General features: G+C 68.4%; 111 protein-coding genes and 1 pseudogene (2 of these 112 running past the window's edge). 64 read left to right on the plus strand and 48 right to left on the minus strand.

Annotated features, from left to right (window positions below):
• The 8 genes from WS46_RS30065 to ligD all read left to right on the plus strand — a co-directional run.
• Positions 1–246: the 3' portion of a hypothetical protein gene (locus WS46_RS30065; protein WP_059536992.1), read on the plus strand. Its footprint begins 66 nt before the window's first position; 246 of the gene's 312 nt are visible here — the last part of the coding sequence; its start codon lies off the left edge, out of view; its stop codon occupies positions 244–246.
• A 49-nt stretch (positions 247–295) separates the two neighbouring features.
• A complete protein-coding gene (locus tag WS46_RS30070; protein ID WP_059536989.1) occupies positions 296–607 on the plus strand; it encodes a hypothetical protein in 312 nt (103 codons plus the stop codon).
• A 238-nt stretch (positions 608–845) separates the two neighbouring features.
• A complete protein-coding gene (locus tag WS46_RS30075; RefSeq protein WP_059536986.1) occupies positions 846–2,279 on the plus strand; it encodes an RNA polymerase factor sigma-54 in 1,434 nt (477 codons plus the stop codon).
• A gap of 70 nt (positions 2,280–2,349) precedes the next feature.
• Complete coding sequence (locus tag WS46_RS30080) at positions 2,350–2,538, plus strand: DUF3008 family protein (protein ID WP_059536983.1); 189 nt, start codon at positions 2,350–2,352, stop codon at positions 2,536–2,538.
• Between the two features lie 53 nt (positions 2,539–2,591).
• Complete coding sequence (locus WS46_RS34740; RefSeq protein WP_081052496.1) at positions 2,592–2,753, plus strand: DUF1328 domain-containing protein; 162 nt, start codon at positions 2,592–2,594, stop codon at positions 2,751–2,753.
• Positions 2,750–3,136, plus strand: a complete 387-nt coding sequence (locus WS46_RS30085; RefSeq protein ID WP_059536979.1) for a DUF3022 domain-containing protein — start codon at positions 2,750–2,752, stop codon at positions 3,134–3,136. Before WS46_RS34740 ends, WS46_RS30085 begins: the two co-directional genes overlap by 4 nt.
• 273 nt (positions 3,137–3,409) lie before the next feature.
• Positions 3,410–4,435 (plus strand): Ku protein, encoded by a 1,026-nt coding sequence (locus tag WS46_RS30090; protein WP_059692903.1) that lies wholly within the window; start codon positions 3,410–3,412, stop codon positions 4,433–4,435.
• 24 nt (positions 4,436–4,459) lie between these two features.
• Positions 4,460–7,336: a DNA ligase D gene (gene ligD / locus WS46_RS30095; protein ID WP_059692906.1), complete on the plus strand. Its 2,877-nt coding sequence runs from the start codon at positions 4,460–4,462 to the stop codon at positions 7,334–7,336.
• Positions 7,337–7,350: 14 nt separating this feature from the next.
• On the opposite strand, the gene WS46_RS30100 is transcribed toward ligD, so the two are convergent.
• A complete protein-coding gene (locus WS46_RS30100; protein ID WP_059692908.1) occupies positions 7,351–8,673 on the minus strand; it encodes a sodium:proton antiporter in 1,323 nt (440 codons plus the stop codon).
• A 42-nt stretch (positions 8,674–8,715) separates the two neighbouring features.
• Positions 8,716–9,072, minus strand: coding sequence for a DUF3175 domain-containing protein (locus WS46_RS30105; RefSeq protein ID WP_059536961.1), 357 nt, complete (start codon positions 9,070–9,072; stop codon positions 8,716–8,718).
• 141 nt (positions 9,073–9,213) lie between these two features.
• Here WS46_RS30105 and WS46_RS35740 point away from each other — a divergent pair, with 141 nt between their 5' ends.
• From WS46_RS35740 to WS46_RS30130, 5 genes are all read left to right on the plus strand, one after another.
• Positions 9,214–9,627, plus strand: coding sequence for a hypothetical protein (locus WS46_RS35740; protein ID WP_059692911.1), 414 nt, complete (start codon positions 9,214–9,216; stop codon positions 9,625–9,627).
• Between the two features lie 91 nt (positions 9,628–9,718).
• Positions 9,719–10,084 carry a DUF3022 domain-containing protein gene (locus WS46_RS30115; RefSeq protein WP_059692913.1) on the plus strand — a complete coding sequence of 122 codons (366 nt, stop codon included), beginning with the start codon at positions 9,719–9,721 and terminating at the stop codon, positions 10,082–10,084.
• Positions 10,085–10,365: 281 nt separating this feature from the next.
• Positions 10,366–10,914: a type 1 glutamine amidotransferase domain-containing protein gene (locus tag WS46_RS30120; RefSeq protein ID WP_059692916.1), complete on the plus strand. Its 549-nt coding sequence runs from the start codon at positions 10,366–10,368 to the stop codon at positions 10,912–10,914.
• Between the two features lie 3 nt (positions 10,915–10,917).
• The gene (locus WS46_RS30125) at positions 10,918–11,259 is read left to right on the plus strand and encodes a DUF1488 domain-containing protein (RefSeq protein WP_059692919.1); all 342 of its coding nucleotides are present in this window, start codon (positions 10,918–10,920) and stop codon (positions 11,257–11,259) included.
• A 264-nt stretch (positions 11,260–11,523) separates the two neighbouring features.
• Positions 11,524–11,748 (plus strand): hypothetical protein, encoded by a 225-nt coding sequence (locus WS46_RS30130; RefSeq protein WP_059692921.1) that lies wholly within the window; start codon positions 11,524–11,526, stop codon positions 11,746–11,748.
• A gap of 49 nt (positions 11,749–11,797) precedes the next feature.
• Here WS46_RS30130 and WS46_RS30135 read toward each other — a convergent pair whose 3' ends face one another.
• Entirely contained in the window at positions 11,798–13,048 is a 1,251-nt protein-coding gene (locus WS46_RS30135; RefSeq protein WP_059692923.1) for a phosphatidylserine decarboxylase family protein, read from the minus strand.
• Between the two features lie 118 nt (positions 13,049–13,166).
• On the opposite strand from WS46_RS30135, the gene WS46_RS30140 reads away from it, so the two are divergent.
• The 5 genes from WS46_RS30140 to arsH all read left to right on the plus strand — a co-directional run bounded on the left by WS46_RS30140 (position 13,167) and on the right by arsH (position 16,264).
• Positions 13,167–13,418: a hypothetical protein gene (locus WS46_RS30140; protein ID WP_059692925.1), complete on the plus strand. Its 252-nt coding sequence runs from the start codon at positions 13,167–13,169 to the stop codon at positions 13,416–13,418.
• 113 nt (positions 13,419–13,531) lie between these two features.
• Entirely contained in the window at positions 13,532–13,867 is a 336-nt protein-coding gene (locus WS46_RS30145) for a helix-turn-helix transcriptional regulator (protein ID WP_059692927.1), read from the plus strand.
• Between the two features lie 22 nt (positions 13,868–13,889).
• Entirely contained in the window at positions 13,890–14,384 is a 495-nt protein-coding gene (locus tag WS46_RS30150) for an arsenate reductase ArsC (RefSeq protein WP_059692929.1), read from the plus strand.
• 66 nt (positions 14,385–14,450) lie between these two features.
• The gene (arsB, locus tag WS46_RS30155; RefSeq protein ID WP_059536938.1) at positions 14,451–15,521 is read left to right on the plus strand and encodes an ACR3 family arsenite efflux transporter; all 1,071 of its coding nucleotides are present in this window, start codon (positions 14,451–14,453) and stop codon (positions 15,519–15,521) included.
• 20 nt (positions 15,522–15,541) lie between these two features.
• Positions 15,542–16,264, plus strand: a complete 723-nt coding sequence (arsH, locus tag WS46_RS30160; protein WP_059536933.1) for an arsenical resistance protein ArsH — start codon at positions 15,542–15,544, stop codon at positions 16,262–16,264.
• 82 nt (positions 16,265–16,346) lie between these two features.
• On the opposite strand, the gene treY is transcribed toward arsH, so the two are convergent.
• From treY to WS46_RS30220, 12 genes are all read right to left on the minus strand, one after another.
• Positions 16,347–19,112, minus strand: coding sequence for a malto-oligosyltrehalose synthase (gene treY, locus WS46_RS30165; RefSeq protein WP_059692931.1), 2,766 nt, complete (start codon positions 19,110–19,112; stop codon positions 16,347–16,349).
• Positions 19,109–21,397, minus strand: coding sequence for a 4-alpha-glucanotransferase (malQ, locus tag WS46_RS30170; RefSeq protein WP_059692933.1), 2,289 nt, complete (start codon positions 21,395–21,397; stop codon positions 19,109–19,111). The genes treY and malQ overlap by 4 nt, the downstream gene beginning before the upstream one ends.
• Positions 21,394–23,265, minus strand: coding sequence for a malto-oligosyltrehalose trehalohydrolase (gene treZ / locus WS46_RS30175; protein WP_059692935.1), 1,872 nt, complete (start codon positions 23,263–23,265; stop codon positions 21,394–21,396). Before treZ ends, malQ begins: the two co-directional genes overlap by 4 nt.
• A gap of 9 nt (positions 23,266–23,274) precedes the next feature.
• Complete coding sequence (gene glgX, locus WS46_RS30180) at positions 23,275–25,389, minus strand: glycogen debranching protein GlgX (RefSeq protein ID WP_059692937.1); 2,115 nt, start codon at positions 25,387–25,389, stop codon at positions 23,275–23,277.
• A gap of 32 nt (positions 25,390–25,421) precedes the next feature.
• Positions 25,422–27,623, minus strand: a complete 2,202-nt coding sequence (gene glgB, locus WS46_RS30185; protein WP_059692939.1) for a 1,4-alpha-glucan branching protein GlgB — start codon at positions 27,621–27,623, stop codon at positions 25,422–25,424.
• Positions 27,620–31,030, minus strand: a complete 3,411-nt coding sequence (treS, locus tag WS46_RS30190) for a maltose alpha-D-glucosyltransferase (RefSeq protein ID WP_059693183.1) — start codon at positions 31,028–31,030, stop codon at positions 27,620–27,622. The genes glgB and treS overlap by 4 nt, the downstream gene beginning before the upstream one ends.
• Positions 31,030–34,422: an alpha-1,4-glucan--maltose-1-phosphate maltosyltransferase gene (locus WS46_RS30195; RefSeq protein ID WP_059692941.1), complete on the minus strand. Its 3,393-nt coding sequence runs from the start codon at positions 34,420–34,422 to the stop codon at positions 31,030–31,032. The genes treS and WS46_RS30195 overlap by 1 nt, the downstream gene beginning before the upstream one ends.
• Before the next feature lie 185 nt (positions 34,423–34,607).
• Positions 34,608–35,096 (minus strand): phage protein NinX family protein, encoded by a 489-nt coding sequence (locus tag WS46_RS30200; RefSeq protein WP_059692944.1) that lies wholly within the window; start codon positions 35,094–35,096, stop codon positions 34,608–34,610.
• A 350-nt stretch (positions 35,097–35,446) separates the two neighbouring features.
• Positions 35,447–36,214 (minus strand): endonuclease/exonuclease/phosphatase family protein, encoded by a 768-nt coding sequence (locus WS46_RS30205; RefSeq protein ID WP_059536901.1) that lies wholly within the window; start codon positions 36,212–36,214, stop codon positions 35,447–35,449.
• Positions 36,205–38,424 carry a VTT domain-containing protein gene (locus WS46_RS30210; protein ID WP_059692946.1) on the minus strand — a complete coding sequence of 740 codons (2,220 nt, stop codon included), beginning with the start codon at positions 38,422–38,424 and terminating at the stop codon, positions 36,205–36,207. The genes WS46_RS30205 and WS46_RS30210 overlap by 10 nt, the downstream gene beginning before the upstream one ends.
• Entirely contained in the window at positions 38,421–38,759 is a 339-nt protein-coding gene (locus WS46_RS30215; protein ID WP_059536895.1) for a hypothetical protein, read from the minus strand. Before WS46_RS30215 ends, WS46_RS30210 begins: the two co-directional genes overlap by 4 nt.
• Complete coding sequence (locus WS46_RS30220) at positions 38,756–39,451, minus strand: MgtC/SapB family protein (protein WP_059536892.1); 696 nt, start codon at positions 39,449–39,451, stop codon at positions 38,756–38,758. The genes WS46_RS30215 and WS46_RS30220 overlap by 4 nt, the downstream gene beginning before the upstream one ends.
• Positions 39,452–39,630: 179 nt before the next feature.
• On the opposite strand from WS46_RS30220, the gene WS46_RS30225 reads away from it, so the two are divergent.
• Positions 39,631–39,873, plus strand: a complete 243-nt coding sequence (locus WS46_RS30225) for a DUF6566 family protein (RefSeq protein ID WP_059536889.1) — start codon at positions 39,631–39,633, stop codon at positions 39,871–39,873.
• A 102-nt stretch (positions 39,874–39,975) separates the two neighbouring features.
• Here WS46_RS30225 and WS46_RS30230 read toward each other — a convergent pair whose 3' ends face one another.
• Entirely contained in the window at positions 39,976–40,650 is a 675-nt protein-coding gene (locus WS46_RS30230) for an HAD family hydrolase (RefSeq protein WP_044843419.1), read from the minus strand.
• A gap of 189 nt (positions 40,651–40,839) precedes the next feature.
• Between WS46_RS30230 and WS46_RS30235 the strand changes: the two genes are divergently transcribed.
• The 10 genes from WS46_RS30235 (at position 40,840) to WS46_RS30280 (ending at position 50,873) form a co-directional block, all read left to right on the plus strand.
• The gene (locus WS46_RS30235) at positions 40,840–42,024 is read left to right on the plus strand and encodes a sugar transporter (protein WP_059692949.1); all 1,185 of its coding nucleotides are present in this window, start codon (positions 40,840–40,842) and stop codon (positions 42,022–42,024) included.
• Positions 42,025–42,163: 139 nt separating this feature from the next.
• Positions 42,164–43,690 (plus strand): CYTH and CHAD domain-containing protein, encoded by a 1,527-nt coding sequence (locus tag WS46_RS30240; protein ID WP_059692952.1) that lies wholly within the window; start codon positions 42,164–42,166, stop codon positions 43,688–43,690.
• A 373-nt stretch (positions 43,691–44,063) separates the two neighbouring features.
• Positions 44,064–45,200, plus strand: coding sequence for a muconate/chloromuconate family cycloisomerase (locus WS46_RS30245; protein ID WP_059692955.1), 1,137 nt, complete (start codon positions 44,064–44,066; stop codon positions 45,198–45,200).
• Between the two features lie 45 nt (positions 45,201–45,245).
• Positions 45,246–45,536, plus strand: coding sequence for a muconolactone Delta-isomerase (gene catC, locus WS46_RS30250; protein WP_059692957.1), 291 nt, complete (start codon positions 45,246–45,248; stop codon positions 45,534–45,536).
• A 73-nt stretch (positions 45,537–45,609) separates the two neighbouring features.
• The gene (gene catA, locus WS46_RS30255; protein ID WP_059692959.1) at positions 45,610–46,563 is read left to right on the plus strand and encodes a catechol 1,2-dioxygenase; all 954 of its coding nucleotides are present in this window, start codon (positions 45,610–45,612) and stop codon (positions 46,561–46,563) included.
• Between the two features lie 117 nt (positions 46,564–46,680).
• A complete protein-coding gene (locus tag WS46_RS30260; protein WP_059692961.1) occupies positions 46,681–48,039 on the plus strand; it encodes a Rieske 2Fe-2S domain-containing protein in 1,359 nt (452 codons plus the stop codon).
• Complete coding sequence (benB, locus tag WS46_RS30265; RefSeq protein WP_059692964.1) at positions 48,036–48,524, plus strand: benzoate 1,2-dioxygenase small subunit; 489 nt, start codon at positions 48,036–48,038, stop codon at positions 48,522–48,524. Before WS46_RS30260 ends, benB begins: the two co-directional genes overlap by 4 nt.
• A gap of 39 nt (positions 48,525–48,563) precedes the next feature.
• Entirely contained in the window at positions 48,564–49,586 is a 1,023-nt protein-coding gene (benC, locus tag WS46_RS30270; protein WP_059692967.1) for a benzoate 1,2-dioxygenase electron transfer component BenC, read from the plus strand.
• Positions 49,583–50,359, plus strand: coding sequence for a benzoate diol dehydrogenase BenD (gene benD / locus WS46_RS30275; protein WP_059692969.1), 777 nt, complete (start codon positions 49,583–49,585; stop codon positions 50,357–50,359). Before benC ends, benD begins: the two co-directional genes overlap by 4 nt.
• 115 nt (positions 50,360–50,474) lie before the next feature.
• Positions 50,475–50,873 carry a RidA family protein gene (locus WS46_RS30280; protein ID WP_059693185.1) on the plus strand — a complete coding sequence of 133 codons (399 nt, stop codon included), beginning with the start codon at positions 50,475–50,477 and terminating at the stop codon, positions 50,871–50,873.
• Between the two features lie 73 nt (positions 50,874–50,946).
• Here WS46_RS30280 and WS46_RS30285 read toward each other — a convergent pair whose 3' ends face one another.
• From WS46_RS30285 to coxB, 4 genes are read right to left on the minus strand one after another with little or no spacing between them, the layout of a single operon-like run.
• Positions 50,947–52,572 (minus strand): cytochrome c, encoded by a 1,626-nt coding sequence (locus WS46_RS30285; protein WP_059692972.1) that lies wholly within the window; start codon positions 52,570–52,572, stop codon positions 50,947–50,949.
• A complete protein-coding gene (locus WS46_RS30290; RefSeq protein WP_059692974.1) occupies positions 52,563–52,964 on the minus strand; it encodes a hypothetical protein in 402 nt (133 codons plus the stop codon). Before WS46_RS30290 ends, WS46_RS30285 begins: the two co-directional genes overlap by 10 nt.
• Complete coding sequence (gene ctaD, locus WS46_RS30295; RefSeq protein WP_059693187.1) at positions 52,961–55,597, minus strand: cytochrome c oxidase subunit I; 2,637 nt, start codon at positions 55,595–55,597, stop codon at positions 52,961–52,963. Before ctaD ends, WS46_RS30290 begins: the two co-directional genes overlap by 4 nt.
• 13 nt (positions 55,598–55,610) lie before the next feature.
• Positions 55,611–56,660, minus strand: a complete 1,050-nt coding sequence (gene coxB, locus WS46_RS30300) for a cytochrome c oxidase subunit II (protein ID WP_059692976.1) — start codon at positions 56,658–56,660, stop codon at positions 55,611–55,613.
• Between the two features lie 282 nt (positions 56,661–56,942).
• On the opposite strand from coxB, the pseudogene WS46_RS35745 reads away from it, so the two are divergent.
• Both WS46_RS35745 and WS46_RS30305 read left to right on the plus strand, forming a co-directional pair.
• A pseudogene (locus WS46_RS35745) lies at positions 56,943–57,038 on the plus strand (SDR family NAD(P)-dependent oxidoreductase); the annotation flags it as partial.
• 41 nt (positions 57,039–57,079) lie between these two features.
• The gene (locus tag WS46_RS30305; protein ID WP_059692978.1) at positions 57,080–58,858 is read left to right on the plus strand and encodes a glycoside hydrolase family 15 protein; all 1,779 of its coding nucleotides are present in this window, start codon (positions 57,080–57,082) and stop codon (positions 58,856–58,858) included.
• A gap of 74 nt (positions 58,859–58,932) precedes the next feature.
• Here the strand turns inward: WS46_RS30305 and WS46_RS30310 are convergent, their stop codons facing one another.
• Positions 58,933–60,759, minus strand: a complete 1,827-nt coding sequence (locus WS46_RS30310) for a thiamine pyrophosphate-requiring protein (RefSeq protein ID WP_059692980.1) — start codon at positions 60,757–60,759, stop codon at positions 58,933–58,935.
• Between the two features lie 595 nt (positions 60,760–61,354).
• Here WS46_RS30310 and WS46_RS30315 point away from each other — a divergent pair.
• Positions 61,355–61,837, plus strand: coding sequence for a BON domain-containing protein (locus WS46_RS30315; RefSeq protein ID WP_059692982.1), 483 nt, complete (start codon positions 61,355–61,357; stop codon positions 61,835–61,837).
• A 122-nt stretch (positions 61,838–61,959) separates the two neighbouring features.
• A complete protein-coding gene (locus WS46_RS30320) occupies positions 61,960–62,445 on the plus strand; it encodes a hypothetical protein (RefSeq protein ID WP_059692984.1) in 486 nt (161 codons plus the stop codon).
• Here the strand turns inward: WS46_RS30320 and WS46_RS30325 are convergent.
• The 3 genes from WS46_RS30325 to WS46_RS30335 all read right to left on the minus strand — a co-directional run bounded on the left by WS46_RS30325 (position 62,420) and on the right by WS46_RS30335 (position 64,451).
• The gene (locus tag WS46_RS30325; RefSeq protein ID WP_059692988.1) at positions 62,420–62,896 is read right to left on the minus strand and encodes an NUDIX hydrolase; all 477 of its coding nucleotides are present in this window, start codon (positions 62,894–62,896) and stop codon (positions 62,420–62,422) included. The genes WS46_RS30320 and WS46_RS30325 overlap by 26 nt on opposite strands.
• A gap of 133 nt (positions 62,897–63,029) precedes the next feature.
• Positions 63,030–63,944: a manganese catalase family protein gene (locus tag WS46_RS30330; protein WP_059692990.1), complete on the minus strand. Its 915-nt coding sequence runs from the start codon at positions 63,942–63,944 to the stop codon at positions 63,030–63,032.
• Between the two features lie 207 nt (positions 63,945–64,151).
• Positions 64,152–64,451 (minus strand): hypothetical protein, encoded by a 300-nt coding sequence (locus WS46_RS30335; RefSeq protein WP_179949201.1) that lies wholly within the window; start codon positions 64,449–64,451, stop codon positions 64,152–64,154.
• A gap of 126 nt (positions 64,452–64,577) precedes the next feature.
• On the opposite strand from WS46_RS30335, the gene WS46_RS30340 reads away from it, so the two are divergent.
• The 3 genes from WS46_RS30340 (at position 64,578) to WS46_RS30350 (ending at position 69,352) form a co-directional block, all read left to right on the plus strand.
• On the plus strand, positions 64,578–65,978 hold the full coding sequence (locus WS46_RS30340) for an HlyD family secretion protein (protein ID WP_059692994.1): 1,401 nt from the start codon (positions 64,578–64,580) through the stop codon (positions 65,976–65,978).
• Between the two features lie 84 nt (positions 65,979–66,062).
• Positions 66,063–67,658, plus strand: a complete 1,596-nt coding sequence (locus WS46_RS30345; protein WP_059692996.1) for a DHA2 family efflux MFS transporter permease subunit — start codon at positions 66,063–66,065, stop codon at positions 67,656–67,658.
• Positions 67,659–67,660: 2 nt separating this feature from the next.
• A complete protein-coding gene (locus tag WS46_RS30350; protein ID WP_059692999.1) occupies positions 67,661–69,352 on the plus strand; it encodes an efflux transporter outer membrane subunit in 1,692 nt (563 codons plus the stop codon).
• Positions 69,353–69,376: 24 nt separating this feature from the next.
• Here the strand turns inward: WS46_RS30350 and WS46_RS30355 are convergent, their stop codons facing one another.
• From WS46_RS30355 to WS46_RS30365, 3 genes are all read right to left on the minus strand, one after another.
• On the minus strand, positions 69,377–69,931 hold the full coding sequence (locus tag WS46_RS30355) for a GNAT family N-acetyltransferase (RefSeq protein WP_257127628.1): 555 nt from the start codon (positions 69,929–69,931) through the stop codon (positions 69,377–69,379).
• A 197-nt stretch (positions 69,932–70,128) separates the two neighbouring features.
• Positions 70,129–70,350: a hypothetical protein gene (locus WS46_RS30360; protein WP_059536799.1), complete on the minus strand. Its 222-nt coding sequence runs from the start codon at positions 70,348–70,350 to the stop codon at positions 70,129–70,131.
• A 65-nt stretch (positions 70,351–70,415) separates the two neighbouring features.
• A complete protein-coding gene (locus WS46_RS30365; protein ID WP_059536796.1) occupies positions 70,416–70,679 on the minus strand; it encodes an HPr family phosphocarrier protein in 264 nt (87 codons plus the stop codon).
• Between the two features lie 367 nt (positions 70,680–71,046).
• Here WS46_RS30365 and WS46_RS30370 point away from each other — a divergent pair, with 367 nt between their 5' ends.
• The gene (locus WS46_RS30370; protein ID WP_031401187.1) at positions 71,047–71,391 is read left to right on the plus strand and encodes a zinc ribbon domain-containing protein YjdM; all 345 of its coding nucleotides are present in this window, start codon (positions 71,047–71,049) and stop codon (positions 71,389–71,391) included.
• Positions 71,392–71,437: 46 nt separating this feature from the next.
• On the plus strand, positions 71,438–72,274 hold the full coding sequence (locus WS46_RS30375; RefSeq protein WP_059693000.1) for a hypothetical protein: 837 nt from the start codon (positions 71,438–71,440) through the stop codon (positions 72,272–72,274).
• 35 nt (positions 72,275–72,309) lie between these two features.
• Here the strand turns inward: WS46_RS30375 and WS46_RS30380 are convergent, their stop codons facing one another.
• Positions 72,310–72,495, minus strand: coding sequence for a ribbon-helix-helix protein, CopG family (locus WS46_RS30380; protein ID WP_059452402.1), 186 nt, complete (start codon positions 72,493–72,495; stop codon positions 72,310–72,312).
• Positions 72,496–72,930: 435 nt separating this feature from the next.
• Between WS46_RS30380 and WS46_RS30385 the strand changes: the two genes are divergently transcribed.
• Together WS46_RS30385 and WS46_RS30390 are read left to right on the plus strand one after the other, a co-directional pair.
• Positions 72,931–73,281: a hypothetical protein gene (locus tag WS46_RS30385; RefSeq protein ID WP_059536789.1), complete on the plus strand. Its 351-nt coding sequence runs from the start codon at positions 72,931–72,933 to the stop codon at positions 73,279–73,281.
• Positions 73,278–73,490, plus strand: coding sequence for a DUF2909 domain-containing protein (locus WS46_RS30390; protein WP_059511443.1), 213 nt, complete (start codon positions 73,278–73,280; stop codon positions 73,488–73,490). Before WS46_RS30385 ends, WS46_RS30390 begins: the two co-directional genes overlap by 4 nt.
• Positions 73,491–73,562: 72 nt before the next feature.
• Here the strand turns inward: WS46_RS30390 and WS46_RS30395 are convergent, their stop codons facing one another.
• The 6 genes from WS46_RS30395 to hyfB are packed head-to-tail and all read right to left on the minus strand — an operon-like array spanning position 73,563 to position 80,710.
• Positions 73,563–74,078: an NADH-quinone oxidoreductase subunit B family protein gene (locus tag WS46_RS30395; RefSeq protein ID WP_059693001.1), complete on the minus strand. Its 516-nt coding sequence runs from the start codon at positions 74,076–74,078 to the stop codon at positions 73,563–73,565.
• Positions 74,078–75,640: an NADH-quinone oxidoreductase subunit C gene (locus tag WS46_RS30400; RefSeq protein WP_059693002.1), complete on the minus strand. Its 1,563-nt coding sequence runs from the start codon at positions 75,638–75,640 to the stop codon at positions 74,078–74,080. Before WS46_RS30400 ends, WS46_RS30395 begins: the two co-directional genes overlap by 1 nt.
• A 3-nt stretch (positions 75,641–75,643) precedes the next feature.
• A complete protein-coding gene (locus WS46_RS30405) occupies positions 75,644–77,107 on the minus strand; it encodes a hydrogenase 4 subunit F (protein ID WP_059693003.1) in 1,464 nt (487 codons plus the stop codon).
• Positions 77,100–77,759, minus strand: coding sequence for a hypothetical protein (locus WS46_RS30410; RefSeq protein ID WP_059536774.1), 660 nt, complete (start codon positions 77,757–77,759; stop codon positions 77,100–77,102). Before WS46_RS30410 ends, WS46_RS30405 begins: the two co-directional genes overlap by 8 nt.
• Complete coding sequence (locus WS46_RS30415) at positions 77,760–78,710, minus strand: respiratory chain complex I subunit 1 family protein (protein ID WP_059536771.1); 951 nt, start codon at positions 78,708–78,710, stop codon at positions 77,760–77,762.
• Positions 78,704–80,710, minus strand: coding sequence for a hydrogenase 4 subunit B (gene hyfB / locus WS46_RS30420; protein WP_059693004.1), 2,007 nt, complete (start codon positions 80,708–80,710; stop codon positions 78,704–78,706). The genes WS46_RS30415 and hyfB overlap by 7 nt, the downstream gene beginning before the upstream one ends.
• Before the next feature lie 245 nt (positions 80,711–80,955).
• Here hyfB and WS46_RS30425 point away from each other — a divergent pair, with 245 nt between their 5' ends.
• Both WS46_RS30425 and WS46_RS30430 read left to right on the plus strand, forming a co-directional pair.
• Positions 80,956–81,723: a YoaK family protein gene (locus WS46_RS30425; protein ID WP_059693006.1), complete on the plus strand. Its 768-nt coding sequence runs from the start codon at positions 80,956–80,958 to the stop codon at positions 81,721–81,723.
• A 108-nt stretch (positions 81,724–81,831) separates the two neighbouring features.
• Positions 81,832–82,029, plus strand: a complete 198-nt coding sequence (locus WS46_RS30430; RefSeq protein ID WP_059536760.1) for a ribbon-helix-helix protein, CopG family — start codon at positions 81,832–81,834, stop codon at positions 82,027–82,029.
• A gap of 13 nt (positions 82,030–82,042) precedes the next feature.
• On the opposite strand, the gene WS46_RS30435 is transcribed toward WS46_RS30430, so the two are convergent.
• A complete protein-coding gene (locus tag WS46_RS30435) occupies positions 82,043–82,879 on the minus strand; it encodes a hypothetical protein (protein WP_059693009.1) in 837 nt (278 codons plus the stop codon).
• The gene (locus WS46_RS30440) at positions 82,869–83,207 is read right to left on the minus strand and encodes an alkylphosphonate utilization protein (protein WP_082725424.1); all 339 of its coding nucleotides are present in this window, start codon (positions 83,205–83,207) and stop codon (positions 82,869–82,871) included. The genes WS46_RS30435 and WS46_RS30440 overlap by 11 nt, the downstream gene beginning before the upstream one ends.
• A gap of 206 nt (positions 83,208–83,413) precedes the next feature.
• On the opposite strand from WS46_RS30440, the gene WS46_RS34755 reads away from it, so the two are divergent.
• From WS46_RS34755 to WS46_RS30450, 4 genes are all read left to right on the plus strand, one after another.
• The gene (locus WS46_RS34755) at positions 83,414–83,860 is read left to right on the plus strand and encodes a hypothetical protein (protein WP_059700850.1); all 447 of its coding nucleotides are present in this window, start codon (positions 83,414–83,416) and stop codon (positions 83,858–83,860) included.
• A 320-nt stretch (positions 83,861–84,180) separates the two neighbouring features.
• Entirely contained in the window at positions 84,181–84,402 is a 222-nt protein-coding gene (locus WS46_RS30445; protein ID WP_059693189.1) for a hypothetical protein, read from the plus strand.
• A 183-nt stretch (positions 84,403–84,585) separates the two neighbouring features.
• On the plus strand, positions 84,586–85,065 hold the full coding sequence (locus WS46_RS36635) for a hypothetical protein (RefSeq protein ID WP_257130081.1): 480 nt from the start codon (positions 84,586–84,588) through the stop codon (positions 85,063–85,065).
• Between the two features lie 96 nt (positions 85,066–85,161).
• On the plus strand, positions 85,162–85,584 hold the full coding sequence (locus WS46_RS30450; protein WP_059536754.1) for an amino acid-binding protein: 423 nt from the start codon (positions 85,162–85,164) through the stop codon (positions 85,582–85,584).
• 608 nt (positions 85,585–86,192) lie between these two features.
• Here WS46_RS30450 and WS46_RS30455 read toward each other — a convergent pair.
• The 4 genes from WS46_RS30455 to WS46_RS30470 all read right to left on the minus strand — a co-directional run bounded on the left by WS46_RS30455 (position 86,193) and on the right by WS46_RS30470 (position 88,026).
• Positions 86,193–86,756 (minus strand): Hsp20/alpha crystallin family protein, encoded by a 564-nt coding sequence (locus WS46_RS30455; RefSeq protein WP_059693011.1) that lies wholly within the window; start codon positions 86,754–86,756, stop codon positions 86,193–86,195.
• A gap of 50 nt (positions 86,757–86,806) precedes the next feature.
• Entirely contained in the window at positions 86,807–87,007 is a 201-nt protein-coding gene (locus WS46_RS30460) for a hypothetical protein (RefSeq protein ID WP_257130082.1), read from the minus strand.
• Between the two features lie 155 nt (positions 87,008–87,162).
• Positions 87,163–87,570, minus strand: coding sequence for an Hsp20/alpha crystallin family protein (locus WS46_RS30465; RefSeq protein WP_059536744.1), 408 nt, complete (start codon positions 87,568–87,570; stop codon positions 87,163–87,165).
• A gap of 15 nt (positions 87,571–87,585) precedes the next feature.
• The gene (locus WS46_RS30470) at positions 87,586–88,026 is read right to left on the minus strand and encodes an Hsp20/alpha crystallin family protein (protein WP_059693015.1); all 441 of its coding nucleotides are present in this window, start codon (positions 88,024–88,026) and stop codon (positions 87,586–87,588) included.
• Positions 88,027–88,275: 249 nt separating this feature from the next.
• Here WS46_RS30470 and WS46_RS30475 point away from each other — a divergent pair, with 249 nt between their 5' ends.
• Positions 88,276–88,659, plus strand: a complete 384-nt coding sequence (locus WS46_RS30475; RefSeq protein ID WP_059537393.1) for a hypothetical protein — start codon at positions 88,276–88,278, stop codon at positions 88,657–88,659.
• A gap of 41 nt (positions 88,660–88,700) precedes the next feature.
• Here WS46_RS30475 and WS46_RS30480 read toward each other — a convergent pair whose 3' ends face one another.
• Together WS46_RS30480 and WS46_RS30485 are read right to left on the minus strand one after the other, a co-directional pair.
• Positions 88,701–90,005, minus strand: a complete 1,305-nt coding sequence (locus WS46_RS30480; RefSeq protein WP_059693018.1) for a HipA domain-containing protein — start codon at positions 90,003–90,005, stop codon at positions 88,701–88,703.
• Positions 89,995–90,279: a helix-turn-helix transcriptional regulator gene (locus tag WS46_RS30485; RefSeq protein ID WP_059693020.1), complete on the minus strand. Its 285-nt coding sequence runs from the start codon at positions 90,277–90,279 to the stop codon at positions 89,995–89,997. Before WS46_RS30485 ends, WS46_RS30480 begins: the two co-directional genes overlap by 11 nt.
• 434 nt (positions 90,280–90,713) lie before the next feature.
• Here WS46_RS30485 and WS46_RS30490 point away from each other — a divergent pair, with 434 nt between their 5' ends.
• Positions 90,714–91,424 carry an MgtC/SapB family protein gene (locus tag WS46_RS30490; RefSeq protein WP_059693023.1) on the plus strand — a complete coding sequence of 237 codons (711 nt, stop codon included), beginning with the start codon at positions 90,714–90,716 and terminating at the stop codon, positions 91,422–91,424.
• A gap of 50 nt (positions 91,425–91,474) precedes the next feature.
• Here the strand turns inward: WS46_RS30490 and WS46_RS30495 are convergent, their stop codons facing one another.
• A complete protein-coding gene (locus WS46_RS30495; RefSeq protein ID WP_059693025.1) occupies positions 91,475–93,664 on the minus strand; it encodes an ATP-binding protein in 2,190 nt (729 codons plus the stop codon).
• 289 nt (positions 93,665–93,953) lie between these two features.
• On the minus strand, positions 93,954–94,202 hold the full coding sequence (locus tag WS46_RS30500; protein ID WP_257130083.1) for a hypothetical protein: 249 nt from the start codon (positions 94,200–94,202) through the stop codon (positions 93,954–93,956).
• Here WS46_RS30500 and WS46_RS30505 point away from each other — a divergent pair.
• Together WS46_RS30505 and ppsA are read left to right on the plus strand one after the other, a co-directional pair.
• Positions 94,179–94,559 (plus strand): class I SAM-dependent methyltransferase, encoded by a 381-nt coding sequence (locus tag WS46_RS30505; RefSeq protein WP_257130084.1) that lies wholly within the window; start codon positions 94,179–94,181, stop codon positions 94,557–94,559. The genes WS46_RS30500 and WS46_RS30505 overlap by 24 nt on opposite strands.
• A gap of 239 nt (positions 94,560–94,798) precedes the next feature.
• A complete protein-coding gene (ppsA, locus tag WS46_RS30510; protein ID WP_059693027.1) occupies positions 94,799–97,210 on the plus strand; it encodes a phosphoenolpyruvate synthase in 2,412 nt (803 codons plus the stop codon).
• Positions 97,211–97,261: 51 nt separating this feature from the next.
• On the opposite strand, the gene phaZ is transcribed toward ppsA, so the two are convergent.
• Complete coding sequence (gene phaZ, locus WS46_RS30515; protein WP_059693030.1) at positions 97,262–98,476, minus strand: polyhydroxyalkanoate depolymerase; 1,215 nt, start codon at positions 98,474–98,476, stop codon at positions 97,262–97,264.
• Positions 98,477–98,621: 145 nt separating this feature from the next.
• Between phaZ and WS46_RS30520 the strand changes: the two genes are divergently transcribed.
• Positions 98,622–99,143, plus strand: coding sequence for a flavodoxin (locus WS46_RS30520; protein ID WP_059693033.1), 522 nt, complete (start codon positions 98,622–98,624; stop codon positions 99,141–99,143).
• Positions 99,144–99,267: 124 nt separating this feature from the next.
• On the opposite strand, the gene WS46_RS36640 is transcribed toward WS46_RS30520, so the two are convergent.
• Entirely contained in the window at positions 99,268–99,543 is a 276-nt protein-coding gene (locus tag WS46_RS36640) for a hypothetical protein (protein ID WP_257130085.1), read from the minus strand.
• A 110-nt stretch (positions 99,544–99,653) separates the two neighbouring features.
• Between WS46_RS36640 and WS46_RS30530 the strand changes: the two genes are divergently transcribed.
• The 8 genes from WS46_RS30530 to WS46_RS30565 all read left to right on the plus strand — a co-directional run bounded on the left by WS46_RS30530 (position 99,654) and on the right by WS46_RS30565 (position 104,816).
• Positions 99,654–100,061 (plus strand): hypothetical protein, encoded by a 408-nt coding sequence (locus WS46_RS30530; RefSeq protein ID WP_059693037.1) that lies wholly within the window; start codon positions 99,654–99,656, stop codon positions 100,059–100,061.
• Between the two features lie 72 nt (positions 100,062–100,133).
• Positions 100,134–100,316, plus strand: coding sequence for a BON domain-containing protein (locus WS46_RS36645; RefSeq protein WP_059693039.1), 183 nt, complete (start codon positions 100,134–100,136; stop codon positions 100,314–100,316).
• Positions 100,317–100,377: 61 nt separating this feature from the next.
• Positions 100,378–100,827 carry a CBS domain-containing protein gene (locus tag WS46_RS30540; protein ID WP_059693042.1) on the plus strand — a complete coding sequence of 150 codons (450 nt, stop codon included), beginning with the start codon at positions 100,378–100,380 and terminating at the stop codon, positions 100,825–100,827.
• Between the two features lie 225 nt (positions 100,828–101,052).
• Positions 101,053–101,427 (plus strand): hypothetical protein, encoded by a 375-nt coding sequence (locus WS46_RS30545; protein ID WP_257130086.1) that lies wholly within the window; start codon positions 101,053–101,055, stop codon positions 101,425–101,427.
• Positions 101,411–101,650 carry a hypothetical protein gene (locus WS46_RS30550; RefSeq protein ID WP_059693045.1) on the plus strand — a complete coding sequence of 80 codons (240 nt, stop codon included), beginning with the start codon at positions 101,411–101,413 and terminating at the stop codon, positions 101,648–101,650. The genes WS46_RS30545 and WS46_RS30550 overlap by 17 nt, the downstream gene beginning before the upstream one ends.
• 181 nt (positions 101,651–101,831) lie before the next feature.
• On the plus strand, positions 101,832–102,287 hold the full coding sequence (locus WS46_RS30555; protein WP_059693194.1) for a hypothetical protein: 456 nt from the start codon (positions 101,832–101,834) through the stop codon (positions 102,285–102,287).
• A 79-nt stretch (positions 102,288–102,366) separates the two neighbouring features.
• Entirely contained in the window at positions 102,367–103,743 is a 1,377-nt protein-coding gene (locus WS46_RS30560) for a nicotinate phosphoribosyltransferase (RefSeq protein ID WP_059693196.1), read from the plus strand.
• Entirely contained in the window at positions 103,740–104,816 is a 1,077-nt protein-coding gene (locus WS46_RS30565; RefSeq protein WP_059693047.1) for a hypothetical protein, read from the plus strand. The genes WS46_RS30560 and WS46_RS30565 overlap by 4 nt, the downstream gene beginning before the upstream one ends.
• Here WS46_RS30565 and WS46_RS30570 read toward each other — a convergent pair.
• Positions 104,794–105,780, minus strand: a complete 987-nt coding sequence (locus WS46_RS30570; protein ID WP_059693048.1) for a ribose-phosphate pyrophosphokinase — start codon at positions 105,778–105,780, stop codon at positions 104,794–104,796. The genes WS46_RS30565 and WS46_RS30570 overlap by 23 nt on opposite strands.
• A 44-nt stretch (positions 105,781–105,824) precedes the next feature.
• Here WS46_RS30570 and WS46_RS30575 point away from each other — a divergent pair, with 44 nt between their 5' ends.
• The 5 genes from WS46_RS30575 to WS46_RS30595 all read left to right on the plus strand — a co-directional run bounded on the left by WS46_RS30575 (position 105,825) and on the right by WS46_RS30595 (position 111,359).
• On the plus strand, positions 105,825–106,784 hold the full coding sequence (locus WS46_RS30575) for a hypothetical protein (RefSeq protein WP_059693050.1): 960 nt from the start codon (positions 105,825–105,827) through the stop codon (positions 106,782–106,784).
• 198 nt (positions 106,785–106,982) lie between these two features.
• Positions 106,983–108,716 (plus strand): ABC transporter permease subunit, encoded by a 1,734-nt coding sequence (locus WS46_RS30580; protein WP_059693052.1) that lies wholly within the window; start codon positions 106,983–106,985, stop codon positions 108,714–108,716.
• A gap of 119 nt (positions 108,717–108,835) precedes the next feature.
• The gene (locus WS46_RS30585) at positions 108,836–110,095 is read left to right on the plus strand and encodes a nitrate/sulfonate/bicarbonate ABC transporter ATP-binding protein (protein ID WP_059452514.1); all 1,260 of its coding nucleotides are present in this window, start codon (positions 108,836–108,838) and stop codon (positions 110,093–110,095) included.
• 153 nt (positions 110,096–110,248) lie between these two features.
• Complete coding sequence (locus WS46_RS30590; RefSeq protein ID WP_059693054.1) at positions 110,249–110,713, plus strand: hypothetical protein; 465 nt, start codon at positions 110,249–110,251, stop codon at positions 110,711–110,713.
• A 196-nt stretch (positions 110,714–110,909) separates the two neighbouring features.
• Positions 110,910–111,359, plus strand: a complete 450-nt coding sequence (locus WS46_RS30595; protein ID WP_059452515.1) for a CBS domain-containing protein — start codon at positions 110,910–110,912, stop codon at positions 111,357–111,359.
• A 60-nt stretch (positions 111,360–111,419) separates the two neighbouring features.
• Here WS46_RS30595 and WS46_RS30600 read toward each other — a convergent pair whose 3' ends face one another.
• On the minus strand, positions 111,420–111,519 hold the 3' end of the coding sequence (locus WS46_RS30600; protein WP_059693056.1) for a bifunctional aminoglycoside phosphotransferase/ATP-binding protein. The gene runs 1,505 nt beyond the window's last position; 100 of the gene's 1,605 nt are visible here — the last part of the coding sequence; the start codon falls outside the window, past its right edge — the gene reads right to left on this strand; its stop codon occupies positions 111,420–111,422.

Here is a 111,519-nt window from a genome sequence, read left to right on the forward strand (position 1 = left end):
GCGCGGGCGATGCCGTTCCATGTCGAGGAGCAGCCGGCCGGCGCATTGCATTTCGGCTTTCGTGTCGATGGCCATCCGGCGTCGCTGACCGTCACCTTCGACGCCGACGCATTCACGGCGCTCGAGCAGGCCGGTACCGAGCGGCAACGCGGCGCGCTGGCCCGTGTCGCCGCCGAATTCGACATGATGATGGCGCGCCGCGCGCCCACCGCGTATGCCGGCGATTTTCATTTCAACCGGCTCTGAGCCGTGTCGCCACGGCCGGCCCCTGCCGCCGACTCAACGGAGGATTCCGATGAAACCGATCCAGACGATGCGTATCGGCGCCTGTGCATTCGCCGCCGCGTGCGCGCTGGGCGCATGCACGCAACCGCAGGGCCCCTATGGCGCGCACGGCGCGCCGCCGGCGCCGCCGGACGGCCATGGCGCGTCGCCGACCACGACGATGCCGGACGCGAATACGCGCTACGACACGCGTCCGTCGCCGTACAACACGCTGCCGGCGGGCGCGGCGGGCGGTGAGCCGGCCGACGTGCCGCCGCCGGGGCCGAACGGTGTGCAGGGCGACCGGACGATGCCGGGCACGCCGCCGCCGATGCAGTACTGACGCGCGGAACGGCGCGCGGCGGCCGCACGCGGATAAGCCGGCGCGCTGCCGGTGCGTCCGCCCGGCGCGAATTCCGTGCCCCTAACTTGCCGGCGCTTGTAAAAAAGTCGGCACCCGGAGCCGCCGCGGGCGGGGTGCGAACCCGCGAGAGCCGCGCCGGACGGTGCTTCGCCGCCTTGGCATGGAAGCTGCGTGAATGCGTGTGAACGCAATTCCGCACACCGTCAGGAGGGCATCGATGTCCGTCACGCTTGCGCTCCAGATGCGACAGCATCTGGCACTCACGCCGAGGCTTCAGCAGTCGCTTCGCCTGCTGCAGTTGTCTTCGCTCGAATTCCAGCAGGAATTGCGGCAGGCGCTCGACTCGAATCCGTTTCTCGAAGATGGCCAGGGCGACGACGAAGCCGCCGCCGACGCGCCCGAACCCACTGCCGAAGCCGCGCCGCCCGAGCCGCCGCCCGAGCGCGAGGATGTGCGTCCGCCTGACGGCGAGGTGTCGTATACGGCCGCTCCGGCGCCGCGCGGCACGAGCCGTCAGGCCGACGACGCGAGCGACCTGTCGCCCGGCGAGTGGATGGCGGCCGAGCCGTCGCTGCACCAGCAATTGCACGATGCACTGCGCCTTTATCCGCTGAACAAGCGCGACCGCGAGGCCGCGCGCATCGTGATCGATGCGCTCGACGAGGACGGCTACCTGCGTCAGGAACTGGCCGAGCTGCTGGTCGCGGCCGATCCGGCGCTGCTGCTGTCGGAACAGGATCTCGCGGTCGCGCTGCGGCTCGTGCAGATGCTGGATCGCCCCGGCATCGCCGCGCGTTCGGTGTCCGAATGCCTGGTGCTGCAACTCGACGCGATTCCGGCCGGCACGCCCGCGCTCGCGGAGGCGAAGGCGATCGCGCGCGAGCACCTCGAACGGCTCGCGCGGCGCGAGACGGCGGAAATCCAGCGACGCCTGGGCTGCAGCCAGCCGACGATGCAGGCCGCGTGCGCGCTGGTGCGCACGCTCGATCCGCGTCCCGGCAATCACTACGGCAGCACGCGCGGCGACTACGTGATACCCGACGTGATCGTGCGCCAGGTGCGCGACGAATGGATCGTGACGATCAACCCGGCCGTGCTGCCGCGCGCGCGCTTGCACGAGCGCTACGCGACCTTGTTCGCGCAGTCGAGCGGCGAGCGCGATTCGCCGCTCGGCCAGCAGTTGCAGGAAGCGCGCTGGCTGATCCGCAACGTGCAGAAGCGCTTCGACACGATCCAGCGCGTCGGCGAATGCATCGTCGCGCGGCAGCGCGATTTCTTCCGCTACGGCGAGATCGCGATGAAGCCGCTCGTGCTGCGCGACATCGCCGAGGAACTCGACCTGCACGAATCGACCGTGTCGCGCGCGACGGGCAACAAATACATGGCCACGCCGCACGGCACGTTCGAGTTCAAGCATTTCTTCCCGCGCAAGCTGGAAGCGGCCGGCAAGGGCGTGTGCTCGGCGTCGGCCGCGAAGGTGCTGATCCGCGACATGATCGCGGCCGAGCGCCATACCGATCCGCTGTCGGACGTCGCGCTCGCGCAGAATCTCGCGGGGCGCGGCATCCTTCTTGCGCGTCGCACGGTGACCAAGTATCGCCAGGCGATGAAGATTCCGCCCGCTGAACTGCGCCGGCGCGACGCCGCGTGACGATACCGTCCGAACCGCGCGCGGCCCGCGACCCGCGGTGCCCGCGCGCATCACCGAGAGGAGAACAGCCATGCCAGCCAAGTCCCAGGCCCAGCAGCGCGCCGCGGGGGCCGCCTTGTCGGCCAAGCGCGGTGACACGAAGATGAAGGACCTGAAGCCGCCTGCGAAGTCGATGGCCAAGTCGATGAGCGAGAAGGAACTCGAAAAAATGGCTTCGACGCCGGCCCACGGCAAACCCCGGCACAAGCACGATTCTTGATCGTGCGGCGACACGCGTCGACGATTCGTTATTCAGGACTGCAGGAGGCATTCATGCTTCGATACGCCATCATCTTCTTCATCATCGCGCTCGTCGCCGCCTTGTTCGGCTTCGGCGGCATCGCGGCCGGCGCGGCCGAGATCGCGAAGATCCTGTTCTACATCTTCGTCGTGATCTTCCTGGTCACGCTGCTGCTGGGAGTCGTGCGCCGATGACGATCGCCCCCGACCGTTCGCAGCGCATCGCGGAACTCGAACATGCGCTCGCGAACGGCTTTCCGTCGCAGTCGACCGTCGTCGTGCATGCGGACGACGCGTCGGGGCGGCTGACGATCCAGGTGTCGTGGGTGCGCGTGCCGTCCGATGACGACGCACGTCAATGGCGCTGCGCGGTCGACCTGCGTTTCGATCCCGACGTGCTCACGCGCTATGCATCGCTCGGTACGGCCGACCGGTTGCGCGTCCGGACGCATGTGTGCGACATGGCGCGGCGCGCGGTGGACGAACAGAAGCCGCGCGTCGAGGACGCCGAGATCGAATGCAGCGTCGCGCTCGACGTGACGCGCGACGAACTGGATCGCGCGCTGCGCGCGCCCTGACGGCGCGGCAGCCGCCCGTCGCGACACCGTAGCGGGCCGCCGCGGCACGCGCCGCGCGGCGCGTCCGTTTCCCGTGACGGCTGCGTGTGCGCCGCGACACGGCCACGCACGCCGCCGTCCATCACCGAACCGATGCGAGGATGCGCGCATGACGAATCTCCCCGATCCGGCAATCGACCGCAACCCGACGGCGCGCAATCGCGCCGCCTCGCGGAACGTCGCACGGGGGAGCGGGTCCGCCGCGTGGGCGTGCAAGCGGCAAGGAGGACAGGCATGGCACCGCGGATGATCTGGAAAGGCGCGATCAGCTTCGGGCTCGTTCACGTGCCCGTGCAGCTGTTTCCCGCGACGCGCACCGTGAAGCCGTCGTTCCGGCTGCTCGACAAGCGCTCGATGGATCCGGTCGGCTACCGGCAGATCAACAAGCGCACCGGCAAGGAAGTCACGCGCGAGGACATCGTGCGCGGCTACGAATACGAGAAGGAACGCTACGTCGTGCTGACCGACGACGAAATCCGCGCGGCGAACCCCGAATCGACGCAGACCGTCGACATCCTGACCTTCGTCGACGAGGACGCCGTGTCGTTCCTCTATCTCGACACGCCGTACTACCTCGTGCCGGACCGCAAGGGCGAGAAAGTCTATGCGCTGCTGCGCGATGCATTGAAGGACAGCGGCAAGATCGGCATCGCGCTGGTCGTGATGCGCGACCGACAGCATCTCGGCGCGCTGATTCCGGTCGGGCCGCTGCTCGCGCTCGATACGCTGCGCTGGCAGGAGGAGTTGCGGCCGCTCGACGAACTGTCGGTGCCGGCCGACGACGCGAAGGGCGCGGGCGTGACCGCGCGCGAGCTCGCCATGGCGAAGAAGCTGATCGACGACATGGCCGGCAAGTGGACGCCCGACGAGTATCACGACACGTTCCGCGACGACATCCTCGAGCTGGTCGAGCGCAAGGTGCGCGCGGGCAAGATCGAGGAGATCGAGGAACGGCCGGCGCAGACGAGCCGCGCGGCGACCAACGTGGTCGACCTCACCGAGTTGCTGAAACGCAGCCTGAAGGGCGGCGGCGGAGCGCGTGCGGCGGATTTGCGCGACGCGGGCGACGACGAGGACGCGAATACGGAAGGGGCATCTTCGTCGTCGCGCGGCGGCGGGCGCCACAAACCGGCTTCAAAAACCGCGACGAAGGGCGCGCCCACGAAAACCGCGGCGGCGAAACGGCCGGCCGCGAAACGTGCCGCGCACGGCGAGCATGCGGTGAAGAAAGCCACCGAGCGCCGCAAGCACGCCGCATGACGCCGCGCGAAGCGAGGTGATGCGATGCCCGGCAAGCTCGATCCCTATCGCCGCAAACGCCACTTCGGCGCGACGCCGGAACCGGAAGGCGCGCACGGGCGTCGGCATGCGAAGGCGGATGCGAAACCTTCCGCGCGGGCGCGCGCGCGCACCGGCCATCCGCTGCGCTTCGTGATCCAGGAGCATCATGCGCGGCGCTTGCACTACGACTTCCGGCTCGAACTCGACGGCACGCTGAAGTCGTGGGCCGTGCCGAAGGGGCCGAGCTTCGATCCGTCGGTGAAGCGTCTCGCCGTGCATGTCGAGGATCATCCGCTCGAATATGCGTCGTTCGAAGGCGAGATTCCGGCCGGGCATTACGGCGCGGGGTCGGTCGTCGTATGGGACGAAGGCACGTGGACGCCCGACGGCGGCCTCGCGCAGGCACGCGACGGCTATCGCGCGGGCAAGCTCACGTTCCGGCTCGACGGCGAAAAGCTGCACGGCGGCTGGGCGCTCGTGCGCAGCGGGCGCCAGCAGGGGCGACAGGAGCAGTGGCTGCTGATCAAGGAGCGCGACGACGACGCGCGCGACGCGGACGAATTCGACGTCGTCGGCGAGCGGCCGGGGAGTGTGCATGATGGCGCTGCGTCTGCGGCGCGCGCGGATTCGGCCGACGGCGCGAAGCATGCGCGCCGGACGCCGCGCGGCCGCGGCGACAAGTCCGCGAAACGCGATGCACGTGGCGCGCGGCACGACGAACACGACGAACACGACGAACACGACGAACACGACGAACACGACGAACACGACGAACACGACGAACACGACGAGCGTGAACGCCCGCCGGCCGATCCCTCCGGGATCGAAGGCGCGGTGCGCGCGCCGCTGCCCGAGCGCGTCGCGCCGCAACTCGCGACGCTGGTCGACGGCCCGCCCACGCAGGGCGACTGGCGCTACGAACTGAAGTTCGACGGCTACCGGATCCTCGCGCGTATCGCGGGCAAGGGCACACGCCGGTATGTGAAGCTGATGACGCGCGAAGGCCGCGACTGGACCGCGAAGCTGCGCGCGCAACGCGATGCGCTCGCCGCGCTCGACGTCGACGACGCATGGCTCGACGGCGAGGCCGTCGTGCTCGGCGCGCACGGCCTCCCCGATTTCCAGGCGCTGCAGAACGCCCTCGGCGCGGGGCGCTCGGATGCGGTCACGCTGTTCGTATTCGATTTGCCCTTCCTTGACGGTTACGACCTGCGCGACGCGCCGCTCACCGCACGCCGCGGGCTGCTCGAACCGCTGCTGGCCGACAGCGACCCCGCGCGACTGCGCTTTTCGCCCGATCTCGGCGACGACGTCGCGTCGCTGATCTCAAGCGCATGCGATACGGGCCTGGAAGGGCTGATCGGCAAGCGCGCGGACTCGCGCTACCGGGCCGGACGTTCGCCTGCGTGGATCAAGCTCAAATGCCGACGCCGGCAGGAGTTCGTGATCGGCGGCTATACCGAGCCGTCGGGCAGCCGCCACGGCTTCGGCGCGCTGCTGCTCGGCGTGCACGAACCGGCGCCGGCCGGCAAGCGGCGACGCGGGCCGACACCGCTGCGCTATGTCGGCCGGGTCGGAACCGGCTTCGACGCACGCATGCTCGACCGGCTTGCCGCGATCCTGCGCAAGCACGAGCGCGACACGCCGCCGTTCGATCCGCCGCCGCGCGAACGCTCGCGCACGCGCGTGCACTGGATCGAACCGACGCTCGTCGCCGAATGCGAATTCGCGGAGTGGACCGGCGACGGCATCGTGCGGCAGGCCGCGTTCATCGCGCTGCGCGAAGACAAGCCGGCCACGCAGATCGTCCGCGAAGTGCCGAAACAGACGGAAAATGCGGAAACGGAGATGACGATGGATCGACAGCGAACCACGCACGACGACAAACATCCCCGCAAGCACGCGTCGCACGCGGCTCATGAAGCGAATGGCCGCGAACACCACGCGCGTTCACGGTCATCCACCCGCACGGCCGGCAACGATGCCGGCCCGGATCAGCTCGGCCGCGTGCGCATCACCCATCCCGACCGCGTGCTCGACTCGCAAAGCGGCACGCGCAAGATCGATCTCGCGCATTACTGGCAATGGGTCGCGCCGTGGCTGTTGCCGGACCTGAAGGGGCGACCCGTGTCGCTCGTGCGCGCGCCCGGCGACATCGCCGGCGAGCTGTTCTTCCAGAAGCACGCGGAACGCCGCGAGATTCCGTTCGTCACGCAACATGCCGGGCTCGATCCGGGACACGGTCCGCTGCTGTCGCTCGACAGCGTCGACGCGCTGCTCGGTGCCGCGCAGATGGGCACGATCGAACTGCATACGTGGAACGCGCACGCGTCGAACATCGAGCGGCCCGACCGGATCGTGTTCGACCTCGATCCTGATCCCGCGCTGCCGTGGAGCGCGATGATCGAGGCCGCGCAACTCGTGCGCGGGCTGCTCGACGAGCTGGGGCTCGCGTCGTTCTGCAAGACGAGCGGCGGCAAGGGGCTGCATGTGGTCGTGCCGATCACGCGGCACCTCGGATGGGACGACGTGAAGGACTTCTCGCGCGCCGTCGCGCAACACGTCGCGAGCGCGCTGCCCGACCGTTTCACCGCGACGATGGGCCCGCGTCATCGTCGCGGCAAGATCTTCATCGATTACCTGCGCAACGGCCGCGGTGCGAGCACGATCGCGGCGTACTCGGCGCGTGCGCGGCCCGGGATGGGCGTGTCGGTGCCGCTGCGCTGGGACGAGGTGCCCGATACGACGGGCGGCGCGCAATGGACGATCGACACGCTGCACGAACGGCTCGACCGGCTCGCGCGCGATCCGTGGGAAGGCTACGACGAGACGCGGCAGCGCATCTCCGCGCAGATGCGCGCGCGGCTCGATGGGTCGTGACGTCGCCGGCGCGGTCAGCGCCGGCGCTGCTGCAGGCGGTAATACCAGTCCATCAGCGGCGTCGCGGAGATGCCGTGCGCGATCACCGATGCCGACACGACGGCCAGCACCGGCGCCGCCAGCGGGCGCACCGCGCTGGACGGCCCGTGTTCGAGCGCGAACAGCAGGTAATAGAACGAGCCGATTCCGCGTATCCCGAACCACGCCATCAGCCGCCGCTGCGCGTGGGTCGCGTGCGAGCCGGTCAGCGACAGCAGCACGGCGAGCGGCCGCACGGCCACGAACAGCACGAGGGCGAGCGCGATAGCGCCCCACGTCATGAGCGGCGCCGACAGCGTCGTGAGCACGCTGCCGATCATCGTCATGATGAGCGCCTCGGCGATCCGTTCGAGCTCGATCGTGAAGTCCAGCACCGATTCGGTCATGAACGCGTGCACCTTCTCCGGATGCTTCTCGGTCGCGACCACGTCTTCCGAATCGATCCGGCCGATCACTTCGCGCGGACGCCGGTCGCCGCTCGCGCGATGCTCGACGCGGCGCATCGCGACGCCCGCGGCGAACGTCGCGATGAAGCCGAACGTATTCGCGAGCTGCGCGGCGCCGAACGACAGCACGATCAGCGCGAGCGCGAAGAAGCCTTCGAAGCCGAGCGCCTGCGCGTGGCGGGTGCGCAGCCAGCCGATCGCCTTGGTGGCGGCCGCGCCGAGCACGCCGCCGATCGCGGCCGCGCCCGCGATGCCCCACAGCGCGGCCAGCGCGAACGCGCCCGTCAGCGCCGGCCGCGCGTGCGGCGTGTCGGCCGCGCCGCACAGCGCGAGGCCCGCGAGCGCGAACGGCAGCGCGATGCCGTCGTTCAGCCCGCCTTCGCCGGACAGCGCGAAGCGCACCAGGTCGCGGTCGCCGGGATCGTGCACCTGCACGTCGTGCGCGAGCACCGGGTCGGTCGGCGCGAGGATCGCCGCGAGCAGCAGCGCGGGACCCCAGCCGAGCCCGAGCGTCAGCACCGCGCAGCCGGCGAGCAGCGGCACGGTGACGCTCATCGCGAGCAGGCCGAGCCGGCAGGGCACGAGCCACAACGGGTCGGACAGCGGCACGCGCAGCCGCAGCCCGATCGCGAACAGCGACACCAGCAGCGCGACCTCGACGATCTCGCGCAACAGCGACGCGTCGCGTTCGATGTCGAGATGCAGGAGGCCGGCCCCGGACGGGCCGAGCGCGACGCCGAGCGCGAGATAGATCATCGCGCTGCTGCAGGGCAGGTGACGCAGCGCCGATGTCGCGACGCCCATGCCCATCAGCACCGCGCCGACGATCAGATACCACAGCGTTTCATGCATGCGTGCAGGCGGAGCAGGTCGATACGGAGGCGGCGGGGGGCGTCACGGCTTGCGGCCGAACGCCTCGCGCAGTTTCCGCTTCGCGCGTTCGAGCGTCGCGCGGCGTGTTTTCGGCAGGTTGCGGCCCGCGCGGTTCAGATAGAAGTTGAGCATCGACATCGCCGACTGGAACGGCGGCGCCTTGCGGCGGCGGCTGTGTTCGGCCGAGCGCTTGAGCGACGCCGCGATCTCGCCCGGGTCGTCGGACTTGAAGATCGCGGGTTCGATGTCCAGCGCATCGCTCTTTTTCATGACGTCGGCGGACCAGCGCTTGCGATGATGCGGATCGTTGCTGCGCGCGCGGCCGGGGCGGCGCGTCACGCGTTTGCCGTGCGGATGGGAAGCGGAAGCTGAAGGCATGACAGGGCTCCGTACGGGATCGGGATGGGCTGGTCGTGGGACGCGCAAATCGCGTGCCGCGCGTCGCCGACGGCACGTGCCTTGCTGAACCAGGGATGCAGGAAATTCCACGACAGCCATTCCATTGAGGGAGAACGTTCCATGAAGTCAGTATTCGAATCGAAATCTGCCGTGCGCCGGATCCTTGCGTGCGCGGCCGTCGCACTCGTCGCGGCCGCACCGGCCGCGTGGGCACAGAATTCGCAGCGCTCCGACGAGGGCACCGGCGCGCCGATCCTGTCGCCGCCGGACACATCGGCACAAGGCGCCGGCGACAGCATGTCGAACGGCAATACGGCGGCGCCGCCGCCCGCGACCCGCATGCAGGAGCCGCGCGCCATGCGTTCGCACGCGCGCCCGCATGTGCGCACCAAGCCGGGCGGCCCGAGCGGCGCCGGCACGGGTGGCAGCGGCAGCACGGGCGGCTCCAATGGCGGCGGCAGCGCGGGGGCGGGCGCGACGGGCGCGGGCGGCGGCGCAGGCGGTACGGGCGGCGCGGGTTCCAGCGGCTATTGACGATCACGGTGTCGCGCCGGCGCGACCGGCGCGGCGCGATGGCGGGCGTCGGCCACGGGGCCGGCACACCGCCACCACGCAGGAGGACATCATGCAATCGAATTCACGGATCTCGATCGACCACGACGAACTGGACACCGACGCGGTCGATACCGACGATCTCGATACGACGGTGCATCTCGACGTCGAGACCGGCAGGATCACGTTTCATGCGGCCTGGGCGCTGGCGCCCGATGCGCCGCCCGATACCGCGCGGCACGCCGTGGTGCTCGCACTCGACTGCGACACGATGGAGCGCTATGCGGATCTCGACGACGGCGCGCGGATGCGCGTGCACGCGATGCTGCACGATGCCGTGCAGGCCACGCTCGACACGCTGCCCGACGTCACCGAGGACCTGACGCTGACGGTCGAACTGACCGACGCGATGCTCGATGCGGCGCGTCACTTGCAGTGAGCGTGTCGGGCCGATAGCGACCCGCGCACGGGCGCGGCCTTGCATGACGGCGCCGGGCGGCAGTCGCCGGCAGTCGCGTTACATCCCGTTGAAATCTTTGCAGAGGTCGCGCGGCGCGGCGTGACTCAGGGCCCCCACGCGTCACGCGGCGGCGCGCGTGCGTGAGGCCGCCCGGCGATTGCGGGTCGCGCCCCACCGACGCGATCGTGCGCGCGGCACGCAAATTGCTGCGCGACGGGCATGGCACGACGGGTGCCGCAACATCAACAGGGAGGCGCTCCATGATCGGCAAGCTGGACCATTGCAAGGTGGCGATACTCGCGGTCGACGGTTTCGAGGAAGCCGAGCTCGTCGAGCCGCAGCGCGCGCTCGAGGCCGAAGGCGCGCAGGTCGACGTGATTTCGCAGAAGCGCGGCGAGATCCAGGGGCTCAGGCATGTCGACAAGGGCGATCGCGTGAAGGTCGACCGGACGTTCGACGATGCGCGCGAAGGCGACTACGACGCGGTCGTGCTGCCGGGTGGCGTCGTCAACGGCGACGCGATCCGGATGCTGCCGGCCGCGCGCGAATTCGTGACGGCGGCGGTCGGTGCGGGCAAGCCGATCGCCGCGATCTGTCACGGCGGCTGGCTGCTCGTATCGTCCGGGCTGGTGGACGGCCGCACGATGACGAGCTGGCCGAGCCTGCAGGACGACATCCGCAACGCGGGCGGCAAGTGGGGCGACCAGGAGGTCGTGCGCGACGGCAACCTGATCACGAGCCGCAAGCCCGACGATCTGCCCGCATTCAACGGCGCGCTGGTGCAGTGTCTCGCGTCGCGGGGAGGCTGAGCGATGCCGGCCGATTCCGTCCATCACGTGACGCTGACCGACGCGCCGCCCGAGTTCGACGGTGCGGCGCTGCAGATGCGCTTCGTCGTCGAGGTCGACGGGAAGCCGCTCACGTGCGCGATCACGGTCGAGGCGCTCGAGGACCATTTCGGCGCGCGCTCCGCGCTCGAAGCCGACCTGCGCGACGCGTTCGAGCGCGGCCGTGCGCGCATCGAGGCCGCGTGCGAGGACGTGCTCGCGGACGGCAAGGGCGGCGTGGAGCTGCACAGCGGCTATTTCCGCGTGCGCGACAAGGCGGCGGGCAAAACGGCGCGGGCCGGGCTGTTTCGCTCGAGGAAGTCGTGATCCGCGCGGCTGCGGAATGCCGGCGCGGGCCGGCCGGCGCACCGTGCGCGTGCTCGCTTACACACCATTGAAAACTTTGCAGCGGCCATCACGCGGTTTGCGGTGACACATCGCGCCGCGCGCCGGTCGCGCACGGGGCGGCCGCGTCCCACAATCTGGCACGCTCCCTGCATGCTTCTGTCGTCGCCGGCGCACGTTTCGCGCCGTGCGTCGCCGCGATGCCGCCGCTGCATCGTGCGAAGCCGTCACAACGGGGAAACAAGCATGCTGACCGCCCATGAATTCGCCGCGCTGTTCCTGGTGCATCGCGCACCGGAACAGATCCAGACCGACCGCGAGGACATCGTCGCGCTGGTCGAACGACAGTTGATCGTGATGTGCCCGGACGCATCGGGCACGAGTCGCCCGGCTTTGACCGCCGACGGGTTGACCGTCGTCCGGTGCGTGCAGCGGCACGATGGCCGCGAGGCCGGCGATCTCGACGCGTGACACGCGATACATGGATGCATGACACCCGCACGCGTGGCCAACGCGCGGTTCAGCGTGCGATCGCGACCGGCGCGTTGACCTGCACGACCGGTGTATCGCCGTCGAACGGCGGCGCGAACGGGAAGCGGTCGATCACGCCGGTCTCGAACAGCAGGCAGCAGGTCGAGCCGCCGTACTGGAAATAGCCGATCTCGTCGCCCTTGTCGACGCGCTGCCCCGGCACGACTTCGACGATGCAGGACGAGACGTCGCCCATTCCGACGAACACGGCCGCGACGGTCCCGATCCCGGGATCGTCGCAGTCGATCGCGACGATCGCGCGCGCGGCGACGGCCGTCATGTAGCCCTGCGAATCGTTGAGGCCGGCCGGGTCCGGGCCTTCCGCCTCGGCGACCGAATAGTAGGTGCCGTCGACCCGGTACGCATGCGTGACCGTGCCGCGCACCGGCGCGTGCCAGCGATGATAGTTGTACGCGCTCAGATACGCCTGGTACAGATCGCCGCCGACGAACCGTTCGGCGAGCGGCAGCCGCGCGGGCGTGAAGATGTCGCGCAGCGAGTAAGGCTGGCCCTTGACCCAGAACGTGTCGCGGATCTTCACGTTCGATGCGGTGTGATACGGCGCGGCCTCGCATGCGCTGACGATCACGTGCGCATCGTCCGGCGCCGCGACCGGCCGCGCGCCCGCGCGAAAGCGCCGCGTGAAGAAGTCGTTCCACGAGTCGAAGCCCCAGTGCGGCTGGTCCTCGCGATACTGGAACTGCGACAGGCCGAGGCGCTTGCGCGCTTCGTCGCAGAACCAGCCGTCGGGCGACGACGTGTCGAGATGCGCGCGCGAATGCGGGCCGCCGAGGAAATCGCACCACACGTTCAGCACCTGCTTCAGGTGCGCGTTGACCGCCGCGTCGCGAAACACCGCGTGGCCCGACGGCATGCACATCGGCCAGTCGAGGAACGCGTTCAGCGGGCACACGATCAGGCTCGTTTCGCTGAATGGCGGCGTGTAGGTCATCAGGTGATCGATCACCGTCATCAGTTCGCCGATCGAGGTGTAGCCGAGCGTGCGGCCCGCTTCGCGTGCCTCGTCGATCGCGCGGGTCAGGCTCATGCGCAGCACCGCGTCGTCGTCGAACAGCCGCGCGAGTTCCTGCACGGCCGGCGTGCGCAGCCGTTCGCCCGCATGCGCGCGTGCGTCGTTCGCGATGCCCTCGCGGTATGCGGCCATGTGCGATTCCTCGCGGGCCATCCATTCGCCGAGGCGATGGCGCGTGGCGGGCGACGTGCTGGGATCGGTCGGCATGCTCACCTCCGGCAAGGATTGTGATGCGAACGAAGCTAGCAAGGCGCTTGCCCGGTGCGCGGCACCGAAATTGCTGCGCTTGGCCGACGGATGCTTTCACCGACACAGGAGAGGACACATGAACGCAGCTTCGAATGTGCGACAGGCGAACGATGCGGCGTCGACCGACGAGCGCCGCAGCGGCGAACAGCGGACCGTGGCGCCGACCCGCACGCGGGCACGGGTGCGCGCGTCGACGTCACATAGCGATGCGCGGCGGGCCGAACGCGGCGGCGGGAACGGCCCGGTGGCGCCGAGCCGCGGTCACGAGGCCGGCGAGCCGCATTGGGAGGACGACGGCGGCGCGATGCCGCCGGAAGAGTGGTCGTGACTTCGAGCGCCTGGTGTTCGCCCGCCGGTCGCTCGGGGCCATAGGTTCGATCGCGGGTAACCATGGATGCGGCGCCGATTTCTTCATTTCCATATTTCGAGTATTATCGAAAAATGGAAATGAACCAGACCATCGCCGCCCTGTCGGCCCTCGCGCACGAGTCGCGCCTCGCCGTATTCCGCGCGCTCGTTCAGGCCGGCCCGTCGGGCCTGCCTGCCGGGCAAATCGCGACGCTGCTCGACGTGCCGCCGTCGTCGCTGTCGTTTCATCTGAAGGAACTGGCCCACGCGCAGCTCGTCACGAGCCGCCAGGAAGGCCGCTTCGTGTTCTATTGCGCGAACTTCGCGACGATGAACGCGCTGATCGGCTACCTGACCGAGAACTGCTGCGGCGGCAATCCGTGCACGCCGGCCACCGCCTGTTCGACCTCCTGCTCCGATCCAACGTAAGCACACGTCCACGCACCCGCCGATGACCACCAACGTCCTGATCCTCTGCACCCACAACTCCGCCCGCAGCGTGCTCGCGGAGGGCATGCTCAATCACTGGGCCGCGAAACTCGGCCGCGACGTGCGCGCCTACAGCGCCGGCAGCGCGCCGAGCGGCCGGCTCAATCCGTTCGCGCTGGACGCGCTGACGCGCGCGGGCGTCGACGTCACCGGCTACCGCAGCAAGAGCTGGGACGAATTCGTCGGCGACGGCGCGCCACGGATGCGCATCGTCATCACGGTATGCGACAGCGCGGCCGCGGAGGCTTGCCCGTACTGGCCCGGCAGCCCGGTGAAAGTGCACTGGGGCTACGCCGATCCGTCGAACGCCGAGGGCGGCGATGCAGGCAAGCGGCTCGCGTTCGAACTGACGCGCGAGGCGATCGGTTACCGGATGCTGCAACTGCTGGCGTTGCCGTTTGACCGGTTGAGCGACGCCGAACTCCAGGCGGCGTTGATCGACATCTCGCGGAACTGAGCGCCCGCACGGGGCACGCGCGAACTCGTGTGCCCCGTGCGTTTTTCCAGCATCGAATCCTGTCCGATGAATACGTCCAACACCATCCCGCCTTGCAACGCCGCCGCGAAGCCGGCGATCAACTTCTTCGAACGCTATCTGACGGTCTGGGTCGCGCTGTGCATCGTCGCCGGCATCGCGCTCGGCCAGGTGCTGCCCGGCCTGTTCCAGCGGATCGGCCGCATCGAGTACGCGCAGGTGAACCTGCCGGTCGGGTTGCTGATCTGGGTGATGATCATCCCGATGCTCGTGAAGGTCGACTTCGGCGCGTTGCATGAAGTGCGGCAGCACGTGAAGGGGATCGGCGTCACGCTCGCCGTGAACTGGCTCGTCAAGCCGTTCTCGATGGCTTTCCTCGGCTGGCTGTTCATCCGCCAGCTGTTCGCGCCGATGCTGCCGGCGGACCAGCTCGACAGCTACGTCGCCGGCCTGATCCTGCTGGCCGCCGCGCCGTGCACGGCGATGGTGTTCGTGTGGAGCCGGCTCACGGGCGGCGATCCGCTGTTCACGCTGTCGCAGGTCGCGCTGAACGACAGCATCATGGTGATCGCGTTCGCGCCGCTGGTCGGGCTGCTGCTGGGGATGTCCGCGATTACCGTGCCGTGGGCGACGCTGCTTACGTCGGTGCTGCTCTACATCGTGATTCCGGTGATCCTCGCGCAGCTCTGGCGCAAGCGGCTGCTGCGGAGCGGGCAGGCGGCGTTCGATGCCGCGATGGCGAGGATCGGCCCGTGGTCGATCGCCGCGCTGCTCGCGACGCTCGTGCTGCTGTTCGCGTTCCAGGGCGAGGCGATCCTCAAGCAGCCGCTGGTGATCGCGCTGCTCGCGGTGCCGATCCTGATCCAGGTGTTCTTCAACGCGGCGCTCGCGTACTGGCTCAACCGCGCGGTGGGCGAGAAGCACAACGTCGCGTGCCCGTCCGCGCTGATCGGCGCATCCAATTTCTTCGAGCTCGCCGTCGCGGCCGCGATCAGCCTGTTCGGTTTTCACTCCGGCGCGGCGCTTGCGACCGTCGTCGGCGTGTTGATCGAGGTGCCGGTCATGCTGCTGGTGGTGCGCATCGTGAACCGGTCGAAGGGCTGGTACGAGCGCGCATGAGCCAACCACTGAATCCATCCATGACCGACCGACTGACCGACCTGCCGCAACTCGACCCCGAACTCTTCCGCGTGCCGGACGCGAGCCGCTTGCGGCCGGCGTCGCCGTCCACGCATCCGCCGCGTTTCCTGCTGCTGTACGGTTCGCTGCGCGAGCGTTCGTTCAGCCGCCTGCTGGTCGAGGAGGCCGAGCGCCTGCTCACGGCGATGGGCGCCGAGGTGCGCGTGTTCAATCCGAGCGGCCTGCCGTTGCCCGACGATGCGCCGGAGAGCCACCCGAAGGTCGTCGAGCTGCGCGAACTGGTGCTGTGGTCGGAAGGGATGGTGTGGTGCTCGCCGGAACGACACGGCGCGATGACCGGCATCATGAAGTCGCAGATCGACTGGATTCCGCTGTCGGTCGGCGCCGTGCGGCCGACGCAGGGCAAGACGCTCGCGGTGATGCAGGTCAGCGGCGGCTCGCAGTCGTTCAACGCGGTGAACCAGATGCGCGTGCTCGGGCGCTGGATGCGCATGCTGACGATCCCGAACCAGTCGTCGGTGGCGAAGGCGTTCATGGAATTCGACGAAGCGGGGCGGATGAAGCCGTCGGCCTATTTCGATCGCGTGGTCGACGTGATGGAGGAACTGGTGAAGTTCACGCTGCTGACGCGCGACATCGGTCCGTATCTGGTCGACCGGTACAGCGAGCGCAAGGAGAGCGCGGAGGCATTGTCGAAGCGGGTGAATCAGCGGGCGATTTGAAATCGCGGTGTGTGCGTCGTCTCGCGAGTCGCAATCGATACCGGCAGCGCCGCGAGCACGATCCATACCGATCCGGACCGACTCAATCCCGAACGCGTGCCGCGACGAGCACCGCAACCGGCAACGCGGCCAGACAGCGATCGAGCCGAATCACGCCGCCCGGCGCCGCGACTTCGCTTCCGTCGCTCAGCCAGTCGATCCATCGCTCGCCGGCGGCGCGCGGCACGACCACGGCCGTATCGCCCCATTCCCGTGGTTCCACGCGCGGCAGCGCCGGCGCTTCGCCGAGCAGCCGGCACGCGAGCCGCGTCACCGCGACCACGACAGTCGCCGCTTCGTCGCAGCGCGCGAACGCCAACGCATGCCGCCCGAGTTTTCCGCGCACGCGCAGCGGCACGTACGCGCCGTCCGCGAACGTCGTCGGCCAGCGCGCGCGCAACGCGAGCATCCGCTCGACGAGCGCGCGCTTCACCCGCGCGTCGGGCCAGTCGCGCAGGTACGCGGCGACCGGCTCGTCGACCCGCTCGGCCGCCAGCTTCGCAAACGGCACGTCGCGCCGGTTGTCCGGATCGACGAGCGAGTGATCCCATGACTCGGTACCTTGATACAGATCGGGCACGCCCGGCGACGCCATCCGCAACGCCGCCTGCGCGAGACTGTTGACGACGCCGGCCGGCGCGAGCCGCGCGACGAACGCATGCAGGCGATGCACGAAATCGCCCGTGCCGTGCGGCGTCAGGATCGCGCGGACGAACGCCTCGCAAGTGCGCTCGTAGTCCGCGTCCGGCGCGAGCCAGTCCGTGTGCCGTTTCGCCTCGCGCAGCGCCTTCGTCTGCCACCGCACCACGCGCTCCGTGAGCGCCGCGAGTCCGGCCGCATCGTCCGGCGCGAGCCCCGGCGGCCAGCAGCCGACGAGCGTCTGGTACAGCATCGCCTCCGCGGAAGGCCCGGGCGTCCAGGCAAGATCGCGATGTGCGCCGCCGCGCCGAGGCTGGTTCAACGCGGACCAGTCGAGCGACACCGTGCGCCACAGGCCCGGCACTTCGCTCAACACCGCGAGCCGCGCGCGCGCATCTTCGCCACGCTTGTGATCGTGCGTCGCCGTCGCGACGAGCGTATGCGGCACGGTGCGCGCGCGTCTACGGTTGCGTGCATGGAACGCGCCACGCGACAGGCTGAACTCGCCGGCATCGGCGCCGACCTCGTTGCGCGACAGCAGCCGTCCGTAGCGATAGTTGGCCGTGTCCTCGACGCCCTTCGCGGCTAACGGCGCGGTGAGCTGCGCGAACGCGACACGCGCCGCGTGCAGCGCGGCGGCATCCGCGCGCGGCACACGCGTGCCGGGCAGCCCGAGCCAGCCGGCGACGCGATCGAGCGCGTAGCGATCGGACGGATCGATCGCCGCGCACGCCGCGTCGTACGCGCGCGCCAGCACGCGACGATCGGAGGCGGTCGCCTCTTCGCCGAGGGTCGGGTACATCCGGTACACGGGCAGATGCACGGCGAGCTCGCCCAGCACCCGATGGATCGCAATCCTGCTGATGTCGCGCGTCGCGGGTGCGGCGCGGGCGACACGGTGCAACGCCCGCGCGACGCGTTCATGCTCGCCCGCAAGCTGCCGAGTCAGCACGCGCCGCTTGCCGGCCGCGGCTTCCCGAGCGAACGAGCGCGTCGATCCCGACACGGCTGCCCAGTGCGCGGCGAGCGGCGCGGCGCCAGCCGGGTCGTGCAGCAGCGCGGCGACGTCGTTCATGAAGTCGTAGCCGGTCGTGCCGTCGACGCGCCAGTCCTCGCGCAGCGTCTCGCCCGGCGCGAGGATCTTCTCGACGACGACATACGGCCGCTCGTCGCGCTGCGCGGCGAGCCGCGCATGCAGGCGCCGGCAGTACGCGCGCGGGTCGGCGAGGCCGTCGACGTGATCGACGCGCAGGCCGTCGATGAAGCCGGCCGCATGCAGTTCCAAGGGCAGCGCATGCACCGCGTCGAACACCGCGTCGTCTTCGACGCGCACGGCCGCGAGCGTCGCGATGTCGAAGAAGCGCCGCCAGTTCAGTTCGTCGGCGGCCGTGCGCCACCATGCGAGCCGGTAATGCTGGCGTTCGAGCAGCCGGTGCAGGCACGCGCGCGAGCGCGCGCGGCGTGGATCGGCGCCGCGCAGGATCGCGTCGAACGCATGCGGGCCATGGGTGGCGGCATAGTCGCGCAGCGCCGTGTGCGCATCAGCGAGGCGCGCGCTGCCGCGAATCGCCGCGGCAGCGAAACGTTCGGCGAGGGCGTTCAGGTCCGCACGATTGGTGATGCGCAGGATTTCCGCATAAGTGGCGGCGGCGACCGGCAACCTCCTGCCCGGGCATGCGATGAAGAAGCACCCGGCCGAAGGATCGGCGCCCAGCGTGATGTCGCCGGCCGCGAGCGCGTCGCCGTACGGCGCGCCGAGGCAGGGCAGCAGCACCTTGCCGTCGAGAGCCGCATCGGGCGGATGCCAGTCGATGTCGAAGTAGTGCGCGTACGGGCTGGCCGGCCCCCATTCGAGCACGTCGTTCCACCAGCCGTTCGATGCGCCGCCGACGCCCATGTGGTTCGGCACGATATCGACGATCACGCCGAGGCCGCGCGCACGCAGCGCGTCGACGAGGCGGCGGAAGCCGGCTTCGCCGCCGAGTTCCGCGTTGATCGCGCGATGGTCGACGGTGTCGTAGCCGTGCGTCGAGCCGGGCTCGGCCGTCGTGATCGGCGACAGATACAGATGGCTCACGCCGAGTCGCGCGAAATAGTCCGCGTGCGCGGCCGCGTCGTCGAACGTGAAGCCTGCATGCAGTTGCAACCGGAGGGTCGCGCGCGGGGTCATGCGTCGTCCTCCGGTGCGTCGCGCGCGCGCTCGATCGCCGCGATGCGTGTGCGCACGTCGGCGTCGAACAGCGCGTCGACCGTGCGCGGCAGCCGGCGCAGCCAGTTCGGATGGCCGCATGGCGGGCCGGGCAGGTTCGGCTGTTCGGGCAGTGCGAGCAGATCCTCGAGCGGCACGATCGCGAGCGGCGACGGGCTGCGCGCGACGTACGCGAGGACGGCGCCGACGGGCGGCGCATCGGCGGGCGGGATCGGATCGCTCGCCGGTGCGCAGCCCGCGTGCTGCAACGCGCGCCACAGCATCGTGCGGTCGGTGGCACGTTCGGCCCGGGCGGCCGCGAGGTGCGGGGCGGGCGACGGTGTGTCCGGTGCGGAAGGCGCGCCGTGGCTGCCATCCGTGGCCGGCGTATCGTCACGCATGACCGGATCGTTCCGTTCGTCGCGGCCCGAGCCGTGTGCGGCCGCGGCGCGACCGATGTCGTCGCCGACATCGCGTGCACGCGCGACGCGCTGCACGTGGCTGCTCCGGTCCGCCGCGCCTGCATGCTTGGACGCATCGGCATCGGCCACGACCCGCCGCCATTCGAGATCGACACCACGCCACCAGCCGGCCACGGTCGGCAGATCATGCGTCGACGTCATCGCGATCGTGTCGCGATCCCACGCCGACGGCGGCCGAAACGCACGATCGGCTTCACGTTCGAACCACAGCACGCGCATCCCCGCGATACCCTGCGCGCCGAGCCGCTCGCGAAAACCTTCCGGCACCGTGCCGAGATCCTCGCCGATCGCGACCGCGCGATGCCGTGCCGCCTCCAGCGCGACGAGCCGCACGAGATCGTCGAACGGGTAGCGCAGGTACGCGCCGTCGCGCGGCGATCGGCCCTCCGGCACGATCCACATCCGCGCGAAGCCGAGCACGTGATCGATGCGGATCCCGCCCGCATGCGCGAAGGCCGCGCGCAGCAGCTCGACGAACGGCGCGAAGCCGTTGGCGCGCAGCGCGGCGGGCGTCCACGTCGTCACGCCCCATGCCTGGCCGTCCGCATTGAACAGGTCGGGCGGCGCGCCGACCGACACGCCGCGCAGCAACGTCGCGCCGTGCGCCCACGCATCGCTGCCGGCCTGATCGGAGCCGACCGCGAGATCCGCGATCAGCCCGATCGTCATCCCCGCATCGCGCGCCGCATGCTGTGCGTTGCCGAGCGCGTCCGACGCGCACCATTGCAGGAACGTATGGAACGCGATCGTCTCGGCATGCGCATGCGCGAAGGCGTCGACCTCGGACGACGCCGGCGTCCGCCACTGCGCGGGCCATTGCCGCCAGTCCGCGCCGATCCCGTGTTCGATGCAGAACGCCTGCAGCGCGTCGAAGCGCGCATGCGCGTCGAGCGCCGCGCCGCCCGCCGCGCGGAACCGCTCGAATGCGTCGCGCGACGGCTCGCCGTTCGCGCGCCACGCGTCGAAGCACGCGCGCAGCCGGCGCAGCTTCAGCGGCAGCACGTGCGGCCAGTCGATCAGCGGCGTGTCGCCCGCGTTGGCGATGTCCGGCGCCGCACCGCGCGTTCGCCGCACGATGTCGGCCCCCGGCACCGCATCGCAGTCGAGATACGCGACGTTGTGCCAGCGCCGCGACGAAGGCGAATACGGACTGTCGTGTTCGGGCAGCGCCGGATACCCGGCATGCGTCGGACTGGTCGCGACCGCGTGCGCACCGTGCCGCGCCGCGCGCGTGGCGAGGCCGGCGAGCGCGGTGTAGTCGCCCGCGCCGTCGTCGCCCGTGCGGCGCAGGCTGTAAATCTGAGCCGCGATGCCCCAGCGACGCTGCGCGTCCGGCGCGTCGTCGAAGGCATCGAACGGCCGGGCCCGCGGCGGCGCGATCGCAAGGCCGATCCGCTGCTCGCCGATGTCGAGGGCGTGATAACCGGGCAGCGCGAGCGGCGGCAGCGTGCCGTGTTCGCCCGCGCCGGTCACGCGCCCGTCGACGTGTCCGCCCGTTTCGAGTGAAATCCGGAAGCGCGCGCCGGGCGGCGCGACACCGCGCGGCAGCGTGAGCGGCACGCCGGCGTCGCCGGTCACGACGCGCGGCGTCGCGTCGTGCGCGTCGGCGAGCGCCGCCGCGCTGTCGACCCGCTCGATCGGCGTGCCGCACGGCCAGCCGAGTGCATCGACGAGCGCGATGAGCGCGTCGTCGTCCACTCGCCGGGCGATGCCGCCCGCATCGATCCAGTCGGGTTCCAGCCCGGCCGAGCGCGCGAGATCGGCGATCGCGACGTCGGTCGTCATGGCCGCGTATGCCCGTTCGAGCGGTGGCTCAGCGCATCGTGGTTCACCGCGCCGTCGCGCCACGCGATGCAGGTGCGCGCGGGCAGCCGCGCGTCGGCCAGCCGGTCGCGCGCGCGCGGCGGCGTCTCGAACACGATCTTGCCGACCGGCAGCGCGGGCAGCATCGCGTCGTGCGAGCCGGGATTGAACGCGATCGTCAGCGTGCTGCCGTCGCCGAGCCGCCAGCGTGCGACGAGCGCCTCCGCGGCGCTGTCGCCGTTGCAGGCCAGCAGCTCGACGCCGAGCGCGCGGGCGCCCGGCAGGTGCGGCGTCACGAGCGCCGCGCGCACGGTCAGCGCGCTGCGATAGAAGCGCCGCCACGCGTCGGCGTCGGGCCATGCGTCCTCGCCGGCATGGCCGGGCGACGAGCGCACGAAGGTGCCGACGTCGTTCGGATCGGGAATCGCGTCGCGATGCGCGGGATCGGCGAACGCGGGAAACGCGGCGAACTCGCGGCGCCGGCCTTCGCGCACGGCGTCGGCGAGCGCGCCGCGATAGTCGGTGAAGAACTGGAACGGCTGCGTGCTGCCGTCTTCCTCGCCCATGAACAGCAGCGGAATTTGCGGCGCGAGCAGCATCAGGGCGGTGGCGGCGCGCACCGCGTCGTCGTTCGCGAGCGCGCGCAGCCGTTCGCCGAACGCGCGGTTGCCGATCTGATCGTGATTCTGCAGGAACGTGACGAACGCGGTCGGCGGCAGATGCGCGCTCGACTCGCCGCGCGGCGCGCCGCCGTGCAGCGGCGATGGCTCGCCCTGGTACGCGAACCCTTCGCCGAGCGTGCGCGCGAGATGGCGCAGCGGCGCATCGGCGTACGCGCGGTAATAGCCGTCGCGCTCGCCGGTCAGCAGCACGTGCGCGCTGTTGTGGAAATCGTCGTTCCACTGCGCGTCGAAGCCGTCGGGCCCGAGCAGGCTCGCCGCATTGCGTTCGTTCTCGAGCACCAGGTGCACGTGACGCGCGTCACCCGCATACGCGCGCACGCGGCGCGCGAGCGTGAGCAGCCATGCGTCGTCGTCGATCGCATGCGCGGCGTCGATGCGCAGGCCGTCGAAACGGAATTCGTCGAGCCAGTACAGCGCGTTGTCGATGAAGAACGCGCTCGTCTGCGCGCGCGAGAAGTCGATCGCGGGCCCCCATGCGGTCTGCCGGTCCGTGCGGAAGAATTCCGGCGCATAGCGCGGCAGCAGATTGCCCTCAGGGCCGAAATGGTTGTACACGACGTCGAGCAACACCTGGAGCCCGAGCCCGTGCGCCGCGTCGACGAGCGCCTTCAGTTCCTCGGGCCGTCCGTACGACGCGTCGGGCGCGAACGGCAGCACGCCGTCGTACCCCCAGTTGCGCGTACCGGGAAACGCGTTGACGGGCATCAGCTCGATCGCGGTCACGCCGAGCGCGGCGATCTCCCGCAGGCGCCGCTCGACGTTCGCATAGCCGCCGCACGCGCCGACGTGCAGTTCGTACAGCACCGTCTCGTGCCACGGGCGGCCGCGCCACGCGTCGTTGCGCCAGCGGTACGCGGCGGGATCGACGACCTGGCTCGGGCCATGCACGCCATCGGGCTGAAAGCGCGACGCGGGATCGGGCACGGCGAGGCCGTCGTCGAGCAGGAAGCGGTAAAGCGTGCCGGGGCCATACGGCGCGATGGCCTCGAACCAGCCGTCGCCGGCGGCCGGCATCGGGATTCGCTGCTCGCCATGCAGTTCGACCGTGGCCGTGCGGCTCGCGGGCGCCCACAGGCGAAAGCGCGTGTGCGTAGCGTCGATGCAGGTCGCGCCGAACGACGACGCGAACGCGTGCGTGCCGGGCGGAGGGGCGGTACGTGACGTCATGGCGGTACCTCACGAGGGCGGGGATGGCGGCACGGCCGCGACCGCGATCACGGCGGCGTGCGCGGCGACGTCGAGGCCGGCCTCCGGCCACGAGCGCGGGCCGGCGTCGGGTGTCGCGGTGTCGAGCAGCACGCGGTAGTCGAGCACCGGCGCGGGCAGCTTGAACGTAATGGCATGGGTCGACGCATTCAGCATCACGAGCAACGCCTCGGTGCGCCCGGTGCGGCCCGTGCCGACCCGACGCATCGTCAGCGCGCGGCGCTCGCCGTCCTCCCACGCAGGCACGCTCATCGCGCCGCCGCGTTCGTCGAACCAGTCGATCTCGTGCATCCCGGGCGCGCCGTCGCGGTCGCCCGACGGATAGCGCGGCGCGGACATCACCGGATACATGCGCCGCAGCGCGGCGAGCCGCGACACGAAGCGCATCATCTGCTCGCCTTCGTCGCTGCGTGCAAGGTCCCAGTCGAGCCACGACAGTTCGTTATCCTGGCAATACGCATTGTTGTTGCCATGCTGCGTGCGGCCGAATTCGTCGCCGGCGACGATCATCGGCGTGCCGAGCGCGGTGAACAGCGTCGCGAGCATCGAGCGCGCGACGCGCGCGCGCAAGTCGCGGATCGACGCGTCGTCGGTCGCGCCTTCGACGCCCCAGTTCGCGCTGCAGTTGTCGTCGCGGCCGTCGCGGTTGTCCTCGCCGTTCGCGTCGTTGTGCTTGTGCGCATACGACACGAGATCGGCGAGCGTGAAGCCGTCGTGCGCGGTGACGAAGTTCACCGACGCCCACGTATGGCGCCGTTGATGATTGAACAGGTCGGCCGAGCCCGCGAGGCGCGCGGCGAGTTCGGGGCGCTGCCTGGCATCGCCGCGCCAGAAGCGTCGCACGGTGTCGCGAAAGCGGTCGTTCCATTCGGCGAAGCCGGGTGGGTGGCGGCCGAGCTGATAGCCGCCGGGCCCGAGGTCCCACGGTTCGGTGATCAGCTTGCGCTGCGCGAGCACCGGGTCCTGCCGCAGCGCATCGAAGAACCCCGCGCCCGGCTCGAAGCCGTGATCCTCGCGGCCGAGCGTCACGCCGAGATCGAAACGGAAGCCGTCGATATTGAACGCGGTGGCCCAGTAGCGCAGCGAGTCCATCACCATCTGCACGACGCGCGGGTGCGACATGTTCAAGGTATTGCCGCAGCCGGTCTCGTCGACGTGGTAACGCGGGTCGTCCGGCCGCAGCCGGTAGTAGCTCGCGTTGTCGAGGCCGCGCCACGACAGCGTCGGGCCGAGCTCGTTGCCTTCGCACGTGTGGTTGTAGACGACGTCGAGCACGACCTCGATGCCGGCCGCATGCAGCTGCCGGATCGCGATGCGCATTTCGTCGAGCCGCCGCGTCGACAGATACGACGGCTCCGGCGCGAAGAACGCGGCCGTGTCGTAGCCCCAGTAGTTGCGCAGCCCGCGGTTCACGAGCGCGCGCTGTTGCAGGAACGCGTGCACGGGCAGCAGCTCCACCGTGGTCACGCCGATCGACAGCAGGTGATCGATGAACGCCGGATGCGCGAGCGACGCGAAGGTGCCGCGTTCCGGCGCACGCAGCCCGGCGCGCCGCATCGACGCGCCGCGCACGTGGGCCTCGTAGATCACGGTGCTGCGCCACGGCACGTCCGGGCGCCGGTCGGTGCGCCAGTCGAATGCCTCGTCGACGACCACGGCCTTCGGCATCGCGGGCGCCGAGTCGCGGCGGTCCATCGACAGGTCCGCGCGGTTCGAATGCACGCGATAGCCGAACAGCGCGTCGGACCAGCGGAAATGACCGACCAGCTTGCGTGCGTACGGGTCGAGCAGCAGCTTGGTCGGATTGAAGCGATGGCCATGCTGCGGCTGGTACGGCCCGTCCGCGCGAAAGCCGTACACGGTGCCCGGATGCGCATTCGGCAGGTAGCCGTGCCACACCTCGTCGGTGCATTCGGGCAGGTCGAGCCGCGCGAGTTCCTTGCGGCCGGTCGGATCGAACACGCACAGCTGGATGCGCTGCGCATGCGCGGAAAACACCGCGAAGTTGGTGCCGAGACCGTCCCAGGTCGCACCGAGCGGATAGGCGCGGCCGGGATCGAGTCGGGATGGCAAGGCGGTCGGCATGGGGTGGGTCTCCGTGTCGAGGTCGCCGGGTGTCAGGCCGGACTCAGCCATACGGTCGCGAGCGGCGGCAGGCGCAACGCGGCCGACCACGATTCGCCGTGCGCGGGCACGGCTTCCGCCCATACGGCGCCGTCGTTGCCGGCATTGGTGCCGCCGTACACGGCCGCATCGGTGTTCATCAGTTCGCGCCACTGGCCGGGCGCGGGCAGGCCGATGCGATAGCCGGCGCGCGGCACCGGCGTGAAGTTGCTGACCGCGACGACGAGGCGTCCGACGTCGTCACGGCGCGCGAACGCGAATACGCTGTTGTCGCGATCGTCGCCGATCAGCCACGCGAAGCCTTCCGCGTGGCAGTCGAGCGCATGCAGCGCCGGTTCGGTTGCGTACACGCGGTTCAGGTCGCGCACGAGCCGTTGCACGCCGCGGTGCGCGGGCGCGTCGAGCAGGTCCCAGTGCGGCGTCGCGTCGTGCGCGAACTCGGCCCATTGCGCGAATTCGCTGCCCATGAACAGCAGCTTCTTGCCGGGATGCGCCCACATGAAGCCGAAGTACGCGCGCAGCGTGGCGAGCCGCTGCCACGCGTCGCCGGGCATCTTCGCGGCGAGCGAGCCCTTGCCGTGCACGACTTCGTCGTGCGACAGCGGCAGCACGAAGCGCTCGGAGAACGCATAGACGAGCCCGAACGTCATCCGGTCGTGGTGATAGCGGCGATGGATCGGATCCTCGCGCAGATACGCGAGCGTGTCGTGCATCCAGCCCATGTTCCACTTGAAGTCGAAGCCGAGCCCGCCGTCGCCGGTCGACGCGGTGACACCCGGCCACGCGGTCGATTCCTCCGCGAAGGTGACGACGCCCTGCGGCGCGAGCGCGCCGTGCAGCGTGTCGTTCAGCGTGCGCAGGAACGCGACGGATTCGAGATTCTCGCGTCCGCCGTGCACGTTCGGCACCCATTCGCCTTCCTTGCGCGAATAGTCGCGGTACAGCATCGACGCGACGGCGTCGACGCGGATTCCGTCGACGTGATAGCGCCGTGCCCACGCGAGCGCCGACGCGACGAGGAACGCGCCGACCTCGTTGCGCCCAAGGTTGAACACGCAGGTGTTCCAGTCGGGATGTATGCCTTCGCGCGGATCGGCGTGCTCGTACAGCGCGCTGCCGTCGAATTGCGCGAGACCGTGCGGGTCGTTCGGGAAGTGCGCGGGCACCCAGTCGACGATCACGCCGATGCCGGCCGCATGCGCGCGGTCGACGAAGCGCGCGAAGCCGTCGACCGGCCCGAAGCGCGCGGACGGCGCGAACTGCGCGAGCGGCTGGTAGCCCCACGAGCCGCCGAACGGATACTCGGAAATCGGCATGAATTCGACGTGCGTGAAGCCCATGCCGTGCACGTACGGGATCAGCCGCTCGGCGAGCTCGTCCCAGGTCGCGCTGCGGTCCATTTCCTCGGGCACGCGCTGCCACGATTCCGCGTGCACCTCGTAGATCGACCACGGGATGCGGAAGCGGCGGTCCGCGTGCGGCCGCGCGTGCAGCCAGCCGTCGTCGTGCCACGCGAACGCGTCGAGCGCCGCCGTGTCGGCGACGATGGACGCGGTGCGCGGCGGCGCCTCGGTCGCGCGCGCGCACGGATCGGCCTTGTGCGGCAGCACGCGTCCGTCGCTCGCGCACAGCTCGTATTTGTAGTGCTCGCCGGCGCCGATGCCCGGCACGAACAGCTCCCAGACGCCCCACGGCCGCCGCAGCCGCATCGGATGCCGACGGCCGTCCCATGTGTTGAAGTCGCCGACCACCGACACGCGTCGCGCGTTCGGCGCCCATACCGCGAAGCGCACGCCGTCGACGCCGTCGATGCGCGCGGGCGTCGCGCCGAGGCAGTCGAGCACGGCGGCCGGGTCGCCGGCCGCGAAACGCGCGAGCGCCGCGTCGTCGAGCAGCATGCCGAACGCATAGGCGTCGTCGGTCACCTGGCGCGTGTCGGGCCAGTCGATCGCGAGCCGGTAATGGCCGTCGTGCGCGAGCGTCCCCGCGAAACAGCCGGCGTCGTTGACGCACGCGAGCGTGCCGAGTTCGTCGCCGTCGGGCGTCACCGCACGCACGCGCCGCGCGCCGGGCAGCAACGCACGCACGACGATCCGCCCGGCATCCCCGTGCGGGCCGAGGCACGCGAACGGGTCGGGGTGTCGGCCGGCGAGCAGCGCATCGATATCGCGGCGATCGAACAGCGTGTCGGTCATCGGGTGCCTCCATTGTCGGGTGTGCGGTCCGCGTCGAGCAGGCGTTCGACGAGCGCGGCGAGCCCGCCGACCGGCACGCCGAGCCAGTCGGGGCGGTTCGCGGCCTCGTAGCAGAGTTCGTACGACGCCTTGTCGATCAGGAACAGCGCGAGCAGGCGATCGGCGTAGCGCGGGTCGACGAAGCGTTCGGGCGCCTGGTCGGCGGCCGCGCGATAGCATTCGACGAAGCGGTCGGCGGCGGCCTGCCCGAAGCGGTCGAACAGCGCACGCTTGCGGCCGGCCGCCTGCGGCGGCGCCTTTTCGATCGCGAACTGAGCGGTCGCGCTCACGTACGACAGCGAGCGCAGGAAGCCGGCCACGTCGCGCAGCGGATGCGACTTCGCGCGGCGCCGCTCGAGCGGCCGCGCGGGCTCGCCTTCGAAGTCGATCAGCAGCGCGTCGCCCTGCACGTCGAGCACCTGACCGAGATGGAAATCGCCGTGAATCCGCGTGCATTGCGCGTCGAGCGTGCGCGGCACCAGTTCGCCGAGCGCCTGCACGGTCGCGTCGCGCGACGCGAGCAGCGTGTCGGCGGCGGCGCGCATGGCCGGATCGAGCGCATCGAGCCGCGTGGCCAGCACGTCGAGCGCGTGCCGGAACGACGCGATCGCGTCGAGGCACCAGCCGTCGACGTGTTCGGGCGTCGCGCGCTCCGGCGTGAAGGCCGGGTCGTCGGACGGCTGCGCGAGCGCGACGTGCAGCTGGCCCAGCCGCGTGCCGACGATGCCCGCGAACGCCGCGTAGCCGAGCAGCGCGTCCGGTTCCTCGTCCGGCTCGGCCGCTTCGCCGTCGGCGACGGCGGGCAGCGCGAGCTCGTCGACCGCGCGTTTCAGGAAGTCGAACGAACGCGTCCACGCGTCGCCCTGGTTGTCGACGTAGCGCTGCAGGATCGCGACCGTATGCGGCGAGCCGTCCGGATCGACGTGCACGACTTCGCCGGCGAGCGTCGCGGTGTTCGCATAGCCGATCCGCGTCAGGTGGCGGCTCATCTCCGCTTCCGGATGGATGCCGTGCGCGACCTTGCGCACGAGCTTCAGCACGATCTCGTCGCCGATCACGAGCGAGCTGTTGCTCTGCTCGGCCGCGAGCCAGCGCACCTCGGCATCGTCGCCGGGGTCGAGCGCGGCGAGCGCATGTTCGGGCAGGAAGTCGAGGCGGCCGCCGTCGGACGTCGGCACCGTCGCGCCGTCGCGCAGCTTGCGCAGCATCCCGCGCGCGAACGCGGGCAGCGCGAACGCGTCGGTCAGGTAGCCGACCGTGTGGCCGCGCCGCACGCGCGCGAGCGCGAGCTGCGCGAACAGCGGATGCGACGTCTCGCCGCCCCACGCGGCGGCCAGCGGCACGACGTAGCGCTCGACGCCGCCGTCGCTCGCGGACACCCATGCCTCCGCATACTGGAACGGTTCGTCCGGCATCGGCGTGACGACATTCAGCCACGCATCGCCAATCTTGCGGTCCTTCGACGCGAACCAGCGCCGCCGCGCGAGCCACGACGCGAGCGCATCGTGCGCGAGCGTATGCAGCTGCCCGACGTCGGGCCGCACGTCGCCGCGCCGCATCACGATCGTCACGTACTCGGGCAGCGGCTCCGCGTGCGGCTGCCGCCACGACGGCTCGCGGCCGTGCTCGGACAGCACGAACCACAGGAACCCGTACGGCGGAAAGGTGAGCAAGTAAGTGAGCTGCCCGATCGGCGGAAACGCCGAGTCCGACGTCATCTCGATCGGCACGCGGCCCGCGAATTCGGACAGGTCGAGTTCGACCGCCTGCGACGAGCGCGACAGGTTCGCGACGCACAGCACCGTCTCGTGGCCTTCGAGTTCGCGCAGGTACGCGAGCACCTTGCGGTTCTCCGGCCGCAGGAAGCGGATCGTGCCGCGTCCGAACGATTGCGTCGCGCGGCGCGTGGACAGGATGCGGCGCGTCCAGTTCAGCAGCGAATGCGGGTCGCGCGTCTGCGCCTCGACGTTGACCGCGTCATAGCCGTACAGCGAGCCCATCACGGGCGGCAGCACCAGCAGTTCCGGGTCCGCGCGCGAGAAGCCGCCGTTGCGGTCCGACGACCATTGCATCGGCGTGCGCACGCCGTCGCGGTCGCCGAGGTGGATGTTGTCGCCCATCCCGAGTTCGTCGCCGTAATAGATCACCGGCGTGCCGGGCATCGACAGCAGCAGCGAGTTGATCAGCTCGATGCGGCGGCGGTCGCGCTCCATCAGCGGTGCGAGGCGGCGCCGGATGCCGAGGTTGATCCGCGCGCGCCGGTCGGACGCGTAGGTCTGCCAAAGAAGGTCGCGCTCGGAATCGGTCACCATCTCGAGCGTCAGCTCGTCGTGATTGCGCAGGAACACGGCCCACTGGTTGCTCGGCGCGAGCGCCGGCGTCTGCCGCATGATGTCGACGATCGGGAAGCGGTCCTCGCTCGCGATCGACATGTAGATGCGCGGCATCAGCGGGAAGTGGAACGCCATGTGGCATTCGTCCTCGCGGCCGAAGTATTCCTGCACGTCCTCCGGCCACTGGTTCGCTTCCGCGAGCAGCATGCGGTTCGGATACTCGGCATCGATCGTCGCGCGGATGCGCTTCAGGATCGCGTGCGTCTCCGGCAGGTTCTCGTTGTTGGTGCCTTCGCGCTCGACCAGGTACGGCACCGCATCGAGCCGCAGCCCGTCGATGCCGAGATCGAGCCAGAAGCGCATCACCTGGAGCACCTCGCGCACGACGGCCGGATTGTCGAAGTTCAGGTCCGGCTGGTGCGAGTAGAAGCGGTGCCAGTAATACTGGCCGGCGATCGGGTCGTGCGTCCAGTTCGACGTTTCGGTATCCAGAAAGATGATCCGCGTACCGGCGTATTTCGTGTCGGTGTCGGACCACACGTAGTAGTCGCGATGCATCGAGCCGGGCTTCGCGCGCCGCGCGCGCTGGAACCACGGATGCTGGTCCGACGTGTGGTTGATCACCAGTTCGGTGATCACGCGGATCCCGCGCGCGTGTGCTTCGCGGATGAAGCGCCGCACGTCGGCCAGCGTGCCGTAGTCGGGATGCACGTCGCGATAATCCGCGATGTCGTAGCCGTCGTCGCGGCGCGGCGACGGGTAGAACGGCAGCAGCCAGATCGTGTCGACGCCCAGCTCGGCGATGTAGCCGAGCTTCATGATCAGGCCGGGGAAGTCGCCGATCCCGTCGTTGTTCGAGTCGTAGAACGACTTCACGTGCACCTGATAGATGATCGCGTCCTTGTACCACAGCGGATCGTCCGCGCAGAGCGCGGGCGCGCGGCGTCGCGACCGGCGCCGGCGCGGCGTGCCGGCTGGTGCGAGCGACGGGAATTGCGCGCGGCGCACGTCGTCGAGGGAGTCTTCGCGTTTCATCATGCGTGTGCTCCGGAAGGGTGTCGGGCGTCGCCCGGCTCGGGCGCCGCCGCTCGCGCGGCGCCGGGGGACGGCGAGAGCCGCCAGATCGCATACGGCCGCACGTGCGGGTCGAGCGACACGTACTGGCGATGCCCGCGCCAGGTTTCGGCATGCGCGGCGTCCTGTTCGAGCGCGTCGAGCGGTTCGCCGTCGACGAGCCCGAAGCCGCGCCACAGCGACGCATCGAGCGTGAAATTCGCGGCCTGCGGATGCCACGGGTCGAGGCTGATCGCGACCGCGACGACGCTGTCGTGCGCGGGCGTCGCCTTCACGAACACGAGCACCTGGTCGTTGTCCGCGTCGGCGAACGTGAGGCCGAGGTGGGTCTGCAGCGCCGGATGCTCGCGCCGCGCCCGGTTCAGACGTGCGATTTCGGTGCCGATGTGCGCGGCCTTGTTCCAGTCGCGCGCGCGCAGTTCGTATTTCTCCGCATCCGCGTATTCCTCGCTGTCGGGCAGCGGCGCCGATTCGCCGATCTCGAAGCCCGAATACAGGCCCCACGACCCGGCGAGCGTCGCCGCGAGCGCGGCGCGGATCACGAACTGCGAGCGCGGCGCGTTCTGCAGGTGGCGCGGATTGATGTCGGGCGTGTTCACGAAGAAGTTCGGCCGGAAGAACTCGCGGGGCGGGCCGGCCGTCAGCTCGGTCAGGTAATCGATGAACTCGCGCTTCGTCTCGCGCCACGTGAAATACGTGTACGACTGCGAGAAGCCGACCTTCGCGAGCCGGTACATCATGCCCGGCCGCGTGAACGCCTCCGACAGGAACACGACGTCCGGATGCTTGCCGCGCACGTCGGCGATCATCCATGCCCAGAACGGCAGCGGCTTCGTGTGCGGATTGTCGACGCGGAAAATCCGCACGCCCGCGTCGACCCAGAACAGCACCGCGTCGCGCAGCGCGAGCCATAGGTCGGGCTGCGCATCCGGTGCGTAGAAGTCGGGATTCACGATGTCCTGGTAGCGCTTCGGCGGATTTTCCGCGAAGCGCAGCGAGCCGTCGGGCCGCCATGCGAACCAGCCCGGATGCGCGGCGAGCCACGGATGGTCGGGCGAGCACTGGATCGCGAAGTCCAGCGCGATCTCGAGCCCTTGCGCGCGCGCCGCATCGACCAGCGTGCGGAACGACGCGAGCGTGCCGAGCTGCGGATGCACGGCCGTGTGGCCGCCGTCGGGCGAGCCGATCGCGTACGGGCTGCCGACGTCGTCCGGGCCGGCCTTCAGCGTGTTGTTGCGGCCCTTGCGCGCGGTCGTGCCGATCGGATGGATCGGCGGGAAATACAGCACGTCGAAGCCCATGTCGCGGATGCGCGGCAACTGCGCGATCACGTCGTCGAACGTGCCGTGCCGGTGCGGATCGTTGCTCGCCGAGCGCGGGAACATCTCGTACCAGCTCGAGAAGCGCGCGGCGCGGCGCTCGACCTCGACCGGATAGACGGTCTTGTCGTGCGTGGCGAACGGGCGGTAGCGCAGCGCCGCGTACGCGTCGGCGAGCGCGGGGTCGCCGATCAGTGCAAGCCGGTGTTCGTGCGACGCGTCCTTGAAGTCGGCTGCCAGCTGCTCCATCTGCCGGACCGCGCGCGGATCGGCGGGCGCGGCGCGCTTCAGCGCGGTCGCGAGCAGCAGCTCCGCCTCGCGCATTTCCAGCGTCACGTCCTGGCCGGCCGCGTGTTTCTTCGCGATGTCGGTGGCGAGCGACGCCCAGTCGTCGCGCCACGCGATCACGCGGAACGCATGGCGGCCGAGCCGGTCGAGCGCGATGCGCGCGTGCCAGCGATCGTTCGGCTCCGCGACGAACGGCACTTCGCGCCAGTCGTCCTCGTCGTCCGCGCGCCATTGCAGCGCGGCCGCGAGATGCGCGTGACCGTCGGAGAAGATCGATGCGTGCACAACCAGCGTTTCGCCGATCACGCGCTTGATCGCGAAGCGGCCGCCGTCCACGGCCGGCTCGACGCGCTCGATCGCGATCCGGTCGGCCGCGAGCGCGGCGGACAGCGCGGTGCGCTCGTCGGCGGCATCGGCGCGCGTGGTCGCGGGCGGCGCGTGCGACGCGTCGAGCAACGCATGACCGCCGGGTTCGAGCGTGAAGGCGGGCAGCGCGACGAGCGCGTGCCGATGCGGTCCGTCCGGTGTCGCGACGTGCGTGAAGCCGCCCGGCACGCCGGGCAGGATCGCGGCGGGATCGACCGGCGCTTCGGCATCGAGATCGGGATTCAGCACGATCAGCAGCGCCGCGTCGTCGTGCTCGAGCGACGGGCCGGTGCCGCGCAACAGCGCGGTCGCGGCTGCGCCGGGCGCACTCAGTTGCGCGATTTCGCCGCGCTCGGCCGCGAGCGGCGTCGCACGGCGCCATGCGTTCGCGTCGGCGATCGCGCCGGACAGGTCGAAGCGCGCATCGTCGAAGGCGGCGCGATAGCGCGTGGCGTCCGCATCGCGCGCCATCAGCGGCAGCGTGACGCCGTGCTCGAAGCCCATCGGCACGAGCCAGCCGGTGCCGAGCGCCGCCGCGGTCCACAACGCGCGGCGATACGCGCGGGCGAGCGTCTCGTCCGGCGCGTCGTGCCAGTCGTCGGCGAGACGCGGGCCGTCGTAGGCGTCGGGAAACGCGATCGGCGAGCCGATGCGCCGCAGCAGCCGGTGTTCGTCCGCGAACCACGGCGAGCGCAGATCCCACCAGCGTGCCGACGAGAACACCGCGTCGAAGCCGGCCGCCTCGAATTGCGCGAGCGCGTCGCGCGCATGGCCGGGCACGCCGGCCAGCACGGCGACGTCCGGGCGCGCGCGACGCAGCACCGCGCGCCAGCCGGGCCACCACGCGGCCGGCAGATGATGCGGCGCGTCGATCAGGAAGCCGGCCGCGCCGGCGTCCGCGAACGCGGCGAGATGCGCGCACCACCATGCGGCGAGCGCGTCGTGTGCCGCGTCCTCGCCGACCTGTGCATGCGCGACGTCGAGTTCATGCGCGGCGCGACGCGGATCGATCAGCGCGTCGTCGTGCGAGCGCTCGACGTACCAGTCCGGATGCTCGGCGCGCAGCGGGTTGTCGCGCGCGATGCGGTCCGGTATCACTTCGAGCATCACGCGCAACCCGTGACCGTGCGCGATCTGCGCGAGCCGCGAGAACGTCTCGAGCGCGCCGGCGCGCGTCGCGAACGTCGCGGCCGGCCGGTGGAAGTCGGCGACGTGACGCGGAAAACCCGCGACGCTGGCGGCCCAGAAGCCGCCGATCAGCACGTGATCGAAGCCCATGCCCGCGATGTGGGCGAAGGTGTCGGGCCATACGTCGAGCGGACCGACGAGGCGGGCGTCGCAAAAGTAGAGGTGTGGGGCGAAGGGTGGCGTGACGTTCATGGAATGGCGTGAGCGGGCGGCGGCGAACGGTAACGGCCGTGCGCCGCAACCCGCGTGCCTGCGGCGCGGCGCCCCGCGCGGCAACGTGCGTGCGGGACGCCGGATGCGGAACCCCTGTCGTTTTTACATGAGCGCTGTACGGTCGCTGCATCGCGCGCCGGGTGGCGCCGGCGCGTTCGGCGCCGTCACATGCGCGGAATCGAGCGGATGTCCGAACGGTCGCCGGTGGCCGGATCGGCGTCTGCTTCGGGAAGCGGCGCTCCGGGGTCGTAACGCACCGGCGTCCCGCGCTCGATCCGGTGCGCGAACGGCGGCGGAGGATCGACGTCGTCGCCGAAGCGCGCCCGCACGAATGCGCGCAGCAGCGCGGTTCGCCCATCGGGCGCGCGCGCCGCGCAGGTCGACGGGCCGTCGATGAAGCTTGCGTCGCATTCGACGCCGTCGCCGCGCCGTGCGATCCGCAGGTCGCCGACGCGATCGAGCACCGCTCCCGCGTCGGCCCACGACGCCGACGGCGCGAAACGCGCGTCGAGGCGCCGCAACGCGTCGCACGCGGCGGTCACGATCAGTTGCGGATCCACGGCCGTGAAGCACAGCGTGTCTTCGTCGTCCGCGCACAACGCGCGCGCGCACCAATAGTCGAGGGCCGTTCCGGCGAGTTCGTCGGTTCGCATGGGCACGCTCCGTCAGGGTTCGTCAACGCGGTGGGGCGTGGGCGCAAGCGGCGTGCCAGGCTAGGGCCTGTTCACGCTAATAACGGGCTTGCGAACGTGCCTTGCCGGTCGTAGTGCAAGGAGCACGGAGCGCCGTTTGGCCGAGCCAAACAAGCGACGTGCGACGCCGCAATGCGGCCGGCAAGGCTCGTTCCCCTGTTCCGAAAAAATTCATTCGTGGGGCTGGCCCCCAGAAGGGCCGATCGCTGCGTCATGCTCCTTGCGAATACGTCGAGAATTCGCTTCGTCGCATTCCTTGCGCTCGGCCCTTCTGGGAGCCAGCGCAAGCCCGTTATTAGCGTGAACAGGCCCTAGGACGTCAAGCGCATTCGCGCGACGAGCGGGTAATGATCCGATGCGTGCCGGGCCAGCATGCTGCGATGCACGTTCACGTCGACCAGCAATTCGCCCGGATGAATCCAGATGCGGTCGAGCGAGAACACCGGGCACAGCGTCGGGAACGTGCGCGGCGCCGGCGCGCGGCGAAACCGCGTGACCAGCGTCTGCAGCGCGCGGCCGCGCACGAACCATTCGTTGATGTCGCCCATCAGGATCACCGGCATCGCGCCGGTGTCGAACGCGGCGAGCAGCCGCTGCACCTGCGCGCTGCGTTCGTTCGCCGACAGCCCGAGATGGGTCGCGACCACGCGCAGCGTGCCCGCGCCGCAGTCGATGTCCGCATCGAGCGCGCCACGCGGTTCGCGCTGGTGGAACGACAGGTCGAGCGTGCGCGCCGCGCGGATCGGGCAGCGCGACAGCACGGCGTTGCCGTAGCGGCGCTCCGGCGTATCGATGGTCGGACCGGCCGCCGCGTGCATGCCGGTCGCGTCGCGCAGGTGCGCGAGCACGTCGGGCGCGCGCGACCCGCCGAGCGGCACCTCCTGCAGCGCGATCACGTCCGCGTCGAGTTCGTGGATGACTGCCGCGATCCGGTCGGCCGCGCGCGCGGGCCATGCGCCGTAGCCGCCGCGGATGTTGTACGTCGCGATCCGCAGGTCGCGCCCGCCGGGCGCGGCGGCGGGCGAGGCGTCCGACGTGACGATGTCCGGCGGCGGGGCGGGCTGCCGGCTCAGCGCCATCGCCGCAGCACCCTGACGAGCAGCACCGACACGCCGACCAACGCGACGCCGATCGCCGCGAGCCACGCGAACGCGCGGGGCCCGGGATGGCTGAACGCGGCGGTCAGCTGGTGCGCGAACGTGACGGTCAGCACGATGCCGGGCAGCATGCCGATCGCGGTGCCGACCAGGAAGTCGCGCAGGCCGATGTGCGATGCGCCGGCAACCAGGTTCACGATCGTAAACGGCGCGACCGGCAGCAGCCGCAGCACGGCCATCGCGACCACGCCGCGCCGGCCGATGTGTTCGCTGAGCCGGTTCGCGCGGGCGCCGGCGAGCCGGCGCACCGCGTCGCGTCCGAGCCAGCGGCCGATTCCGTAGGTCACGGCGGCGGCCGCCATCGTGCCGGCGGACGCATACGCGAAACCCGGCCACGCGCCGAACACGAGGCCTGTGACGGTGATCAGCAGCGTGATCGGCACCGACAGCGTCGCCGCGACCACGTAGCCGGTCAGCAGCAGCGCGGGTGCGCCCGGCAGTTGCGCGGCGTGGGCGGCCGCATGTGCGAGCGACGCGACGTTCAGCGCCTTGCCGAGCGGCGAGAAGCGCCACGCGAGCGCGAGTGCGGCGATCAGCAGCACGGCCGCGCCGAGCACGAAAAAGCGCGCGGTCAGCGAGCGGTGCTGTTCGCGCGGCACGAACTCGCGGACGAACCGGTCCGGCTCGATCGGCTGTTCGGGGTCGAGCCGCGCGCTGACCGGCACCAGCGCGTCGAGCTGCGGCGCCACGGCCGGGTCGAGCGTGCGCAGCGTGCGGCCCGGTTTCGCGCGCAACAGGTCGAGCGCGGCGTTCGGCCGGCCGGCTTCCGCGAACGCGGCGGCCACTGCCGCCGGCGTCGTGCCGAGATGTTCGGCCAGCAGGCGGTCGCGCAGCCCGGCGATCGCGGCACGGATGCGCGTCTCGCCGGCCGCGACGAGCGCGATGCAGCATTCGGTGTCGAGCACCATCGACCGGTTGTTGAGGTTCGCACTGCCGATCACGATGCATTCGTCGTCGACGATCTGGATCTTGCTGTGCACGTTCACGCACGTATCGCCGAGGCCGTCGACATGCGGATACAGCAGCCGGTAGCGGTCGAAGCGGTCGGCGGCTTGGAGCGTCGCGTGCAGCCGCGCGCGCAGCACGCCCATCGTCGCTTCCTGCAGCCAGCCGCTCTGCACGCGCGGCGCGACGACCGTCACGTCCGGCCCGTGCGCGTCGGCCAGCCGCGCGGACAGCGTCTCGCGCACCACCGTCGCCGTGAAATACTGGTTTTCGATGTACAGGTGGCGGCGCGCGGCGCGGATCGTATCCTCGACCAGCGCGCGCACCTGCCGCACGGGCTCGCGACCGCGGTGGCCCGGCGCCGTATACGCGATGCCGAGCCGCACGTTGCGCATGTCGACGCGCGCGCCGGGCGGCCACGGATCGACGTCTTCGTCACGCTCGAGATGCCGCTGCGCGCGGATCGCGATCGGACGCCCGCAAGCATTGAGCCAGCGCGAGCGTGCCTGCTCGCCGATCGCGGCGGCCGCGTCGCCGTCGAACATCGCCTGCACGTCGTGAAACGGCCCGTACGGCATCCCGCGAGCATCGCGACGACGCGGGTCGTCGGCCGCGTGCGCGGGCGTATCCCAGCGTTCGCGCGTCAGGTCGAGCCCGCCGACGAACGCGAGCCGGTCGTCGATCACGACGAGCTTCTGGTGATGCGACGCGCCGCGCGGATGCGTGTCGTCGAGCCGGAAGCGGATGCCGCGGTGCGCACGCCACGCGGCGCGATAGACGGGGGGCCAGTCGCGCTCCAGCGCGTAGATCATCGCGAAGTCCCACGCGAGCACGTAGATGCGCAGGTTGTGCCGCGCGGCCGCAAGCGCGTGCAGGAATGCGGCGAGCGTGCCGGGCAGGCCGTCGCCGGCGTCGGCGGGCGACAGATGCATCTGGCTGTCGACGTCCCAGCCGACGATGAAGACGGTGTGGCGCGCCCGCCGCAGCGCGGCGCGCAGCGTCGCGAAATATGCGTCGCCGTCCACCAGCATCGCGAAGCGGTCCGCATCGCGGATCGTGTCGCAGTTGCGACCGCATTCGAGCAGCCCGTGTCTTGCCGGCTCGTCCGTGTGCGAGGGGGCGGCAACCGCGTCGTCGGGGCCTGCCGTCGCGAATGCGGTGCGCGGCATGCGGTCCGGCACGATCATCGGGCATCGACGTCCGGGTCGCCGTCGATGCGTTGCAGCAGCGCGTCGCAACGCGCGCGCAGCGCCAGCAGTTCCGGCGAATCGGCGTCGATCCGGATGCGTTCGCCGCTGTCGGGATCGCCGTAAGCGGCCGCGATCTCGTAGATGCCTTGCGCGATCGTGGTGGACGCGTTCGCGATCCGGATCCGGTCGAGCCAGCCGCATTCGGCGTGACGGCACGCGAGCCATGCGCGCAGCGCGCCGACCACCTGGCTGGTCGTGAGCCATGTGCCGCTGCGCATGCGCGCGGCCAGCTGACTCGTCACGAGGTAGGAGAGCAGTTCGGTCTGGGTCACGCGAAACTCCTTGACGAGGTGTCGGGACTGCAGGTCCGCACGCCGGCGATGCCTTGCAGCGCTTCGCAGATCGCCGCAAATTCCGCGCCGCTCGTGCGCGAGAACGACACCGAGATGTCGTCGGTATCCGGATCGTCGTCGGACTGCTGGACGATGAACCGCTTCACGCGCACGCGGCCGGTGCCGAGCGTGTCGTGCAGCGTGCCGAGCGTCAGGCCGCCGCGCTCGACGACGAGCCGCAGCGTGCGCTGCTGCCGCTGCGCGATGAAGCGGCGCTCGATCGGCTTCACGCCCGCGAGGATCGCGAGCACGATCGCCGTCGCGCCGATCGACCCGACGTACATGCCGCCGCCCGCCGCGAGGCCGACGCCGGCCACCGCCCAGAGGCTCGCGGCCGTCGTCAGCCCGCGCACGACTTCGCCGCGCAGCAGGATCGAGCCGGCGCCGAGAAAGCCGATGCCCGAGACCACTTGCGCCGCCACCCGCGACGGATCGAGCACGACGCCGTTTTGCCCGCGCACGTCTTCGAAGCCGAAGGTGGAGACGAGCATCACGAGCGCCGAGCCGACGCACACCAGCATGTGCGTGCGCAGGCCGGCGGCCCAGTTGAGCCGTTCGCGTTCGAGCCCGACCACGCTGCCGAGCAGCGCGGCGAGCAGCAGGCGTCCGAGGAGTTCCAAATGGCCGATCATCGTGGCCTCCCTTTTTTGTCTGGCGTTCCGGAGCAGTCCGTGCGCAAAAGGGACGCAAGGTGCGTGCCGGGCGGCCGGACAGCGGGCACGGCTTGTGCGCGGGGGGCCGACGGCGCGCGCGGCGATCGTGCGGCGCGCATTTTTTGCATCGCCATCGCAGATAAGCACAGGGGGCCAGCATGCAGCATCAACAGGACGCACAGGTGCGCGACCCGTATCGCGGCCACGAGATTCGCGTCTGGGCGCGGCGCAACGCGCGCGGCGCGTGGGATGACGAAGTGCAGGTGTATGTCGACGGCGCGCGCATCGAGCTCTACGTGCCGGAGCCGGACGGCCTGGAATGGAAGACGGAGGACGAGGCGCTGCGCGCGGGCGTCGAGCGCGGGCGTTATCTGGTCGACAAGCGCGTCGACGACGATTGATCCGACCCGACCGGCGCGGCCGGATGCGTGCACGCGAGGCGACGCGCCGACGAAGGCGACGCCGGAGGGCCGGCGCCGCGGGTCAGGCGGACGATTCGGGCCTCACGGCCGCGCCGCGATCTCGTCGAGGTGCCACAGCAAATCCGCCGGATCGTCGTACACGCGCAGCGCGCCCGCGCGTTCCAGCTCGTCGCTGCCGTAACCGCCCGACAGCAGCCCGACGCCCAGCGCGCGGCAGCGGCTCGCGGCGAGCATGTCCCAGATGCTGTCGCCGACCACCACCGTATGCTCGATCGGCACGTTCAGCTTCGCGGCGGCCGTCAGGAACAGATCGGGATCCGGCTTCGCATACTTGACCTGATCGCGCGTGACGACCACGTTCTTCGCCGGATCGACGCCGAGCGCCTCGAGGTTGATGGCGGCCGTTTCCATCCGCCCGCTGGTCGCGATCGCCCAGCGGATGCCCGCGTTCGACAGCGCGGCCAGCAGCTCGCGCGCGCCCGGCAGCGGCCGGACCTGCGCGCGCAGCCGCTGGTAAGCGGCCGCATGCAGCCGCGCGAGCCGTTCGACGCGCTCGGCGTCGATGTCGCCGGCCGTCTCGCGCAGCAACTGGTTCAGGAACAGGCCGCCGCTCATCCCGATCTTGCGGTGGATGCGCCACACCGACAGCTCGATGCCCTCGGCATCGAGCGCTTCCTTCCATGCGAGCACGTGCTGGTAGACGCTGTCGACGAGCGTGCCGTCGAGATCGAACAGAAACGACGTTTCAATGCGCATGTGAATCTCCTGGCCCGATGAAATTCGGGCGAATCGTCCGCGAAAAGGCCTTCGACGCATTATCGGCGCGCGGCCGTGTCATCGCCATGTCCCGGCGGCGGCGTGTCATTTGCCGCTGGTACAATCGCGCCGATGCGCCGGGCCGGCTGCCCGCGCCGCACACGCCCCCAACCCTCGTCGAATTCCCGTATGGCAACTCCGGACGCCGTCAGTTCCGAACAGTCGTGGTGGGGCGTCCTGGCCCTGGCACTCACTGCCTTCATCTTCAACACCACCGAATTCGTGCCCGTCGCGCTGCTGAGCGCGATCGGCGACAGCCTGCGGATGCAGCCGACCGACGTCGGCCTGATGCTGACGATCTACGCGTGGGCCGTCGCGGTCGTGTCGCTGCCGCTGACGTTCGTCACGCGCCACGTCGAGCGGCGCAAGCTGCTGAGCTGCGCGCTGCTGGTGTTCATCGGCAGCCACGTCGTCACCGGCGTCGCGTGGAATTTCACGGTGCTGATGATCGGCCGGCTCGGCATCGCGTGCGCGCATGCGGTGTTCTGGTCGATTTCCGTTCCGCTGGCCGTGCGCCTTGCGCCGAGCGACCGGAAAAGCCGCGCGTTGAGCCTGCTCGCGATGGGCTCGGCGATCGCGATGGTCGCCGGCATTCCGCTCGGGCGCGTGATCGGCGAGGCGCTCGGCTGGCGCGTGACGTTCCTCGTGATCGGCGGCGCGGCGGCCGTCGCGCTGCTGATGCTGCGCGCCACGCTGCCGGCGTTGCCCAGCCAGGGCGCCGGATCGCTGTCCAGCATCGGCATGTTTCTCAGGAAGCCGGCGCTGGTGTCGTTGTACGCGATCACCGTGCTGGTCGTGTCCGCGCATTTCACGTCGTACACGTACATCGAGCCGTTCGTGCAGAGCGTCAATCATGCGAGCAGCAGCCGGATTACCTACGTGCTGATTCTGTTCGGCGTCGCCGGCTTGCCGGCCGCGATCTGTTTCAACCGCGTATTTCCGGAGCGGCCGGCCGATTTCCTGCTCGCATCGATCATCGCGCTGTCGGCGTGTCTGCTGATCCTGTTCCCGAGCGCGCTGAATATCGTCACGCTGTCGGTTCACACGCTGGTGTGGGGCGGCGCGATCGTCTGCTTCGGGCTCGCGATGCAGGCCTGGGTGCTGAAGCTCGCGCCCGAGGCGACCGATCTCGCGGTGTCGATCTTTTCCGGGCTGTACAACGTCGGCATCGGTGCCGGCGCGCTGCTCGGCAACCATATCGCCGGGGATTTCGGCCTGCCGTGGATCGGCACGTTCGGCGGGGTGGTCGGGATCGTCTCCGCCGGCATCGCGTGGGCCGCATTGCGGCTGCATGAGCGGCGGGCGGTGGCGTAGTCCGCCGTCGGTGCGGCCCGTCGCGCCGGATTCCCGCCGCATCGCGCTGCCGCAGTTTCGCGTCCCGACGCGCACGCGTGGCCGCCGGCACGACCGATCGGGTGTAGCCTGAAACAAGGACACGCACCTCGGAGGCGACATGGAACGGGAGTTGAAACTGCGGATTTCCGCAAAGGATCTCGACAAGCTGCGTCGCGCGCCGTTGCTCGCGCAATCCGGGCGCGCCAGCGCATCGCAACTGCTGACGAGCACCTATTTCGATACGCCCGCGCTCGGCGTGCACCGGTGCGCGGCTTCGCTGCGGGTGCGCTCGTCCGGCGACGAGCGGGTCCAGACGCTGAAGCTGGACGGGGCGTCGCAGGCCGGACTGTTCGACAGGAACGAGTTCGAAACGCCCGTCGATGGCGACGTCCCCGATCTCGCGCCGCTGCGGGAACGCATACCCGACGACAGCGATTGCGGCAGGCTCGTCCGCGACGAGGCGACGGCCGGCCAGCTCGAGCCGGTGTTCGTCACGCGGATCAGGCGGTCGGTCTTTCCGCTGCGCCTGCCGTCCGGAGACGAGCTCGAGGTCGCGCTCGACAAAGGTACCGTGGAAGCGGCGTCGGGTTCGGTCCCGATCGCCGCCGTCGAACTGGAGCTGAAGCGGGGCGAGCCGGAAAGCCTGTACGGCGTCGCGCTGGCCATGCTCGACATCGTGCCATTGCGAATCGATCGCGAGAGCAAGGCCGATCTCGGCTACGGGCTCCTCGTCGGCGAGCACCGCGCGGCCGTCAAGGCGCGGCCGGTGCAACTGAAGAAACGCGATTCGATCGAAGACGCGTTCTGCCGTATCGCGCGCAACTGTCTGGACCAGGTCAACGCGAACGAGCGTGGCGTCGCGTCCGGTCACGACCCGTCGAGCGTGCATCAGATGCGTGTGGGGCTGCGTCGTTTGCGCTCCGCGCTCGACCTGTTCGAGAAAGCGGTTCCCGCGTTTCCCGGCCTTGACGACGAACTGCGCTGGATCGCGTCGGAGCTGGGCACCGCGCGGGACTGGGAAGTGCTCGCGGGAACGACGCTCGAACAGGCCGGCGCCAACGGCCATCCGGACGAGGTTCGTGCTGCCCGCGACGCGTGCGAGCAGATTGCGGTCAGGAACCGGCAGCGCGCCGCCGCCGCGGTCGAATCGGTTCGCTACACGCGGCTCGCGCTGCAACTCGCGTCGTGGTTGAGCCGACAGGGCTGGCGAGCGGGGATGTCCGACGAACAGCGCGCGGCGATCGGTCGGCCGGCGAGGCGGTTTGCCACGGATGTCCTGCGTCGGCGGCATCGCAAGCTGATCGAACGTGGCAAGGGGCTGGCCGATCTCGACGATCGCCGTCGTCACCGTGCGCGCATCGCGGCGAAGAAAGTCCGATACGCGACGGAATTCTTCGCGTCGCTCTGTTCCAGGCGGACCGTCCGGCCCTACGTCGACGCGCTGACCGCGCTTCAGGACGATCTGGGCTGGCGCAACGATGCCGTGGTCGCGGAGCAGCTTCTGAAGGCGCTGCCTCGCACGGCGCCCGCCGCCGCGCCGGGCGCGGCCTTTGCGCGCGGTTTCCTGGCCGCCCGCGTGGCTGCCGATCGTCCGACCATGAAGAAGTTGTGGAAGCGCTTCAGGCGTCTTTCGCCACCGCACTGATCCGGCCACGGGGACGTGGCCGGATCGCGGCGCCTTCGTGCGGAATACGGGCGGCCGGCCACACCGCATTCGCATCAGGAAAACCCTGATCCGCCCACCCCGGACCTCGATTTCCGTCGACGTCGCCCGTCGCCCGCCCCGCGCATTTCATCGCCCGCAAAGCCGCGCCCCGGAAACCCGTTTCGCGCCTTCCATCAAGCCTTTCCGCCACGCCAACCAGACAAAATGGGTATGGCGCAGTGCAATATTTCGCGATTCGCCGCGAATTACGATACCTGCCAGGTATGAAAAAGCGAGATCAAAAGTATTGGACGGTCCATTTCGCCGCCGCGTATAAATCCGTTCCATGAACTCCCCACACGCAGCGTGCCCCATGTCTCCCGTCACCATCGAACGCATTGAAACCCGCCTCGTCGACCTGCCGACGATCCGTCCGCACAAGCTGTCGGTCGCCACGATGCACGGCCAGACGCTGATGCTGGTGAAGGTGACCTGCAGCGACGGCGTGACGGGCACCGGCGAAGGCACGACGATCGCCGGAATGGCCTACGGCCCGGAAAGCCCGGAAGCGATGAAACTCGCGATCGACGCATACCTCGCGCCGGCCATCATCGGCAAGGATGCGACGCGCATCCAGACGCTGATGGCGTTCCTCGGCAAGCTCGCGAAGGTCAATCACTTCGCGAAGAGCGCGCTCGAAACCGCGCTGCTCGACGCGCACGGCAAGCGCCTCGGCGTGCCGGTCAGCGAGCTGCTCGGCGGCCGTCGGCGCGATCGCCTGCCGGTCGCGTGGACGCTCGCATCGGGCAACACGGCGACCGATATCGCCGAAGCCGAGCGGATGCTTGACCTGCGCCGCCACAACGTGTTCAAGCTGAAGATCGGCGCGAAGGCGCTCGACGCGGACATCCGGCACGTGGCCGAGATCAAGCGGGCGGTCGGCGAGCGCGCATCGGTGCGCGTCGACGTGAACATGGCGTGGAGCGAAACGCAGGCCGCGCGCGCGATTCCGGCGCTCGCCGATGCCGGCTGCGAACTGGTCGAGCAGCCGGTCGCGTCGGCCGCGGCGCTCGCACGGCTGATGCGCCGCTTCCCGGTCGCGCTGATGGCCGATGAAATCCTGCAGGGCCCGGACAGCGCGTTCGAGATCGCGAAGCATCACGGCGCGGACGTGTTCGCGATCAAGATCGAGCAGAGCGGCGGCCTCTTCGCGGCGCAGCGCGTCGCGGCGATCGCGGACGCGGCCGGCATCGAGCTGTACGGCGGCACGATGCTCGAAGGCGCGTTCAGCACGGTCGCGTCCGCGCATCTGTTCGCGAGCTTCGCGAACCTGCAGTGGGGCACCGAACTGTTCGGACCGCTACTGATTACCGAAGAGATTCTCACGACCCCGCTCGACTACAGCGATTTCGAACTGACCGTGCCGAGCGGCCCGGGCCTCGGCATCGAGCTCGACGAAGCGAAGGTCGCGCGCTTCACCCGCGACGGGCTGGCGAAAGTCTCCCGCTGACCCGCGACAAATCGCAACAACCCGATCACGCACCAGGACATCACGATGCTTTTCCACGTACGCATGGACGTCAATCTCCCGGCCGACATGCCGGCCGGCGTGGCCGACGAGATCAAGACCCGCGAGAAGGCGTATTCGCAGGCCCTGCAGCGCAGCGGCAAGTGGCGCCACATCTGGCGCATCGCCGGCGAATACGCGAACTACAGCGTGTTCGACGTATCCGGCAACGCCGAGCTGCACGAGATCCTGACCGGTTTGCCGCTGTTCCCGTACATGAAGATTTCGGTGACGCCGTTGTGTCGCCACCCGTCGTCGGTACACGACGGCGACGTTTGAGCCACGGAGCCGCCTCTTCCGCAACGGCGGGCACCGGGTCACCTTTCCCCAAAATACACGTGGAGACACCATCATGAGCGTCAAAGTATTCGAAACCAAGGAAGTGCAGGATCTGCTGAAGGCCGCGTCGAACGCGGGCGGCAATGGCACCAACGGCACCAACGGCGGCGACGCGCGCACGCGGCAGGTCGTGCTGCGGCTGCTCGGCGACCTGTTCAAGGCGATCGACGATCTCGACATCACGCCCGACGAAGTGTGGGCCGGCGTGAACTACCTGAACAAGCTCGGTCAGGACGGCGAGGCGGCGCTGCTCGCGGCCGGCCTTGGTCTCGAGAAGTATCTCGACATCCGGATGGACGCGGAGGACGAGGCGATCGGGCTCGACGGCGGCACGCCGCGCACGATCGAAGGCCCGCTGTACGTCGGCGGCGCGCCGGTGCGCGACGGCGTCGCGAAGATCGACATCGACGCCGACGAAGGCGCGGGCCCGCTCGTGATCCACGGCACGGTCACGGGGCTCGACGGCAAGCCGGTGGCCGGCGCGCTGGTCGAGTGCTGGCACGCGAACTCGCACGGCTTCTACTCGCACTTCGACCCGACCGGCGCGCAGAGCGATTTCAACCTGCGCGGCGCGGTGAAGACGGGCGCGGACGGCAAGTACGAATTCCGCACGCTGATGCCGGTCGGCTACGGCTGCCCGCCGCAGGGCGCGACGCAGCAGCTGCTCGACCGCCTCGGCCGTCACGGCAACCGCCCGGCGCACGTGCATTTCTTCGTGACCAGCGACGGCCACCGCAAGCTGACGACGCAGTTCAACATCGACGGCGACCCGCTGATCTGGGACGACTTCGCGTATGCGACGCGCGAGGAGCTGATTCCGCCCGTCACCGGCAAGACCGGCGGCATCGCGCTCGGGCTGAAGGCCGACGCCTACCAGGACATCGAGTTCAACTTCGTTCTGACGCCGCGCCTCGAGGGCAAGGACAACCAGATCGTCGAACGCCTGCGCGCTTCCGCCACGGCATAACCGCCCGACGGCACGGCGGCGCGCCTGCGCCGCCGCCGGCCGGGTCCCCCGCGAGATTCAATCGATACCGATGCGAGCGTGCTTGCAGGACCCGGCACGCGCACAGGAGGAACCAACATGTCCGCCACGATCGACCACACCACCGAACTGGACCACCTGCTCGCCACCGCCGTGCAGGACGACAAGGAGGCCGGCGTTTTCCGCTGCCGCCGCGACATCTTCACGAACGAGGCGCTGTACGAGCTCGAGATGAAGCACATCTTCGAGGGCAACTGGGTGTACCTCGCGCACGAAAGCCAGATCCCGAACAACAACGATTACTACACGACGTGGATCGGCCGCCAGCCGATCGTCATCACGCGCGACAAGACCGGCGAGCTGCACGCGGTGATCAATGCGTGCGCGCACAAGGGCGCGATGCTGTGCCGCCGCAAGCACGGCAACAAGGGCAGCTTCACGTGCCCGTTCCACGGCTGGACCTTCTCGAACACCGGCAAGCTGCTGAAGGTGAAGGACGAGAAGACGACCGAGTATCCGGTGCAGTTCAACACGCACGGCTCGCACGACCTGAAGAAGGTCGCGCGCTTCCAGAACTATCGCGGCTTCCTGTTCGGCAGCCTCCGCGACGATGTGCTGCCGCTCGAGGACTATCTCGGCGAGGCGCGCGTGATCATCGACCAGATCGTCGACCAGGCGCCGAACGGGCTCGAAGTGCTGCGCGGCAATTCCTCCTACATCTACGAAGGCAACTGGAAGATGCAGATGGAGAACGGCTGCGACGGCTATCACGTGAGCACCGTGCACTGGAACTACGCGGCGACGATGGGCCGCCGCAAGGAAGACGGCACCAAGGCCGTCGACGCGAACAGCTGGAGCAAGTCGGTCGCGGGCGTGTACGGCTTCGACAACGGCCACATCCTGCTGTGGACCAAGACGATGAACCCCGAGGTGCGGCCCGTGTACCAGCACCGCGACGAGATCAAGGCGCGCGTCGGCGACGTGCAGGCCGACTTCATCGTGAACCAGACACGCAACCTGTGCGTGTACCCGAACGTGTTCCTGATGGACCAGTTCAGCACGCAGATCCGCGTGGTGCGTCCGCTCGGCGTCGACAAGACCGAAGTCAGCATCTTCTGTTTCGCGCCGAAGGGCGAGAGCGAGGCCGACCGCACGACGCGCATTCGCCAGTACGAGGACTTCTTCAACGTGACCGGAATGGGCACGGCCGACGACCTCGAGGAGTTCCGCGCATGCCAGGCCGGCTATGCGGGCATCACGGCGATGTGGAATGACCTGTCGCGCGGCGCGCCGCTGTGGATCGACGGGCCGGACGAGAACGCGAAAAGGATGGGGCTGAACCCGCGCATGTCGGGCGAGCGCAGCGAGGACGAAGGGCTGTTCGTGTGCCAGCACGAACACTGGGTGCACGTGATGCGCGATGCACTGAAGAAGGAACGCGGGGAGGGGCAAGCATGAACATCGATTACCGGACCATCTGCGCGGCGCTGTATCGCGAAGCGCGCCTGCTCGACGACCGCGAGTGGGACGAGTGGCTGACCTGCTACACGGAAGACGTCACGTACTGGATGCCCGCGTGGGACGACGACGACCGGACGACCGACGATCCGCGCAGCCAGATCTCGCTGATGTACTACGCGGATCGCGGCGGCCTCGAGGATCGCGTGTTCCGGATCAAGACCGAGCGCAGCGGCGCGTCGACGCCCGAGCCGCGCACCAGCCACAACGTGACGAACGTCGAGGTGCTGGCCGAGCGCGACGGCGAGGTGGACGTGCGCTACAACTTCCACACGCTGAACCACCGCTACCGCGTGACCGATCACTTCTTCGGCACGATGTTCGTCACGTTGCGCCGCTCGGGCGACGCGTGGCTGATCTCGAACAAGAAGATCGTGCTGAAGAACGACTACATCCGGCAGGTGCTCGACGTGTACCACGTCTGACGCCGATCGATTCGACACGTAACACAGGGAGACGATGTCATGTCCACCTACAAGATTGCACTGAACTTCGAGGACGGGGTCACCCGCTTCATCGACTGCAAGGCCGGCGAGAAGGTGCTCGACGCCGCGTTCCGCGCGAAGATCAACCTGCCGATGGACTGTTCCGACGGCGTGTGCGGCACCTGCAAGTGCCGCGCGGAGAGCGGCAGCTATGACCTCGGCGACGATTACATCGACGACGCGCTCACCGAGGACGAGAAGGACGGCGGCCTCGTGCTGACGTGCCAGATGGTGCCGCAAAGCGATTGCGTGATCGCGGTGCCGAGCGCGTCGGTCGCGTGCAAGACGGGCCACGGCGCGTTCGCCGCGACGGTCGCGAAGGTCGAGCCGCACCACGACGCGGCGATCGTGCTCGAACTCGACGTCGATGCGGCCGCTCCCGTGTTCCTGCCCGGCCAGTACGTGAACATCGGCGTGCCGGGCAGCGGCCAGCACCGGTCGTACTCGTTCTCGTCCGCGCCGGGCGACACGAAGATCGGATTCCTGATCAAGAAGATTCCCGGCGGCGTGATGAGCACGTGGCTCGAATCGGCGAAACCCGGCGACACGCTCGAACTGAACGGGCCGCTCGGCAGCTTCTACCTGCGCGATGTGGCGCGGCCGCTGCTGTTCCTCGCGGGCGGCACGGGCCTCGCGCCGTTCCTGTCGATGCTCGAGGTGCTCGCACGCAACGGCTCGCGGCAGAAGGTGCATCTGGTCTACGGCGTGACGCGCGATCTGGACCTGGTGCTGCTCGATGCGATCGAAGCATATGCGGCGAAGCTGCCGAACTTCAGCTTTGCAACGGTCGTTGCCGATGCGGCGTCGAACCATCCGCGCAAGGGGTGGGTCACGCAGCACATTCCGGCCGATGCGCTGAACGACGGCGACGTGGACGTCTACCTGTGCGGACCGCCGCCGATGGTCGACGCGGTGCGCCAGTACTTCGACGACGCAGGCGTGAAGCCGAACAGCTTCCACTACGAGAAGTTCACCCCGAACGTGACGGCAAAGGCGGCATGATGATGCAACGATTCTCCGGAAAGGTCGTCGTCGTCACCGGCGCGGCGCAGGGCATCGGCCGCGGCGTCGCGCTGCGCGCGGCGGCAGAGGGCGGCCGCGTGCTGTTCGTCGATCGCGCGGACTTCGTGGCGGAGGTGGCCGCCGAGGCGCCGGGCGGCAACACGGCCGGATTCGTCGCGGATCTCGAAACCTACGACGGCGCGCGCGCGGCGATGGCGTGCGCGGTCGCGACGTTCGGCCGGATCGATGTGCTGATCAACGGCGTCGGCGGTGCGATCCGGATGCGGCCGTTCGCCGAGTTCGAGCCCGAGCAGATCGACGCGGAAATCCGCCGCTCGCTGATGCCGATGCTCTACAGTTGCCACGCCGTGCTGCCGCATTTGCTGGCCGGGGGCGGCGGCACGATCGTGAACGTATCGTCGAACGCGACGCGCGGCATTCGCCGCGTGCCGTATTCGGCCGCGAAGGGCGGCGTCAACGCGCTGACGGCGGCGCTCGCGATGGAATACGCGGAGCACGGCATCCGCGTGGTCGCGACCGCGCCGGGCGGCACCACGGCGCCGCCGCGCCGCGTGCCGCGCAATGCGGCCGGCGACAATGCGCAGGAACAGGCGTGGATGGCCGAAGCGGTGCGGCAGGTGACCGATTCGACGTTCTTCAAGCGTTACGGCACGCTCGACGAGCAGATCGCGCCGATCCTGTTCCTCGCGTCGGACGAGGCTAGTTACATCACCGGCACGGTGCTGCCCGTCGCGGGCGGCGATACAGGTTGAGCGGCGGGTGGCCTGTTCGCCCGCAGCTTCAGACATGCGCGCGCTCCGGTCACGCGTGCGCGCGATGACCATCGAACAACCGGCCGGTGCGGACAGCCCGGCCACGGAGACACCCATGCGCCAACGCGAAGCGATCATCCCCGCCGGAATGGAAGCCGTGTACGAAAAAATCGGCTATGCGCCGGCGATCAAGGTCGGCGATACCGTGTACGTGTCCGGCCAGATCGGCCGCGACGCGGCGATGCAACTGGTGGAAGAACGCGAGGCGCAGATCGTGCAGGCGTTCGAGAACCTCAAGGTCGTGCTCGAGGCGGCCGGCGCATCGCTCGACGACGTGGTCGACCTGACGACCTTCCATACCGACATGCGCGACCTGCCGCTGTTCATGGCGGTGCGCGACCGTTATCTCCATGCGCATCCGCGGCCGGCGTGGACCGCGGTCGGCGCGCACATGCTCGGCGGGGCGCCCGGTTATATCGTCGAAATCAAGGCGGTTGCCGTGCTGCAGGGATAGTCGCGGCCGCTGCTGGCGAGACGACGCGTTCCGACCGCTCGCGGCGCGCATCGGATGCCGACGTCCGGCCCGTCTACCGCCGGATCGCCGCTCGCAACCGTCTCACGTCCTGCTCCGACACCGGCGCGGCGCGATTTCCCCATGCGCCGCGCACATAGCTGACCACCGCGGCAATCTCGCCGCTCGTCAGCGCGCCGCGCATCGCCGGCATCCGCTGCACCGGCCCGTGCGTGCCGGGCGCCGGCCGAGCCCCTTCGACGACGATCCGGATCGCGCTGGTCGGATCGGCCGCGAGCGCGGCCGAATTGCCGGCGAGCGGCGGCCCGCGATCGGGCACGCCCGCGCCTTCCGCGCCGTGGCAGCGCGCACAGAATCCCGCATATACGCCGGCCCCCGGCGCCTGCTGGCCGCCCTCCGGGCGCGGCCCCGCCGCGGTCAGCCGCGGGACGCCGACGCCGAGCGGATTCGTCGCGGCGGTCGGTTGCGCGGGCAACGATTTGAGGTACACGGCGATCGCGTGACGATCCGCATCCGTCAGCAGCGCAGTGCTTTCGCCGACGACGGGCGCCATCGCGCCGAACACCGCGCCGCGCACCGCATGGCCGCTGCGCAGGAATGCGGCGAGATCGTCGGCGGTCCAGCGGCCGAGGCCGTCCGCGTCCGCGCCGGTGAGGTTCGGTGCGAACCAGTGATCGTTGATGCCGCCGGTGAGAAACGCGGGGCTGCTTTCGTCGTAGCCGCGCTCGTTGTAGGCCGGGCCGCGCGGCGTGTGGCATGCGCCGCAGTGGCCGAGCCCCTGCACGAGATACGCGCCGCGATTCCATTCCGCCGATCGCGACGACTGCGGCACGAACCGGTCGCGGTTCGCGAACGCCAGGCTCCACAACCCGAGCGCCCAGCGCTGGTTGAACGGAAACGGCAGCCGCGTGATTTTTACCGCGTTCGCCGACGGCGCGACGCCACGCATGAAATACGCATACAACGCGCGCACGTCGTCGTCGGACAGGCGCGCGAACGACGGGTAGGGCATCGCAGGATACAGCCGGCTGCCGTCCGCGCGCACGCCGCGCCGCAACGCATCGTCGAACTGGCGCAGCGTGTCGTTGCCGATCCCGTGTACGGGATCCGGCGTGATGTTCGGAGCATAGATCGGTCCGAACGGCGAATTGACCGGCTGGCCGCCGGCGTACGGCGTGTGGTCGGCGGCATCGTGGCAGGCGGCGCAGTCGCCGGCGAGCGCGAGATAGCGGCCGCGCGCGATCGTCGCGGCATCGGCGCTCGCGGCCGCGGCGGCAATCACCGGGCGGCGGGCGGCGGAAGCTGCCGATGCGGGTGAGGTGGACGACGCAGATGCCGGGGGCGAAGCCGATGAAGCGTCCGACGGCGCAGCCAAAGCCTGGCCGGCCGCCGTGTCTCGCCGCTGCGCCAGCCGCGGATCGCGGTTCACCCGGTCCGACATCGACGCGCCGGCGTCGACTGCCGACGCGCGTATCCGCACGAAACGCCAGCCCGACGCGGGCTCGGGCGCCTCCGCCGGAGACGCGGCTTCGGCCGGATCGCCGGCGGGCGCCGCGTGGTCGTCCTGCTGCATGTCGCATGCGCAGAGCGCGGCGCACACGGCGAGCGCGACGCCCGCGCGGCGGCGCCGAACGACGCGCGCGGCACACGAAACACACGAAGCGAACGAGATCAACGCCATGGACTGCACGGCCCCACGAAAGCGGTGACGATTCCCGTGAACACGAGACCGATCACGAACCCGAGCGCGGCGAGCATCCCGCAGCGCGCGAGGAACCGTGTGCTGTCGTCGCGCGTCGCGGCCTGCACGTTCGCGTCGTGCCGGCGTTGCCACGTGCGCACGAGCCAGGCGGCGAACGCCGTCGCCAGCGCGAACGCGCATGCGGCGATCAGCGCGAGCCACACGCCGACGTGCGCCCAGCGCGGCACGGCCTGCGCGACACCGAGCGGATAGCATGCGGTCGACGCGAGCGTCTCGGATGCCAGCATCTGCGCGAACCACAGCGCGGGCGCGCCGACCAGGCCGGCCGCGATTGCGAGCAGGGGTGTCCATGAGCGTCGCGCGCCGTTCATCCCGCGCTCCTGAGCCAGTACGGCGATACGTACAACGCGGTGAAGATGAACAGCCAGACGATGTCGACGAAGTGCCAGTAGAGCCCGCCGACCGTCAGCGCGACGCGCCGTTCGCGGCCGAAGAAGCCGGCGGCGGTCCACCCGGCGAGCAGCGCGAGGATGACGAGACCGGCCCCCACGTGCGCGAGGTGAAAGCCGGTGATCGTGAAGTACAGGCTGCCGTACAGGTGCGCGGTCGGTCCGTACGGATGGTCGTGCCACTCGTGCAGTTGAACGAGCGCGAACGCGACGCCGAGCAGCAGCGCGACGGCGAGCGCGGCCACCGCGCGCAGGCGTCGCTCGGCCCGCACCGCGCGCTCGGCGAACCACACGAACACGCTGCTCGACAGCAGCACGACGGTGTTGCCGGCCGCGAGGCCGATCTTCGGCATCCCGTCGGGCGGCCAGGGCGCGTCCGATTGCGACTGCAGGTAGAAATAGCAGAACAGCAGGTAGCCGAACAGGCCGGCCTCGGTCACGATCAGCGTGATGACGCCCCACCAGCCGCCCGCGCGTTCGCCGCAACTGCCGACCGGCAGCGGTTCGACGCACGCGACCGGCGCACCGGACGGCGCGGTCGCCGAGCGCGGTTCGGCCGGATGCAGGCCGGCCGCTGCAGCCGCCTGGGTGGCGTCGCGGGCCGGAAGGTGCGCACGCTGTCCGAGCGTGCGGCGCGGCCACAGCCACACGGCGGTCCCGATCGCGCAACCGGCGACGGCCGCGCACACGAGCGTCGGCGAGCGCGCCAGCATCGCAGCGAACACGGCGGTCGCGAGCAGCGCGAGCACGAACGGCACGCAGCTGTCCTCGGGCATCTTCAGGATCGCGCTCGGTTTTGCCGCGAGCGGCGTGACCGCGAGCGCCTCGCGCCCGTCGGCGAGCCGATAGCCGACGCGCATGCTGGTGCGCATCGGATCCTCGCGCGTTTCCCACAGCGGGTGCCGCGACGCGACGAGCGGCAGCACCGCGAAGTTGTAGACGGGCGTCGGCGACGCGACCGACCATTCGAGCCCGGCGGCGCCCCACGGATTCTCGCCGGCGCGCGCGCCGCGCCGCGCGCTGACGAGCGCGTTGACGACGAACATCACGATTCCGATGCCGAACACGAACGAGCCGATCGTCGTCAGCAGATTCGACGTGTCCCAGCCCATCCCGGACGGGTAGGTGTAGATGCGGCGCGGCATCCCGAGCAACCCGGAGACGTGCATCGGGAAGAAGCCGAGGTTGAAGCCGACCAGCACGATCCAGAACGTCAGCTTGCCGAAGCATTCGTTCATCATCCGCCCGGTGAATTTCGGGAACCAGTACGTGACACCGCCGAGCACGGGGAAGACGTTGATGCCGAGCAGCACGTAGTGCAGGTGCGCGACGACGAAATACGTGTCGGTCAGTTGCCAATCGAGCGGCACCGCGGCCGTCATCACGCCGGATACGCCGCCGATCACGAACATCAGCACGAAGCCCGCGAAATACAGGAACGGCGTGCGGAACACCGGACGGCCCGTCCAGATCGTCGCGAGCCACGCGAACACCGCGACCGCGCTCGGGATCGAGATCAGCATGCTCGCCGCGCCGAAGAACGCGAGCGCGAGCGGCGCGATGCCGGTCGCGAACATGTGGTGGACCCACACTTCGAAGCCGATCAGCATCGTCGCCACCGTCGATACCGCGACGGCTTCGTATGCGACGAGCGGCCGCCGGCAGAAAGTCGGCAGCGCGTCCGACACGATCCCCATCGCGGGCAGCACGACCACGTAGACCCACGGGTGCGCGAACATCCAGAACAGGTGCTGCCACAACAGCGGCCGCCCGCCGTTCGCGACGTCGAAGAAGTGCGTGCCGGCATTGCGGTCGAGCCACAGCAGCAGGAACGCGAGGCTGACGGACGGCACCGCGACGAGGTTCGCCACCGATGCGGTGAGCGTGCCCCACACGATGATCGGCAGCCGGTCGATCGACATCCCGTGCGCGCGCATCCGCAGCAGCGTGACGACGAAGTTCGCGGCGCCGCCGGTCGTCGAGATGCCGAGCAGGATCATGCCGAGCGCATAGATGTCGATGTTCGCACCGGCGCTGTAATCGAGCGACGTGAGCGGCACGTAGTTGAACCAGCCGCCGTCCGGCACGGCGCCGAGCGGAAAGCTCGCATACAGGAACAGGCCGGCGAACAGGAACGCCCAGTACGAGAACGCGTTCAGCCTCGGGAACGCCATGTCGCGCGAGCCGAGCATCAGCGGCCACAGGTAGTTCGCGAAGCCGGACAGCACCGGCAGCGCGTACAGGAAGATCATCGTGACGCCGTGCATCGTGAACAGCGAGTCGTACTGCGCGGGCGTGAGCACCGTCGCATTCGGCCGCGCGAGCTGGATGCGCATCGCGAGCGCCTCGACGCCGCCGAGCAGCAGGAACGCGAACGCGGTGACGATGTAGCGCAGCCCGATGCGCTTGTGGTCGACCGTGCCGAGCCAGCCGCGCCAGCCGGGTTCGGATTCCCACAGCGCAGCCAGTTCGCGCTCGTGCGTGGAGCCCGGCGGCGCTTCGCCGAGGTCGGGCACGCGGCTGAGCGGAGCGGGCGTGTCGCGGGCAACGGCCATCGTCATTCTCCGTTCAGTGCAGCGTTGCGAGATAGGCGGCGAGATCGTCGGCGTCGCGTGGCGCGAGCGCGAACGACGGCATCAGCGTCTGCGGCTTGATCTGCTGCGCATGCGCGATCCAGCGCCGCAGGTTGTCGGGCGTGTTGTCGAGCGTGCCGGCCGCGAGCAGCCGGCGCGACCCGAGATGCGACAGGTCGGGGCCCGCGTCGCCGGCCGCGTCGGTGCCGCGCACCGTGTGGCAACCCGCGCAGCGCGCGTCGAACACGTGCCGGCCGCGGCGCTCGGCGCCGACGGCGGGCGCCGGCGCCGGCTGCCGCTGCGCGGCGAGCCACGCGCGAAACGCGTCGGGCGGCTCGGCCACGACCTCGAACGCCATGTGCGCATGCTGCGCGCCGCAATACTGCGAGCACTGTCCGCGGTACACGCCCGGCCGGTCGGCCTGCAGCCACTGATGATTCGTCTGGCCGGGAATCGTCTGCGTCTTGCCGGCCAGTTGCGGGACCCAGAACGCATGGATCACGTCCGCGCTTTTCAGTTCGACCGCGACGGATTCGCCGACCGGGATGTGGAGTTCGTTCGCGGTGACGAACGCAGTGCCGCCCGCGTCGTCCGGATAGCGGACGGCCCACCACCAGTCGTGTGCGGTCACGACGATCGTGAGCGCGGGTGGATGCGGCGGCGACGCCACCGCGCCCAGCACGCGCAGCATGTACACGAGCGCGCCGAACAGCAGCACGATCGAGATCGCGGAGCCGACCGTGACGATCGCCAGCCCGCTGTCGTGGCCGCCGCCCGCATGCGTGCGGCGGCGAAACATCGCAATCAGCAGCAGCACCGCGATCGCGATGCACACGAACGTGCACAGCGCGAGCAGCGCCCAGCCAAGCACGAACACCGGCCGGGCAGCCGGGCCCGCCGCATGCGCGACGTAAGCGAGCGGTAGCGGCCCGGCCGGTGCGTCGGGCTCGCTGGCGGCGCGCGCGGCGGCCATGGGAGCGGCGAGGCACGCGGTCGCGGCGAGGCGAACGATACGGCGCGCTTTCTCGGGTGGCGGGACGGGCAACAGGGCTCCTTTTCGGATTCGGCGGCGTGACGACAGCCGTTCGACAACCGTTCGCGGCGGAGCAATTTCCGTGCGTGCGCCGTGTCGGCATCGCGGCCCGGGCGTTGTCCGTGCAACGGGCTGCGCGTTACAGCCGGCTTGTAAATTTGGCGACCGTTCACGGCGTGCTCGGAGCACGGTGCGCGGCACATTGCTTGCTACCCCGATCGTGTTCTGGCAGGCGGTTCAGGGAATGTTCCGGCCGCGTGCCGCCAACCGCGAGAAAAACCGGAGGAATCGACCGTGAAGACCGTCGCGATCACCGGTGCGAGCGCCGGCGTCGGCCGCGCGACCGCCCATGCGTTTGCGCGGCGCGGCGCGAACGTCGCGCTGCTCGCGGCGGGTTTCGTCGCCGCGCGCAAGCTGAACCGGTGAGCGCGATGAGGATCGAGGATTACGCACTGATCGGCGATGGCCGCAGCGCCGCGCTCGTCGCGCTCGACGGCAGCATCGACTGGCTGTGCTGGCCGGACTTCGACTCGCCGCCATGCTTTGCCGCCCTCGTCGGCACGCCCGACAACGGCCGTTTCCGTATCGCGCCGCGCGAGCCGGATGCGCGCGCGACGCGCCGCTACCTGCCTGGCACCGCGGTGCTCGAAACGACGTTCGAGACGTCGTTGGGCTGTGTCGTCATGATCGACTGGATGAGCTGGGATGCGCGCGACCCGTGCGTCATCCGCAGCGTGCGCGGCGAGCGCGGCACGGTCGAGCTCGACGTCGATCTCGGCGTGCGCTTCGACTACGGCCACGCGTTGCCGTGGTGCCGCCGTCTCGGCCGGCGCTGGCGGATGATGACGGGCGGCGACGCGATGTGGCTCGATACCGACGTGCACCTCGACGTGCGGGACGACCGGCTCGTCGGCGCGCCGCGAATCGCCGCGGGCGCGCGCGCGGATTTCTGCATCAGCTACGCGCGTTCGTACGACCGGCCGCCGTCGTTGCCGGATCCGTACGCGTCGTTGCGCGACACGCAGGCGTTCTGGCGCGTCTGGTCGAAGTGCAATGCGGCACAAGGCCCGTATCGCGACGCGATCGAGCGCGCCCTGATCACGGTGAAGCTGCTGTCGAGCTTGCGCACCGGCGGCATCGTCGCGGCGCCGACGAGCTCGCTGCCCGAACGCTTCGGCGGCGTGCGCAACTGGGATTACCGGTTCTGCTGGCTGCGCGACGCGAGCTTCACGCTGCGCGCGCTGGTGCGCTGCGGCTACCGCGAGGAGGCCGCGCGCTGGCGAGACTGGCTGGTGCGCGCGATCGCCGATCACCCGGCGCAATTGCAGGTGCTGTACGCGGCCGACGGCGGCCGGCGCGCGGACGAATGGTCGGCCGCGCACCTGGCCGGTTACGAAGGCGCGCGGCCGGTGCGCTTCGGCAACGCGGCGGCCGAGCAACTGCAGCTGGACGTCTACGGCGAGGTGCTGGCCGCGCTGTACCAGGCGCGCCGGCACGGGCTGCCGCCCGACGACGATGCGTGGACCCTCGAGCGGCGGCTGCTCGACCATCTCGCGACGATCTGGCGCGAGCCGGACGAGGGAATCTGGGAGGTGCGCAGCGGCCGGCACCCGTTTACGTCGTCGAAGGTGATGGTGTGGGCGGCCGTCGAAAGTGCGTATCGTTCCGCGCGCGCGTTCGGCCATCACGCGCCGCTCGATGAGTGGCGGCGCTGGGCCGACACCGTGCACGCGGATGTGCTCGCCCGTGGCTATCACCCGAAACTCGGCCGCTTCGTCGACCGCTACGACGGCGACGGGCTCGACGTGAGCCTGCTGCTGATTCCGCTGACGGGGATGCTTGACGCGTCGGATCCGCGCGTCGCGGCGACGGTCGCCGCGATCGAGCGCGAGCTGGTCGAGGATGGCCTGCCGTTCCGTTATCGCCCTCCGCGTTTCAAGGATGGTTGCGAAGGCAACGAGGGTGCGTTCGTCGCAGCCGGCTTCTGGCTCGCGCAGGTTTACCAGATGCAGGGCCGCGACGCCGACGCGCACGCGCTGTTCGAGCGGCTGCTGGGCCTGCGCAATGACGTCGGGCTGCTGTCGGAAGAGTACGACGTGAAGGCGCGGCGCATGTGCGGGAATTTTCCGTTTACGCTTGCGCAGGTCGGGCTGGTCAACGCGGCGCTCGCGCTGGAGGGCGACTGGCGCGACGACGTCGATACCGGCTGACGTGCCGCACCGCGCCGTACGCGACGGGGCAGCACGACACGACGCACGCTTCGTGTCGTCCCGCCCGTCATGTGCTACGACTCGTGTCTACCTCCCTTGCCGCCGTGCTCGCCGTTGCCCGGCAGCACGGCCGACAATACCTGCCGCGCGGTCTCGACGATCACGTTCGCTTCGCGCGGGTCGCCCTTCACCAACGTTTCGGCAAAATGCTTCGCCTGCTGCAGCGTCACGTGCGGCGGCAGCGGCGGCACTTCCGGATCGCTCTTGACCTCGAGCACGACCGGCCGGTCCGACGCGAGCGCCTCGTCCCATGCGGCGCCGAGCTGTTCCGGATCGTCGACGTAGATGCCCTTCAGCCCGAGCAGCGTCGCGAAGCGGTAGTACGGCACGTTCGGAATCTGCTGCGACGCGTCGAGCTTCGGATCGCCTTCCATCACGCGCTGTTCCCACGTCACCTGGTTCAGATCCTCGTTGTTCAGCACCATGCAGATCCAGCGCGGGTCGGGCCATTGCCGCCAGTACTTCGCGACCGTGATCAGCTCGGCCATGTTGTTCATCTGCATCGCGCCGTCGCCGACCATCGCGATCACCGGGCGCGCCGGGTACGCGAACTTCGCGGCGATCGCGTACGGCACGGCCGCGCCCATCGACGCGAGCCCGCCCGACAGCGAACCCATCATCCCGCGTCGCATCGTCAGGTCGCGCGCATACCAGTTCGCGCAGGAGCCCGAATCACTCGTCAGGATCACGTCGTCGGGCAACCGTGGCGACAGCTCGGTGAACGCGCGCTGCGGATTCACGCCGCGCCCGGCGCTCGCCTTTGCGGCCGCGCGCGCGGCCAGCGTCTCGTGCCAGTCCGCGTTCCATTTCGCGATCTGGTCGCGCCAACTCGTGTCGTGCCGTTCCTTCAACAGCGGCAGCAGCGCGCGCAACGTCTCGGCGCTGTCGCCGACGAGATTGACCTCCATCGGGTAGCGCAGGCTCAGCATGTCGGCCTTCAGGTCGATCTGCACGCCGCGCGCCTGGCCTTCCTTCGGCAGGAATTCCGAGTACGGGAAGCCCGAGCCGACGACGAGCAGCGTGTCGCATTCGGTCATCAGTTCGTCGCTCGGCTTCGTGCCGAGCAGCCCGATGGAGCCCGTGACCCACGGCAGGTCGTCCGGCAGCGCGGCCTTGCCGAGCAGCGCCTTCGCGGCGCCCGCGCCGAGCCGGTCGGCCACCGCGATCACCTCGTCGGTCGCGCGCAGCGCGCCCGCGCCGACCAGCATCGCGACCTTCTTGCCGGCATTGAGCACGTCGGCCGCGCGCTGCAGGTCGTCGGCGTAGGGCACCACCTTCGGCGGCGTGTAGCCGACCCCCGAGTGCACGGTGCCGTGCGCGCGCTTCGGCGGCGCGTAGTCGAGCTCCTGCAGGTCGTTCGGCAGCACCAGCGCGGTCACCGTGCGCGCGCCGAGCGCGATGCGCACCGCGCGGTCGACCAGGTGGCGCACCTGGCCCGGGACGACGGCAAGCTGGACGAATGCGCCCGCAACGTCCTTGAACAGCGCCGGCAGGTCGACTTCCTGCTGATAGTGGCCGCCGAGCGCCGCGCGCGCCTGCTGACCGACGATCGCGAGCACCGGCATGTGGTCGAGCCGCGCGTCGTACAGGCCGGTCACGAGGTGCGAGGCGCCGGGGCCCGAGGTCGCGACGCATACGCCGAGCTCGCCTGTAAATTTTGCATGTGCCGACGCCATGAAGGCCGCCATCTCCTCGTGGCGCGCCTGAATGAATTCGATCTTGCCCTGCGCCCGGCCGAGCGCGCCGAAGAAGCCGTTGATGCCGTCGCCCGGGTAGCCGTACACGCGGCGCACGCCCCAGTCGTACAGCCGTTCGACGATGAAATCCGCCACTGTCGCCATGCCGTTTCTCCTTGGTTCGGGAAGAGCCGATGAGCCGCGCAGGCGATCGTCGTGCGCGGCGCTGGCGGGCGTCGCGCAAGGCATGTGCCGCGCGGCCGCATCGGGCACGGGTGGTGAACGCAGGCGCTGCGGGCAAAGGCAGGCAATCCGGCGCGCAACGAAGGCGCTTTTCGCGGTATCGGCGATCGACGACGTGCGAGACCCGGACGCGCGATCTCTAGATCGCAACTAACGGTCAACCACGCTCCCGCCCGCCACACGATGCGCCCGCGACGCGACGGTGCCGTGTTGCCCGACGCTCATGCATCAACTGCGTTTGCAGGGGACGGCCGGATCCCGTACCGCGTCGTTCCGGACACGTCAACGACGCTCGCACCGGCTTTCACGCCCGGCGTCCCCGTTGCCGACGGCGCTCGCCGAACGCGGAATTTTCAAGCGCTTGTCATTTCGATCGCACGGTTGCAGAGGGGCACGCGCTCCGGATGCCGCGCGGGCGGGCGCGCACCGCCGCGGCGGCAGCGTCGCGGTAAGGAACGGCACATGCTGCCCGTGTCGACGAAGCCCGGCGGTTCCGGGTATCGACTACGGTGCTCCCATGACTTCCAGAACTCGCTCGATCAATCCATTGTTGAATCTCGCGGTGGCCGTCGCATGCGGCGCGGCGGCGATGTACTTTTTCGATCCGGCATCGGGCCGGCGGCGGCGCGCGTACGTGCGGGACAAGGCCGCCGCGGGCCGGCACGGCGTGGTCGACTACGCGAACACGCAGGCGAAGCGCGCGGCCGACCATGCGCGCGGCGCGATCGCGGGACTGCGCGCCGACTGGCTCGCGGGCGACGCGAACGACGCCCAGGTCACCGAACGCGTGCGTGCCGCGCTGGGTCATCTGGCCGGGCATCCGCGCGACGTCGACGTGACCGTCGAGCACGGGCACGTGCGCCTGAGCGGGCAGGTTGAAGAAGCGGAACGGCACGCCGTCGTCGACGGTGTGGCCGCGCTGCGCGGCGTGCAGACCGTCGAGGATGCGATGGGCGCGCGTAGCGAATACAAGGCGCCGCCCGGCGGCCCGATGCACTGACGTCGGCATCGGCCGCGTGCCGGCGGGTGCGGCAAACGCGGTAAACGAGGCACGACGCGAATTCGGCGCGCGCGTGGCTGCCGCAACGTCGGCCACGCCGCGCCCCATCCGGAGAACAGCTGATGACCGATCGCCCGATTTCCGCCACGACGCCTCCCGCACCGGAGCCCGATGCGCACCACGCGCTCGAAAGCCTGCTGGGCAGCCTCCACCGCCATGGCTTCTTGCGTTTCGCGAACGAAGTCGTCAGCGCGAATGCGCAGATGGCCGAGACGTTCGTCGATGCGTTCGACAAGCCCGGCATGCAGAGCGGCGTGCAGAATCTCGCCGCGCTGCTGATGGCGCTGTCGCGGATTCCGCCGGAGCAGTTCGGCAGGGCCGTGTTCGCGGCCGCCGACGCGCTGCATCACGTCGGCGCGTGGAAGCCGGACGAGCACGAGCACGTCGCGCCCGGCGTGCGCGGCGCATACCGGCTGCTGCACGACGAAGCGCTGTGGGATGCGCTGACGCCGTTGCTCGAAGCGTTGAAGGTGTTTGCGCAAGGGCTCGCGCGCGAGCCGCGCAATCCGGCGAGCCCGTCGGTCAGCGAGCGGCCGACGGGCGCGTGACCGCGGCGAGCGCAGGTAAGCCGCGTTGCCCGCACAGCGCCGAGAGCTGATGCACGATGCGCTGCGTCGGCGTGCTCGCCGGCCACCGCGCGACCGCGTCGAAGCCGACCCAGCGGCACAGCGCGATCTCGTGCCCGGGGCACGCGTGCCGGCCGGGCGGCATGCGCGCGACGAAGACGTGATGACGCTTCACGCTGCCGTCCACGAAGAAGCAATACGCAAGCTCGAGATCGGCGAGTCCCGTTTCCTCCTGTAATTCGCGACGCGCGGCGTCGAGCGCCGATTCGCCGCGCCGAATCACGCCGCCCGGCAGTGTCCAGCGCGACGAGGGACGGCGCGCGACCAGCAATACGCGATCGTTGCGATGGCACACGATCGTCGCGCGCTCCTTCGCAAGCGGCGCGAGCGGCACCGCGCGCACCGGGAAGGCGGTCGGATCGGGGAGTGTCATGTCCAGCGGGCGACGGGTAAGGGCACGGTCCATGATCCCATCGGGCAAGGGGCGTGCCCGCGCCGCGTCGCCGCATCCTGGCGGATGCGACGCGGGCGACCCGATGCGCACGCCGCGAACATGCGGGTGCTGCTCAGCGTTTCGGCGGCGCGGCGTTACCCGGCGACGCCGCCGCCGTGCTGTCGCGCGGTGCACCTGCGCCGAGATCGGCTCCCGTTACGGGATCGCAGCGCGGGTCGGACGCGAGTCGCCGCGTCATCGCTTCGAGCGCCTGCGACTGCTGCGGCTCGACCGCGCCCTTCGCGGCGCCGTCGCCGCCGTCGACCGCCGGCTCGCCGCGCCGAAACGCGAGCGAGTCGCCGCGATTCCACGGGCCCGGCACCGGCTCGCCATCCTGCATCCGGAAGTACACGCGGTCGTACGGGGGCTTCGGCGGCAGCTTGCCCGGCGGGAAATTGCCGGTGATCGCGTACAGCGCCTTCTCGAACGACACCTGGTGCGAGACCTCGCGCGTCATCAGAAAACCCAGTGCGTCGCGGATGCCCGGATCGTCGGTCACGTTGATGAGCCGCTCGTAGATGATCTTCGCGCGCGCTTCGGCCGCGATGTTCGAGCGCAGGTCGGCCGTCGGTTCGCCGATCGTGTCGATGTATGCGGCCGACCAGGGCACGCCGCCCGAATTGGTCAGCGGCGCGCCTGCGCCGTACAGCACCTGCGTGACGTGACTGTCGTTACCCGCGCCGTGCAGCTTGCGGTAGAGCTCGGCCTGTTCGTCGACGGCTTCGGCGAGCTCGCCCTTCGCGCCCCGGTTCAGCATCGCGGCCATCGAGCCGATGACTTCGAGATGGCTCAGTTCCTCGGTCGCGATGTCGAGCAGCATGTCCTTGCGGCCGGGATCCTCTTCGGTGATCGCCTGCGTGAAATAGCGCATCGCGGCGGCGAGTTCGCCCTGCGGACCGCCGAACTGTTCCAGCAGCAGGTTGGCGAGCCCCGGATTCGGCGCACCGACGCGCACCGTGTACTGAAGCCGTGTGTTGTGAATGAACATGAAACCTCCGTGTCGGGAAATGAACGGCAACTGCGACGGAGGCCGAGCACGGGGCGCGCCCGTGACGGTGCGGCGAAGCGAGACCGACGTGCCGCGCGGAGCGTGGCCCGATGCTCGCGGGCGCGTGGCGACATCGCTGCCGCGCATCGGTCGTGTCGGGCGTCGTGTCGGGCGCGACGCATGCGCCCGCGATTTTTCAACGCGTTGTCATTTCTGCCGCGGCGGCTCGGCATGGACGATGCCCGGCTGGCGCGTGTCGCGGCGTGCGCGCGTGCGGGGTGCCGGCGCGTCGGGCAACTGCGCCGGCCGGCGCTCATCGGGCGCTTGAGGCTTGCCTTCGGCAGGATCGCGCGCGCTGCGTGGTGGCGGCGTGTCCGTGCCGTGTCGCTTGCCCTCCGGGCCGGGCGTGCTGTCGCCGCGGTCCTGTCCGTGCGAATCGGTGTCGAGCGAAGATGATCGCTTCATCGGGGCGCCTGTCGTGGTGATCGGATCGCGATTGCCGCGCATCGCTCGTGCCGGCGGCATCCGGCATCCGGCAGGCGGCGCGCGTGCCGGGTGCGCCGCTTGCTTGCCCGGACGCTTGAGGCCGGCGCGTGCAATACCGCACGCGGCCGCCGCCCGGAGCGATATTTCATGCCCGATGCGACCCTGTTCCCGTTGCCCGTCGATGAGCGATTGCGCGTCGCGTTCCGGCGCACGTTCGCGCCGGAACGACACGGCAGTCGGACGGGGCTGGCGCGGTTGTCGATGCAATGCTCGCCCTCGGCCGCGACGTGGGCCACGGAGGGCGTGTCGACCGCGTTTGCACCTCCGACCGTCTACCGCGCGGGCGACGGCAATGCCGACGCCGGCAACGGCGGCAGCGCCGGGCAGCATCGCCATGACGAGCGAGACACCGATGCACCGGGCGGCGGCGGAGGCGACGGCCATCCGCACGACGATCGCGGCGGCCGCACCGGCGGCGATGGCGACGGCGACAACGGCGAAGGCGCGCGCAAGCGGCCCGGCAGGAAACCGCTGATCATCCTCGGCGCGGTGCTGTTCGTGCTGGTGATCGCGGGGATCGTGTGGTGGCTCGCGACGCGCGACCAGGAAAGCACCGACGACGCGTACACCGACGGCAACGCGGTGGCCATTGCACCGCATGTGTCCGGCTACGTGACACGGCTCGCGGTCGACGACAACACGTTCGTGCATCGCGGCGACGTGCTCGTCGAGATCGATCCGCGCGACTACCGCGCGCAAGTCGATGCGGCACGCGCGCAGCTCGGACTGGCACAGGCCCAGCTCGACGCGGCGCGCGTGCAGCTCGACATCGCGCATGTGCAGTTTCCGGCGCAGTACCGGCAGGCCCGCGCGCAGATCGAATCGGCGGAAGCCGCGTACCGTCAGGCGCTCGCCGCGCAGGAACGGCAGCGCGCGGTCGATGCGCGTGCGACGTCGCAGCAGGCGATCGACGCGGCTGACGCCAAGCGTGCGAGCGCCGATGCGAACGTGGCGATGGCCCAGGCGCAGGCACGTACCGCGAGCCTCGTGCCGCAGCAGATCCGGCAGGCCGAAACGGCCGTCGAGGAGCGCCGCCAGCAAGTGCTCCAGGCGCGTGCGCAACTCGATACGGCCGATCTGAATCTGTCGTACTGCGAACTGCGTGCGTCGTCCGACGGGTGGATCACGCGCAGGAACGTGCAACTGGGCTCATACCTGCAGGCGGGTGCGTCGATCTTCTCGATCGTCACGCCGCGTGTCTGGGTCACCGCGAACTTCAAGGAGTCGCAACTGGAGCGGATGCGTATCGGCGATCGCGTCGACGTGTCGGTCGACGCGTATCCCGATCTCGATCTGCACGGCCACGTCGACAGCATCCAGCTCGGCAGCGGCGCGCATTTCTCCGCATTCCCGGCCGAGAATGCGACCGGCAACTTCGTGAAGATCGTGCAGCGCGTGCCCGTGAAGATCGTGCTCGACGGTCCGCTGCCGCGCAATCCGCCGCTCGGTCTCGGCTTGTCGGCCGAACCGACCGTGCACCTGAAATGACCGGCCGCCGCGCGATGGCCACCATCACCGGAGCGATCCGATGCACGACATCCATACGCCCGCCTCGTCACGCGGGGCCCGCCGATGAACCGGCCGCCCGACCGGCCGGCATCGTCCGGCGGCGGCGCCTGGCGGCCGGCCGCGAACCCGTGGGTCGTCGCGATCGTCGTCACGCTCGCCGCGTTCATGGAAGTGCTCGACACGACGATCGTGAACGTCGCGCTGCCGCATATCGCGGGCACGATGTCCGCGAGCTACGACGAGGCGACCTGGACGCTCACGTCATATCTCGTCGCGAACGGCATCGTGCTGCCGATTTCGGGCTTCTTCGGGCGCCTGCTCGGCCGCAAGCGCTACTTCGTGCTGTGCATCGCCGCGTTCACGGTGTGCTCGTTCCTGTGCGGCGTCGCGACCAATCTCGGCGAACTGATCGTGTTCCGCGTGCTGCAGGGGCTGTTCGGCGGCGGGCTGCAGCCGAACCAGCAATCGATCATCCTCGACACGTTTCCTCCCGAACAGCGCAACCGCGCGTTCTCGATCTCGGCGATCGCGATCGTCGTCGCGCCGGTGCTCGGGCCGACGCTCGGCGGCTGGATCACCGATCATTTCTCGTGGCGTTGGGTGTTCCTGCTCAACGTGCCGATCGGCGCGCTGACCGTGCTCGCGGTGATGCAGCTCGTCGAGGATCCGCCGTGGCGGCGTGGCGCCGAGCGCGGGATTTCCGTCGACTACATCGGCATCGGGCTGATCGCAATCGGGCTCGGCTGCCTGCAGGTCATGCTCGATCGCGGCGAGGACGACGACTGGTTCGGCTCGAACTTCATCCGCATCTTCGCGGCGCTGTCCGCGCTCGGGTTGATCGGCGCGACGATGTGGCTGCTGCGCGCGAGGAAACCGGTGGTCGACCTGTCGTGCCTGCGCGACCGCAACTTCGCACTCGGCTGCGTGACGATCGCGACGTTCGCGGCCGTGCTGTACGGCAGCGCGGTGATCGTGCCGCAACTCGCGCAGCAGCACCTCGGCTATACGGCGACGCTCGCGGGCCTCGTGCTGTCGCCCGGCGCGCTGCTGATCACGATGGAAATCCCGATCGTGAGCCGCCTGATGCCGCACGTGCAGACGCGCTATCTGGTCGGCTTCGGTTTCGTGCTGCTGTCGGGCGCGCTGATCTATTCACGGATGCTGGTGCCGGACATCGACTACAGGCACCTGGTGATGATCCGCTGTGCGCAGTCGCTGGCGATCGGCTTCCTGTTCGTGCCGATCACGACGCTCGCGTATCTGACCGTGCCGCAGCGGCTCAACGACGACGCGTCCGCCCTGTTCACGATGTTCCGCAACGTCGCGGGGTCCATCGGCATTTCGGTGTCGACCGCGCTGATCCGGGAGCGCACGCAGGCGCGCTTGGCGCACCTGTCCACGCATATGTCGCCGCTGTCGCAGAACTTTCAGGAGTCGCTGCAAGATCATGCCCGCACGATCGGCGCGCTGTCGGGCGCGCCGCCGCCGGCCGCGCTCCAGACCGCCACCGGCCGGCTGTACGAGACGTTCATCTCGCAGGCGACGATCCTCGCGTATATCGACGTGTTCGCGATCCTCGCGGTGTTCTGCGCGTTCAGCATTCCGTTGACGTTCCTGTTCTCGCCGGTGAAGGCCGCACGCGGCGCGGGAGGGCATTGAGGATGACGAATCATCGACAGCGCGGTCGCCGCCGACATTCGCCGCGAGCGCGTGGTATCGCGGCGGTGCTCGCGGCCTGCGCGGCACTCGCGGGCTGCACCGTCGGGCCGGACTTCAAGCCGCCACATGCGGAGGTGCCGGCGAACTGGCACGACCTGAAGGCGTCGGCATCGGCCGCTTCGGGCGCATCGGCGGCTTCGACGCCCGGCGCATCCGCGCCGTCGTCGCCGCTGACCAGCGCCGATCCCGACCCACGTTGGTGGCGTGCGTTCGGCGACCCGCTGCTCGACCGGCTGGTCGAGCGCGCCGCGTATGACAACCTCGGCGTGCAGGCCGCCGTGCTGCGCATCGCGCAGGCGCGGGCGCAGGTGCGCGCGGCGGCTGCGCAGGGCTTGCCCAACGTGCGCGCGAGCGCGAGCTACCAGCGCGAGCAGTTGGGCCTGAAGGGCATCATCGAGGAACAGGGCATCGACCAGCGCGTCGACCGCCTCGGTGCGCCGGGTTCGCCGCTCGACCGGTACGGCCCGGGCACCGGCGCGAGCGTGCAGCAGGGCGCACGGGGCGCGATCGATGCCCTCGAGGCGCCGGTCAATCTGTGGCAGGCCGGATTCGACGCATCGTGGGAACTCGACCTGTTCGGGCGCGTGCGCCGCTCGGTCGAATCGGCCGACGCGCAGGCAAGCGCCGCTGTCGCGAGCCGCGACGACGCGTTGCTGTCGCTCGAGGCCGAAGTCGCGCAGACCTATCTGCAACTGCGCGGCGCCGAAGCGCAGCGCGCGCTGGCCGACGACCTCCAACGCGCGCAGCGCGACCTGCTCGACCTCACGCGCGAGCAGGCCGCGCACGGCCTTGCGAGCGATCTGGACGTACGCAGCGCCGACGCGCGGCTCGCACAGATCCGCGCGCAACTGCCGCAGTTCGACCAGCAGATCGCGCTGCTGCGCAATGGTCTCGCGTATCTGGTCGGGGGGCCGCCGGGTGCGCTAGACGACTGGCTCGACGTGCCGCGCGCATTGCCGGGCGTGCCGCCCGCCGTGCCGGTCGGCCTGCCGTCGACGCTCGCGCGCCGGCGGCCCGACATCCGCCGCGCGGAGGCCGACCTGCATGCGGCGACTGCGGACGTCGGCGTCGCCGTCGCGCAGTTCTATCCGGACATCTCCCTGACGGGGCAGGTCGGCCTGCGTGCGTCGCACGTTCGCGAACTCGCGCACTGGTCCCATCTGTTTTATGCGTTCGGGCCGGCCGTGTCGCTGCCGATTTTTGCGGGCGGGCAACTGGTGTCGAATCTGCGGCTGTCGCAGGCGCGGCAAGCCGAAGCGGCGCTTGCGTACCGGCAGGCGGTGCTCGTCGCACTGCGCGACGTCGACAACGCGCTGGCCGTGTATCGCACCGACCAGACGCGCGCAGCCGCGCTCGACGATGCGGAGAAGGCCGAACGGAGCGCGCTGGAACTCGCGCGCGATCGTTACCGGAAGGGGTTGTCGCCGTTTCTCGACGTGCTCGACGCCGAGCGGCAATGGTCGGAGGGGCGGCAGCAGGCGGTGCAGGGCGCGTTGCAGACGACGACCGATCTGGTCGCGCTCTACAAGGCGCTGGGCGGTGGATGGCAGACGGCCGGCCCGGCGCCGGAAGCGGCTACGCTCGGGGCGACATCGCGGCCGGCGCAGACGGCCCACGCACCTTGGTCGCGATGAAGCGGCCGCTGCGCGACATCGCGCTTACCGGCACGCACGCGAAAACAGCAGCGAATCGGCGTCGTTGAAGCGAATCCGCACAGGATCGGCATACCCGGCCTTCTGCGCGACGCGGATCGACGCGACGTTGGTCGGCGCGATCAGGCACACGCTGCGCTCGAACCGGTGCTGCGCATCGAGCCAGCCGAGCGCATGCGACAACGCCTCGGTCGCGTAGCCCTTGCCGTGCGCCCAGCTCGCGAGCGCCCAGCCGGCTTCCGGCACGCCGCGAATCGACGGCTCGACCGCGCGATGGAAGTCGGCGAAACCGAGGTCGCCGACGTAGCGGCCCGACGTCTTCTCGCGGATCGCCCAGTAGCCGTAGCCGAGCAGCGGCCACAGCCCGCGATACGCGAGCAGCCGCATCCACGAATCGCGCGGCGCCGACGGCTTGCCGTTGAAGATGTGTGCGACGACGGTCGGCTCGGTCCACATCGCGGCGAGCGCGTCGAAGTCGCCGAGCGGGTGGCCTTCGAGAATCAGGCGGGGGGTGTCGAGAACCGGCGGGGACGTGACGGGCGGCAGGGCGCTGAGTGTCATCGGGCGTTCCATGAGGAAAGGAAGGCAGCGCGGTGCGTCGCGCTTGGGCCCCGTACGATACCGCGGAAACCGCGGCGCGGCCGCAAATCCCCGTGTGTGGCGGGGAATGCGATCGCATCGTCCGGCTTGCCGTCGTCCGATGATTGCGGCACGGGCTGGCGGCCGCATGGCGGCATCGCGCCCGTGCCGGGCGGTTTTTACTTGCGGCTTTTCAGGAAGCTGCGCCCGTGCGCGGTGATCGACGCACCGGATCGGCCGTTCGCGGCATGGCTGACGAAGCCCGCGCCGACGAGTTCCTGTTCGACCGACCAGCCAAGCGCCGGCGCATCGCGGCCGTAGCGCACATCGGCGAGGCGCTCGAGCGCCCAGATCGCGGAGGCCGACAGGTTGGGGGTGTTGGACGTGACGTTGTCGTTCATCGCTTCCTCGGAGAGTGGTGATTCAGGGTGAACGGCACGAGGCCGTGGGATCGGGCGACGCAGCGTCAGCCCGCCTGCAGCAACGGCAGCAGCGCCTGGAGCGCGGCGTCCTCGTCGGGGCCGGTGGCGAGCACCTGCGCGGACGTGCCGCCATGCATCTGTAGCGCCGCGATGGCCGTCGCGTCCTTCGCGCTGCCGCTGAGCCCGTTGGCGAGCAACAGGATGTCGCTTTCGAAGCGGTGTGCCGCCGCGACGATCGCGTCACGCGCCGCGATCGCACGGTTGCGGTTCCAGGCGGGGCCGATTTCAACGTAGACGACGGTTGCCACGATGCGGATCAGCCTTGGGGAAAGTTGCCGGAACGCCGTGCAACGGCCGGCCGGCGGCACGGCGGGACCGCGCTGAGCGCGGTTTCCCGACGGGGCGCCGGGTGTTGTACACCAGGCATCGGTGCATCATTCATCTCGAACATGTCGACATCCTCAGCGAAACCGCCATCAAGTCCGGCGAACGATCGAAAGTTGACGATTATAATACGGCAACGTGTTTATGTGTATTGCATTATAATGTCGTGTGCGCGACGTGCTGCCCGGTCGATTTGTCGACGGGGCCGTACGGCGCGCGGTCCGGCCACGCGCTTGCGTGTCCGGTATTTTTTTATCGATTGACCTGAAATCCCACCGAATGGAAGCTGCAATGAACGCCGCCCCCGCCTGCCCGCAATGCGCGATGGAAAACACCTACCCGGATGGCACGCTGACCGTGTGCGCGGACTGCGGCCACGAATGGTCGGCCGGCGCCGGCGCCGAAGCGGGCGACGAACCGGCGGGCGACGTCGTCAAGGACGCGAATGGCAACGTGCTGTCGGACGGCGATTCGGTCGTGCTGATCAAGGACTTGCGCGTGAAGGGTTCGTCGATCACGCTGAAGATGGGCACCAAGGTGAAGAGCATCCGTCTCGTCGGCGGCGATCACGAAGTCGATTGCAAGACCGACATGGGCGGCTTCATGCTGAAGGCCTGCTACCTGAAGAAGGTATGACCGCACGCGGTACGAGCGACTTTCCGATCAACCGGGCCTGTCGAGCATGAGCGAGGATCGAATTTCCTATGACGCGTTCCTGCAGTTCCTGGCGGCGCCGTTGAACGACGGCCGTCCGTTCGTGCTCGAGACGAAGCACGCGGTGTCGCTGCACTTCGACCACTTCGGCACGCAGAGCTTCATGTCGCTGAAGGATCCGGTGAGGCTCGAACTCGGCTATACGCGCGTGATGATGGGTTTCCTGCTGCTGCAGCCGGCGCCCGCGCGTATCTGCATGATCGGGCTCGGCGGTGGATCGCTGGCGAAGTACTGCTATCGGCACTTGCCCGACACGGCGATCGACGCGGTCGAGATCAATCCGGACGTGATCGCGCTGCGCGACGTGTTCAGGATTCCAGAAGACGACGCGCGCTTCGCGGTGATCTGCGCGGACGGCGCCGACTACGTCGAAAGGCCGGACGTCCAGGCGGACGTGATCCTGCACGACGCATTCGTCGCCGACGGCATGCCGGGCCGCTGCACGGGCACCGCGTTTCTCGATGCGTGCCGTGCGCGGCTGAGCGAAACGGGCGTGCTCGCGATCAACTTCATGGACGACGATCCGGCGTTGCCGCGGCATCTCGAGCAACTGCGCGCGGTGTTCGACGATTCGTGTGCGCTGGTGCCGTGCGGCGACGACAACAACTTCATTGCGTTCGCGTGGAAGAACGGCAACCCGCTGCCGTCGCTGCGCATCCTGCTCGAGCGCGCGCTGGGATTCGGCTCGGCGGGCGCGCTCAAGCTGTCGTCCACCGCTCGGCGCATGAAGGCGGGGGAGCGCATCGATCCCGCGCGGCTCGTGTGGCGCGCGCGCGAACATTCACGATGGGAAATCTGCGCCTGACGGCGCCGCAGGTTTGACCGCGCCTACTTCATCCCTTACTTCACTCGCTTGCCGAGCGCGCTCTTGGTCTTGTACGTGACGCCGTGTTTGTCGAGATACTCGCGGATCAACTGACGCACGACTTGCGACGGTGTGAGGTCCTGCTCGGCGCAGAGCATTTCGAATGCTTCTTTCTTGGCGGGATCGATCAGGACGGTCAGGCGGGCGGTTTTCGTTTCCATCGGGATGGCAGGGGTGGTCGATATGTTAATCAAATTATAATCCATCCGCTTTCGGCGCCATGTCCGGATGTGTCATGCCGGGTCGTGCACCGGTTCAACGTCGGTGTACGAGCCATGTGGACAGGTCGTCGAGTTCGGTTACGATGCCGGCCGCCGGTGCGAGGCGGCCGCGCCGGCCGCACGCCCGGAAGCCTCGAATTGCTCGAATCATATGGCAAAGATGATAACGAGATTATCATACGCTGTTGGTCGTATTGGGCTTTAAGTACAATATCGACCGGGGCTGCCGGCTCCGGCTTGCCCGAGCGGCTCGGTCGTCCGCGCGGCCGATGATCCGGCTGCTACCGTTTCCACGCGGCGTGCGTGCACCGTTACCGCGGCGCTGCCCGGTCGTCACTTCGCCTTTACTGCACAGCCCACTTCGCTATTCGCCTCATGACCCCGATCAAGTTCGTTCTCCGCTACACGGCGATTCCTTTCGCAGCCATCGTGGCCGTCGTGATGTGGGCGGTCGTGCCGTCGTCGAAAGAGGTCGACGCACGCCAATATGCGGCGCTGTCGCGCGGATACGCGAGCTTTCCGCTACCGTTTCGACATGAAATCGCGGAAGCGATGGAGCAGGGCCGTATCAGCGACCGGCGTTACCAGACGCTCGTACGCGATTCGCTGGGTAATGGCGTGGCGCTGGACTGGCCGGCGTCGGGTGTTGCCGACGTCGCTGCCGAGCGGCAAAGACTGGCAGCACTGCTGAAGGCCGATTCCGGCCTGGAGGAACATCAACAATGAAGATTGCGCTGGTTTCGGTGGCTTTCGTGATGATTATCGGAAGCCTGGTTTTCGCGCTGTATTTCATGAATCACGACCGGGGCGGCAGCAAGCGGATGGCGTGGTCGCTCGCGGCGCGCGTCGGGCTGTCGATCACGCTGTTCCTGTCGCTGCTGATCGCATACCGGCTCGGGTGGATCGAGCCGACCGGGCTGCCAATCGGGCGGTGATGCGGGGCATTCGCCCTCGCCGCCGCAGCGCACGAGCTATTGCCGACTGAAGGATCGCCACTGGCATCCGTTTCAGTCTCCGCGCGATCGGCAGGCCGTCAAAATGCCGCGCAGCAGATCGATCGGCGGCGGCGGACATCCAGAAATCGTCACATCGACGGGCAGCACCGACGAAACGGGGCCGCACACCGCATAGCTGTCGGCAAAGATGCCGCCCGTGCACGCGCACTCGCCGGCTGCGACGACCAGCTTCGGCGCCGGCGTCGCCTCGTACGCGGCAAGCACGGCTGCCTTCATGTTCAGCGTGACGGGGCCGGTCACGAGCAGCAGGTCCGCATGGCGCGGGCTGGCGACGAATTTGATCCCGAGCCCTTCGATGTTGTAGTACGGGTTGTTCAGCGCATGGATCTCCAGTTCGCAGCCGTTGCACGAACCCGCGTCGATCTGCCGGATGCACAACGCGCGGCCGAGGAGGTCGAGAATGTCCTGACGAATCTGCTGCGCCTCGTGTCGCCAGGCGGCTTCGGCGGTCGGCACGGGCTCGTCGGGAAATTCAGTGCGCGCGAATTGACGGATGAGTTGCCACATCAGAGATCGTGCCCCGCGTAGTTCAGGTTGAACGATTTATTGATCAACGGGAAATCGGGAACGATGTTGCCGATGATCGCGTGCTCGAGCGCCGGCCAGTTCTGCCAGGACGGATCGTGGCAATGGCAGCGCGCGATGGCATCGCCCGACGCCGTCTCGAGCGCGACGAACACGTCGCCGCGCCAACCCTCCACCCAGCCGATTCCCCTGGATGGCGCCGCCGCGGGCGTGACGGTGGCGGCGATCGGCCCGTCCGGGAGAATCGCCAGCAGTTCGCCCATCAGGCGCAACGATTCGTCGATTTCGGCAAACCGCACGGCGACCCGCGCGGCCACGTCGCCGCGCGGGTCGCTTGCCGCCTTGACGGCCAGGTTGCCGTAAGGGGCCGGTCGCAGGTTCGCGCGCACGTCGAATGTCTCGCCGCTGGCGCGGGCGGCCATGCCGCGCACGCCGAAATGTGCGACGACGTCGGCATTCAGTCGGCCGGTGCCGAGAAACCGGTCCTGCAGCCCGGACTGGTCCTCGTAGATCTTCCGCATCACGTGTACTTCGCGTGCGATGCGTTCGCATTGTTCGGTGAGCGCCGCCGCGTCCTCGGGATAAATGTCGACGGCCAGCCCGCCCGGCACGATTCGATCCATCAGGTATCGATGCCCGAAGATCCCGTCGTTGGTCCGTACCCAGTTCTCCTTGAGCCGCGAGAACTGCGCGAGACCGAACGCGAATCCGGCGTCGTTGCCGAGCGCGCCGAGGTCGCCGAGGTGATTGGCGATGCGCTCGCGTTCGAGCAGGAGGGCGCGCAGAACCAGCGCACGCGCCGGCACGGCTGTGCCGCACGCCTGCTCGAGTGCCATGCAGTAGGCCCACGAGAACGCAACGGTCGAATCGCCGGCGACCCGGCCCGCAACGCGATGGCCGTTCGACGCGGCCGTCCGTTCGAACAACCGTTCGACGCCGCGATGCACATAGCCGAGCCGCTCCTCGAGCCGCAGCACTTTTTCGCCGACGACCGAAAACTGGAAATGGCCCGGCTCGATGATGCCGGCGTGAATCGGCCCGACCGCGATTTCGTGCACGCCGTCGCCGGCAACCTGCACGAACGGATAATCCGCTTCGTTCGATTCGAACCGCTCGATTCCGGTCGCCCGCTTCTGCAGCGGAAAGTAGTCGCCGGGCCAGTTGCCGTGATTGAGCCACGGGCGCGTGTCGCGCGCATCGCGCTCGCGCAGCCCGGTCAGGTCGAAAATCGCGCGCTGCATGCGCGTTGCGGCGGGAAACACGCCCGTCAGATCGGGATAGTCGCCGTCGGCACGCGGTTCCGGCCCGGTCGCGAGACGCACCCACATGACGCCGTCGTCGCATTCGTAAGCCGCGTTGACCGAAAATACGCGCTCGGGCGTTTCGCCGCCCCACATCGCGACGAGGCGGCTTCGCTCCATCCGCGCGGTATGCGCGATGTCGAGCCATCGCGCTTCGTCGACGTCAACCACGGTAGCCGGAACCTGGCCTGCTTCGTGCCCGAGGCGAGTCGAGCCGTCCGCCTGAATCAAGTCGAGTCGCATCGCTTATCCCGCCAGCATCGTTGCAGCCTGGCGATACCACATCGCCAGATAAGGCGGCACGTACAGACCCAGCATCAGGCCGAGCCCCAGATGCACGAACACCGGCAGCAGCGCCGGCCGGTGTTCGAGCGGCGTCGCCGTCGTCGTTTCGCCGAACACCATCCGCTGCACGCGCGCGAAGATCGCCGCGAACGCGACGGCGAGCCCGAGCAGCAGCAACGGCGCGGTCCACGGGAGCGCGTTCATCGCCGTCGTCAGGATCAGGAATTCGCTCGCGAACACGCCGAACGGCGGCAGCCCGAGAATGGCAAGTGCGCCAAGCATCAATGCCCAGCCGACCGTCGGGCTGACCTGCAGCAGCCCGCGAATGCCGTCGATCGCCTGCGTGCCGGCCTTCTGCGCGGCATGACCGACGGCGAAGAAGATCGCCGACTTGACGAGGGAATGGACCGTCATGTGCAGCAACCCGGCGAACGTCGCGATCGGTCCGCCGAGCCCGAACGCGAACGTCATCAGGCCCATATGCTCGATCGACGAGTACGAGAACAGGCGCTTCACGTCCTTCTGCCGGAACAGCGAGAACGACGCGATCAGGACCGACACGAGCCCGAACCCGACCAGCAATCGCCCAGGCAGGCCGTTGCCGAGCGCGCCGTCGGCCAGCACCTTGCAGCGCAGCACCGCATACAGCGCGACGTTCAGCAGCAGGCCGGACAGCACCGCCGAAATCGGCGTCGGACCTTCGGCGTGCGCGTCCGGCAGCCAGCTATGCATCGGCACGAGGCCGACCTTGGTACCGTAGCCGACCAGCAGAAACACGAAGGCGATCGACACGATCGTCGGATCGAGCTGCGTCCTGATCGCGGCCAGGCTCGTCCACAACAGCGCGTCGCCGTCGGTCAGTTGCCGGCTCGCGGCAAGATACAGCAGGATCGTGCCGAACAGCGCCTGGGCGATGCCGACGCCGCACAGGATGAAGTATTTCCATGCGGCTTCGAGGCTCGCGGCGGTGCGGTAGACGCTGACGAGCAACACGGTGGCGAGCGTTGCGGCTTCCATCGCGACCCACAGCACGCCGACGTTGTCGGTCAGCAGCGCGAGCAGCATCGCGAACATGAAGAGCTGATACATGCTGTGATAGAGCCGCATGCGTGCGGCGGTCATCCGGCCGCGGGCTTCCTCGATCTGCATGTAGGGCCGGGAAAACAGCGATGTCGTCCAGCCGACGAACGCCGTGAGTGCCACGAGATAGACGTTGAGCGGATCGACGAAAAACGCGCGTCCGAATGCGAACGACGGGCCGTGCTCGACGGTGCGCGCGGCAAGCACCACCGTTGCCGCGAACGTCAGGAAGCTGAAGCCGACGTTCAGCTGGCGCGCGACCCGGCTCGGCCGCACGCAGGCGAGGCACGCCGCTCCCGCGAGCGGCAGGCCGAGCACGGCGAGCACGACGTGGGCGTCATTCATCTTTGAGTTTCTCGAGGTGATGGATGTCCAGGCTGTCGAACTGCTCGCGAATCTGGAACATGAAGACGCCCAGGATCAGGATCCCGATCAGCACGTCGAGCCCGATGCCGAGCTCGACGATCATCGGCATGCCGTTGGTCGCGGCCGCCGCCGCGAAGAACAACCCGTTTTCCATCGACAGAAAGCCGATCACCTGCGGAATGGCCTTTGCGCGCGTGATCATCGCCATGAACGACAGCAGCACGCATGCGAGCGCAATGCCGAGCGTGCCGCGTGCGACCGATGTCGCGAGCTGGCTGATCGGCGCCGCGACATTGAACGCAACGATGACGAGCACGATGCCGATCAGCAGCGTGGTCGGGATATTGATGAGCGGCTCGACGTCGGTCTTGACGTCGAGCCTGCGAACGAGCCGATACAGGAACCACGGAATCACGCCGACCTTCAGCACGAGCGTCAGCGCGGCGGACACGTACAGGTGCACGTCGTCCGTGACGAAGCCGAGGATCAGGTTCGCCGACACGAGCGCGACACCCTGCAGCGTATAGAGATGGATCAGGGACAGGATCCTGCGCTGGCTCAGCATCGCGAACGACAGCATCAGCAGCACGGCCGCGAGGAAATTGATCAGTTGTGTCGCGTAGGCGTGCATTCATGCTCCCAGCAGCAGATGGACGAGCATGCCGATCACGGCCAGCAGGAAGGCGGTCGCCAGGAATTCCGGTACCCGGAAGATGCGCATCTTCGCGTTGGCCGTTTCGACCACGGCGAGCGTCACGCCGCCTGCCGCCAGTTTGACGAAGAGCACCGGCACGGCCAGCAGCAGCGCAACCGGATCGCCCGCGTTCGCGATGCCCCAGGGCACGAACAACGCGAGACCGATGCACGAATACGCGAACAGCTTGAGGCTTGCCGCCCACTCCATCAAGGCAAGGTGCCGTCCCGAATATTCGAGGATCAGCGCCTCGTGGATCATCGTGAGTTCGAGGTGAGTGGTCGGATTGTCGACCGGCAGCCGCGCATTTTCGGCCAGCGCGACCAGCGTGAACGCGATGCCGGCGAACGCCAGGCTCGGATAGATCGTGAGCTCGCCGCGGCCGAGTGTCGCGACGATGCTCGTCAGCAGCGTCGACTGCGTAATCAGCGAGGCAGACAGGAGCACCATCAGCAGTGCCGGCTCCGCGAGGAAGCCGATCAGCATTTCGCGGCGGGCGCCGAGCGTGCCGAACGCCGTGCCGACGTCCATCGCCGCAAGCGACAGTGTGACGCGCGCGAGCGCAAACAGGCCGACGAGCGCGATTGCATCGGCGGCGGGCGACAGCGGCAACTCGGTCGACAGGGTTGGCACGATCGCGCACGCGAGCGTCATGGCGGCCCATACGACATAGGGCGCGCCGCGGAACACGGGGCTTGCGCCGTGCGCGATGACCGATTCCTTGTTGAACAGCTTGTGGAGCATCCGGTACGGTTGCCAGATAGACGGCGCACGTCGGTTTTGAAGCCAGGCGCGGCATTGGTTGACCCAGCCCGTGAGCAATGGCGCGGCCGCGATCGCTATCACGATTTCGAGAGTCTGCGAGATGACGCCGGACAGGGTTACCATCGTCTCACCAGCATCAGAAGCACAATCAGCACGACGAAACTGTATGTCAGGTAAACCGCGATCTTGCCCGTCTGCAGCCGGCCCGCCCAGTCGGCGATGCGTTGCGTCAGTGCCGCGATGCGCAAGTAGAGTGCGGACCAGGTGCGATCGGTCACCGACACTCGATAGGCCGGCTGTGCGTCGAATGGCGACGGCAATTGCCGCTCGATGTGCAGCAGCGGTGCGAAGATTTCGCGGATCGGCTGCCCGAATCCTTCCGCCGTATCCTGCATTCGCGCTGTCGTGAACGGAAAGCCGCAGCCCCACGGCGCCGCGCGTCGCAGCCGGCCGTGATAAAAGCGCCGCACCAGCACCCACGCGAGTCCGCAGCATGCGATGAAGAACAGCATGAAAGCCGCCGGCATGTAGCTCGCGCGAGCGGCCGATATGGGCGCGAACAACAGCCAGCCGTGATTGTCCGCGCCGACGCCGGCGCCGACCAGCGTGTGCGTGACGCGATCCAGCAGCTTGACGAACTGCGCCGGCATCAGCCCGAGCAGCACGCTGGCGATCGCGAACCAGCAGAACGCGAGCCGTTCCCACATGTTCGCGTCGCGGGCGCGGTTCAGCTTCGCTTCTCTCGGTTGCCCGAGGAACACGATACCGAAGAACTTGACCATCGTGTAGCCGGCCAGCGCGGCCGACATGGCGATCAGCGCGGCGGCGATCGGCACGGTCATGGCGAGCACCGAATCCGGCAAGCCTGGCGCGAACAGGAAACTCTGCAGCAACAGCCATTCGGCCGCGAAGCCGCTGAGCGGCGGCAAGCCCGCGCTCGCCGCGACACCCGCGAGCACCGCCCATGCGGTCCAGGGCATGAAGCGAATCAGCCCGCCGAGCTTGCCGAGGTTGCGCTCGCCGGTGGCGTGGAGCACGGCGCCCGTGCCCAGGAACAGCAAGCTCTTGAATGCCGCGTGCGCGACGATTTGATAGAGCATCGCGGTCAGCGCGAGCGCGGACAGGCTCGTCATCCCGTATGCGCGAAACAGCACGGCAAGACCGAGCGCGACGATCATCAGGCCGACGTTGTCGATCGACGAATAGGCCAGCAGGCGTTTCATGTCGGTCTGGATGGTGCTGAACACCACGCCCAGCAGCGCGGTGCTGATGCCAAGCACGAGCAGCAGCACGCCCCACCATGCGATCTGTACGTGCAACAGGTCGAACAGGGTGCGCAGCAGGCCGTACAGACCCACTTTCAACACGAATCCGCTGAGGAGCGCCGAGACGGGTGACGGTGCCGCGGGATGGGCCTCCGGCAGCCACACATGCAGCGGGAAGATGCCGGCCTTCGCGCCGAACCCGACGAGCGCGAACAGGAAGGCGAACGATGCGGAGAAGGTATCCAGCGACTGCGCGCGCAGGTTGGCGAACGTGTAGTCGCCGGTGCGGGCCTGCAGAATGCCGAAGCAGAGCAGCAGCGCGAGCGCGCCGACGTGCGAGATCAGGAAATACAGATATCCCGCACGGCGGATCTCGCCGATCCGGTGATTGGTCATCACGAGAAACGTCGCGGACAGCGTCAGCGTCTCCCAGGCGACCATGAACACGTATGCGTCGTCCGCGATCAACACCAGTGCGATGCTTGCGACGCAGACGTGGTATTCGAAGCAGATCAACCCGGGCGCGGATCCTTCGCCCTTGCGGAAATAGCCGGCTGAAAAGGCGCCGATCCCCGTGCTGACGAGGCACAGCACGAACAGGAAATAGCCGGACAAGCGGTCGAGACGCAGATGAAAGGGCAGACCGGGAAGCCCGATCGGCAGCACGGCGGTAGACGGTTCGGCAAAGATGCCGGCGAGGCCTGCCGCGGCGGCGAACAGTCCGACCAACGCGCCGAGCGGAAAGAGGCCGTGGGCCACGAGCCGCGTGCGACGCAGCGCCCCGAGCCCCAGCGTGCCGACCGCGAGCCACGCGGCCACGGCCAGCAGGACGAAGTGGACGACCGGCACGGGTGCCATCCGGAATGTCTCCAGTACGCTCGGGTTGGACGAGGTGGTTGGAATGGCCGCTTCTCCCGCGACGTATTCCTGCCCGCATTATGACACCGAAAGGCCAATCCGGATAACAAGGTATGATAATGTCGTTATCATTAAAGTCTCATGAATCCTCGGATGGAGCGGGCGCACGTGGCGGTTTGTCGCGGCGTTCCGGGTTCCGCCCAGGGCGTCGTTGTCCCCGATCCGGGCGAATGAGGGAAGATCCTATGCCAGCGCAGTACTTCCGAGGCCTGACGGGAAAACACCGTAGCGCGACCGCGAACCGCCAGCTCGGGTTCTCGCTTGCCTTTGTTGCCGGAGCAACCAATGCCGGCGGTTTCCTCGCGGTCAAGCAATACACGTCCCACATGAGCGGGATCGTGTCGGCGATTGCGGATCAGACGGCGCTCGGCGACATCCGGCTCGTGCTGGCCGGAGTGGGTTCGCTCGCGTCGTTTCTGGTGGGCGCCGGCTGCTCGGCGATGCTCGTCAACTGGGGGCGCCGCCGCGGCCTTCAGAGTCAGTATGTGCTGCCGTTGCTGGTCGAAGCCGCGCTGCTGCTCCTGTTCGGGCTGCTCGGCAGCCACCTCGCGCTGTGGGAAGCGTTCTTCATGCCGGTCACGGTCATCTTGCTTTGCTTCATCATGGGGCTGCAAAACGCGATGATCACAAAGCTGTCGGGAGCGGAAATCCGCACGACGCACATGACGGGCATCGTGACGGACCTCGGCATCGAACTCGGCAAACTCTTTTACTGGAACCGCTCGAATGCAGACGTGCACGCGCAGGCGGTGATCGCGAACCGCGCGAAGCTCAGGATTCACGGAACGATGCTGGCGTCGTTCTTCGTCGGGGGGCTGGCCGGTGCAATCGGCTTCAAGCATGTCGGCTACGTGTCGACCGTGCCGCTTGCCGCGGTGCTCGTCACGCTGGCGATCGTGCCCGTTGTCGACGACGTGCTTGAATATCTCTATCGGCTCGACCGCAGGCCGTGAGCGGGGCGCCGAGCGGATCAACGCGTGTGTGACGAATGTTTTCCGGTGCTGGCGGCAAGGGCCGGTGCATTATAATTGGATTAGCATATTCGCCGACTCTGTCCTGTAATGGAAACGAAAACCGCACGCTTGACCATCCTGATCGATCCCGCCAAGAAAGAAGCGTTCGACATGCTCTGCGCGGAGCAGGACCTCACACCGTCGCAAGTCGTGCGGCAGTTGATTCGCGAGTATCTCGAGGAACACGGCGTGAGCTACAAGACGAAAAGCACGCTCGGCAAGCGGGTGAAGCGAAGCGCGGGCTGAGTTCGCAAGCCGGCTAGACGTCGATTTCCCAGTGTGCATGCCCCTGCGCATGCCAGATCAACCGCTTTGGATCGAGGCGTTCTCCTTCCTTCACGCGCCGAGCGGTTGACGACAGCTTGAGTTCGCCGGCAAACGCGAACGAGCGCGCGCGTTCGAACAGCACTCGCCTCGATGGCAAACGAAGCGGCCCTTTCCAGGCGAAAGCGACGTAATTGCTGTCGTCGTCGCAGCGGACAACCGCATACGAAGGGCCGAACACGCAGCCCAGGCGCGCGATGTGAGCGGGCAGCGACGGGTCGTCGTCCGCCAGATTGATCGCGAGCACTCCGGAATCGCTCAATCGCTCGCGACAGGCGGTAAAGAACGCGATATCCGCACACCGGCTCGGCATGCCTTCCGCGACGAAGGCATCCAGCAGGATCACGTCGGTGTGGACATCCTCCCGCGTCACGTACTCCGCGCCATCTGCACAAATCACCTTGAATCGAGTGTCGTCCGCAGGAATCCTGAACACGTCGCGTAGCGCGATGACTTCCGGATTGATTTCGACCGCGTCGATGGTCACGCCGGGCAGATGCCGATAGCAGTACTTTGCCAAGGAGCCGCCACCGAGCCCGATCATGCACATATGTCCGGCGGCCGGGTGCAGCAGCAAGCATCCCATCATGGTTCGCGTATAGCCGAGCGCCAGTTCGTCGGGCGTGCGCAGCGACATGAAGCTTTGGGTGGCCTGGTGATCGAAGTGCAGTGAGATCGCGTGCTGCGTCTCCAGTACGTACGGTCGCCCGTCATTCAGCGGGGTCGACAGAAATTCGACGAACGCATCGTAGGATGTTCGGTCATGCTCCATGCTCGATCGATCCGGGTAGGCAAGTTGTTGGGGGCGCGTGCAGCGAACGGCAACGACAAGCGGGTTCGCCGTTGTGATCGCCGCCGACGAGACGGATGCTCTTGACCTCGGGGCCCATCTTCAACGCGATCGACGAACCCTTCACGCACAAGTCCTCGATCAGCACGACGGAATCGCCGTCCGACAGGACGGTGCCGTACACATCCTTGACCACCCGCTCGACCGATTCGTCAGTCGATTTGATGCCGGCGCCGGCCGCCCATTCGTGACTGCAGTCCACGCATACGGTCAGCGCGCCATCCGGGGCAGCGTTCATTGCGACTTTCATTTGTCGGATCCGGGAGAGGCAGAGGAAAACGGGCGTGCACTTTCATCACCGAGGTTGCCATCGTGCCGTCGGCCCGCGGGTGCGTCCAGCTCAAGGTTTGATGTGCACCGCATTATAATGCGATACACATTTGTTTATTGCTGTCTTATAATCGCTACTTGCCGCCGATCGCCGGAGTTGCGGGCGGATTAGCGGAGGTAGTCGACATGTTCGATCTGGATGGGGTGCTACTGCTGCCCGATCGGCGGCCCGTATTCCTGCCGGAGGTCGCGGGAAGCCGAGGGCTTATCGTTGTGGGTGTCGGACGCGGTGGCGAGCGCGGCTTCCAGATGGTCCACCGCTTCCATGATGCGGCCGAACGGCTCGCGGCTGCCGGTATCCATCTGGCCTTCGTTTATCCGAGGGAATCGGCTCGGCATGTGATGGATCCGATCTCGGTGGCCAGTGCGCGGTTCCGGCACCACCCGCGTCTGCTTCTCGATGCAGATGGCTGCTGTTTTGCGCAGGGTGTGCCTCCTCGATTGCTCAATGCCGTGTATCTGAGCAGCGAGATGAAGCGTCTCGCCGGTTTCGAGATCGACGTGCGCAATGCTGCATGGGAGACCGAGTTCCAGGCGTTTCTGATGGCCTGCCAGGTCGCCCCGTCCCACTGAATACCAGGATCTGGCTCACGGCACGCGCGAGGAACATGGCAACCGTCGTCCATTTCGAAATGGGTCCCGCATGGAGCCGGGACGATGTGAACTCCGTCCGTGATGTGCTCGTGGACACGGCGCGCCGCGGCATGTCCGCACAAGTTCTTCCTGTATTTGCAAGCGACTTCGTCTCGCTGGGCTTTGAAGTCCGTGAGATGTCCTCCGTACACATCGAGGTCGGTGTCAGATGCGACTGGACACGCCTGAGTGCGTGTCTTGCCACATTTGAGCTCGAGACATGCAGCACCCTTGACCATGATCAAATCTTTGGAGACGCCATGAGCGACAAGGAAACTTCGACGGTTCAAACTATCTCGGCCTCCGCGATCTGGGCGCTCGAGCGCCTTGCCGATATTCGTTATGGTCGCGATACGCCCGCGCTTGGCTGGTCCATTACCCGAGAACTCATTGGCGCTGGATTCGTGCGCTATCCGACGAACGGTCGAGGAAGCGTTTCGATTACGGCAGCCGGGCAGACTTTCCTGAAAAATCGGAAATAGTGCTTGTCGACGTCGCTCGGGAATCGCACGGTCGCGTTGATTCAAACATCCAGGCGGAGTCGTTCATGTTGTGCGTGGTTGTGTCTGATATGGAAAGCGCCAACGTGGCAGTGCGCGGCTGCGGATTGCTGTCGCGCGCGAAGATGAAGAACGTATCGCTGCGGACATGACAAAAGGCTGAACGTGCTTTCCTTCCTGCGGTCCCTTTTTGTTCGGCGCAAATTTCGTCGGCTTCCGGTGGTTCGTTTTCAATCCAGACCGATCGATCTGGGCATCGACGGTGCCCTGCATCCGGGCTGGGAAGTCGCGATCCTGGAGGCGTCCGGCGGTACCGTCGGCGCGGCGACATACAGTCTGGCGCCACGGACCGATCGGGTCTACGTTCATCGGCTGGAAATTCTCGCGTCAATGAGACGCCGCGGCTATGGTCTTGCCTTCCTGTCGTATTTGCATCGAACGTACCAGTTGCCTATCACCGCCATCGACGATCTACCGGAAGTCCGACCGTTCTGGCGCGCGGCGAGAACCTTTCAATCCGGAACATTGCGGGTAACGGCCGGGCAATCATCCGATGAGTTCCGCGACGAACTGCTTCAATGGCGGCATCGGCAGGCGGTCTTGCTCGCGTTGTGCCCCCAATCAAAAAAATCATCGGATTCCTAGACAAACGCGCATGCCGACCCTCGCGTAAGCGGCCTTGCTCGCCGGTCATGCGCGACATAGATTGTCTTCATCGAGGTCCGATTTTCTGGAGGGGCCATGGAACTGTTCGTCGAACGCGTTGACGTTTGGGCGGCCACCATCGAGGACAAGCCGGGCGGTCTTGCGCACGTTTTGAACGCGTTGCGGGATGCTGGCGCGGATTTGCAATTCGTTGTAGCCCGGCGCGCACCGGAAGCACCAGGCAAAGGGGTCGTATTTGTCGCGCCGCTGCAGGGCGACAAGGAGATCCGCGCTGCCACGCAGGCGGGATTCAATGCCACTTCGGGCCTTCACTCCATTCGTGTGATGGGACTGGACCAAGCGGGGATCATCGCGGAGCTGACCCAGAAACTGTCGGACGGCGGGATCAATCTCCGCGGCGTATCCGCTGCCGTGCTGGGCTCGCAGTTCATCGCTTATCTCGCGCTCGACTCGCTGGCCGACGCCGAGCGGGCGATGGATATCTTGCAAAGGGCTTGACTAGCCGTTGTCTCCCGCTGCCTTTGCGTGTCTTCGCGCTTCGTCGTGCCATATGCGGCAAGTACAGTGCGAGGGCAGGAGGGATTGAATAGCTCGACGGTAATCATTCGCGGTTGAGTTTTGAATGAAAGTCGACGCATTGTGATAAGAATACTTATCCTGTCCTATTTATCCAGCATCGCCCATTGCCCCCGCTTGTCGCTTTCGTTCGCTGGTCACCGCAGGCCGGATCTTGCGGCCGTGATTCTCCGTGACGTTGCCCGTTGGCATATGACACCCCCTGAATAGCCTTGCGCCCAACGCGATCCCGGCAATGCGGGCGCGGCCGCACCATACGTCGCCTCGGCAGCGGCCATCGCGTTTCGCTGGCGATCAGAAGCAATTTGTTACAAAGAGCTGTTTTCACGCCCTCTTGAAGCGCGCGATGGGCGCCTCTATTTCGCAATCCGCCAGACATTGGCTCCGCTGCACTGCGGCGTTCCACGCGCCCCGGTACCCGCAGCCGGATTCCCTTATTGGTGATCCTTTAATCGCTCGGGAGATGGAAATGCAGATTCGTCCTCTCCACGATCGGGCGCTCGTCGATGGGGACTTTTTGCATAGTTTCCCTAACAGATATCGATCGTGCGACTCACGGTCTGCGTCGGCTCCGACTTTGGCACGGTCAACGTAAGTACACCGTTATCGAACTTTGCCAACGTGCGATCGGGGGCGGCGTATTCCGGCATCGGGATCGTGCGCACGAAGCTTCCATGGGCGCGCTCCAGCCGGTAACAGCCATTTTCCTCGCTGCGTACGTCCTGCTTTTTCTCTCCGCGCAGCACGATTGCCCCGTCCTCGATGCTCACTTTCAGATCTTCGCGCTTCATTCCGGGCAGTTCGGCGGTCACGCGCAGCACCGGTCCTTCATCGACGACGTCGATGCGCGGCTGGAAGCGTGATGAACTGAAGTCGCCGAACCATCGCTCGAGCGCGCCACGGCCTGCGAACGGGTCATGAAAGAACTCCTCCACCGTACGCCACGGCTCACGTGAGAACAATCGCGGCATGTCGGGCCACGCGGCCCGCCACTGTCCGCTCGTCGGCGGATTTTCCGGGCCTTCTCCGTCGGACTTGCGGGCAGTTCCGCGAAGGAACTTGAAGGGGTTCCATTTTTTCAGATCGGTATTCATGGCGTCCTCCGATTCAGCTTCAATCCGTTTCGAGCGTGGCGGCCAGTCCGTCAGGTAGCAGGCGTGCCCCGAGCTTCGACTGCTCCGGGCACGCCGCGATCGATCGGTTTCACCGCGTACCCGAGCGCACCGCACCGCGCTTCGGCCCTGCTTGTCCAGTACTCGCCGAAACGCGTCAGATGCCAGTCGGCCGACACCTCATCATTCCGTTCGATCCGGACGATGGCGATGTGGCCATCCGGTGCGGACATGCGTGTCGCGATCTGTCGAACGGGGACGATGCGGACGCATGCCCTTTACAGGACTCCTGAGCGGCATCGGACACCGGTTCCTGCCGCGCCTGGTTCGCGACGGGCGGCGGCGCTTTCCCCGCCGCCCGTGTTCCCGACCCGCCGATGCCGAAGGGTCAGCCGGTCCTGACTTCAATGCGCCGTGGGCGAGCCTCGTCGCGACGCGGGATCGTCAGCTTCAACACCCCGTCCTGGAGGTTTGCCTCGATCTTCGACGTATCGAAATCCGGTGACAGCGTGAACGTCCTGGCGAAGTGCGGCTCGCGGACCTCGGCATGCTGCAGGCGCAGGTTTGCCGGCGTCGGCACCACCGCCTCGGCCTCGATCGAGAGGCTGCTGTCGTGAACCTTGACGTCCAGCTTGTCCTTCGTCACGCCGGGTAGATCCGCCCACAGTGTGACGCCCTGATTGCCCTCGTATATGTCGACGGCAGGGGTGAGGGTGATCCGGCGCGTGGCCTGTTCCGTGTCGCGACGCGTGACTGCGGACGGGGCGCGTTCAGCCAGTTGGGTCATGTCGTTCATGATCGGCTCCTCGAGTTACTGGACAGTGATGGCGCGTGGCTTGGACGACTCGCGCTTGCCGATGCTGATCGACAGACAGCCATTTTCGTAGCGCGCCTGGACTTTGTCGGGATCGGCGGTGTCGGGCAGCTCGATGACGCGCCGGAAGGTGCCGACAAAGCGCTCCTGCGCATACGTACGCGTCTCGCTTCCGGGGGCGGGTTGTGCCGATTTGCGTTCGCCGCTGATGGTCAGCAAGCCCTTGTCGATCGATACGTCGAGTTCGGTGGCGTCGATGCCCGGCGCGAAGGCAACGATCTCGATCGACTCGTCCGTCGCGCCGACGTTGATCTGAGGAAATGCGCCCAGCCGGCTGGCGCGGATGCTGGACGGGAAGCCGCCGAAGAGTTGCGCCATCTGCTGCTGCAGGCGGTCGAACTCGCTGAAGAGGTCGGTTCCGAAGTAAAGATCGCTCATGATCGTATCCTCCTTGATGGCAATCGGGAGGCGAACGGGCCTACGCGCTCCAGTTCGCCTGCCGGAGTGCCGGCAAACAAATCGAAACACGCAGCGCGCGGGATGAAACGGTTCGCGCGTCTGCCTGAGCGAAACTCAAGATAGGCATTCTGCGGAAAATTTCAAGGGGCGTCGCCGGATTTTTGGACTTGAAATTTCGGCGCTGGAACCTATCATCGCACCGGCTTGGAACTGCATGCGGAGGACGCCATGGAATTCGATACGGACTGGCTTACGCTGGGCAGGCATCGTATCCGGCTGCGCTCGACGAAGGGCTTTCCGACCGAGACGATGCGTACCGTGACCGAGGTCGTCAGGCTGGCGATCGACAACAACATGAGCGCGCGGGCGCGACTCGTCGAGATCGTCTGCCGGCAGGAAAAGACCTACGATGTGCTGGTCGGCACGACGATGGCGGAGGACAAGGCTTGTGCACCGCAACTTGAAGCCGCGGTCGCGGTCGTGCTGGGCCTGTTGCCTGACCAGATCAACATCACGGTCACGCCCGTCACGCAAAAGGAGGTCGATCTGCACTTTGGCGTGTATGAGCGGATGCTGTCGGAGAAGCTGAGTACGACGCCGCCGCTCCGCTGACCGATCTGCCTGAACCGGCGCGCCTTTTTCGATATCCGTACTCAATCACCCGTCGACCGAAGCGCGCGCCCCATCTCGGCGATCGGCATCGCCGCGATCGACTTCAGCAACCGCGTCTCCCCGGCGTCCGGGCGGGCGATTGCGCGCACGTCATCGAGCGTCTGCGCGACGTGGCGATCGAGCGGCTCGAGAAAACGCCGCAGCTCGCTGGCCGCCGCCTTGTCCCTGAGCCCGAGTGCCTGTCCGAACGCGATCAGCGCATCCGCATCGATATCGACGAACCGCGTCGCGGTGCCGAGCGGCATCGTCAGTTCGCAGTGCGGCCAGTGATCGCCGCGATGGTCGGGCCGGTGCGTCGGCGTGTGATACACGACCGTGCTGACGATGTCGTAGAACGGCGCGAGCCGGTAACCGCGCGCGTCGACGAAGAACGACAGGTTCTTCAGGTGCGCATCGGCATTGCCGACCACCACGTTGAACACGGTCCAGCGGAACACCGACAGACGCGCCAGCGCGCGTGTGCTGGTGCGGTCGATCGCGCGGGCAAGCTCCTGCGCGTTCGCGCGCTGGTACTTGAAGCCGCGGTCGTAGTTGAGCAGCTGCATTGCGTCGATCGTATGCACGCGCCCGGCCGGCACCGACGCGACGTCGCGGTCGAACCGGTCGATCACGTAGCACGCCGACGGCGCGCGCAGGAAGTGCACGTCGGGCACGTCGAGCCCCATCCGCTTCGCGAGCTTCATGCAGAAGAATTCGTTGATCGCCGAGTGCGGGTAGCCGGCCGCGCGCATGTCCGGCTTGAGCAGGTGCATCGACGGCTCGCTGCCGACCGGCTCGTACAGCGCGTAGTCGGGTGCGTCGCCGCGCAGCACCACCAGCAGCTTCTGCTGCGCGCCGGCCGCCGACATGCGCTTGGGCGCGGTGGCCGTCAGCGCGCGCTCGGGCATCGCCTGGATCCGGCGTTCGAGCTCGTCGAGCGGCAGCGGCTGCAGGCTGCCGGGTGCTTCCTGTTCACCGTCGGCCAGCAGCGTCAGCGCGCCGGCCGATTCGCGCCCGAAGTACGCGAGCAGGCCCCATGCGTCGGCGGCATCGACCTTTGCCTCGCGCGCGAGCGACGTGCGCATGCCTTCCTCCGGCAGCAGGTTGTCGAAGAACCACTGGACCGGGCGATCGGTCGACGTATCGGTGAAGGTGCCGGCGCGCAGCGCGAACGCCGGCGACAGCGGATAGGCGGTCGGGGATGCGAGCCATTGCGGGTCGTACGCGAACGACCAGATGCCTTTGTCGTCGGTCAGCGTGCCCATGCGCTCGCCGTTGGCGGAGGCGATCAGCGTTCTAGCCGCCATGGTTGCTCCTGCGGCGTTGCGCGGCCTTCAGCGCGGTGGCTTCCGAAATCTCGACCGACGACTCGGCGTACAGGCGCACGCCCAGTTCGCCGAGCAGCATCATGACCTTGCCGATTTGCGCGGTCGGCTTTCCGGCTTCCACCTGGCTGATGAATTTCGGCGACAGCCCGGTCGCGTTCGCGAGTTCGTCGCGCGTGAACCCCTGCTGGAGCCGCGCTGCGCGGATGAGGTGGGCGAGCGCGCCGATCGTGTCGACGGACTGGGATTCCGACATGACGTTCTCCGTGCTTCGTATCTGATCGGGAACAGTATTGCACAACTGGTCGGCTGAGGCATCATTTCGTATCCGTGCAGGAACGGAGATGCGGGGAAATGACTTGAGACGTCATTTCGTACCCGATCGGGAACAGAAACCGCTGGAGCTGCCTGTTGAAATCATCTCCGTATCCAGTCGGATACGAAAAAGACGGTTCGGCGTTGCGCTGATCGCATGCGCAGGCGACCGGCCAGGCCGGGGAGGGTGCATGGAGCCGGCGGTTATTCGCCGGCGGCGATCACGGTCAGCGAGCCAACGTTCGTCGTCGACGGCCGGCGCCGCGCGCGGCCGTCGTTCCGCAATCGGATCGGGCCCAAACCTTGCGCCCCGCATGCGCCGTCCGCGGCCGCACCGCGACGCGTCACGCATGACGGACTTGAATGGAGGCGCGCATGGAGCCCATGCCGGTCGTACTTCAGTGGGATGCGGTCCTCGTCAGGATCGCCCTCGCGCTGGTCGCGGGCGGGCTGATCGGCCTCGATCGCAGCGAATCCGGCAAGACGGCCGGGCTGCGCACGACGATCCTCGTCTGCCTTGCCGCGTGCCTGGCGATGCTTCAGGTCAATGCATTGCTGCTGCAGGCCGGCAAGCCGGAGGGCGCGTTCTCGGTGCTCGACCTGATGCGCCTGCCGCTCGGCATCCTGACCGGGATGGGCTTCATCGGCGGCGGCGCGATTCTCCATCGCGACGGCCTCGTATCCGGCGTCACCACGGCCGCGACGCTGTGGTTCGTGACGGTGGTCGGTCTGTGCATCGGCGGCGGCCAGTTGTCGCTTGGCGCGCTCGGGCTCGTGCTCGGACTCCTGGTCGTGTGGCCGCTGCGGTTGGTCGAGCAGCGCGTGCGGAGCGTCAGGACGGCACTGCTCACGATCGAATACGAACTCGGCTCGCCGACGCGCGACCGCCTGACGACCGGGCTGCGGGACGCAGGCTTCGCGTGCCGCACGCGCGGTTTTCGCGAAACGGCCGCGCGTGCCGTGCGCGAGGAGGAACTGCTCGTAACGTGGCGCGAACCGACCAACGCCGATGCGATGCTGCCTCAACTGATCCGGATCGCCGAATTGGCAGACCTGACTTCGATCCGCTGTTCCGCGGAGAACTGAGCCGCACGGTGCCTTCCGGGCGTCGGCTGGTCGCGCGGCCCGTGCCCCGTTCAGCGTCCGGCTTCCGGCTCGGCGCCGTCGTGCGCATCGCCGTTCGTTCCGGGCGGGCTCATCGCGAGATGAAGCGCGGCCGGGTCGACCGGTTTCACGAAATGCTGCAGAAACCCGGTCGCGAGGCAGCGTTCGCGATCCGCGTCGCGGCCATAGCCGGTCAGCGCGAGAAAGATGCATGGCGTGACTTCGTTGATCGCCTTCAGCCGCCTCAGCAGCTCGTAGCCGTCCATCACCGGCAGCCCGATGTCGAGGATCGCGACGTCGGGACGGTAAGCGCGGTACGCGGCCAGCGCGGTCACCGGGTCGTGCACCACGGCGACTTCGTGGCCTGCCTCGCGCAGCCATTGCGCGAGCGTCGACGCGGCATCCTCGTTGTCGTCGACCAGCATCACGCGCCGGCCGGTGCGGCCCGGCGCCATCTCGCGGATGCCGAGCGGCGGTTGCGGCGCGGCGATCGCCAAGGCTTTCGGCCGGTACTCGGGCAGCGAGATCGTAAACGTGCTGCCGCAGCCGGGTCCGGCGCTGTCCGCGCGCACCGTGCCGCCGTGCAGGGTCACGAGACTGCGCACGAGCGCGAGGCCGATACCGAGGCCGCCGTGCGCTTGCTTCGCGTCGCCGTCGAGCCGGTAGAACGGCTCGAAGATGCTGTCGAGGCGGTCGCGCGGAATGCCGGCGCCGTTGTCGCATACCTCGACGAGCGCGGTGCCGTCCGAACCGTGGGCCGCGCGCACCGTGATGTCGCCGCCCGGCAGCGTGTATTTCGCCGCGTTGGTCAGCAGGTTCGCGATGACCTGCGAGAGCCGCACCGGGTCGCCGTGGCAGCGTGCGTCCGGATCGGCGTCGACATGCAGGCGGTGACGGCGCTGCTCGAGCAGCGGGCTCGCGACCTCGACCGCATGGTCGACGATGTCGGCGAGCTGCACGACTTCCTTCTTCAGCGTGATCTTGCCGCGCGTGATGCGCGACACGTCGAGCAGGTCGTCGATCAGCCGGACCATGTGATCGAGCTGCCGCTGGATGATCGCGATCTCGTTCGGCGTCGCGTGGCCGTCGCGGTTGCGGATCAGCTCCAGCGCGAGCGAAATCGGCGTCAGCGGATTGCGCAGCTCATGGCCGAGCACCGCGAGAAACTGGTCCTTTGCCTGATTCGCGTCGCGCAGTTCGCCGAGCAGCCGGTCGCGTTCGGCATTCGCGGCGACGAGCTTCTCGCGCGCGGCGACGTGCTCGGTCACCTCGACCGCGCTGACGATCACGCCAAGCCCGTCGGCAAGCGGCTGCGGATTGAAATGCAGCCGATACACGCGGGCCCCGTCCGGCTCGGGACGGTCGCGGTGCTCGGCGATCGTCGTCGAGCGGCCCTGCGCGCGGGCGGTTTCGAGCGCGCGCACGATCGCCGGCGTATCGCCGCCGGGCAGTACGGCCGTCAGCGGCTGGTCGACGATGTCGGTCCGGCCGCACAGCGCCGAGAAGCGGTGATTCGCGAGCACGATCCGGTGCGCGGCGCCCGACAGCAGCGCGATCGGCAACGGCGCGTGCATCAGAACGCCGTTGCGTTGCTGTTCGGCGTCCTCGCGACGGCGGATCTCGTCGCTCAGCGCGCGCGAGCGCTGCTGCGACAGCGCCAGCGTCAGGTGCAACTCGTTTTCGTCGTGGCGCAGCGATGCGGCGGGCAGGATGCGGCGATGCAGCGCGCAGACATGGCGGAACGTCTCCGACTGCTCGATGCTGGGAAACACGTCGACCGGATAGCCGCAGTAAAGCGAGAAGCGGTGTTGCTCGACCAGTTCGTTCCATAGCGCTTCGAGCCGCAGCGCACCGGCGTACCGCTGCTGCGCGCACAGCAGCGCGACCATTTCGCCGAACGCATGCACGGGGCGGCCGACGCGGACCGCCGCTTCGACGATCGTGCCGATCGAGCGGCGAAAGCGTGCGGGGTCGGGGAGGTCGCCGTCCATGAAGCTGTCGAGCAGCGTCTGCGCGCTCGACATGAAGATGCGCTCGCGGGCCGCGTCGCCGATCGACGCATCGAGCGTACGCAGGCGTTCGTGCACCGCCGCAAGGCAATCGGGGCGCGCGATCACGATCGCGCTGCCGCCCACGCGCAGCGCCTCGGCCGCGAACAGTGCGACTTCCGACACGAGCTGCGCATCGGACTCGTAGAACTGGACGAAGTGATCGGCCCGCATCGGTGCCGATTCCAGCAGGGGAGGCGCAGTTTTCATAGCTCACGACCAGGCAATGCCGTTGGCGGCCGGCGATTCCGTGCCGCGGCCATATCCGGGCCGATGCGAGCAAGCCGCGTGCCGCGCGCGTGCCCAGGCCCGACGGCCGTGCGGCGTGAGCCCGGCACGGGCGGGCGGCGCCGGGTGACGCTGCGTTTGTAAATTCTGCCGCGGATTGCAGGACGGATGCGCGATCGGGGGTGGCGCGGGGGAGGGCGGCTCGATGGGACGCGTTACGCGCGAAAGCCTGTCATCAGGAAAACGTCGTCGCGACCATGATGCCGAACACGAGGCCGAGCGCGATGCCGGTCAGCCGGCCGTAGATGGATGCGCGCACATTGTCGTCCAGCTCGAACGGCGAGCGCTTGTGCTTCCATACCGTGCTGAATGCCACCGGACGGGGCAGCAGCACGGTGCATGCGATCAGCACCGGTGTCGCGACGAGCATCGCGATACGCGGCCCGTTCCAGTCGACGCCATGCATCATCAGCGAAACGAGCACGGCGAGCGGCACCTCGACGCACAGGCCGAGCAGCGATCCGATGCGATCCTGTCGTTCGAAGTCTTCGAGCATCATCCGGATCCCCGAAGCCTGTTCGCCGACATCGTCCGGTACAGGGGGCCTGCCGGCGCACTGCTGTTTCAGACGTCCCTGATCACGCCGGAAATCCTTGCGCACGGGATCGAGCAATGGTGGTATTGCGTGCCGCGCAACGGGCATATTTCGTTCTACACGAGCCAGGACCTGACGCTGCTGGCGACGCAGCATGGGCTCGAATTCGGCTCGTTCAGCCCGGAATTGCATGTGGTTTTCGATCGTGCGGCGGCGCCGGGGTGGCTTTCGAAGTTCTTTCAGTGAGGCGGGGGGCTCGGTCACCCGCGTCATCGACCGCCAGGATTCCGTGACGCCATTGTTCCGGCAGCGAACCCTCGTCGCGAGCCGGATACCCCGTTCGCGCGTTGGCCGCCGTTCTTGATGCAGGTCACGAGAGAGGCCGTGGTGTCGGGCCACGATGACCGTGTTCGGCCGACCGCGCCGGCCAATGCCGGACCGCGCCTGTCGCATGTCACTCGGCCGCGACCATCGGAGGGCTCGTCATGGATCACGGGAATGCACACGTCGTCTGGTTCGACGACCTGCGGCGCGGCGACGTGGCACGCGTCGGCGGCAAGAACGCATCGCTGGGCGAATTGATCGGCAACCTGTCTGCACAGGGCGTAAGCGTGCCACCCGGGTTCGCGTCGACCGCGGATGCATACTGGCGATTCATCGATGCGAACGGATTGAGGCAAGTCATCGGCAGCACGCTCGAGGCGCTCGGCGCACGCAAGATGGCGCTCGCCGACGCCGGTGCGTCGATCCGGCAGGCGATCCTCCAAGGAGACTGGCCCGACGACATCGCCGACGCGATCCGGGACGCGTATCGGCAACTGTGCCGACAGGCCGGCGGTGACGACGTCGATGTCGCCGTGCGCTCGAGCGCGACCGCCGAGGATCTTCCCGACGCGAGCTTCGCGGGCCAGCAGGAAACTTACCTGAACGTGCGCGGCGAACATGCGCTGCTCGCGGCGTGCCGCCGGTGCTATGCGTCGCTGTTCACCGACCGCGCGATCGCCTACCGCGAAGAAAAGGGCTTCGATCACCTGCGCGTCGCGCTGTCGGTCGGCGTACAGCGGATGGTGCGTTCGGACCTCGGCGCGGCCGGCGTGATGTTTTCGCTCGACACGGAAACCGGATTCGACAAGGTGGTGCTGATCAGCGCGGCGTGGGGGCTTGGCGAGAATGTCGTGCAGGGCACCGTCGACCCCGACGAATACGAGGTGTTCAAGCCATTGCTCGGCGATCCGGCGTGCACGCCCGTCATCGGCAAGACGCTCGGCGGCAAGGCATGCAAGCTGATCTATGCGCGCGACGAGCATGCACCGACCCGCAACGTGCCGACCTCGAAAGCCGAGCGTGCCACTTTCGTGCTGGCGGACCGCGACATCCTGGCGCTTGCGAAGTGGGCCTGCGCGATCGAGGCGCATTATGGCCAGCCGATGGATATCGAGTGGGCAAAGGACGGCATAAGCGGCGAACTGTTCGTCGTGCAGGCGCGTCCCGAAACGGTGCAGTCCCGGCGCGAAGCCAGCGCCATCAAGACCTACCGACTTGGTCAGACCGGCCGCAAGCTGCTCACCGGCGTCAGTGTCGGTGAGGCGATCGCGGCCGGCAGCGTGTGCGTGATCGACAGTCCGCACGACATGGGGCGATTCGTCGACGGCGCGGTACTGGTGACGCACACGACCGATCCCGACTGGCTGCCGGTGATGCGCCGCGCCTCGGCGATCGTCACCGATCACGGCGGCCGCACCTCGCATGCCGCGATCGTGAGCCGCGAGCTGGGATTGCCGGCCATCGTCGGCACCGGCAATGCGACCCGCATGCTGCACGATCAGCAGGAAGTGACGGTATCGTGCGCGGAGGGCGAGGCCGGGTTCGTGTACGAAGGCATCGCGCAATACCACGTGGAGGCGATCGACCTGACCGATCTGCCGGCCACCCGCACGCAGGTCATGCTGAATCTCGCGAATCCGGCCGCGGCGTTCAGATGGTGGCGACTGCCCGCCGACGGAATCGGGCTGGCGCGCATGGAGTTCGTGATCAGCAACCATATCAAGGTTCACCCGATGGCGCTGGCCCACTACGATGCGCTGACCGACGCGCATGCGAAGCGCGAGATCGCTGCGCTGACGTCGGGGTACGACGACCCGTCGAACTATTTCGTCGACCGGCTGGCGCACGGCCTCGCGCGTATCGCGGCGGTCTGTCATCCCGCGCCGGCGATCGTGCGCATGAGCGACTTCAAGACGAACGAGTACGCGCATCTGGTCGGCGGCGCGCAGTTCGAACCGAGGGAAGAAAATCCGATGCTCGGATTTCGCGGCGCGTCACGCTACTATTCGCCGCGCTACCGTGACGGATTCGCGCTCGAATGCCGGGCGATCGCGCGGCTGCGAAACGACATGGGATTCAGGAACGTGGTCGTGATGATCCCGTTCTGCCGGACGCTCGACGAAGCGGACCGCGTGCTCGAGGTCCTGGCCGCCAACGGTCTGAAGCGCGGCGAAGACGGATTGCAGATCTACGTGATGTGCGAAATCCCGTCGAACGTCATTCTGGCGAGCCAGTTTGCGCAGCGCTTCGACGGCTTCTCGATCGGAAGCAACGATCTGACCCAATTGACGCTCGGCGTGGACCGCGATTCGGCGGAACTGGCCGGATTGTTCGACGAACAGAACGAAGCCGTGAAGTGGATGATCGCCCGCGTGATCGAATCCGCGCGCAACGCGGGGGCGAAAGTCGGCCTGTGCGGCCAGGCGCCGAGCGATCATCCGCCATTCGCCGATTTTCTCGTCGCGTGCGGCATCGACTCGATTTCCGTCAGCCCCGACAGCTTCATCGCGGTCAAGCGGCGCGTGGCCGCCGCGGAAAACGCTGCGCCGGGCGAGCGTGCGTCGCCGGAATGAACGGTGTCGGATGATTGCACGACGACCATACCGGGCCGGGCGGACGGCGCATCACGCCGCGCACGAGCGCGCCCCGCCGTGTTCGGCGCGGGCGAACGCCGCCTGCAGTACCGGATGCACGTCGGTGCGCCAGTGATCGCCGGTAAAGAGTCCGTAGTGATCGCAATCGTCGATGTCGACGCGTTGCCGCGCATTCGCTGCGAGACCGCTGCACATCGCCAGCGCGGCATGGGTCTGGCCGGCACCGGTGACGGCATCGCATTTGCCTTCGACGGTCAGCAACCCGATCGAGCGCAACGCGGCGGGCTCGACCCGCTGGCCGTGGACGTGCCACGTTCGGTTCGCCAGACATGCCCGCTGGAAAACGATGTCGACCGTATCGAGGAAGTATTCGGCCGGCATGTCGAGAAGCGTCAGGTATTCGCGTAGCGCCCGGCGGGCGGTTGCGAGTGCGTCGGCGTCGCCGCTCGACACCGCTTGCCGATAGCCATTGACGAGCGCCATGTAGTGTTGCGGGTAGGTGAGCGCGATCTCGGCGCGCTGCAGATAGGCCGGAAAGACCTGTCGCCCGCATCCGGCGAAGCCATGCGGCACCGTATCGATCAGCGTGGCGCGACACCAGTCGAGCGAATGCGAGCGAGCCGCGGTTCCGAGCGCGCTCGGATTGATGCGGGCATCGAGCGGGCCGCCGATCAACGTCAGGCTTGCTGGCAATGCAGCGTCGCGTTGCGCGCGTAGCGCGATGGCGCCAAGCGACGGAAACGTCGCCTGGCAGACCGCGACGACGTGCACCGGACGCGCGTCCGCCAGCAGGGTATCGATGAAGCGGTCGAGCATCGACACATATTCGTCGAGGCCGAATCGGCCCGCGTCGCACGCCACATCGCGCGCATCGATCCAGTCGGTGATGCACACGTCGCCGTCGACAAGCAGCGTCTCGACCGTCTCCCGCATCATCACGGCCGCATGGCCAGCCAGCGGCACGCAAAGCAGGATCACGCGTCGTGCACCTGCGTGCGAGAAGCGGCGCAGCGTGCAAAACGGCGTGCGCGCGACGATCGTTTCGTCGACGTCGATGCGACGGCCGTCCACGTCGACCGAATCGATGGCGAACCGTGGCGCATCGGCATGCAGGTCGAGCAGGGGTTCGCACAGGTCGGCGTAGCACGACGACGCGGCATCGGGCCAGAGACCGCACGTGAAGCGCACCGCCGCGTCCCACGTTCGCAACCATTGCCGTTGCTGTTCGATCAGGTCATACCACATGGCGCATGGGCGGAAAATCGCGGGAAATTCGAACAAGCCTACTGTCGCCCGATCGTGCCGCGACGGTTTGACCTGCATCAGCGTCGCCCCGATCGGCGGTGCATAAGCTGGTCTACGGATCCCGGACGGATGCACGGAGCGGAATATGGACACGTCTCGACGCATGCTCGTCGTTTTCTACTCGCGCAGTGAAACGACGGCGGCGATTGCGCGCCGGCTTGCCACGGAACTCGACGCGGATTGCGAACGGCTTCAGGAAGTCGACGATCGGCGGCGGGTGGGGGCCGTCGGCTTCCTGCGTTCGCTCGCCGACGTGATCCGCGATCGTGCCGCGGACCTTCGGCCGACGGCCTGTTCGCCGTCCGCATACGATGTGGTCGTGATTGGCACGCCGGTCTGGGCGGGTCGTGCATCGACGCCGGTTTCGACCTGGCTCGCGCGGCACGGGAGCGAACTGCGCGCGACCGCATTCTTCTGCACGATGGGCCAGCGCGGCGACCTGACAGCATTCGGGCAGATGCAGGCGCTGGCACGGCAGGCGCCGATCGCGACGTGCGCGATTTCCGGACGAGATATCGGTCGCGGCCTGGCCGCCGGGAAGCTCGCGCATTTCGCACGGTCGATCGCTCACCGGCTTGCCGACCGCGAACGGCGCATGAGCGCGTAACGGGCAACGTCACACGACCGGCGATGTGCGTGCCGCGCGCCGGACTGACGCCGATGCCGATCCCACGCCCTTGCCGAACCACGGGATCCCGGCACCGAGCGACGCGACATGCCGTGTCCAGCCCTCAGAATTGTCTGCGAACAGCCGACGCGCACACGAACTCGGCGAGCGCATCGCGATCGAGCGGCTCGTCGAGCAACAACTGTTGAAGAAAATGATTCGCAGTGCCGGATTGAACGAGATCGTGCCGCACCGGGTGACGAAAAATTCCACATGAAAAACCGGGCAGCAATCCGGCCTGGTGTCGCGACGCGAGCGCGTCGGTACCTCGATGGCATTGGGTCAGACGAATCAGCGACCGTTTCGATCGCTCGCGCGCCAGCAGGATGACCTGCATCAAGATCGATTGCCCGGCAGGAGCGAATATCGACGTTCTCGCATGTCGAACTCGACCACGATCGACATGCCCCGTGCCGTCTGCGTCTTCACGTTCATGATACGGACATCAACATGCCCCTCTTGTTCACGAACACGTCGAATCGCCAGATCATTTCCCGTCCCGAAGCATCGGCACTGTCTGCAGTCGCGCCTCACCTGCATCAGCCGATCGACGCCGATGGCGACCGGCTGCTGAGCCCCCACGAAATCGCGATCCTGATGGTGCTCGCCAGCGAGCCGATGCGCCCGCAGGGCGACCCCGCCGACCTGCGCTGCCTCGTCGATCGCGGTCTCGTTCGGCTGGATGCGGCGCCGCTTGCGGAAGCGGCTGCCCGCCTGTCGGCCAACGGCCGTCAGATGGTGTTGCGGCTCGCCACACGCGATCGCGCCAGACGAGGGCGCAACGTCGACGTCACGACTGCGTGTCGTACGATCGCGGTGGAGGCGTCGGCCGGGATGGTGCACCACGCCGCGCGCTGACCTGTATCAATTCCACGCGGCGCCGCGGGAATTACCGTTGCTTTCATCGATTACGAATCGGAGTCGATGGCCATGACTGGCGACAGCGAGCGGGACCCGTCGATCGACGTGGTGCGCATCGGCGTGGAAGCGCCAGAACGCATCGCGACGTTGACCGGTCAGACGGGCTCGCTGGGCGAACGGCGGCTTGCCTTCGATGCCGCATGGTCGGCGGCGGGCGTGTGTGACGTGGTCGATCAACTTACCGTTGCATGATGGTTCGGGCGGCGGCGGACATCGATCGATGGCCCGCCTCGCCCCGGCCGGGAGAACGAACATGAATGCCGCGATGCTCTGTACCCGCGATGTTGCCACGTGTTCGGCACAAGCAACTGTCGTCGAGGCGGCGGAAATGATGCGCGACGCACACGCCGGCGATCTGATCGTCGTGCGCGAACAGGAGGGGCGATGCGTGCCGGTCGGTGTGGTGACCGATCGCGACATCGTGCTGACGGTGGTCAGCCCCGATGCGCAGGCCGGCTCGCTGTTCGTCGGTGACATCATGTCTGCGCCCGTCGCGACCGCGAACGTCGACGACGACCTCTGGCTGCTCGCGAAGCGGATGCGTCAGCACGGCGTCCGTCGATTGCCGGTCGTCGGCGGCGACGGCGAACTGGTCGGCATCGTCTCGCTCGACGATCTGCTGCGCGCGGCCGCAGCGCTGCTCGACGAGTTGCGGCTCGTGGCGGCCCGTCAGCCGTATTTCGAGGAGAAGCAACGTGGTTGATCCGGTCGATTCCAGCTTCCGTCGCGCCGCGCATGGCGCAGCGGCGGTCTCGATGTCGGTGCGACGCGCCCTCAGGACGCGCGCGAATCCATGACACGCGGCCGGCCTACCGACCCGCGCAACCGGATGCGCCGGTGGCTCGGCGCAATCGGTCTCTGCCTGCTGCTGGCGAGCGCGACGACGTGGCTCGGCGCGATCCACGACCATCCGGTAAGCACCGGTGTCGTGGCCGGCATGACCGCGCCGGAATGCGGGCGCGTGGGTGCCCGGCCGGCCGGATCAATGCTGACGACACCGCTCCCCGAACAGGACGTGTGCCTGCCGCTGTTCGTTTATCGCGCGTCGTTTCCGGATGCCGCGAGCGACGTCGCGTCGTACCGCACATGGATCCTGCAGCAGCGGGTCGGCGAATTCTGGCAATTGTTCGGCTACGTGCTTCTGCTGTGGGCGGCGATCCTGGGCCTCGTCGCCGGCCCGATATGGCTCTTCAGGCGGCGGGCCGGATATCGCCATCGCGGCTCGCGGCGTGGCGCGACCGATGATGGGAGCGGTATGCGCTCGCACGGCAAGGAAAGGGGCAATCATGACGATTTCCGGTGAATTGAACGAGGCGGACTGGACCGTGGCGATCGAAACGGCTGGCGTTGAGACCGGCGGGTACCGCTGCCGTGTCCACGTGACGGTGCGCTCACCCGACTGCAAGTGCGAGCATGTTTTCCCGCATCACCGGGTATTCGCGACCGAGCGCGAGGCCGCGTTGGAGGGGCTGCGCAGCGGAATGACGTGGGTCGAGATGAAGAAATCGGACACGTTCACGTACTGACGGACGGCGTTGTTCACCGTCATCCACGCCGCATGCGAACCGGCGACCACGGCATGACCTGAAGCCTGCCAATACCGCGTCGCCGGCGTCCCGCCGGGCCGCGGGCATGCGTTGATCCCGGTCAAAGCTGCGCGGCGCGGCCTCAATACGATGGATCGCATCTCCGCGAAGAATGACGACCATGAACAGGCTCGAACGCACATGCCGCTTGCTCGTCGTGTGCGCGGCCGCGTGCTGCGTGCCGACGCAGCCCGCACATGCGCAGCATGCGCGCCATGTGCCCCGCCACGATTTCCACGGCCGCGATTTTCACGGCCAGGACTTTCGCCATTTCGCGCCGAGGGAGCGTACGCTATGGCAGCGTGGTCGATGGGTCCAGGACTGGCACGGCGGGCGCTACGCGTGGTGGTGGGTCGTCGACGGCTACTGGTACATCTATCCTGAACCGATGTATCCGTATCCGACCTACATTCCGCCCGCGATCGTCGTTCAGCGGCCGCCGCCGACGCCGGCGCGGCTGCCGCCTGCGCGCGCGTGGTACTACTGCAACGACCCGCGCGGATACTATCCGTATGTCGCGTCGTGCAATGGCGTGTGGACCGCGGTTCCGTCGAGCCCGGGCCCCGCGCCGCAATGACGGAAGCGACGCTTGTCCGCATCGCAGTGGCCGGCTACAGGCTGCACGAATGCGCGCGAGCGGCGCGGGAGGGCGCATGATGAACGGATCCTGGCCGGACGCTGACGTCGACGACGTGCTGCTGACGGATTGGTATGAACTGACGATGATGCAGGCCGCGTTCGATGCCGGAATGAACGACGTGGCCAGCTTCGAGTTCTTCGTACGGGCGCTGCCCGAGCATCGGGCATTCCTGATGGCGGCGGGACTGGCGCCCGTCCTCGACTATCTGGCGGGCTTGCGCTTTACGGCCGCCGCCCTTGAGCGACTGGCAGCGACCGGGCGCTTGCGCGCCGATTTCCTCGCGTCGCTCGCCGGCTTCCGCTTTACGGGCACCGTCGACGCGATGCCGGAAGGCACGGTGTTTTTCGCTGACGAACCGATCCTGCGGATCACGGCGCCGTTTCGCGAGGCGCAGTTCATCGAGAGCCGCGTGATGAACCTGCTCCATTACGCGACGCTGGTTGCCAGCAAGGCCGCACGCGTCACGCTCGTCGCGCACGGCAGGTTGCTGGTTGACTTCGGCATGCGGCGCGCGCATGGCTCGGAGGCGGCGATGCTGTCCGCGCGGGCCAGCTACCTGGCGGGATTCTGCGGCACGGCGACGCTGCTCGCGGGGTTGCGCTACGACATTCCCGTGTACGGCACGATGGCGCATTCATACGTCCAGGCGCACGACGACGAAGCGCTCGCGTTCGAGCATTTCGCGCGATCGCAACCGGACAACGCGTTGCTGCTGATCGACACGTACGATACGGAGCACGCGGCACACAAGGTCGTTGAACTGGCGCGGCGGCTTGCGCCCGACAACGTGCGCATCAAGGGCGTCCGGATCGACAGCGGCGACTTGGCGGCGCACGCTCGCAACGTGCGCGCGATTCTCGACCACGGCGGCCTGACGGACGCGACGATTTTCGCGAGCGGCAATCTCGACGAAATCCGGCTGCGGGAGCTCGTCCGCCAGCATGCGCCGATCGACGGTTTCGGAATCGGCACGCAGATGAGCACGTCGGCGGACGCACCGTGCCTCGACTGCGCGTACAAGCTCGTCGAGTATGCGGGCCGGGCGCGCTGCAAACGCTCGGAGGGCAAGGCGACGCTGCCCGGCCGCAAGCAGGTGTTTCGGCAATACGGCCCGGACGGACGAATCGCCGCCGACTGCCTCGGACTCGACGGCGAGCATCTCGACGGCACCCCGCTGTTGCAGCCCGTCATGATCGCAGGGGCACGACTCGCGGCCCCCACGCTCGGCGAGAGCCGCATTCACGCAATGCGCGAACTGTCCACGCTGCCCGATCCGATGCAGACGCTGGCGCCCGTCATGCCGCTGCAGCCGGCGATTTCTCCGGCGCTGGCGGCACTCGTCGCGCAGGAGAATGCGAGGCTGGACGCGCACGCGGGGCAGCAAGCGGCATGAACGATGCCCATATCCCGGTCGGCCGCGCGATCACGCTGAGCGACAAGGTGGCGGCGTTGCGCGAGCGCGCAGCCTGGCCAGACGGCACGAGATCGGTCGAGGCCGTGGAGACGCACATGTCATGGGTATTCCTGACGGATCGGTACGCGTGGAAGCTCAAGAAGCCCGTGCGCGCGCCGCAACTCGATTTTCGAACGCTGGCCGCGCGCCATCGCTTCTGTTGCGAGGAGGTGCGTTTGAACCGTCGGCTTGCGGCCGACGTGTATCTCGATGTGGTGCCGCTCGTCGTCGACGCCCGCGGTTGCCTGCATGCGGACGGACCCGGCGAGATCGTCGACTGGCTGGTCAGAATGCGGCGCCTGCCGGCCGCACGCATGCTCGACCGCGTGTTGTCGCGCGGCATGGCTACCGCAGGCGATGCGTGTCGCATCGCGGCTCGCCTGAGCGCCTTCTACCATACCCTGGCACCCGCGCGAATCGACGGTGCGACGTATCGCGAAGCGCTGCGTTGCACGATCGACACCAATGAACGCGCGTTGTGCAAGCCGCTTGCGAGCCAGTCCACCGATGTCGTGCGGACGCTCTGTGCGCGGCAGCGCTCGTTGCTCGGGTGTGAAGCCGCGCGCTTCGACCTGCGTGTGCGGCAGGGGCATGTCGTCGAAGGGCACGGCGATCTGCGTCCCGAACACGTCTACATCGACGATCCGGTTGCGATCATCGATTGCCTCGAATTCTGCAGACGACTGCGAGTCCAGGATGCGGCCGACGAGGTCGGCTTTCTCGCGCTCGAATGCGAGCGTCTCGGCGCACCGGGTTTCGCAGACGCGCTCGTCAATGCCTATCGCTCGGCGAGCGGCGACGATGTCGACGACGGATGCGTGCATTTCTACCAGAGCTGCCGGGCCATGACGCGCGCGCGGCTCGCCGTGTGGCACCTGCGCGAGCCCGCATTCAGGGCGACGCCGGTCTGGCGCGATCGCGCGAGCACGTACATCGCGCTCGCCCGGCGGCACGCCGACGACTGCGAGCGCACGTGGGTGGCAAGCCACGTCAGCGCCGCAGCAGGTCCGTGAGCGAGCCGCCGCGATGGATACGCGCAATCGCCTCGGCAAACAGCGGCGCACTGTCGAGTATCGCGAGCTTGTCCTTGAGCGGTCCGGCCGGCACGCGCCAGGGCGGCACCGTGTCGGTCACGGCGATGCCGGCGAGCGCGTCGCCGCCGAGCAGTTCGGCCGCGTCATCGAAGAACATCCCATGCGTCGCGACCGCGTAGACGGATTGCGCGCCGAGCGTGCGGCAATCCTCGGCCGTGCGGGCCAATGTCGTCCCGGAGCCGATCAGGTCATCGACGATGACGGCACAACGGCCGGCGACCTCGCCCACGATCGGCTTGGGTGTCACGATGCCGCCGCTGCGCAGCTTGCCGGCGAACGCCGCGTCGACCGCGCGCCCGATGCGCGCTTCGAGCCGGACACGGAAATCCTCGGCTCGCCGCACGCCCCCCGCGTCGGGCGATACGACCACGACCGGCCGTTCGCCAGCTTGCGCGGCGAACCAGTCGACCAGCATGCTGTTCGCCTCGAGATGCTCGGTCGGACAGCGAAACGCGTTCTGGAACGCCGCGATGTTGTGGATGTCGATCGTGACGACACGATCGACGCCCACCGCTTCGAGCAACGTGGCGACATAGCGCGTGGATACCGGATCGCGCGGCTGAGACCGGCGGTCCTTGCGCGAGTAGCACAGGTAGGGCGTCACCGCACAGACGCGTGCGGCCGACGCGTCCTTCAATGCACCGATGAACAGCAGCAACCGGCACAGCTTGTCGTTGACGGAACTGCCTGGCTCGCCGTGCAGCGACTGCACGACGTAGACATCGTGGCCGCGCACGCTGACCAGCGCACGCGTCTTGTGTTCGCCGTCCTCGAACGGGCGTTCCTCGTGCGCGGCGAGCGTGACGCCGAGACGGGCCGCGATTCGTTCGCCGAAGGCGCGACACGAGTTGAACGCGAACAGGCTGAAAGGGAGTCGTTCCATGGCATGGCTACCTCGATTCATGCAGCTATCGGGCGTCGCGAATCATGACGCGCTTTGACGTGTTCAACGGCGATGCGGACGGCATGTGTTCGCTTCAGCAGCTCCGGCTCGAGACGCCGGCCGAGTCGGTGCTCGTGACGGGCCCCAAGCGCGACATCGCGCTGCTCGCGCGCGTGCCGGCCGTCGGAGGCGACATCGTCACCGTCCTGGACGTTTCGCTCGACGCGAACCGCGCGGCACTCGATGCGCTGCTGGCGCGCGGGGTCGACGTCGACTATTTCGATCACCACATGCCCGGCGCCGTGCCCGCTCATCCGCACCTTCGCGCGCATATCGACACGGCGCCGGACACCTGTACGAGCGTCATCGTCGACCGGTATCTGGCGGGCCGGCAGCGACTCTGGGCGGTGGTCGGCGCCTATGGCGACAATCTCGTCGGCGTGGCCGGCAGGCTCGCCGCCGCCTGCGGCCTGACGGATGCCGACGCCTACCGTCTGCAGGTGCTCGGCGAATCCGTCAACTACAACGGTTACGGCGATTACCCGGACGATCTCTTCATGGCGCCGCTGGCCGTGTATGCGGCGGTGCGGCACTATGCGAACCCGCTCGAGTTCGCGAGGTCGCCCCTCGCGCGGCGGCTCGACGCCAACCGGCGACGCGATATCGCGCGTGCGGAGCGACAGCGCGCGAACATCGCGCTGCCGGGGGCGGACGTCTATATCCTCCCCGACGCGCGCTGGGCGCGTCGCGTGCGCGGCGTTTTCGCGAATCGGCTCGCGCGTGGTGACGCGGCGCGCGCTCACGCGGTGCTGACGTTGTCGCCCTCGGGTGGGTATACCGTCAGCGTTCGCGCGCCCGTCGCCGCACCGTACGGCGCCGATCGTCTTTGTCGCGCATTTCCGGAGGGCGGCGGCCGGGAAGGGGCGGCCGGCATCAACCGGCTCGCGCCGGAGCGCCTCGACGCGTTCGTCGAGGCGCTCGCGAACGCGTACCCCGCCGCGTGAGCCGACGCAGGCGCGCTCGTCGGTGCGGTACGGCGTGGCCGGAACGGGTGTCATCGGGATGCTCCTGAACGGTGGCCGTTGCGCGGCAGGACTTGCTGCAATCGTGGCGCCACGCATTGCAGGGCGGTTGACGCAGGTCAAGCGTGCCGGCCGTCCCGCCCGGGAAGATGAACCGCCATCATCGGCGGGAGAGGCGTCGTGGAGCACCATGCGGAGGTATTGCGGGGCGGGCGCTGGACGCTGCCCGTGCCGGGCTGGCGGGATCTCGCCGCGATGCTGATCGTGGTCGGTTTCCTGTTGCTGGCCGGCATCTCGGCGCACCAGATGGCCGGCCCGCTCGCGGTGGCGCATCCCCCGGCCATTTCGCTGTCGCCCGCGGCGCTGCCCGGCTACACGCTGCGCACCGTCGCGCGCATGTTCGCGGCACTGCTCGCGTCGATCGTCTTCACGTTCGTCTACGCGACCGCGGCGGCGCGCAGCCGTCGCGCCGAGCGCGTGCTGATCCCGCTGCTCGACGTGTTGCAGTCGGTGCCGATCCTCGGCTACCTGTCGTTTACGGTGCTGTTCTTCCTGTCGCTGTTTCCCGGGCGGATCCTCGGCGCTGAGTGCGCGGCGATCTTCGCGATCTTCACCAGCCAGGCCTGGAACATGACGTTCAGCTTCTATCAGGCGCTGCGCACGGTGCCGCTCGATCTCGACGAGGCCAGCCGCAGCTTCCGGCTGTCCGCGTGGCAGCGCTTCTGGCGCCTCGACGTGCCGTTCGCGATGCCGGGGCTCGTCTGGAACGCGATGATGTCGATGTCGGGCGGCTGGTTTTTCGTGGTCGCGTCCGAGGCGATCGCGGTCGGCAACCTGCACGTCGACCTGCCGGGCGTCGGCGCCTACGTCGCGCAGGCGATCGCGAATCGCGACCTCGCTGCCGTGGGCTGGGCGATCGTCGCGATGAGCGTCGCGATCGTCCTGTACGACCAGTTGCTGTTCAGGCCGCTGGTCGCATGGTCGGAACGGTTCCGCTATGGCGATGCCGCGACCACGGTCGCGTCGCGCAGCTGGATGCTCGACCTGTTCCACCGGTCGCGATGGATCGGCCGTGCGGCCGGCCCGATCCGGGCGGTGCTGCGTCGAGCGGCGCGCGCTCGGCTGCGCGGGTTCATGTCGGGATGGCGCGACCGGGTCGCGCTGCCGCGGCACACGGGCGACGTGCTCTGGTTCGCACTGTGCGGCGCGGGATGCGCGTATGCGGCGTACGAACTGTTCCGGCTCGGACGCGCGACGCTCACCTGGACGGACCTGCGCGTCGTCGCAACCGAAGGCGGGCTCACGTTCGTGCGCGTGACCGTGCTGGTCGCGCTCGCGTCGGCGATCTGGGTGCCGATCGGCATTGCGATCGGCCTCCGGCCGCGCGTGGCCGCCCGCATCCAGCCCGTCACGCAGTTCCTCGCCGCGTTTCCGGCCAACCTGCTGTTTCCGGTCGCGGTGTTCGCGATCGTGCGCCTGCGGCTCGAACCCGACATCTGGCTGTGCCCGCTGATGATATTGGGCGCGCAATGGTATGTCCTGTTCAACGTGATCGCCGGTGCAAGCGCGTTCCCGGCCGACCTGCGCGAAGCGGCCGCATGCTTTCGCGTGCGGCCGGCGACCTGGTGGCGACACGTCATGTTGCCGGGCGTCCTGCCGTACTTCGTGACGGGCGCGATTACCGCGTCGGGCGGCGCATGGAACGCGAGCATCGTCGCCGAGGCCGTGAGCTGGGGCAGCACGCGCCTGGATGCCGGCGGACTCGGCGCCTACATCGCGCGGATGACCGACGCCGGCGACTATCCGCGCATCGCGCTCGGCGTCGCCGTGATGTCGCTGCTCGTGATCGCGACCAATCGGCTCGTGTGGCGCCCGATGTACGCGTTCGCCGAGCGCCGCACGCGGCTCGATTGAGCCCTCAACCGATCATTTACTCACGGGAGACCCGTGTGCCGAACCTCAGCGAATACACGGAAGGGCATGTCGCGAGCGCGGCCGCACCGCCTTCGGACCCGGCGGCGGTCGTGCTCGAAATGCGGGCCGTATGCAAATCGTTCACGAAACCGTCCGGCGAGCCGCTGCACGTGCTGGCCGATATCGATCTCGCGCTGCACGAAGGCGAGATCCTCGGGCTGCTCGGCCGCTCCGGCTCGGGCAAGTCCACGCTGCTGAGGATCGCCGGCGGGCTCGTCAAGCCGTCGTCCGGCGCGGTGACGTATCGCGGTGCGCCGCTCGCCGGTCCGACCGACGGCATCGCGGTGGTGTTCCAGACCTTCGCGCTGTACCCGTGGCTGACCGTCATCGAAAACGTCGAGCTCGGCCTCGACGCGCTGGGCCTGGCGCCGAGCGACGCACGCGCCCGCGCGGCCGCCGCGATCGAACTGATCGGGCTCGACGGGTTCGAATCGGCGTTTCCCCGCGAACTGTCGGGCGGCATGCGTCAGCGGGTCGGTTTCGCCCGCGCGCTCGTCAGCGAACCCGTGCTGATGTTGATGGACGAACCGTTCTCGGCGCTCGACGTGCTGACCGCGGAAACGCTGCGCACGGATTTTCTCGACCTGTGGGACGCGCACCAGCTGTCGATCCGGTCGGTGCTGATGGTGACGCACAACATCGAGGAAGCCGTGCTGATGTGCGATCGCATCCTGGTGCTCGGCGCCGGTCCGGCGCACATCGAGGCGACGCTGAGCGTGCCGCTGCCGCGTCCGCGCAGTCGGCACGATCCGGCCGTCCAGGCGATCGTCGGCCGGATCTATGCGACGCTCACCGCACGCATCACCGACGCGGCGGCAGGCCGGGAAGCGACGGGCAGTGCGCTGGCCATGAAACTGCCCGACGTGTCGAGCCACCATCTCGCCGGATTCGTCGACACGCTCGCGGCCGCGCCATACGACGGTCATGCGGAGCTCGGCACGATTGCATCGGCGCTCGCGCTCCGGACCGACGCGCTGTATTCGACGGCGGCCGCGCTTCATCTGCTCGCGTTTGCCGAATGGCACGACCGGAGCATCCGGCTGAGTGCCGCGGGCCACGTGTTCGCGCAAAGCGACGACGATGCCCGGCGGCGACTGTTTCGCGAGCATGTCGTCCGGTTCGTGCCGCTCGCCGAACATATCGACGAAGTGCTGGGCGAACGCGAAGGGCATCGCGCGCCGCGCGCGCGTTTCGAGCTCGAACTCGAGGATCATCTCGATCCGCGCAGCGCGGAGCAGGCGCTGCGGGTCGTGACCGACTGGGGCCGCTACGCGGGACTGTTCGACTACGACGACCATACCCGCACGTTCGGCCGCTGACCATTCGGGGCGCATGTCGATCGCGTGCTTGATCGGCATCAAGCGTCGCGCGGCGGGGCGTGCGACGCTGGACGAACCGTCGACGCAACCGCGTCGATCCGGCAGACACGCTTCGCAACTCGACGTCAATGACCGTTCACGGGAGGACTGACCATGAACTGGCTTTCCGAATACTTCGCCCAGCGCACGAGCCCGCTGTCGCTTTCGCTCTGGGCTCATCCGCCGCTCGCGCTCGGGCCCGACGGCCCGATCTGTCGCGAGCCTTACCGTTTGCCGTACCCGGGGGTGGAACTCGTGTTCACGCCGGCCGAAGCGGTCGAGCGTGGCGGGAAGGTCTACACGCTGCCGGCGCGCTATGACTCCAGGGGGCTGCTTGCCGCGCGCAGCACGGCGCACGACGAGGCCGCGTCGTTCTTCCACGAAGTGACGATTTTCGCGCCGTCGCAGTTCAATCGCGACTTCGTCGTGACGGTCAACGGCGAATTCTCCTTCGTGCCGTCGTTCTGGCAGGACGGATCGCCCGGTTTCTCGGGCGTCTGCGTGCCCGCCGCGAGCGGTCGCGCGACAGGCGAGAGAGCCGGCCCGCCGTGGCTGTTCCAGGGATATCTCAGCATCTAGGGACCGTGCCCGCCATCGGCGGGACCAGGCGTCACGCGCGCTCGTCCGCGCGTTGTCGGCCACGACGGCAAGCAGCAGGTTGACGTGCGTCAACCCTGCCCGGGACGCCGCGCTTACCCTGAACTCGGGAAACATGCGTCGCCGCAGGGCGGTGCGCATGCGTATCGTCCACGCGAAGGGCAACGGGAGCTTCATCATGCACATCGGAAGAATCAGTACCCAGCCGGTCGAATCGTGCACGGCCGAATGCAGTGCGTTTGAACTCGCCGATCGCATGCGGCACGCGCATGTCGGCGACATCGTCGTGATCGAGTACCGCAATGGCGAAGCCATTCCGATCGGCCTGGTGACCGACCGCGACCTCGTGATCGAGGTGATGGCCCGCGGCGACGATCCGGGCGACGTGACGGCCGGCCAGATCATGTCGCGGGGCCTTGTCGTCGTGTCCGACACGGACGAGATCGGCGTCGCGCTCGAGGAAATGCGCCGCTCGGGCATTCGGAGGCTGCCGGTCGTCGACGATGCAGGCCGCCTCGCCGGCATCGTGACGCTCGACGATATCGTCGAGCATCTCGCGGGGTTGCTGGGCGGCGTCGTGGAAGTCGGCAAGCTGCAGCAGGTCGAGGAGCAGCGTTTCCGCGCGTGACGTTGCGGGGCCGGCGCCCGGCGCGGCGGCCCGCTTGCCCGAGGCATGCGCCCCGCGCGCTTACGTGCGCAGCGTGGCGAGCAACGGCGCCCAGAACGCGCGGCTTTCGTACGCCGAGGCATCGCAATCGGTGTCGAAACGAATCGCGATTGCCATTTCT

The sequence above is a fragment of the Burkholderia sp. RF4-BP95 genome (genome assembly GCF_001521985.1).
In the GTDB taxonomy this organism is placed as follows: domain Bacteria; phylum Pseudomonadota; class Gammaproteobacteria; order Burkholderiales; family Burkholderiaceae; genus Burkholderia; species Burkholderia diffusa.

Excerpts from the sequence above, each read along its gene's own strand:
- WS46_RS30070 (WP_059536989.1), top strand. The coding sequence starts at position 296 with ATGAAACCGATCCAGACGATGCGTATCGGCGCCTGTGCATTCGCCGCC.
- WS46_RS30075 (WP_059536986.1), top strand. The coding sequence starts at position 846 with ATGTCCGTCACGCTTGCGCTCCAGATGCGACAGCATCTGGCACTCACG.
- WS46_RS30080 (WP_059536983.1), top strand. The coding sequence starts at position 2,350 with ATGCCAGCCAAGTCCCAGGCCCAGCAGCGCGCCGCGGGGGCCGCCTTG.
- WS46_RS34740 (WP_081052496.1), top strand. The coding sequence starts at position 2,592 with ATGCTTCGATACGCCATCATCTTCTTCATCATCGCGCTCGTCGCCGCC.
- WS46_RS30085 (WP_059536979.1), top strand. The coding sequence starts at position 2,750 with ATGACGATCGCCCCCGACCGTTCGCAGCGCATCGCGGAACTCGAACAT.
- WS46_RS30090 (WP_059692903.1), top strand. The coding sequence starts at position 3,410 with ATGGCACCGCGGATGATCTGGAAAGGCGCGATCAGCTTCGGGCTCGTT.
- ligD (WP_059692906.1), top strand. The coding sequence starts at position 4,460 with ATGCCCGGCAAGCTCGATCCCTATCGCCGCAAACGCCACTTCGGCGCG.
- WS46_RS30100 (WP_059692908.1), bottom strand. The coding sequence starts at position 8,673 with ATGCATGAAACGCTGTGGTATCTGATCGTCGGCGCGGTGCTGATGGGC.
- WS46_RS30105 (WP_059536961.1), bottom strand. The coding sequence starts at position 9,072 with ATGCCTTCAGCTTCCGCTTCCCATCCGCACGGCAAACGCGTGACGCGC.
- WS46_RS35740 (WP_059692911.1), top strand. The coding sequence starts at position 9,214 with ATGAAGTCAGTATTCGAATCGAAATCTGCCGTGCGCCGGATCCTTGCG.
- WS46_RS30115 (WP_059692913.1), top strand. The coding sequence starts at position 9,719 with ATGCAATCGAATTCACGGATCTCGATCGACCACGACGAACTGGACACC.
- WS46_RS30120 (WP_059692916.1), top strand. The coding sequence starts at position 10,366 with ATGATCGGCAAGCTGGACCATTGCAAGGTGGCGATACTCGCGGTCGAC.
- WS46_RS30125 (WP_059692919.1), top strand. The coding sequence starts at position 10,918 with ATGCCGGCCGATTCCGTCCATCACGTGACGCTGACCGACGCGCCGCCC.
- WS46_RS30130 (WP_059692921.1), top strand. The coding sequence starts at position 11,524 with ATGCTGACCGCCCATGAATTCGCCGCGCTGTTCCTGGTGCATCGCGCA.
- WS46_RS30135 (WP_059692923.1), bottom strand. The coding sequence starts at position 13,048 with ATGCCGACCGATCCCAGCACGTCGCCCGCCACGCGCCATCGCCTCGGC.
- WS46_RS30140 (WP_059692925.1), top strand. The coding sequence starts at position 13,167 with ATGAACGCAGCTTCGAATGTGCGACAGGCGAACGATGCGGCGTCGACC.
- WS46_RS30145 (WP_059692927.1), top strand. The coding sequence starts at position 13,532 with ATGGAAATGAACCAGACCATCGCCGCCCTGTCGGCCCTCGCGCACGAG.
- WS46_RS30150 (WP_059692929.1), top strand. The coding sequence starts at position 13,890 with ATGACCACCAACGTCCTGATCCTCTGCACCCACAACTCCGCCCGCAGC.
- arsB (WP_059536938.1), top strand. The coding sequence starts at position 14,451 with ATGAATACGTCCAACACCATCCCGCCTTGCAACGCCGCCGCGAAGCCG.
- arsH (WP_059536933.1), top strand. The coding sequence starts at position 15,542 with ATGACCGACCGACTGACCGACCTGCCGCAACTCGACCCCGAACTCTTC.
- treY (WP_059692931.1), bottom strand. The coding sequence starts at position 19,112 with ATGACCCCGCGCGCGACCCTCCGGTTGCAACTGCATGCAGGCTTCACG.
- malQ (WP_059692933.1), bottom strand. The coding sequence starts at position 21,397 with ATGACGACCGACGTCGCGATCGCCGATCTCGCGCGCTCGGCCGGGCTG.
- treZ (WP_059692935.1), bottom strand. The coding sequence starts at position 23,265 with ATGACGTCACGTACCGCCCCTCCGCCCGGCACGCACGCGTTCGCGTCG.
- glgX (WP_059692937.1), bottom strand. The coding sequence starts at position 25,389 with ATGCCGACCGCCTTGCCATCCCGACTCGATCCCGGCCGCGCCTATCCG.
- glgB (WP_059692939.1), bottom strand. The coding sequence starts at position 27,623 with ATGACCGACACGCTGTTCGATCGCCGCGATATCGATGCGCTGCTCGCC.
- treS (WP_059693183.1), bottom strand. The coding sequence starts at position 31,030 with ATGAAACGCGAAGACTCCCTCGACGACGTGCGCCGCGCGCAATTCCCG.
- WS46_RS30195 (WP_059692941.1), bottom strand. The coding sequence starts at position 34,422 with ATGAACGTCACGCCACCCTTCGCCCCACACCTCTACTTTTGCGACGCC.
- WS46_RS30200 (WP_059692944.1), bottom strand. The coding sequence starts at position 35,096 with ATGCGAACCGACGAACTCGCCGGAACGGCCCTCGACTATTGGTGCGCG.
- WS46_RS30205 (WP_059536901.1), bottom strand. The coding sequence starts at position 36,214 with ATGGCGCTGAGCCGGCAGCCCGCCCCGCCGCCGGACATCGTCACGTCG.
- WS46_RS30210 (WP_059692946.1), bottom strand. The coding sequence starts at position 38,424 with ATGATCGTGCCGGACCGCATGCCGCGCACCGCATTCGCGACGGCAGGC.
- WS46_RS30220 (WP_059536892.1), bottom strand. The coding sequence starts at position 39,451 with ATGATCGGCCATTTGGAACTCCTCGGACGCCTGCTGCTCGCCGCGCTG.
- WS46_RS30225 (WP_059536889.1), top strand. The coding sequence starts at position 39,631 with ATGCAGCATCAACAGGACGCACAGGTGCGCGACCCGTATCGCGGCCAC.
- WS46_RS30230 (WP_044843419.1), bottom strand. The coding sequence starts at position 40,650 with ATGCGCATTGAAACGTCGTTTCTGTTCGATCTCGACGGCACGCTCGTC.
- WS46_RS30235 (WP_059692949.1), top strand. The coding sequence starts at position 40,840 with ATGGCAACTCCGGACGCCGTCAGTTCCGAACAGTCGTGGTGGGGCGTC.
- WS46_RS30240 (WP_059692952.1), top strand. The coding sequence starts at position 42,164 with ATGGAACGGGAGTTGAAACTGCGGATTTCCGCAAAGGATCTCGACAAG.
- WS46_RS30245 (WP_059692955.1), top strand. The coding sequence starts at position 44,064 with ATGTCTCCCGTCACCATCGAACGCATTGAAACCCGCCTCGTCGACCTG.
- catC (WP_059692957.1), top strand. The coding sequence starts at position 45,246 with ATGCTTTTCCACGTACGCATGGACGTCAATCTCCCGGCCGACATGCCG.
- catA (WP_059692959.1), top strand. The coding sequence starts at position 45,610 with ATGAGCGTCAAAGTATTCGAAACCAAGGAAGTGCAGGATCTGCTGAAG.
- WS46_RS30260 (WP_059692961.1), top strand. The coding sequence starts at position 46,681 with ATGTCCGCCACGATCGACCACACCACCGAACTGGACCACCTGCTCGCC.
- benB (WP_059692964.1), top strand. The coding sequence starts at position 48,036 with ATGAACATCGATTACCGGACCATCTGCGCGGCGCTGTATCGCGAAGCG.
- benC (WP_059692967.1), top strand. The coding sequence starts at position 48,564 with ATGTCCACCTACAAGATTGCACTGAACTTCGAGGACGGGGTCACCCGC.
- benD (WP_059692969.1), top strand. The coding sequence starts at position 49,583 with ATGATGATGCAACGATTCTCCGGAAAGGTCGTCGTCGTCACCGGCGCG.
- WS46_RS30280 (WP_059693185.1), top strand. The coding sequence starts at position 50,475 with ATGCGCCAACGCGAAGCGATCATCCCCGCCGGAATGGAAGCCGTGTAC.
- WS46_RS30285 (WP_059692972.1), bottom strand. The coding sequence starts at position 52,572 with ATGGCGTTGATCTCGTTCGCTTCGTGTGTTTCGTGTGCCGCGCGCGTC.
- WS46_RS30290 (WP_059692974.1), bottom strand. The coding sequence starts at position 52,964 with ATGAACGGCGCGCGACGCTCATGGACACCCCTGCTCGCAATCGCGGCC.
- ctaD (WP_059693187.1), bottom strand. The coding sequence starts at position 55,597 with ATGGCCGTTGCCCGCGACACGCCCGCTCCGCTCAGCCGCGTGCCCGAC.
- WS46_RS30305 (WP_059692978.1), top strand. The coding sequence starts at position 57,080 with ATGAGGATCGAGGATTACGCACTGATCGGCGATGGCCGCAGCGCCGCG.
- WS46_RS30310 (WP_059692980.1), bottom strand. The coding sequence starts at position 60,759 with ATGGCGACAGTGGCGGATTTCATCGTCGAACGGCTGTACGACTGGGGC.
- WS46_RS30315 (WP_059692982.1), top strand. The coding sequence starts at position 61,355 with ATGACTTCCAGAACTCGCTCGATCAATCCATTGTTGAATCTCGCGGTG.
- WS46_RS30320 (WP_059692984.1), top strand. The coding sequence starts at position 61,960 with ATGACCGATCGCCCGATTTCCGCCACGACGCCTCCCGCACCGGAGCCC.
- WS46_RS30325 (WP_059692988.1), bottom strand. The coding sequence starts at position 62,896 with ATGACACTCCCCGATCCGACCGCCTTCCCGGTGCGCGCGGTGCCGCTC.
- WS46_RS30330 (WP_059692990.1), bottom strand. The coding sequence starts at position 63,944 with ATGTTCATTCACAACACACGGCTTCAGTACACGGTGCGCGTCGGTGCG.
- WS46_RS30335 (WP_179949201.1), bottom strand. The coding sequence starts at position 64,451 with ATGCGCGGCAATCGCGATCCGATCACCACGACAGGCGCCCCGATGAAG.
- WS46_RS30340 (WP_059692994.1), top strand. The coding sequence starts at position 64,578 with ATGCCCGATGCGACCCTGTTCCCGTTGCCCGTCGATGAGCGATTGCGC.
- WS46_RS30345 (WP_059692996.1), top strand. The coding sequence starts at position 66,063 with ATGAACCGGCCGCCCGACCGGCCGGCATCGTCCGGCGGCGGCGCCTGG.
- WS46_RS30350 (WP_059692999.1), top strand. The coding sequence starts at position 67,661 with ATGACGAATCATCGACAGCGCGGTCGCCGCCGACATTCGCCGCGAGCG.
- WS46_RS30355 (WP_257127628.1), bottom strand. The coding sequence starts at position 69,931 with ATGACACTCAGCGCCCTGCCGCCCGTCACGTCCCCGCCGGTTCTCGAC.
- WS46_RS30360 (WP_059536799.1), bottom strand. The coding sequence starts at position 70,350 with ATGAACGACAACGTCACGTCCAACACCCCCAACCTGTCGGCCTCCGCG.
- WS46_RS30370 (WP_031401187.1), top strand. The coding sequence starts at position 71,047 with ATGAACGCCGCCCCCGCCTGCCCGCAATGCGCGATGGAAAACACCTAC.
- WS46_RS30375 (WP_059693000.1), top strand. The coding sequence starts at position 71,438 with ATGAGCGAGGATCGAATTTCCTATGACGCGTTCCTGCAGTTCCTGGCG.
- WS46_RS30380 (WP_059452402.1), bottom strand. The coding sequence starts at position 72,495 with ATGGAAACGAAAACCGCCCGCCTGACCGTCCTGATCGATCCCGCCAAG.
- WS46_RS30385 (WP_059536789.1), top strand. The coding sequence starts at position 72,931 with ATGACCCCGATCAAGTTCGTTCTCCGCTACACGGCGATTCCTTTCGCA.
- WS46_RS30390 (WP_059511443.1), top strand. The coding sequence starts at position 73,278 with ATGAAGATTGCGCTGGTTTCGGTGGCTTTCGTGATGATTATCGGAAGC.
- WS46_RS30395 (WP_059693001.1), bottom strand. The coding sequence starts at position 74,078 with ATGTGGCAACTCATCCGTCAATTCGCGCGCACTGAATTTCCCGACGAG.
- WS46_RS30400 (WP_059693002.1), bottom strand. The coding sequence starts at position 75,640 with ATGCGACTCGACTTGATTCAGGCGGACGGCTCGACTCGCCTCGGGCAC.
- WS46_RS30405 (WP_059693003.1), bottom strand. The coding sequence starts at position 77,107 with ATGAATGACGCCCACGTCGTGCTCGCCGTGCTCGGCCTGCCGCTCGCG.
- WS46_RS30410 (WP_059536774.1), bottom strand. The coding sequence starts at position 77,759 with ATGCACGCCTACGCGACACAACTGATCAATTTCCTCGCGGCCGTGCTG.
- WS46_RS30415 (WP_059536771.1), bottom strand. The coding sequence starts at position 78,710 with ATGGTAACCCTGTCCGGCGTCATCTCGCAGACTCTCGAAATCGTGATA.
- hyfB (WP_059693004.1), bottom strand. The coding sequence starts at position 80,710 with ATGGCACCCGTGCCGGTCGTCCACTTCGTCCTGCTGGCCGTGGCCGCG.
- WS46_RS30425 (WP_059693006.1), top strand. The coding sequence starts at position 80,956 with ATGCCAGCGCAGTACTTCCGAGGCCTGACGGGAAAACACCGTAGCGCG.
- WS46_RS30430 (WP_059536760.1), top strand. The coding sequence starts at position 81,832 with ATGGAAACGAAAACCGCACGCTTGACCATCCTGATCGATCCCGCCAAG.
- WS46_RS30435 (WP_059693009.1), bottom strand. The coding sequence starts at position 82,879 with ATGGAGCATGACCGAACATCCTACGATGCGTTCGTCGAATTTCTGTCG.
- WS46_RS30440 (WP_082725424.1), bottom strand. The coding sequence starts at position 83,207 with ATGAAAGTCGCAATGAACGCTGCCCCGGATGGCGCGCTGACCGTATGC.
- WS46_RS34755 (WP_059700850.1), top strand. The coding sequence starts at position 83,414 with ATGTTCGATCTGGATGGGGTGCTACTGCTGCCCGATCGGCGGCCCGTA.
- WS46_RS30445 (WP_059693189.1), top strand. The coding sequence starts at position 84,181 with ATGAGCGACAAGGAAACTTCGACGGTTCAAACTATCTCGGCCTCCGCG.
- WS46_RS30450 (WP_059536754.1), top strand. The coding sequence starts at position 85,162 with ATGGAACTGTTCGTCGAACGCGTTGACGTTTGGGCGGCCACCATCGAG.
- WS46_RS30455 (WP_059693011.1), bottom strand. The coding sequence starts at position 86,756 with ATGAATACCGATCTGAAAAAATGGAACCCCTTCAAGTTCCTTCGCGGA.
- WS46_RS30460 (WP_257130082.1), bottom strand. The coding sequence starts at position 87,007 with ATGTCCGCACCGGATGGCCACATCGCCATCGTCCGGATCGAACGGAAT.
- WS46_RS30465 (WP_059536744.1), bottom strand. The coding sequence starts at position 87,570 with ATGAACGACATGACCCAACTGGCTGAACGCGCCCCGTCCGCAGTCACG.
- WS46_RS30470 (WP_059693015.1), bottom strand. The coding sequence starts at position 88,026 with ATGAGCGATCTTTACTTCGGAACCGACCTCTTCAGCGAGTTCGACCGC.
- WS46_RS30475 (WP_059537393.1), top strand. The coding sequence starts at position 88,276 with ATGGAATTCGATACGGACTGGCTTACGCTGGGCAGGCATCGTATCCGG.
- WS46_RS30480 (WP_059693018.1), bottom strand. The coding sequence starts at position 90,005 with ATGGCGGCTAGAACGCTGATCGCCTCCGCCAACGGCGAGCGCATGGGC.
- WS46_RS30485 (WP_059693020.1), bottom strand. The coding sequence starts at position 90,279 with ATGTCGGAATCCCAGTCCGTCGACACGATCGGCGCGCTCGCCCACCTC.
- WS46_RS30490 (WP_059693023.1), top strand. The coding sequence starts at position 90,714 with ATGGAGCCCATGCCGGTCGTACTTCAGTGGGATGCGGTCCTCGTCAGG.
- WS46_RS30495 (WP_059693025.1), bottom strand. The coding sequence starts at position 93,664 with ATGCGGGCCGATCACTTCGTCCAGTTCTACGAGTCCGATGCGCAGCTC.
- WS46_RS30505 (WP_257130084.1), top strand. The coding sequence starts at position 94,179 with ATGCATCATCAGCGAAACGAGCACGGCGAGCGGCACCTCGACGCACAG.
- ppsA (WP_059693027.1), top strand. The coding sequence starts at position 94,799 with ATGGATCACGGGAATGCACACGTCGTCTGGTTCGACGACCTGCGGCGC.
- phaZ (WP_059693030.1), bottom strand. The coding sequence starts at position 98,476 with ATGTGGTATGACCTGATCGAACAGCAACGGCAATGGTTGCGAACGTGG.
- WS46_RS30520 (WP_059693033.1), top strand. The coding sequence starts at position 98,622 with ATGGACACGTCTCGACGCATGCTCGTCGTTTTCTACTCGCGCAGTGAA.
- WS46_RS30530 (WP_059693037.1), top strand. The coding sequence starts at position 99,654 with ATGCCCCTCTTGTTCACGAACACGTCGAATCGCCAGATCATTTCCCGT.
- WS46_RS36645 (WP_059693039.1), top strand. The coding sequence starts at position 100,134 with ATGACTGGCGACAGCGAGCGGGACCCGTCGATCGACGTGGTGCGCATC.
- WS46_RS30540 (WP_059693042.1), top strand. The coding sequence starts at position 100,378 with ATGAATGCCGCGATGCTCTGTACCCGCGATGTTGCCACGTGTTCGGCA.
- WS46_RS30550 (WP_059693045.1), top strand. The coding sequence starts at position 101,411 with ATGACGATTTCCGGTGAATTGAACGAGGCGGACTGGACCGTGGCGATC.
- WS46_RS30555 (WP_059693194.1), top strand. The coding sequence starts at position 101,832 with ATGAACAGGCTCGAACGCACATGCCGCTTGCTCGTCGTGTGCGCGGCC.
- WS46_RS30560 (WP_059693196.1), top strand. The coding sequence starts at position 102,367 with ATGAACGGATCCTGGCCGGACGCTGACGTCGACGACGTGCTGCTGACG.
- WS46_RS30565 (WP_059693047.1), top strand. The coding sequence starts at position 103,740 with ATGAACGATGCCCATATCCCGGTCGGCCGCGCGATCACGCTGAGCGAC.
- WS46_RS30570 (WP_059693048.1), bottom strand. The coding sequence starts at position 105,780 with ATGGAACGACTCCCTTTCAGCCTGTTCGCGTTCAACTCGTGTCGCGCC.
- WS46_RS30575 (WP_059693050.1), top strand. The coding sequence starts at position 105,825 with ATGACGCGCTTTGACGTGTTCAACGGCGATGCGGACGGCATGTGTTCG.
- WS46_RS30585 (WP_059452514.1), top strand. The coding sequence starts at position 108,836 with ATGCGGGCCGTATGCAAATCGTTCACGAAACCGTCCGGCGAGCCGCTG.
- WS46_RS30590 (WP_059693054.1), top strand. The coding sequence starts at position 110,249 with ATGAACTGGCTTTCCGAATACTTCGCCCAGCGCACGAGCCCGCTGTCG.
- WS46_RS30595 (WP_059452515.1), top strand. The coding sequence starts at position 110,910 with ATGCACATCGGAAGAATCAGTACCCAGCCGGTCGAATCGTGCACGGCC.